The sequence below is a fragment of the Bacillus litorisediminis genome, from assembly GCF_022808645.1.
In the GTDB taxonomy this organism is placed as follows: domain Bacteria; phylum Bacillota; class Bacilli; order Bacillales; family JC228; genus Bacillus_BF; species Bacillus_BF litorisediminis.
Genome location: NZ_JAKZKT010000009.1, coordinates 1 through 115,343 on the forward strand (window position 1 = coordinate 1; position 115,343 = coordinate 115,343).

Consider the following 115,343-nt stretch of genomic DNA (forward strand, 5'->3'; position numbering starts at 1 on the left):
GGGCAAAACAAAAAGAGTGAGGGAGCCGAAAGGCAACCACTTTCCTATAGGAATCCAATAGATCCCCAGTTGTCCGGATCAACTGGAAATTCTACTAGAAAGAGCTCTTACTACTAATATACGAGGATTAGATTTATGAAATAAATGACTTAATTTATCTGGCAGCTTTAGTTGAATAAGAGCGAAGGAAAATACCTTTTATGATAGGATTAAAGAATAACGTGAAAGAACCTTAAAAACGACAAAAAAATAAGTGTCCCAAATGCAAATGAGTATGAGACACCTTTTTGATTTTTTGAGTTATACTTTTTTAAAAAATTATATCTGCTAAATTCGCTTAATAACAGCTATCATATGAGTGCCGCCGTCTATGGCACCTGGTTCGCGGCAAAACTCTAGTTCCCATTGAAGATATTGCTCCCAAAGTGTTGAATCATTTATGATAACCTCATTTAGAATTTCTTCATTATTAAGTGATAGAAAATTCGCTGCAGCAGCATCGATAATTTCGCAGACTTGTTGTTTTAGAAAGGATTCTAACTCTGACCATCTGAACATATGACAGAAATGTCCAGACGGTGCAAGCTGTCCATATAAATCTCCCGATTGATTTACATTTTCAATCAATTCAATCCCGTGACGTTGGGTCAATTTTAATATTTCAGGTAAGAACCGTTTAGTAGCTCCTAAAAGAGACATGACACTGATTAAAACATAACCATCCGGCTTAGTCACACGCAGTAACTCCTTTATAGCATCGTCCTTTTTCTCAAAAACATAACTTAGTGCCCCGCCAAAGCATACCACTTTATCGAATGAAGAGGATTCATATTTTGATAGATCTACAATATCCAGCTCATCCCATGATTCAACATAATCTCCATAGCCAGATTCATGAACTTTTAAACGGTTAAGTTCCAATTGTTTTGGAGAAATATCTCCTACAGTAATGCTTGCACCTAACTTAGCTAATTCAATTGTAAATCTACCTGGACCTGCTCCAGCTTCTAGAACCCGGTCCCCTTTGTTGATGTACCGGTTTAAGAAATATTTATGCACATGAAAATTAACCTTATTTTCAGGTGTTGATTCAAGTCTTTCCCATTCTCGTTCACCATATTGATCATAAAACTGTTTAATATGCCCTGCATCGTACTTAATGTTCATCATTGAACCTCCTGAGTAAAATTTTAGAGCGAATTCAATTGAAAAATGTAATAAATTTCAGAATTTTAGTTTGATAATATTACCATTTGAACTTAAAATTGTAAATATCGATTCATGCAATAAGCAACGTGAACGAAAACAAAAGGATCAATGTTGGGCACTCATTGAATTCTGAGTTTATTGGTGGAAAGTATAAATGGGGATGAGGCTAATTTAAGAAAACAATAATCAGAGTGCTAGTTTTCGTGATTATTATACCAATATGCATTTTTTACATCCTATATAACGGTAATGAAGGAGGGGGAGGAACCAGAGGGCATACATCGTACACTTATATTGTAACGCCACCTTTACCAGACAATCATTCAAAAATTACATTATTTTTTAAAGAATATAAAGCACCTTTTAAAAGAAAACCGACGGGTCTTGAATTTGTCATAAAACTGGACAACTAGTTTAATTCTATAACGATTCCATATCCCTCATTAAAAAAAGGGTGACTTGAACAAAGAAGTATTGATGCCTGGCGGATATCAGGTAAACATGGATTTGATGTATTAAAGATGATGAACCTTGATCTGTCCAACAATTCTATGTCCGCGATCCGTTTGGCAAGCTTGTTAATATTCTAGCTCATGACACTAGCGATGTACACATAAGGTTGGGCCTCTTGAAAAATCTATATAAATAGATATATTGGATAGAGTCTAGTACCAAGTGTAGATAATTATAAACCATAATTAAAAGGAGATCATTTATGGATAATAAAATAAGAAAAATTGAAGAGGTTAATCAATTTATTTTGGATTTACCCAAAAATATTCAGACCATTACAGTTGCTTTAAGAGAAATCATTCTTAATTCTTCACCAGAACTTAAAGAAGAGTTTAAATGGTCTATGCCTAATTATTCTTATAATGGATTAGTTTGTTATATTCAAACTGCCAAAAAACATGTTAATCTAGGTTTTTTCAAAGGTAATGTACTCCAAGAAAAAGACGTTCACAAATTATTACAGGGTACAGCGAAAGCAATGAGACATATTAAAATCAAAAAAATGGAAGAAATTCAACCAGAGGCCTTCACCTCACTTATTCAACAAGCGGTAAGATTGAATGAGGATTAACGCTATAAAGGAGTTGTTTTAAAACGTTTGGTAACAACAATGGAATGTATGAAACTTATTGTATTAAGGAGAAGAAATTCCTTTTGTCTAGTTAATGGTGGTGCTGCGATTTTTTTCAAACCATATAAAAAGATTCGTAATCCATTTTGAAACTAGCATAATTGCCAAATATCCAATAAACAAATAAAAATAATTGGCTCCTCTAGAGAATTCAAACAAGCCAAGCGTTACCATTAAAGGTTTCAAAATAAATGCAAAAAATAAACTTAATAATGTGAAATAGAAATAATAATTTTTATTGTTCTTAATTACCCATTGATATACCAATATATAGATTACTGGCACTAATGCGACATCTAAAGAAAAACTATAAGGAAAAAAAGGTATTGCTCTATATGGGTATCCCCAAAAACCAAAAATTACTCCAGGCAGATCTATATATGTAAACCATACGTGAACATTAAACCCATAAAACCCTAATAATAAAGCTTTTTTTCTATCAATGGTAAAATAAAGTACAATTAAAGGAACTAAAAGAAGTAATACAGTCACCCAAAATTGCCAAGTATTAAAGCTGGAAAATTGATTCCAATAATCAATCCAATTATGGCTAATTTCTACTTGATTAGAACTTATTTTTTCGTATGTCATCTTCTGTTCTGATGGCATTTTATAAATTCTCCTTCTTTCAAAACTCGGTTAAATATTATTATTACTTGCTGGTATAGACAATATGTAAGAAGGGATTAAGTTTTTATCTTGTAGTGAAGAAGCAGAGAGGAAAACTAAAGATATAAAGGGAGTTTGGCATGCATTCTAATATAAAGGTTGGCAGAGTCGTTAAAGTAATTAATGATATTACTAGGAAAGAGGTTTTTGCAGAAGACAGTGAGTTTCGCTCTTTTCCAGTCAGCATATTTTATCCTGCCCTAGAAAATCCAGCAGATGTACACGAAAGAGATCTTACATCTCTATTCTATCCCGCAATCGATGAAGTAATCGGTATATTTGCAAAGGTTGGAATTAAGGATGAAAAGTTGAAAGAAATTTCAATTTCGGTTATGGAAAGTGCTAAGCCTTTACAAAATGCTTCATTTCCAGTAATTCTATTATCTCCAGGTTTTGGAATCGATCGAGATTTGTATATTGAGATCATAACAGCTATTGTTCAAAAAGGATATATAGTTGTTACACTTAGTGTCCCGTACGACAGTTTATTTACGGTTTTTCCTAATGGGAAAGTCGTATTGCAAGCCGAAAGATTTCCTGAGGATCAATCCCAGATATTTACGAGAATCGAAGATGTTCGTTTTGTATTAAGTTATCTAGAAAAATGGAATCAAGAAGAGTTTTTTAATGGAATATTTGATACCAATAAAATTGGACTGATAGGACATTCCTTTGGCGGGGCTACTGTTTTTAATGTAGCTGCTTTGGATAAACGTATACGCTGTGCCATTTTATTTGATGCAAGTTTGCATTTAATTGATGACAAAATGCCAAATATCCCAATACTAAATATTCGTCAAGAAGCTGCTTCCTATAATGAGTTTCTTCAAGCAATTATGGACGTCAAGGATGAAAGTACAAGTGAGGCTATTGCCAAGCGCTATATTAAAAATCAAATACATATGTATCAACACTTACATTCAAGTAGTTCATTTGTGAAAATATTAGGGGCAAATCATATGTCATTCTCAACCATTGGGAGACTCATTTCCGATGTATCCCCACATGTTACTAAAACAATTCAGGAACTAACTATTGCATTTCTTAAAGAGTATTTGAAAGAAATACAAGGTACCTATTCGAAAGGTATAACGAAAAGAGAAGATTAAAAAATCATGTAAAAATTGATGGAAGTGGATTACCTGTTTAATCTTACATTGCATAATTGAGTTGAAACTACATTTATATTTCTAAATCATCAGGTCTCTTTGAATGCAGAAAGGATTTTGAGATTTCACTCGATTTAAACACTTTCCTTCTTTGTTTTCCTCCGGACATAACCTATTATTAATATAAGGAGTGGCAGAAATCCTCCTACGATATAACTTAGAATCAATAGAACTTGCCTATCCCATTGCTGCTGTTCCACAACATTTGGAAACATCATAGAAGCAAATGCAGTTAAAATCATCCCCATCGGCAGAACAATAGGACGATAACTTTTTAGATTCAAAACTTGTCCAAGTCCTGTACAGCATGCATAAAAGTAAAAAATCAATTTGAAATATACGGCTATAAACCACATGGTCGCTACTATAACTTCAATTCGTTTAACAAAGTCACCTACATTTATTTTTTGGGCTAATACATAACTCGGTAAGGAATTTTTGCAGTTGCCTCAGCTCCTATAACTAGGATAGCCAAGATTGTTATAATAAAAATTATAATTCCTCCTATTATTTGACCTATATAAAATGATCTTTGTGCTTCTTGAAGCTTATTTACACTTGCAGGAAAGATCATCAATAAAAAAACGGCATTTAGAGAGGAAACACTTACTAATATAAGAGTAGGAAAAAGCAAGGGCTTTAAGCCATTTTCCAAAACAGGTTGTAAATTTTGAAACTTACTTTCAGGTATTACAAACAGCAGTACGAAAAATAAGAAGATAAAGATTACCCAGAATATTTCGGCCGCACGTGAAAATGTTTCCAAACCGATGCGGACAGCCATTACCAAAAGAATAGCTGTCATGATATGAAGTACTTCTATTGGTGTTTCTGGCAAGAGATTTACCCGAAAGAACGTACCAGAATAGTAAAGAAGTTCTGCTGAAGCAATAAATGCGATCCAAACCATAATAAGGGATACTATTTTTCCAAGCCACTTTCCAAAGAGTTTTTCATTGATTTGAGCAATATTCATATGTGGGAATAGTTCAGCAATCTTGTTAAACATCCATATTATAGCTAGCCCAATGACGATACTGAGTATCACTACTAACCAAGCATCCTGCTTTGCATAATTTGCTATAACGGATGGAAACACAAGTATACTAGTTCCAATTGTAAAAAAGGTTACTAAAACCCTAAATTGGCGAACCGAAATTTTTTCATTTTCAGGCATGGGCTATTTCCCTCACTGGTTATGTTAAAAGTTCATACATAAAGTTACTAAAAGGCTGGAAAATCATATTCATTCCTCTTATTGGGTTAGGAAGGGTGATATGAAAACTATGTGCGATGGATAAACCAACGCCAATTAACAGAAGAACAGAAAATATCCAGAGTTCTTTCTTAAACTTATTTCTTTTTAAATGGGGGACATCGATCGCGATGATAATCAAAGCTGCAACTACTGCCACTATTGAAGTCATGTGAAAACTCCTCTTTTACATGTACTGATATTAATTCTAGTATTGACAACATGCCACTTTTAATTATTTCCTTGGTCCGGTTTCGGAATATCTGTTTCCTCTCTTTTTATATTACTTTTACTAATTAAACGCGGACGTGTGGATTGAGCCCACTTTGGAAAAAGAAACACTGCATCTTTTTGATCTTCTTTAATATAAGGTGCAAATGGTGACATATAAGGTACTCCAAACGATCTTAAACTGCATAAATGAAGAATGACTGCAAATAATCCAAACGTTATTCCAAAAAATCCAAATGAAGCAGCTAATCCCATGAATGGAAAACGAAGCATTCGAATGGAAATAGATAAATTATAAGAACTAACAATAAAACTTGATATCGCAGTAATGGATACAACAATAACCATCGCAGCTGAAACGATGCCTGCTTCGACTGCCGCAGTTCCAATTACTAAAGTTCCAACAATGGAAACTGCTTGGCCAATTGCCTTTGGCAATCTCAAGCCTGATTCACGCAGGATCTCAAACGTAACCTCCATCATAAAAGCCTCTATAAAAGCCGGAAACGGAACCCCTTCACGTTGTGCTGCGAGACTAATTAATAATGGGGTTGGCAGCATCTCTTGATGAAAAGTCGTAATGGCAATATATACGGAGGGTCCTAACATAGCGATTAATAAACCGATAAATCTTAAGATACGTAAAAGTGTCGTAATATCTGCACGACTGTAATAATCATCTGGAGCATGAAGAAATTGGACAAATACGGCTGGTACTATTAATACAAAAGGAGTGCCATTAACTAAAATGGCAATCCTTCCTTCTAAAAGGTTTGCTGCGACAACATCTGGGCGTTCGGTATGATAGATGGTTGGAAAAGGGGAATACGTAGCATCTTGGATGAGCTCTTCAATATATAAAGTATCTAAGATACTGTCAATATTAATCTTATCTAAGCGGCTCCTTACTTCTTCTAATACTTTCTCGTTGGCAATTCCTTTTATATACATTAAAGACACAATCGTCTTTGTTTGTTTTCCAATTTTCCTTGATTCTAACCATAGATTAGGATTATTTATTTTTCGGCGGATTAAGGCGGTATTGACTCGAATATTTTCCGTTAGGGCTTCCCTTGGCCCCCTTATGGAATTTTCGGTAGATGGTTCTGTTACATTTCTTTCTTTTCCTCCCTTCATGCTAATGGCTAATCCGACGGAGTGTCCATCGATTAAGAGAATAACATGTCCTGAAAAAAGTGATTCATAAAGGGAATTGTAATCAGAAATATCTTTTATTTGTGCAACTGTGAGGGTTGTTTCCTTTATCTTTATAACAAGCTCTTCCAAACTTACAGTGTTTACATCTGGCTGAGGGAAATCTTTCATCAATGATTCTAAGATGAATTCTTGGTTAGCAATCGTATCAACGAGCCCATCTGTAAAAATAATGCTGGCTTTTATTGAATGTTCTCTTCCAATCCGGAATTCACGAATGATTATGTCTTCACTGTACCCAAGAGTTTCTTTTATCTTATGAAGGTTTTCAGCTAAATACGTGTTTAATTGACCATCATCCATTTGAAATTGTGATCTATTTTTTTGACTAGGTTGTTTTTTTTTTAACCTAAGCTTTCTTGGTGATATTTTAAAAAAACCCACAGAGAATCCCCGCTTTTTTAATCTTATTTTTTTCGAAAATTATTCCCAATATACTCATGAAAAGGGTGATTCTTGAAATTAATTCGGTTTTTGACAATCACATCATGAATAAAAAGAATACTTTGTATTTCATTCGCTTAGGCTAACGATATACACTCATGTTTCAACTAGGAGAGTTAGCGGATGAAACGTAAATTCCTAATTTTTATCATGTGTCTTTCGTTTGTTTTGATTATGACAGGATGTTGGACTCGAAAAGAGTTAAATGATCTGGCTATTGCTGTTGCAATGGGTATTGACAAAGTTGATAAACAGTATCTCCTAACTGTACAAATTGTAAATCCAGGAGAGATTGCAGCTAAACAAGGGAGCGGGATAAGCACCCCTGTCGTTGTTTTTCAAGAAAAAGGGGAAACCATATTTGAAACCTTGAGGAAAATAACGACAAATGCTCCAAGAAAAGTTTACTTAGCTCATCTTAGAACGTTAATTTTCGGGGAAGAGTTAGCAAAAGAAGGGATTAGGAAAACACTCGATTTTCTATCAAGAGATCATGAATTAAGACCAGACTTTTATATCACAGTAGCAAAGGATGCAAGAGCAGAAGATATTTTGAAAATATTGACATCCTTAGAGGATATTCCAGCTAATAAATTATATAATGCCCTTGAAACTTCCGAAAATGTTTGGGCTCAAACTATGTCAGTTACATTTGATACACTGAATTCAAAGCTTATGAGTGAAGGAGCTAATCCCATTTTAACTGGTGTAATGAAAACAGGTGATACGCAGTCTGGGGGAGTGAAACAAAATATAGAGAATATAGATCCTCCTATAAGACTTAAATATAATGGAATTTCCGTTTTTAAGGGTGAAAAATTAATAGGGTGGTTAAATGAAGAAGAAAGTAAAGGAGTTAATTTTGCACTTGGCGAAGTGAAAAATACAATTGTAACCACTTCTTGTCCGCAGGATGAAGGAAAATTGGCATTAGAGATAGTTAGAACAAATCAAAGTTTAAATACAACAATAAAAAATGGACAACCGGTAGGAACTATAAAGCTATATATTGATGCAAATGTAGGTGATGTGGAATGTACAGATTTAGATTTAATGAAAGTAAGTACTATTTATGATCTCGAAAACAAAGCTGAAGAAAAAATCAAAGGACAAATTATTTCCTCTATTGAAGCTGCTCAAAAAAAATATCAATCCGATATTTTCGGTTTCGGAGAAGCTCTACACCGTTCTGAACCTGAATTTTGGAACGAATTAAAAAAACGTGGGATCAAAGGTTTACGGATATGCCAGTGCATGTAAATGTTACAGTGAAGGTCCATCACACTGGTACAATTGGAAATTTCGATTATCGAGAGGCAGGGGAATAGTGGAATAGAAGAAATAAACTACTCATTAACTAAATATAATAAATTTTAAATCTTATGTAATTAAAGCAGTAATGTTAGAATAGACGAGAGAATAGTCACGTTGTAATGGATCAGAGGGGGAACAGCGGTGCAATTAGAAAAATTTATTGATCGCAGGAAGAGTCATTCCGTAAAGTGGTATTTAAACAATGATGAGATCATCCCGCTTTGCATTGCAGATATGGATTTTCAGGTTTCCGAAGAGATTCGGTCAGCATTTCCCAAAAAGCGATACATGGGATATACGGCTACAGTACTTTTTGTGAAAGATATTTTGACGCTATTATCCATTGGTGGAAGACTCAGCATCAATGGGAATTAAAAAGGGAATGGGTTAAATTTAGCCCCGGAATCATTCCAGGGATGAACTTACTATTAAAAGTGCTAACTGAACCTGGAGATCACGTCATTATTCAGGAGCCTGTATACTATCCTTTCTACCAAACCATTAAAACACAAGGTTGCCATGTCCAAGAGAATTCACTTATTTATCAAAACGGCTACTACGAGATCGACTTTGACGACTTTGAAAAAAAGGCTTCACACCCGCGTGCAAAAGTATTGATCCTATGCAGCCCCCATAATCCTGTAGGGAGAGTGTGGACTAAAGCAGAGCTTAAGCGGCTAGGTGAAATTTGTGCCAGACATAAAGTGATGGTCATTTCAGATGAGATGCATTGTGATTTAACTTTTAAAGGTTATCAGCATACACCGTATGCGACTGTAGACCCTTCGCACCTTATGAATACGATAACCTGTGTGGCACCTAGTAAAACCTTTAATATTGCTGGGATGCAAAGTTCAATTATTATCATTCCTAATGAAGAAATTCGGGAAAAATACCAAGAGTTATTAGAAGGTTATGGCTTAATGAGACCAAATGCATTTGCGATTGAAGGAACAATTGCTGCATATTATCACGGATTACCATGGTTACAGCAAGTCAAAGCGTATTTAGAAGAAAATTTGAACTATGTAACCAAATATCTTGAAGAGAATATTCCAGAATTGAAACCCGTTAAACCAGAAGCTACTCATTTAATATGGTTAAATTGCCGGGGATTACCGGTTGAACCACAGCAGCTTCATTCATTCTTTTTTGAAAAAGCAGGAATTCGTTTTGATGAAGGGCGAAAGTTTGGACCAGGCGGGGAAGGGTTTGAAAGAATTAATATTGCTTGTCCTCGTGAAATTTTAGAAACAGCCCTTCATAGAGTTGAAAAAGCTGTGAGAACCCTAAAAAAGTAGATACATTTTTGGTTTGTTTTTTCTCATTTATACTTTCAATTCGTAACAATGCAGGTTTCATAAAGAATACAAAGGAATTAAAGAAAGTGAAGGATATATACCTATACCTTCACTTTTTTGCTTAAGAAGAAATTATTTATGCAAAGGGAACCTTCTGAATTAGCTCGCTAGGGTCCGTGTAAAACAGCTTTTCAGTGCCGATTGAGGTGGAGGCAGATGAGACTTATTTTTCCTCATGGATTAGCTTTTTTCTATTTGTAGTAAGTGGAGGCTGTTCTAGCCACTTCTTTTCAACCAAAATGTCAAATATGTCTTTTGCATAAATCATTACTTCAGTAATAATTTTACTATATTGAGCAGTCAAATCGGACCTCATAGAAACGGATAAGGCATGAGAAATTAAGCTTATGTCCACAGAGTTTAATATATTTATCATTGAAAAGATTAGTTTATCTGAAAATGGAGATACAGTTGAATCCGTTACTTCCATACTGACAGTAACAGTACCTAAAAGGTCTTTTTCCATTAGTAATTTGTTGAAAAGTGAGATTTGTTTTTCACTTATTTTTTTTCCTTTAAGGATATATTCTTTTAGTTTTTTATCTTTAATTACTTGGGCGAAACCGAGCATAATGATAACGGAAAAATAATTTCTTTCGATGTTAAAGAAAATTTCCGATAATTCTATGGCATTTATCGGTCTTTTTTTACCCATAAAACCGGATAGAAAAGATTCCTTTTGAATAAACTCTATTTCCTTTGGGTAATTCATTTTTGGCGGGCGATCATAAATACCTTTTGATAACATCAGTTTGACTGCTTTGTTAAACATTTCAGCAGATGTATGTAGACATTCGATAAAGAAGTCTAATACATCTAGGCGAACGTTGTTAGAGGCAACATAACTATAATTAATCATTCCTAACCGATTCATCATATAAATATAACTAAGTGTAAATATATCATTAAAAAGAGGAGGAGCAGCCAAATTAACATCACCATCTGAAAAAGCCACAGGCAGTGGAAAATTTTCTTCAAGAAGGATTGATTTTGTTTTCTCAAGTCGCCCTTTCGAAATTTGCAATGCTTCTTTAGCTAATGGAAGAATCTCCTCATCTTGCAGATGGTGTAAAAAGTAAGACAAGAAACATAAGCTCATGCTTTCTTGCATATAAATGCCCCAAAGTCCTCCGATTTCTGTGCAGGTTAGCTCAATATTGACTGCTTTTTTATCTGGCTTCAATTCATGAATCCTCCCAGTTTGTGTTTGGTTTAATGACTAGTCTTCAGGATTATCTCGTAACCAGAGGATATTTAATAGTGACACAAGAGCATCTATTACTAAACTCTAGAACTGAAACAACTTGATTTTATTTGGTTCCATTTCATTATATATATTTTGGTTTATTATTTTGCGATTTATTCTTTTCCGCATTTCTTTTAAGTTGAGTTTCAGAGGGCTATATGAAGATAAGCCTCTTTTTAACGATGTATAGCCCGTAATGGTTAATAATATCAAAATTTATATCATCCTGAATGTGTCTTGTTAACTATGAAACCAGCTTTAATCCTATGGTAGCGATTAAAATCATTGCGATAAAAATAATTCTTTTTACATCTCTTGACTCACCATATAAAAGCATTCCCAATATAGCTCCACCAGACGCACCAATTCCTGTCCAAACTGCATAGGCTGTCCCCATAGGTATTGTTTTCATTGCAATTGCAAGAAATAAAAAACTTGCTCCAAATGCAAGAATCAGCAAAAGCAGGGAATTCCAATTTCGCGTCTTATGCCATTTATTGATCAAGGAAACACCAAACATTTCGAATACTCCAGCAAGGACTAAAGAAATCCACGCCATTAGGAATCAGCTCCTTCCTTACCTTTTCTCTCGTCTTTTTCATTAGTAACCCATTTCAAGCCAATGACGCCTGCGAGTAAAAGTAAAATAAGAAGTATTTTGCTTGTTTTAAACGGCTCACCAAAGAAAATGATTTCTGAAAAAACAGTTCCGGCTGTACCTATTCCTACAAAGACTGAATATACCGTTCCAACCGGAAGTTTTTGCCCAGCCATTATCATTAAATAAAAGCTGATCAATATGGATATAACAGTTCCCATCCAAGTCCATACGTCATGTGCGTGTGTTAGGCCAATAACCCAAAAAACCTCGAAAAGGGCAGCTATGAATACTTTTATCCAGTTTGCGTTCATAAAGAATACTCCTCCAATCGTATAAAAAATAAAAAAGCCTGAGAGTAACTGGTAAACAGTTTCTCCCGGGCTTTTGTCCCTCCGTGGCACAGCTAAAGCTGCGAGTTTTCTCTCGGACCGGACCAACAGACATGTTGCGGAACCCTAGAAAACATAAACAATATATAATTCCTTTTATATTATACATATCCTTAAACGTTTTGTTAAGCAGAAAAATTAGATTGAACAAGTGATCAAATGAAGAAGGATATGAAACGATCAATAAGTTAATTCGTATAAATATGATTAAAGGAGGATTCACTCTTTTTTGTATAAGGTTAATCAGCATCTTTGGCAGTGCGACGGAAATCAGTGTAGTATACTGTAAATTCTTGGGTTTGAGATTCTATATTTTGTATGAACTGCGCTTTAATTTGTTCTAATAAAAGACTCTTCAATTTCTCAAGTCTTATTGGTCCGATTCCAGGCAATTTTTCTGGAATCATTACTTTAAATACCCCTTGCCTTTTATACATACGAACGCTACCAAATCCCGTTCTTTCTTTTTTACCTAATTTATAAGTAAATTCAAATCGTTGCTCAATGAAGGAAGATACTTCTGGGAGTCCTAAATTTTCATAAATGGCAGGAAATTGATGAAAGACAGGAGAATTGGTGAACGATATAGAAGTAATGTTCAAATGCTACACCTCTATCATTTGTATATTAAATATTTTTACCAATGTAAGGTCGAATAATTTGACACTGTACTTTGAGTAATTTGTGCGAGGGCATTGTGCTAACGAATATTGAACTACACCAAAATATTAAAATTGTAACCAAAAAAGAAGTTAGTTTAAGAACACTGCTAAATGTAATTGGTATTTTCATCTTTGGAGGGTTACTTTTAACCATCGTTACTGTTCCATTTTCTGTCAATAAAAAAATGGATTTATATATGAATAATTCCTTGAAGTTAGATTTTAATAATCTCCAGGAGTTTTTACTATTTATTTTTGGAAGTGCATCTATTTATTATTTTTTAGTTAATATTTATTTTAAAGGGGGATTCTGGCAGAAAGTTTTCTTTATAACTCTTTTCCTTCTTAGTTGTTTTTGTTTATTTATGGTTATTTATCTTTTTGTCAATTCAACACACTAATCGGTAATATCTACTAATTCGGAGATAACTAAAATGAATCATTCACAAAATAAAATTGCACTTATTACAGGAGCTAGTAGTCCAAGAGATATAGGTATAGCTATTTGTAGGAAACTAGCTTCTCAAGGTATCGATATATTTTTTACACATTGGAAATCTGATATTACATGGATAGAGAAATTTCAACAAGAGATTGTAAATATGGTTCATTATGCTGTCAATATGAGGTCAACTTTTCTGCTCAGTGTGGAGTTTGCACGACTTTTTGAGAAATCCACATTAGAAACTGGACGAATCATAAATATGACTTCTGGACAGGAATTAGGCCCAATGCCCGGTGAGTTAGCTTATGCAGCAACTAAAGGAGCGATTTCAGCCTTTACGAGGTCACTTTCTGCAGAACTAGCCCCATTAGGGATCACGGTAAATGCGGTAAACCCGGGACCGACAGATTCAACGTGGATGACTGATGAAATAAGAGAGCACCTATTACCAAAATTCCCAATGGGACGTATTGGACTTCCAGAAGATGTTGCACGGCTTATTGCCTTCCTTGCTAGCGATGACGCAAACTGGATAACCGGTCAGATTATACATTCAGAAGGTGGATTTATTCGAAGTTAGAATATAACAGGACACATCAAATAACAATATATAATACTTTAAAAGGAGTGGAGGCTATGGAAAATAATTATTCTGATTGCCTAGAGATAAAGGTAATAGCTCCAGCAGATTGCGGAAATTCACCAAGAAAATTTTTATTAAAGGACATGATTATTGCCTTTGCTAGGAATGATATAGATTTTATAACTAAGTATACGGCTGATAACGTTTGCTGGAATATAGTAGGTTTCAAAACAGTTAGCGGTATCAATGAAGTTATTGAACTATTACAAAGAAGAAATACTGATAAAATGATTGAAATTAATATACATACAATCATTACACATGGTAAAACAGGTGCCGTCAACGGCATCCTAAAATCGGGAGATAGCAAGGCTTATGAATTTTGCAACGTGTACCATTTTATTAGTACAGGGAAAAATACAATAAAAGAAATTACCTCATATGTAATACAAGCTGCCCCGTAAAGGTTTTTTGAACATGAACAATTTTTACTAGATAGTGACCGCTTGTTGAAAAAAGTGAAGATATACTTATAAATTTAGTGAAAACCGAAGTTATATACTTTATTTCTTTAAATTGCTTAATGGACAATTTGCCAGTTACTATGACATTATTGAAGTAACAAAAAGATTGGAGATCAAAATATTAAAATGAAAATATCGAATAAAGCAGTTTGTAAGTCTAGTAAATGGATTAAACGAAATGCTAGGCCGTTAGAGGCTGCAAGATGGGAATATTTTTTTGAAGGTTACTCGCAGGATCAAGTTATACACTATTTGTCTGCTTTTCAAAATAAGGATGGCGGGTTTGGGCATGGCATTGAACCTGATTTTTGGTCGCCGTATTCATCACCAATGGCCACATGGGCAGCGGGACAGATTTTAATAGAAATCGGAGCGAATCCAACAGATGAAATAGTTAAATCTATGATTTCATATTTGGTAAATACGTATGATAAAGAAACTGGAATGTGGGCATCGGTACTGCCAGAAACCAATCAGTATCCACACGCACCTTGGTGGCATTGGGAAGAGGGGGTGCAGGAGAAATGGATGTTTAATCCTAGTGCAGAGCTCGCTGCGTTTCTTGTGCATTGGTCTTCTGAAGAGAGTGAAACCTCAGAAATAGGATGGTCAGCCATTGAAAAAGCAATTGATCGTTTAATGAAAGCTAATGAAATGGAACGACATGAAATCAATAATTATCAACAGTTAATTAAAATAATGAATTTACACAAAACTACATTTAATACAAGGTTTCACTATTCTTTAAGTGAAGTTTCTAATAAAGTCATGTCTTTCGTTGAAAAGTCTGTAGAATGGGATGCATCAGAATGGTCAACGGGTTACAAATCACTTCCTCTTGACTTTATAGACAGTCCCGAGCATCCGCTTTCTGAAAAATTCAGTGATTTAATTGAACAAAACTTGAATTTTTACATAGAGACAATCTCAGATGAAGGTACATGGGATATTTCATGGAATTGGGGAGGTTATCCAGAAGAATTTGCGGTTTCGAGAAGATACTGGAAAGGGATCTTGACCGTAAATCGGTATAAACTGCTTAAATCGTTTGGATATTTACTTTGAATGTTTTATCCGATAACGGGTTCGTTGATTTAAGAAATATCGTGCAGCACTTTGCATATCTTCTTCGCAAATGTGCTGCACTTTTATTTTGCTATACAAAGGTTAATGAAGAGGTAGATCATTTGGAAGATGATTCAAATTTATAGTTGACTGAGTCAACTAATGTATTTTATACTATTGTTGATTTAGAAATTTCTGAATTTTTAGGAGGAATCTCTATGGGATCTGTTCATTATGTGGAAAAAATTAGAAAATTCAACAGATACTATGCAAACGTATTAGGAAAAATTGATCAGGAAATCTATAATCAACCATTTACATTGACTGAAGCGCGTGTCATCACAGAGATCCATTATAGGAACGGTTGTACGGCAACTGAAGTCAGAGAAAATCTTGGAATAGATCGGGGCTATATGAGCCGCATTATTCAACGTTTTGAAGACGAAAACATTATCATGAAAAAACATTCAACCGAGGATAAACGCCAGTATTCACTTTTTCTCACCGCATATGGCATCGAAATTTATGAAGACTTGGTTCAAATTGCAAATCGTGGAGTACATAAAATGATTCAGCATCTATCAAAAAATGAACTGTCCAAGTTAGTAACTTCTATGGAAACAATTGAATCCATATTTACGGGAAAACCTTCATCCCAGTCTGAAGTTCTCATTCGGCCTTTTCAACCTGGTGATGTTGGATATGTTGCCTGCCTCCATGGAAAGTTATACGACACTACATATCATTTTGGACGGATGTTTGAATATTATGTCATGAAGGGTCTAACAGAATTTATGATAAATACCGATGGGGGAGAGCTATGGGTTGCTGAAATAGATAATGAAGTTGTTGGTTCTATTGCAATAACGAAATCGACTGATACTGTTGCACAACTGAGATGGTTTATTATTGATGAAAACTATCAGGGAAAAGGCATTGGAAAAAAACTAATCGAGACAGCACTAAATTTTTGTAAGGAGCAGCAATATCAACATGTGTTTTTATGGACTGTGAACATCTTAAAAACAGCTCGTTATCTTTACCAAAAATATAATTTTAGGCTAACGGAAGAAAAACCAAATGATGAATGGACTGGATCGAAATTGATTGAAGAACGATGGGATCTGGACCTTTCTAACCTAAATTAATGATTAACTAAATGGAAGGGATAATAAAAATCCCTTCCTCTCATTTGTAATCTTCCTCTGAAATTGTTAAATAAGATAAAGGGAGTTTGGAGCATTGAAACGCAAGAACCGTCCCTCTGTTTCAGAAGTAAATGTTGTCATTCTAAATAGTTAGTGGTAAAATTCATCTAAAGAGTTAGTTAGTTGAATAACTAAGTAGAGGGTGATAAAATGGCGAAACCAAATGTTATAAGTAAGGTAGATCTAATTAAAAGTGCGAAGGATTGTTTAGTTGAAAACGGGATAGAAAAGTTTACATTAAGGGCTGTTGCAGAGGCAGCAGGAGTTACACAGGGGACAGTCTATTACCATTTTAGAACGAAGGAACAGTTGTTATTAGAAATTGTTGAAGATATTTGTGAACGATCTTGGACAGAAATATCCAACCAAAGTAATCAATATTTCGTCAGTCAAGCCATTGAATCTGCTAAGAGTCGTTGTTCCTATGATTCATTTTTTCATAAATTATTTTTAACATTGGTTGCATCGAGTTTTAATAATGAAAAAATGCGAAGTCAATTAGGAGACGTTATTTTATCAGAAAATAACACTCTCATTCAAAATTTATCTGATGTATGGGCAAAGTCACCAATAGAAGGTGTTTCCCTTGAAACGTGGGGAATTCTCTTTAATGCAATTGTTGACGGGATAGCATTACAAGCATTATTACAAAAAGATTTTCCCGTAGAAAAAACATATGAAGAGATTGAAAAGTTGTTTAAGGGGCTTAGTCATTTGCTTGAAAAGGAGGAAAAGCAATGAAAGGATATTTGATCACTGCATTTTGGGGTCTTTTAGTATGGTTTTGTGCAACCATGTTTTTTGTCCTGCTTGGAGAACATGTCCTCTTTAGTCCCGGAACCGATGCTTTTATAATCAGCACATTGTTATTAATAATCGGCACAGCATTTTTGTTGTACGGTGTTACATACGTTTATCTCAAGTTTAATCAATCAAAACATGCGCCATTAAAGTTTGGAATCATTGGAACGATAGTTGGTTTATCGTTGGATACAATTACTTTATCAAATCACCATTTAGTTTTCCCTAAATTAGATGATTCACAGATTATTGCATTTACGGCGTGGATGTGTTTTGCATATGCATTATATTTAATAATACCTGCCTTGATTAATCAGCAAAGAAATAAGCGCCGAAAGCATGAGGTTGACTTATAGAGTGTTAATATTTTTTTATAGGAGGGTTCTATGAATATTAGAAAACTCAATAGAGATGAAAAACCTCCAATGGAATTGTTGCTATTAGCTGATCCTTCTGAGGTGATCGTTCAAGAATATGTAAATAGGGGCGAATGTTTCGTAGCAGAAAGTGAACAAGAAATTTTTGGGGTATATGTACTGATTCCTACCAGACCCAAAACGGTGGAGCTTGTGAATATTGCAGTTGCAGAGAGTTATAGAGGTAAAGGGATTGGGAAACAGTTGGTGGATAGTGCTATTCAAAAAGCTAAAGCAGGAGGTTTCAAAACAATTGAGATTGGCACTGGAAATTCAAGTATTGGACAGCTGGTTCTTTATCAAAAATGTGGTTTTAGAATTATTGGAGTGGATTTAGACTTTTTCTTACGGCATTATCCAGAAGAAATATATGAAAACGGAATTCATTGCAGGGATATGATTCGGTTATCCCAGGATTTGTAAGGTAAGACGGGGTAAGAGACATGATTCGAGTACGTGATAAGTGCAACTAGGCAAGCGCATAAATGCTTGCCGTTTTTTTGTTTTAAATTTCTTGCTGAAAATGTGTCGATTCACACTGCATTATGTGCCGAAACGCTCAGGTTATGTGCCGCTCCACACTGATTATGTGCCGTTCCAGGAAGATATGTGCCGCTCCACGCAGATTATATGCCGCTCCACGCAGATTATGTGCCGAACCACGCAGATTATGAGCCGATCCAGGAAGATTATGTGCCGAACCGCGCAGATTATGAGCCGCTCCACGCAGATTATGAGCCGCTCCAAGCAGATTATGTGCCGCTCCACACTGATTATGTTCCGTTCCAGGAAGATATGTGCCGTTGCATGAAGATATGTGCCTAACCGCGCAGATTATGAGCCGCTCCACGCAGATTATGAGCCGCTCCACGCAGATTATGTGCCGCTCCACGAAGATTATGTGCCGCTCCGCGCAGATTATGTGCCGCTCCGCGCAGATTATGAGACGCTCCACGAAGATTATGTGCCGTTCCACGCAGATTATGTGCCGTTCCGATCATTTATGTGCAATCTACGCCTTCTAATGACCGACTTTTACAATATAGATGTTTGAGGATGTAACTAATTAGAAATTTCTTCCGACTAATAAGATACAAGGGATAAAGGAGGGAGAAATGTTGAACATTCGAAATATAGCTATAGGGATTGTTTGCTGCTTGTTATTATCAATCCTGGGTGCATGTGGAATTGCCGGTGAACAAAAGGTAGAAACTGGGGAAGGGTCTACAGGTGATGTAGCTGGAACAGTACTTGCTGGAGAAGAAGCAGCAAAAATAATAGGAATATTAAAAAGTATTGAGACAAATGAAGAGGTTATTATAGCGGTTGACGGACAAGATGTACATTATCGTTTATCTGAAGAAGCTCAAAGTCAAATAGAAGGTAAAGAAGTGGATTTGGGCAGTGAGGTTACTTTAAGAACCTACTCAATTGGGGATGACAAAGAAACGATTGATGAATTTATTAACAATTAAATTTAAAACGCAGGGATCTGAGTATTCCTGCGTTTTGCTATGAGGGAAATAGAGGTATCAAAAAAAGAAACCCGAAAAGTGGGTAGGATTTTTAATGCAATGGTTAATTATGGTAAAATATAATTAAAGTAAAAAAGAATAAAGTAGCAGGGGAAAATTAATTGATACCGAACATTCGGTAATAAAGAAGCCGGTAAACAATACATACTTAGATCTTCTGTATATTGTGTAAAGAACAAAAAAAAATTATTCAAACAAGTGATGGAATCGTTTTCTTCCGGGAGGCGGAATTGTAAAAAATGAGACACACGAAGAGTGTATAAAAAGAGAAGCCCTTGAAGAAATGGGAATGGATATTGAAGCAGGTCCGTTTATAGGGTGTGCCCGAAGATATTTTTATTCTGCAAGTCAATATTCCAAATGAAGGCCATTTTATTTTTGTAAGATGGGAAAGCAAGTAAGGAACCCAACTGAAACTGATCACATCTTATAATGGATTCACCTAAATCAGGCAATAGAAAAATTATTCCGAGATCATCAAAGTCGGGCAGTAGTTGAGGCATTAAAACAATTTAAATCTGGCTCAGTTTTGAATGAAAGGGAGGGGACCAAATGAAGTATATTTTTTCTATTATTTTGTTGCTACTATCTGTAGGATGCAGTCAGCAAATTGGAGCTTATGAGTTTCCGCCTTCACCATCCGGTAAAATCATAATCGATAACAAAGAATACCAAATGGAAGCGGGTAACTACAGATGGGAAAGAAAACAGGGTTTTAATACTGAGGTAGTTCAAACAGATGCAGCTTCGCCATATCAAATCGCTGAACATTTCAGTCCGATTTCTTCGAATAGTCATAGCAAGGTTGATATAGTGATTGAAAATGATCCTAAGATTACTGTTTATCTATGGAATAAAGAAGGGAGATTAAAGGAAATTGATATTAAAAATAATCAAATATCAATCCCAGAAAATAAGGGCCGATATATTTATGAAGTAGTAGGACAGTGGGACAATGGGGAAGTATCTTATACGTTTGTTGTCAATATCAATGATTAATACTTTTATGGTTCATTAAAATTTGGGAGGATTTTATGGCTGGATTTTTACTGTGAACCCTTTTGATAGAATTCAATGGGGATTACAGATCGTTAATGGAATCTCAACATTATGTTGAATAACTAAATACTAAGACCTTACTAAAGCAGAAGCTCATTTTTCATAAACCAGCTACATCTTTATTACAATTCTTGTAAACTATTAATAACGACTGATATGACTAAGGGGTGAAATATTGAAAAAAATATACATTCTGCTCGCGATTATTGTGATCCCAATTCTTCTTGTTCTATATTTCAATTATCAAATAACATCAACAGCCAAGGAAACCCCTCCCGATAATATCCCGTATCTGATTATCCTGGGTGCTAAGGTAAATGGATCAGAAATGTCGTTAGCCCTTCTATATCGTGCTAATAAAGCACTTGAATACCTTAAACAAAATCAACATACAAAGGTAATTGTCACTGGTGGGCAAGGGCCTGGTGAGGATATAACAGAAGCAGAGGCGTTAAGGCGATATTTAGATGAAAACGGAATACCATCTGAAAGAATTTTAATAGAAAATCGGTCCACTTCAACGTATGAAAACCTAAAATTTACAAAAGAGCTGTTTGATATAGATCAGGCAGTGATTGTAAGCAATGACTTTCATTTATATCGAGCTATAGAATTAGCGGAGAATGTCGGAATAAAAGGCTATCCTTTAGCTGCAAAAACACCTGAGGTTGTTAAGATTCCAATGAAACTGAGAGAATACGCAGCGATATTTAAAATGAAGATTACGGGAAAATAATTTTCAAAGTATGGATTTTTATAATTAAAGAAACTAGGCTTCAAGCCTGCAGAGATAACCACCCAATCAAAGTGGTTATTTTTTCATAAAAAATTAGTACCTAGTCCTAATAACAAGTGATAAAATATATTTGGTTGATAATTATAGATGAGGTGACTGTAATATGATTGAATCGAAAGCTCGCATTACTGCTATTGGCGCATACGTACCGGAAAAGAAGTTAACGAACTTTGATTTAGAAATAATGGTCGAGACCAATGACGAATGGATTGTAAAACGTACGGGTATAAAAGAGCGAAGAATTGCTCATGAGAAAGAATTTACAAGTGATATTGCTTGTATGTCTGTAAGAAATTTGATGGAACGCTATGACAAATCAGTAGAAGATGTAGATATGATTATTGTATGTACAATTACACCCGATTTTAAAACTCCAAGTGTTGCTTCATTAGTTCAAGCAAAATTAGGGATTAAACATGCCGGAGCTATTGATTTAAACGCAGCCTGTGCCGGATTTACTTACGGACTGCATGTAGCCAATGGGCTGATCACATCAGGCTTACACAAGAAAATTCTAGTGATTGGAGCCGAAACCTTATCCAAAGTTACAGACTATACAGATCGAACTACCTGTATTTTATTTGGAGATGGAGGAGGAGCAGTTCTTGTAGAATATGACGAAGTCCAGCCCAGCTTTCTTTCATATTATCTAATGTCTGAAGGAGAAAAAGGAAATCATTTATATTGTTCTGATCTCTCAAATCACATTTTCGAAGAGAAAATTAATCATAGCGGAAAAATCGTTCAAAATGGACGTGAGGTTTATAAGTGGGCTGTTTCCACAGTTCCGACAGGGATGCAAATGGTTATGGAAAAAGCCTCCGTTTCTTTAAATGAAGTGGATTGGTTTGTACCCCATAGTGCAAATTTAAGGATGATTGAATCAATCTGTGAGAAAATCGAGTTTCCAATAGAGAAAACATTGTACAGCTTAGTGGACTATGGCAACACTTCTTCGGCAACCATCTTTATCGCTAAATAAAGGCTTACTCGAGGGGAACATTCAAAATGGCCATAAGTTATTATTATATGGCTTTGGAGGAGGTTTGGCACAGGCTGGACTGCTGATTAAGTGGAATTTGTAAACTGAATAAACGAAAACAAATCTATAGTAAAAATATTAGTCTCTTCAATTGGAGGGACTTTTTTTATAACAGGGAAATGGATTTATATGGTAAAATAAAACTGAATGTATTGGTCAGTAAAAGAAAGATTCTTTTACTTAACGTTGAACAAGAACAAAGAATCGAGGAACTGAAAAAGCAAAATGATGAGATTTAAAAAAATATAGTTTATTAAACAGAAGTTATATAAATAAGATTATCCAATTAGGCCAATAAAAAAATTAAATATGAATTTTCGGAGATGAGGTGATAATTATTAAAAGGGTATTGGTTATGACAGTCGGAAAAACACATAGCGGAAAGACAACATTCGCTAGAGCTCTAGAAAAGATGTTATTCAACTCGGTTGTGATTGATCAAGATAACCATGCCGAATTCATCAATACTTATTACAAAACATTGCAGCCAAAACAAGGACCTAATACTTTCAAACACGCAATTACTCAAACAATTGTAGATTATGCTATTAATCATTCAAATTATCATTTGATTATCTGCAATTCAAATCGGTCTCGCAAAAATTGATTGGATTTGCTCGAGTTTTTTCATAATAAAGGGTTTGTCAGTATCCTGGTTCATTTTGACATACCAGATCAGATTCTTCGACAGCGAGTCGATACATCACAGCGGAGCAAAGCAATATTTAGGAGTGCTACTTCATTTGAGGAAGTGCTTACCCGTCAGTTGGCTAAGTCTCATAAAATTGAAATTTCAGCACCTATAGAAGGGGAAGCGGATTATTTATTCGTTATCAAAAATACGGATGAAGTTGAGTCCGTTTCGCGGGGAATTGTTAAAATAGCCCAAAATTTATGAATAGAGTGTAGCTAGGAACATTTTTGGTGTCAAAGTACTGTTTTAAGGAGGGGAGATATATATGTGGTGGGTAATTATTGTTATCATTGCATATCTTCCAATCATTTATCGAATTCATAGACGATTGGATTATTTAGAAAAAGAAGTAAAAAGATTAAAAGGTGAATAAGATTTTATGTAAATGGCTGAAGCCTTTTATTTACTTCGCAAGGGGGGATCGGCTGATTAGCGGACTGTCTTGATGATTTTATTACAGACATACATTCCGTGATTTCCTCGAAAACACTCGTATTAGAAGATAATAGGACATAGGTTCGTTACTTGCCGTGAATCATTCAAAAATCACCTGTCCCATACCAATAAATCTCCTTGCTTATTACATTCTACGAAATTGCTGCTAATGAGGAATATCAAACAAAAATTCATTCGTATAATTTGAAAAATGATTGAATGGGGGGAGTTATTTGTTCCAATTTTTTCTATTTGTGGGTGTAACGTGTTTTATTATTTCTGGTTTATTAGTTGGTGCATGGGTAAGTGGAGACCGGCAAAGAGGAAATTTTCATTCAGAAACTGCTGTAGATAGGAGATTAAGAACAAAAATTGCGTATATTTCTTTTTTGGTTGGAATCCTTGCTTTTGTAATTTCCGGGATCATCTATTTTCTATTCAAAGATTAAATAACGCCGGGGAGAAAATATGCAGTTTCACTGGATATCTGGTGCCAGTTCCTTGCTGTATATGTTTTTTAGCGGGGAAAAGGCACCTATTATTATTTGAATACACGATTGATTATAGGGTAACCATAAGTTTTTCACTGCTTGAATCGATTAGGATTTTCGCTGGCAAAGGCACCGCCATCTCGAATTGTTTCATCAAGCGCTTTCTTTGCTAGGCTTTCCGCACTTATTTCTTCGTTAAACCCTTTTTGGCGTGAAGGGTCAATTGCTGATTTACCTTTTAATTCCTTTTTAGAGCCAGATTCTTCAGTCATTGTATCTCCTCCTTTCTTTTAATATTTAGTATGGTTTTATTGAAAGGAAATAAAACCAAAGTATTTTCAGGATGGCTATTTAAAAACGGGATAAGACTGTGTTTATCGCAGGTCAAAAATTTGATTAATAATTGGGAGAAGAAGGAATGATATGTATAGAGTTGTTAATAGGTAGGATAGGATACTATGAAAGGAGGAAAAGCCATGGATCGAACCTTACAAATGGCGAGTGAATTGGAAAGCATGATAAAAGCAGGAGAAATTGAAGAGGATGTTGTGGACGACATTACTTCTGTTATACAAGATCTAAGGGATGGAAAACGAACTCTCAATGAGTTTTACCGGGCTAGTACATCTGAAAAATTACTCGACATATTGGATGAGGTCAATCAAAGGGTAAAAAGATAATCAAAACTAAATAGCTGATTTTCATACTAAACAGTATCTAAAGTTTAAGAGTATTGCTTGAATAAGTGTTGCCGCCCTTTATTACAAAGTATGGCTCGGGATATTTCATGTAATGATGAATAAATATTGATAAAAGTTTAGTAGATGATGTGTTGCTGGCTTCTAATTTATTTCCTACTCTCCTAAGTCATCACCATCATCTATATGTCCATTCCCATCATCAGTACTTTGTTTCCCATTATCTTTAAATAAAAAAGTCATAGATATTTTTAAATAGTGTTTTTTTCTGCTAATTTGATTATCGCAGGACAATATACCAAGTTACAACAAAAACAAGCTAATTTCAGTTCGTTTTTAAATAGTACTAAAAATCGTTTGCTTAAAATTGTGGAATATTTTTATATGGTTACAAAATGAAATAAATTATCACTTGGAGAGATCACTACTATAGTTGGTCTCATTTTTTATGTAAAAAACGTTCCTATATTTGGAATATAATGTTAACCTTGAAATAGGATATCTATAATCAAAAATATAGAAAGTCAATTGGGGGAGAAAAATATGGAGGTATGGGAATATAAAACAATTAAGTTTAAGCCAGGGGGATTCTTTGGGGGGAAAATTGATGAACAAGAATTTGAAAATGAACTTAATCAATATGGAAGAGATGGCTGGGAACTAATTTCTTGCTTCGATACTAGTTATGGACAGGGAACTTCCAGGGAAGTTATTGCTGTTATGAAAAGAAAATCTATGTAAATTATTGTAATAGAACTTCATAAAAGTCAAATGAGGGTTTTTTTGATGATAGAAGAAATAAGAGTACTTCTTTATTTCAGTTTAATGATTCTTTCATTGATAGGATCTCTGTTTTTAGCGATTTTTCTATTTAATAAAAGCTATAAACTTTGGTCATCGTTTTTTGCTGCTACAATTGTTAACATTTTAATACTTGCTCTTTCAAGTTATTGGTGGTTTGCAACAGAAACAGACGGAATAAGCGCTGGACTCGGATTATTATACAATCGGATAGCAATTGCTGTTATAGCTGTAATTACCTTCGTCTCATTAGCCGTTTTAAATCAAAAAAGGTTTAAAAAATTATCTTTTAATGGTCATAGATTTATAAGCTCAATTTTCATAGGATAAACTCGGCAAGAATGCTTCCGGGATTAAATAAGATTTGCCTTAATAATTTTCTTTGCGGACATACGATTCGTTATTTTATCAAAAATGCTCTTTTTGGAAAATTATAGGACATACGTTCCGTTGTTTGCTGTATCATGAAAAATACATGTTTTTACCTAAAATAAAGGAACGGGTGCCCGCTAATTCTGAAATTCCGCGATTTTTTTCAGATATCGGAACCCATGTCCTTTAGCCATCTGCCATGGTTAGAACGACCTACGAAAGTTGAGTCATTCATATACAAAGGAGGGGAACCATGAGATTATTTGTCTCAAGTCTCATCATAATTGCATTTGGTATAGGGGGCTTTGTGATCACAATAATGGCAGCACTTTCAAGGGATGCTGAGTTTTATGTCCCTTTTTATATTATCATTACAATCGGACTAATAATCATTGCCATTCTAGCAATCTATGGTCAATTAAAGAAGAAAATACCGAAAATGGGTACGATTGTATTTCTTATTTTATGTGCGATTTCCTGGGCAGCTTTTGAAGGGTATCAAACCTATTTAAAGAGTTTAGAAGTTGTCAGTACACAAGATGTAGATTTATCTGCCTATCGTCCTTTTATTGAAAATACAAAAGCTGTTTCACTAGGAGAAGAATCTACCTTTAAAATTGAAGATAATCTCCCGAAATTAGATGGAGCAACTGCTTTATACCCTGTATATTCCGCATTTGCTCAAGCGGTTTACCCAGAAAAAGAGTACTCATTGGAAAACAGCGAGGTTGTTTCCAATCAGACGAGCGGAGCATTTGACCGTTTATTAAATGGAGAAGCTGATATCATATTTATTGCTCAGCCATCTCAAGGACAGATGGATATGGCAAAGAGGATGGGAATTGAATTACATATGACCCCGATTGGAAGAGAGGCGTTTGTGTTCTTTGTTCATTCTGATAATCCTGTGGATGAACTGACCATCGAACAGATTCAAGGTATTTATTCTGGCAAAATTACCAATTGGAATCAGGTTGGCGGAAAGGATGAAGAAATCCGGGCCTTTCAGCGACCTGAGGGAAGCGGCAGCCAATCGGCATTATTAAATTTGATGGGTAATACCCCTCTTATGGACCCGCCTTCAGAAGATATTGTTTCTGCTATGGGCGGAATCATCAGGGAAACCACGAATTATCAAAATAGGACCAATGCAATTGGCTATTCATTCCGGTTTTTCTCACAGGAAATGGTTCAAGATGGAAAAATTAAATTTATCGCCGTTGAGGGTGTGGAACCTTCAAAAGAAAATATAAAAAATGGAACCTATCCGATTATCGGTGAGTTTTATGCCATTACTTCCAGTACGGGAAATCCGCATGTTGAAGAATTTATAGAATGGATGCAGTCTGAGCAAGGACAAAAGATTATTGATTTAACTGGGTATGTGCCTGTTGATTAAATCGAGTTAAAAAGCTATATGCTTGAACTGCGATTGAAAGAATCTTATTTTTAAAATATTGATTTTATTCAAATACCGACTTTTCTATTACAAGAGAAGTCGGTTCTTTATTTGAAGCTTTTTTCGTAAGCTTTGAGGCTTCTCAATACCAATTTGTGCCCAACATAGGGGAATTCGGACAGGTTTACAGAATTCAAAGTGATTCGTGTCCGAATCAGAGTGGAATTCGGACAGAATTACAGAATTCAAAGTCATTGGTGTCCAAATCAAAGGGGAATTCGGACAGGTTTACAAAATTCAAAGTGATTCGTGTCCGAATCAGAGTGGAATTCGGACAGGTTTACAAAATTCAAAGTCATTGGTGTCCAAATCAGAGTGGAATTCGGACAGGATTACAGAATTCAAAGTGATTCGTGTCCGAATCAGAGTGGAATTCGGACAGGTTTACAAAATTCAAAGTCATTGGAGTCCGAATCAGAGTGGAATTCGGACAGGATTACAGAATTCAAAGTCATTGGTGTCCAAATCAGAGGCGAATTCGGACAGGATTACAGAATTCAAAGTTATTGGTGTCCAAATCAAAGGCGAATTCGGACAGGACTACAGAATTCAAAGTGATTCGTGTCCGAATCAGAGTGGAATTCGGACAGGTTTACAAAATTCAAAGTCATTGGTGTCCAAATCAGAGGGGAATTCGGACAGGATTACAGAATTCAAAGTCATTGGTGTCCAAATCAGAGGCGGATTCGGACAGGATTACAGAATTCAAAGTGATTGGTGTCCGAATCAGAGGGGAATTCGGACAGGATTACAGAATTCAAAGTCATTCATGTCTGAATCAGAGGCTCTTTAGTAGTACTTAATCAAATAAAAACAACAATCTATGTAAAACAGCCATATTCAAAAATGTTTGTGTATTTTTCATGATTTAAATTACTTTTCTCGAACCATCTTGATTCAGTTTATTTAATAAGAAATTGTAAAAGATCTTCAATATTCCATCTATTTTTGTTTCTTTTAAATAAAGTAATTGAAAAGGAAGTCTTAGTTGGGGGAGGTTGCGTACGGGTACTTCCATCAGATTGCCTGATTGTAAATCTTCTTGAATAGAAAAACGAGGAAGAAAGCTAATACCCATTTTTTTCCTAACCATCTGCTTTATGAGCTCAATATTATCTGCCTCTAAAATAACATTTGGTTTGACTCCTGCAGTTTTGAAGGCTTTGTTTAGAATGGTCCAATCTGATGAACCGCGATTAAAAAGTATCAATGGCTGATTCGAAACTTCATTGAATCCAATTGTCTTTATAGTGGAAAAATGGTGTTCTGGGTAGGCTGCAAGCACTAATTCGTCTTCAAACAGATAGGTGGTCTTAATGGGTGGATGATTGACAGAGGAGCAAATACCTAATAGTACTTCATGATTTAGTACCATATCAAGAACTTGATCATGACGAACCGTGTGGATTACCAGTTTTATATTCGGATATGTTTCACAAAATTCTTTTATAAGAAATGGCAATACATAATTTGAAACGGTTAATACAGTAGCAATTCTTATTTCCCCTTTTGTTTTGCTGTTTGTCTGCTGAATAGCCAGAACAGCATCCCGCATGTTTTCTAGAACTATTTTAGCGTACGGAAGAAAAGTTTCTCCTTCTTTGGTTAAATGAACCATTTTCCCATTGCGAATAAAAAATGGATATCCCATTTCATTTTCTAGGGTTTTTATTCGTGCGCTGACTGATGGCTGTGAGATATGAAGAATTTCCCCAGCTCTGCTAAAACTACCGGTTAATGATACATAAAAAAATGCTTCGATTTGTTCCATATTCATCTTTGTAACACCTCAGTCTAAATATTTGCTAGTTTTTAGAATGAATCAATAGTTTTAACAGATTTATAACAATCATTATACAAACCTATTAATAAGAAGATAAGGAATTTTTCGAAAAATGAGAAAAATAGCCTACTCCGAATTCCGAAATAAATTGAGAAAAATATTTATATGCCAAAGGTAATAATATGAGGTTATTACAATTTGGAATCGAATTTAATTTGATAAATTTTTTATTTTGTGGAAGGCTTAACGTTTAAAAATGATGGTACTTTTGTCTCAACCTATTTATTATCCAATTGAGTCTTTTTAACAATATAGAGAATCTCTATAGCCCTAATAAAAATTTTCAATATTTATTCAAATCAGAATCATGTTACTATTATTAAAAAATTCGAGGCTCGAAACATTATTCTGATAGAGACCTCTAGAGTAGAAGCTTCGAATCAATCTAGTTTTAAACTAGATCACAAATGACTTATCAATTCCTGAAAACAAGGTGAGGTGGTGGTTAATAGTACTTCTGAAATGAATCATTAACCATTAAAGGGGGACATGTATTTGAAGAAGAAACCATTATTAATCATTACATTTTTATGGATTTTTGTAGGACTGTTAGCTGCATGTAATTTTACTGGATCGGAGAAAACGGCAGAGCAATCCGCTGATAATGCGGATCCTTCAGCCAGTACTGATAAAAATAGTAAACCTCAAGGACAAGTTTTACGTACCATTGCGGGAGACGAAATTGCTTCATTAGACATTGTTAAGGCTCATGATGCAATTTCTGGTGTTGTTATTTCCAATACAATGGAAGGCCTATACGGAATTGATAAGAATCATGAGCCTGTATTAGCTGGTGCCTCTAAACACGAAGTTAGTGAGGATGGGTTAGTCCATACGTTTACACTTAGAGATAATGTATGGAGTAATGGAGACCCCGTTACAGCATATGATTATGAATATTCCTGGAAAAGAACGTTTGAAGAAGTTGGTTATTATACCTACTCATTCGCAAATGCAAAAATTTTGAATGCACAGGCCATTATGGATGGGGAAAAATCACCGGAAGAATTGGGAATAAAGGCTATCGATGATAAAACACTAGTGGTCACACTTGAGGGGCCAAGTCCATTATTAAATTATTCCTTAGCATTTACTGCTTTTTTCCCAGTTAATCAGGCCTTTGTAGAAGAAGCAGGAGATTCATATGGCACTGAATATGACAAAGTGTTATATAATGGGCCATTTATGTTAACTGATTGGCAGCATGACCAAGGATGGACATATAAAAAGAATCCAAATTATCGAGAAGCGGACATGGTTAAACTCGAAGAAATTAACGTTTCTGTAGTTAAAGATGAGTCTACAGCGGTTAACCTTTATGAAGCTGGTAAAGTGGATCTAATTGAAGTATCGTCAGCCTTTATTGACAGATATAAATCGGATCCAAATTATACGGCCTCTGTAACAGCTGGACTTAAATTCTTAAGATTTAACCATAATAACACATATTTAGCTAATGAGAATATTCGCCGAACACTAGATATGGCGTGGGACAAGAAATCGTTAACTGATGTTATTTTGAAAAACGGTTCCATCCCTACTTATTACTTAGTTCCTGATATTGCGAAAGCCCCGTCTGGAGAAACATTCCGTTCTTTGAATGGAGATTTTACGGGAACGATTGAAGAGGCACAGAATTACTTCAAACAAGGTTTAGAAGAGTTGGGAGTAGATTCAATCGAGCTCAATGTATTAGCAGCTGATGATACAGTAAATCGAGATACCGCAGAATATTTAAAAGCACAGTGGGAGCAAAATCTGGATGGGTTAACTATTAATATTGAGATTCAGCCATTTCAAAGCCGACTAGAACGTGAAAAGGCAATCGAATATGATATTTCTCTTTCTAGTTATATTCCATCCAGTGCAGATCCGCTCAATTATTTAGATATGTGGGTTACAGGCAAAAGCTTTAACAGGATGGATTATTCCAATCTTGACTATGATGAGTTAATTAACAAGGCATGGAGTGAATTGGACGAAGTAAAACGATATGACTTAATGCTTGAAGCTGAAAAAATGTTATTTGATGATGCAGCTATTGGACCGATGTACCAAGATGCAACTGCTATCATCAGAAAGCCTTATGTTAAAGACGTCGTACATCATCCAACTTTACCGCAGTATGACTATAAATGGGCATATATCGAGTAAAAATCACTAGTAAAAGAAGAGGTTACGATCTTTCGATACAGCCTCTTCTTTTAAGTCATAAAAAGGGGTGAGAATCGTATGGTGCGTTATTTGTTTCGTCGGTTTGTTTCAGTCATAACAGCATTGTTTATCATTGTGACTTTGACTTTTTTACTAATGCAGTTATTGCCTGGTACTCCATATGGCAATACCGATGAATTGACCGACCATCAAATTAATCTATTAAATCAAAAATATGGATTAGACCAGCCTGTTGCCATTCAATACGTAAAGTACTTAGGTAACTTACTTCAAGGAGATTTAGGAATTTCGTTTAAGTATGCGGGTCGATCTGTAAATGATGTTATCGCTGAACGGATTGGTCCGTCGGCATTGATTGGTTTTCAAGGCTTAGTATTTGGTACGATTGTTGGATTATTACTCGGGATTATTTCAGCTCTCAAGCATAATACATTTATAGATTATGGAGCCGTGCTTGTTGCTGTTTTAGGGATGTCTATACCATCATTTATTTTTGCAGCTCTTATGCAATATTACATAGGTGTAAAACTCGGTTGGCTTCCGCCTGCTTTATGGGAAGGCTACCAAAATACGATTATGCCAAGTTTAGCACTATCGGTCATTGTAATTGCGACTGTTGCACGTTTCATTCGCTCGGAAATGCTTGAGGTATTAGGACAGGATTATGTATTGACCTCAAGGGCAAAAGGAATCAGCAGAAAAAAAGTGATTGTAAGACATGTTCTTCGAAATGCACTGATACCAGTATTAACGATGTTAGCTCCTTTAACGGTTAACTTACTCACAGGAACACTGGTTATAGAAAAAATTTTCGCCGTTCCAGGTATCGGAGAACAGTTTACGATGTCCATAATGCTCAATGATTATAGTGTTATTATGGGAATTACTCTCTTCTATAGTGTAGTATTCATTGTCATTATCTTCCTGGTTGATTTACTTTATGGTGCGGTTGATCCAAGAATACGTCTGGATGGAGGGGTTCAATAATGCAGCAAAACCTTGATTTAATAGAAAAAGATTTATTTGAACCTGATCCGATAGTCGGAAAAATGGAGAAGAAATTAAAGGATCGTCCCCAAATGAGCTTTTGGAAAGATGCTTGGTTTCGGTTGCGACGTAACAAAGGAGCTATTTTCTCTATTTTTATATTAACTTTGATCACAATCTTAGCCATAATCGGCCCTTATTTTAGCGGACATACGTACAGTGAACAAAATGTATTACATTCTAACTTACCGCCTAAAATAGCTGGACTTGAATGGCTTGGATTTAATGGGGTTGATATTAATGGCATTAATCAGTATGAAGCCAGAAATCTTTCAGAGAATTACTGGTTTGGCACCGACCAGTTTGGCAGAGATATTTGGACAAGAGTATGGGAAGGAACAAAAATCTCATTATATATAGCATTTTTAGCCGCTGCACTTGATTTAATTATTGGGGTTATTTATGGGGGAATCTCTGGATATTTCGGTGGCCGCATCGATAATATTTTGCAGAGAATTATTGAGATTCTGGTAGGAATCCCAAACCTGATTTTGATCATTCTATTCATTTTAATTTTTGAACCGGGGATCATCTCTATTACATTGGCAATGGTAATCACAGGTTGGGTAAATATGGCACGTGTAGTAAGGGGGCAAATCCTGCAATTGAAAGGACAAGAATTTGTTTTGGCTTCAAGGACTCTTGGTGCAAATCCTTTCAGACTGATTACAAAGCATCTTCTTCCGAATACCTTAGGGTCCATTATCGTAACCCTGATGTTTACCATACCTACCGCTATATTTTTTGAAGCATTTTTAAGTTTTATAGGGCTGGGACTACAGCCGCCTTTAGCATCGCTGGGTATTATGATAGATGATGGTTATAAGTCTATGATGCTTTTTCCTTATAAAATGATATTTCCAGCAGTTGTTATCAGTTTAATCATGATCTGTTTTAATGTGCTTGCTGATGGCTTGCGAGATGCACTGGATCCAAAAATGCGCAAATAAAGGGGGGACCAATTTGAAAAGAGTTCTATCTGTTAGTGATTTAGACGTTTCATTTAAAAGCTATAACGGAGAAAGTAATGTTCTGAGAGGTGTATCTTTTCATCTTAACCAAGGAGAAACACTAGCGATTGTAGGTGAATCCGGCTCTGGGAAATCTGTAACTGCTAAAACAATTATGCAATTGCTGCCAAAACAGAATAGCTTTGTCAATAAAGGAACTGTCATGTTCAGGGATGTAAACCTATTGGAACTTAATGAAAAACAAATGGAAAAAATACGGGGTTCAGACATTTCAATGGTCTTCCAAGATCCAATGACTTCTTTAAATCCAACTATGTCAATAGGGAAACAAATTATGGAAGGGCTAAGGGAGCATCAATCCCTTACTAAAAAGGAAGCTTTAAATAAAACAATCGCTTTACTTGAGATGGTAGGAATACCAAATGCAAAAGAACGAGTAAAAGAATATCCGCATCAGTTTTCTGGCGGAATGAGACAACGGGTTGCGATTGCAATCGCGATTGCATGTAATCCTAAAGTTTTAATAGCGGATGAACCAACAACAGCTCTGGATGTAACCATTCAAGCACAAGTTTTAGAGCTGATGAAAGAACTTCAGGAAAAGTTAAATACCAGTATTATTTTGATTACACATGATCTTGGTGTTGTAGCAAATATGGCTCATCGTGTTGCTGTCATGTATGCCGGTGAAATGATTGAAGTTGGCACTGTTGAAGAAATATTTTATGAACCAAAACATCCATACACATGGGGATTGCTTAGTTCAATGCCAAAGCTGCACGTCGATCAAGACGAAGCACTTGTTCCCATTGCAGGGTCACCTCCAGATTTAAGCGAAGTTTCCGAAGGCTGTTCTTTCTCTGAAAGATGTCCGTATGCCATGAAGGTTTGTCATAAGTACTCACCACAGCCCACTGTATTATCAAAACATCATTATGCATCTTGCTGGTTATTAGATGAACGTGCACAAAAAGTAAAGCCGCCTATTGAAATAGGAGAGGTGAAATATGGATCATAAAGATACTTTAATCGAAATTAAGAATGTAAAAAAACATTTTCGACTCAGCAAAAGAACCATATTAAAAGCGGTAGATGATGTTTCCTTACATATTTACAAGGGTGAAACATTAGGAGTTGTGGGGGAATCCGGTTGCGGCAAATCAACTTTAGGGCGAACGATTATTCGCTTATACAAGCCGACTGAGGGACAAATTATTTATGATAAACAGGATGTAGGGGAGCGGCTCAGTAAACGTGATGAAAGAAGGTTCCAGAAAAGAGTTCAGATGATTTTTCAAGATCCCTATTCTTCACTAAATTCCAGAATGACGGTACGAGAAATTATTTCAGAGGGGTTGGTCATCCATGAACCCAAATTATCCCGAGAGTTTCTCGACAAGAAAGTATCCGGATTATTAGAGCTCGTTGGTTTGAATATTAACCATGCTGATAGGTATCCTCATGAATTTAGCGGCGGTCAAAGACAGCGAATCGGGATTGCAAGAGCCCTTGCGGTTGATCCTGAATTCATAATAGCTGATGAGCCGATCGCCGCCTTAGATGTATCTATCCAATCCCAAATTGTAAATTTATTAAAAGAATTACAACGTGAAAAAGGTTTAACCTATATGTTTATTTCCCATGATCTATCAATGGTTAGACATATTAGTGATCGAGTGGCTGTAATGTATTTGGGCAATCTGGTCGAGTTGGCGACAAGCAAAAAGTTATACACGAAACCATTGCATCCTTACACCCAAGCTTTACTTTCAGCTATTCCCATTCCAGATCCAAAAATAGAGCGTGCTCGTGAAAGAATCATTTTAAAAGGAACGATTCCCAGCCCTACGAACCCGCCAAGCGGATGTCGTTTCCATACACGTTGTGCATATGCCCTGAAAATGTGTGCAGAAATCAAACCAAAGTGGCAGGAAATAGAACCTGATCATTTTGTTTCATGCCATCTGACCACGGCAGACTGATTAAAGGACATTGGTTCCTTTATCTATGACAAGACAGTCGACTTTGCAGAATTAGCGGACACTGGTTTCTTTGTTTAGGTAAAAACATGCGATTTTAGCAAGATTCACAGCAATTAAGGGATCGTATGTCCGCAAAGAAATTCATCAAGAAAAAATCTGATTGCATAAGTGGATTTTTTCTTGTCAACATCACCATGCGAAAGTCGTTTAGAAAATATTTATATAAAAAGTAGGAGGAAGAAAAAATGGGAAAAAGGCTATTAGAAGCAGAAGATTTATTAAAACTCCAATTTGTAGGGGATCCTCAAGTTTCACCAAAAAAAGATCGAGTTGCTTATGTCTTAACTAAAATGGATATTGAAAAGGATGGATACTATTCTTCCATTTGCGTTTGCGATTTGGAAGGGAACAGTAAGCAGGTTACATATTATTATGATGAAAAACGATTAATTAAAGATACGGCTCCGAAGTGGTCCCCCGATGGAACGCAACTTGCTTTTTTATCTAATCGAACAGGAAGCAAACAGGTATGGATCATTTCATTAGAAAAAGGCGGGGAAGCAACCCCTATTACAAATGTCAAAGGAAACATAGTCGACTATGTTTGGTCACCTGCAAGAAAGACATTAGCTTTAACGGTTCAGGAACAGGACGAAAATAATGAAACGAAAAGCGATGTTCAAGTTATCACCCGCTTACGGTATAAAACAGACGGTGAACACCAATTTATAAATACACGTAAACAAATTTATTTGTACGACTTGGAAACTAAAAAATATACAAAAATTACAGAGAATGATTTTGATTTTTATAGACCTGAATTTTCTCCTGATGGACAAAATCTAATATATTTAGGTTCTAAAGATGAAAATCAGGAAATAGAATATCTTCCTTCCATATGGAAGTATGATCTTGTTAAAGAGGAAGAAATAGTAGTTTACAAGGGAAAAGGACCTATTAGAGCCGCTTCTTATTCACCGGATGGAAAGTGGATTGGCTTTATTGCCCACGAGCACGGAGAAACGAGTTCTTCTAATCTCAATATTTTCGCTGTTTCGCCAACCACACTTGAAGTAAGAAATATAAGCGGAAAATTAAATCGTACTGTTGATAACCTAATCAGAGTTGATGCTCACTATGATACAGGTGCACAAAAACTGGTTTGGAATGATGACAGTTCTGAAGTCTATTTTTTAGTAACCAACAGTGGAAATGTCCAGCTATTTTGTACAGATCTAGAGGGGAATGTAACAGGTCCTCTATCTGAGGGAAAACATACGATTACTTCATTTGATATGATTGATGATAACCAAGCAATTTTTGTTCAAGCCCATAGTCACTCAACAGGTGATCTGGTGATTCAAACTCACCCTTTACCAAATAAAAAGCGACAACTAACAAAGTGGAATGAACCTTTACTAAATGAGATAAAGTTAAGTACACCAGAGCACATCACAATTAAAAGCTTTGACGGATTGGAAATAGAAGGATGGCTTTTACATCCTGTGGAAAGAAAAGAAGGGGAAAAGCATCCTTTGGTTTTACAAATCCATGGAGGACCTCATTCCGCATATGGATATGGATTCCAGCATGAATGGCAGTTAATGGCAGCTAAAGGCTTTGCTGTTCTTTATACAAATCCGCGCGGGAGTCAGGGATATGGCGAAGAATTTCTGCAAAAGGTGGTAGGAGATTGGGGAGGCGATGATTATAAGGATCAAATGGCCTTTCTGGATTATGTACTGGATCAATATGAATATATAGATCCAGATCAGCTCTTTGTTACAGGTACAAGTTATGGCGGGTACATGACGAATATGATTACGACAAGAACGAATCGATTTAAGGCAGCAGCCACGATCAATTCAGTGACCAATCTTTACAGTATGTTTGGGACCAGTGATATCGGTTTCTATTTCAATAGTGCTCAATTAGGCGGAGCTGATATGTGGGAAGATGAAGAAACCGTCATGAAATACTCGCCGATTCGCTATGCCAATAAGGTGAAGACACCGACTCTCATTCTGCATAGTGAGACTGACTATAGATGTCCAATCGAGCAAGGCGAACAATGGTATATAGCTCTCCGCCGAAGGGGAGTACCTGCTAAATTAGTCCGATTCCCTGATGAAAGTCATGGCATCGCATCTAAAGGAAAACCAAGTCACCGTCTAGAACGGCTTAAGCATTTAATTGATTGGTTTGAACAATATAAAGTTCAAACAATGGTAGAGCATAATACAGTTAATCCGATTTAAAAGAATAGCAGAGTAACTGTAAAAGCCTGATTCCACATTTTTATGCGTGAATTGGGCTTATTATTTTTTGTAACAAATCTCTTGTAATTGGCTTAAAAATGTGTAAAGATAGGTGTCAAGACAGTAGTAATTTTTGGGGGCTTACTTCATGGAAATGTATGATGTTCTTATTATTGGCAGTGGAGTCGCTGCATTACAGCTTGCCTCTTGCCTTAGTGATGAAATGAATGTGAAGATTCTCACAAAATCACGCATACATATAGGGAATTCATATTTGGCTCAAGGAGGGATTGCTGCTGCCCTTGGAATCGATGATAATCCTTCAAAGCACTTTAAGGATACACTTGAAGCGGGAAGATTTCATAATAAGGAGGAAATTGTTCGTACCATATTGAACGAAGCTCCAACATTGATTGGCGAACTTTCGAAACAAAGTTCTATTTTTGACAAGGATCGAAACGGAAATTTGTCACTTGGGCTTGAAGGAGCTCATAGTGAAAAAAGAATCGTTCATAGCGAGGGTGATCGTATAGGGAAAAATCTAATAGAATACTTGATTAGTAAACTAACCAAAAATATAAAAATTGAAGAAAATGTTTTTGCTTATGAATTAATAATGGATCATAAGCAGAAACGGTGTATGGGAGTGAAAGCCAAAAATCCCGATGGTACAATCCATTTTTATTACGGGAATTATGTAGTTCTTGCTACGGGTGGCTGCGGTCAATTATATCCATATACCTCAAGTGCCACGACTGTAACAGGAGATGGGATCGCAATGGCCTTTTTGGCAGGTGCAGAAATTACAGATATGGAATTTATCCAATTTCACCCTACACTTTTATATATCGACGGGGAAACAAAAGGCTTAATTTCAGAAGCTGTTAGAGGAGAAGGGGCTATTTTAGTAACGGAAGATGGAACGCCGATTATGGAAGGTGTCCATCATTTAAAAGATCTTGCTCCCAGACATATCGTTTCTCAGACGATATTTAATTATATCGAAAATGGATACAAAATATTTCTAGATATTAGGGGTATCAAAAACTTTGAGAATAGGTTTCCTTCCATTACAGCCATTTGTCAAGAGCATGGAATACATGCATCAGATGGAAGAATTCCTGTTGTTCCCGGCAGTCATTTTTTAATGGGTGGCATTAGAACAGATTTAATAGGCCGTACATCTATAAATGGCCTATTTGCTATTGGAGAGGCTGCATGTACGGGTTTTCATGGAGCAAATCGATTAGCCAGCAATTCCCTGTTAGAAGGTCTTTATCAGGGAAAAAAGCTAGCTCAGTGGATTCAATCAATTTCAAAAAAATATCCTTTGCCGGAATTACCTAAATTTCCGGATTTCTACCATGAAAAAAAGTACCTCTTCCAGATGTTCAAGTTTTAAAGGATCGGATGATGAAAAGAGTTGGAATTGTCCGTTCTAAAAAACACTTAGAAAAACAATTAAATTGGCTGCAGCAATTAAAATTAGAAGAATTAACGGAACTAGATTATTATTCTGTTGAAGATATTACAAGCATTTTTATGTACATAAATGCTTTTTTGATTACGCATGCAGCTCTCATCCGAACAGAAAGCCGCGGTGGTCATTTTAGAAGTGATTTTCCGTATGAAAACGATGAAAAATGGCAAAAGAAAATGATTATTTTTAAGCGTAAAGGGGAAGTGGCAATCCGTTATGAACACGTTGAAACTGCGTTCGTTAATTGAGCACTTTTTAATGGAGGACATTGGTGAACAAGATGTAACAGCAGATATGATTTTTTTAGATAAAACAAAAGGAGAAATCGTCTTTTTAGCAAAGGAAAAGGGCGTTTTTTGTGGTGAAGCCATTATTATGACGGGATTTTCTCTTTTGGATTCTCATGTTGATATACAATTGTTTGTCAAAGACGGGGAAATCATGGAAGCAGGACAACGATTGGCAATTGTTTCAGGAGAAATTTCCGCTCTTTTAAAAGGTGAACGAGTCATCCTTAATCTTGTTCAGCGAATGAGCGGAATCGCTACTTTAACACGAAAAGCAGTAGAGACGCTGAATAGCTCAAATACAAGAATTTGCGATACTAGAAAAACAACACCCGGTCTGCGAATGCTTGAAAAATACGCTGTCCGTAGCGGAGGAGGATATAACCATCGTTATGGCCTTTATGATGGAGTCATGATCAAAGATAATCATATAGCCTTTGCAGGTTCCATTAAACGTGCCGTAGTGATGGTTCGTGAGAATATAGGTCATATGGTCAAAATTGAAGTGGAAACACAGTCAAAAGAACAAGTAATCGAAGCCGTCGAAGCAGGTGCAGATGTTATTATGTTTGATAACCGAACTCCGGATGAAATTAAGGAATTCATAAAGTTGGTACCGCCACATATCATTACTGAAGCTTCAGGAGGGATTCAATTAAACAATTTGGCTTCGTATGGTGACACAGGCGTTCATTATATTTCTCTTGGATTTTTAACACATTCATACAGATCACTTGATATCAGTGTCAAAGTAGCTTTACCTAGGTGAGTTAGAAAGCAAGCTTGATATCTTACTATAAAAAAATTAGAAAGGAACGTAAAAATGACAGTTACTGAAATGCAAAGCCGCATCATAGAGGAAATTCGGGAATGGAAGAAAAAGCGCAATGCCATTCTGCTCGCTCATAACTATCAACTTCCAGAAATTCAGGATATTGCCGATGTATTGGGTGATTCCCTTAGTCTTGCACGTGCTACGGTAAACACCTCTGCGGATGTAATCGTGTTCTGTGGTGTTCACTTTATGGCAGAAACTGCAAATATATTGAACCCAGAGAAGACCGTGTTGCTTCCAGACCTTAAAGCAGGCTGTTCTTTAGCTGATTCCATCACAGCCGACCAGCTTCGTGCATGGAAGGCTGAGCATCCAAATGCTGTTGTAGTTGCTTATGTCAACACAACTGCAGAAGTTAAGGCAGAAAGCGATTATTGTTGTACCTCTTCCAACGCTGTGGATATTGTCCGATCTATTCCTGAAGATCAAGAGATTCTTTTCTTGCCGGATATGTTTCTGGGCTCTTTTGTAAAGAACGAAACAGGACGTGAAAACATGCATATTTGGATGGGAGAATGTCATGTTCATGCCGGGATTGCTCCTGATCAGGTCGAAGGTGTTCTTTCACAGCATCCAGAAGCCGAACTTCTTGTGCATCCAGAATGCGGATGCTCTACTTCAGGTATGTATCTGATGTCAGAAGATGTACTGCCAAAGAATAAAACACATATTCTTTCTACGGGAAACATGCTGAAACACTCTAAAAACTCGCAGGCAGCTGAATTTATTGTTGCTACGGAAGTAGGGATCATTCACCAAATGCAAAAACAAAATCCCAAGAAGCAATTCATTCCAGCCAATCCTAAAGCGGTTTGTTCATTTATGAAAATGATTACACTTGAAAAGGTTCTAGCAGCTTTAAAAGAAAATAAGCATGTTATTGAGGTTCCTGCCGAAATAGCGGAGAAAGCAAAGCTTTCTATTGAACGAATGGTCTCTGTTGGTTAATGATGTAGAACTAAAAGATTGATTTGACTTGTGTGACTATAAAAAGGTATAGTAAGCGTCCATGGCAGTATCAGAGGCGGTACATCTCAAATTCCAAAAGACATGGAATTTGAACCATTTGGCAATAAGCCTAATGTAATTTTCGAGGTAACCATTAAATGGAATGGAAAAGAAGAGAAAATTTGGTTAGAGAAGAAAGATATCAAGTACAATTAAGAATATACCAGTTGAATCAACATCATACTAAGCATGATAAATTCAATCGGGGGCACTAACTATGACTCATGAACCAATTACAGTAAATGCCATCATTAATGGCGAAAAAATTCAAACTGAAAAAACCTTTCCTCGTGAAAATCCTACCCATCCTGATGAGGTAGTTGGATATGCACCGTTAAATAGCAAGGAGGAAACGGTTCGTGCCATTGAGGCTGCGTACACTGCTTTTTCAGATTGGAAATGGAGCGATGTGGACGATCGAGTCGACCGAATGCAGCGGGCGATCCAAAAAATAAAGGCTGCGATTCCTGAACTATCCCACCTGTTGTCGAGAGAACATGGGAAAGCCTTATATGATTCTGAAGGTGAATTTGCTGTTTCTCTTATGTGGATGGAGTATGCCTGCAGCATTGTAAAAGATGTTATCAAACCGCAAGTCAAGGAACACGACAATGGAAGAACTATTATTACCTTGGATCCAATTGGAGTTGTTTCAGCTATTACTCCTTGGAATTATCCAATCTCCTTATCAACTATTAAAATCGCTCCAGCTTTGTTAACTGGCAATACGATGGTTTTAAAACCAAGCCCATATGCACCGCTTGCTGTTAGTAAAGTAGTCGAATTGATTGCAGATGAATTTCCGCCTGGAGTTTTAAATCTTGTCCATGGCGAAGCAGAGGTAGGGGTCGAGCTGACTTCAAACCCTAAAGTTGCAAAGATTGCCTTTACGGGCGGAACCAAAACCGCCAAAAGTATTATGAAGGCAGCATCAGACACCATTAAAAAGATGACGTTGGAATTGGGAGGAAACGATGCGGCAATCGTTTTGGATGATTTTGATGTGAACGATGAGCGTGCGATGCGGAGAATGGTTATTTCAAACTTTTTAACAGCTGGCCAAATTTGTATGATTGCGAAGAGAGTGTATGTCCATCGTTCCATTTATGATGCGTTTGTTGAAAAGTACATTGAGGCAGCAAACAAATGGATCAGGGTAGGAGATCCATTTAATCCGGACGTTACAGTTGGTCCAGTAAACAATAAAAATCAGGTCAAGTATGTACAAAGTCTGATTGATGATGCAAGAAGTAAAGGTGCAGAAGTAATCAAATTAGGAAAAATATTGAACCCAGAGCTTATGGACAATGGCTATTTCCTGCAGCCTACCTTAGTATTAGGTGCTGATTACCGTGATCCGATTGTTGTCGAAGAACAATTTGGTCCGACAGTTCCGATTCTGCCATTCGATAATGAGGAGCAAGTGATTGAATTGCACAATGAGAGTATTTACGGTTTAACTAGTTCTGTGTGGGGAGAAGAAGAGCATGCCATTAAAGTCGCAAGGAAGGTTGAGGCGGGAACAACGATGATTAATACAGCCGCAGTTCAAGGTTTAGACGTCCGTTTCCCATTTGGCGGAGTTAAACAGTCAGGCGTTGGCCGAGAATATGGGGAAGAAGGACTAAAATCTTATGTGGAGACACATGTAATTAACGTGCCGAAGACCTTAGAATTGCCTTATATTCCAGAGTAAGATTAATTTCTTTTGAAAGTGAACCCTTTTGTAAGGAACAAATTGTTTCTTTAGGAAGGGTTTCTTTTTTTTAATAAAATGTAAAATAAAGGATTTACTTAATAGGAAAGAGAAGTATTTATTGGTTAAATTAAATTAAAAAAATCATCTTGGAGACAGGTATGAACTATGAACATTATCGACGTTTCAACTATTTGTGAACCTTGGGGTATTAATATCAAGGAAACTAAAAAGCTTTCTGATAGAGCACTTCTCTTAATTACAGTAAATGGTGAAAAATTTGTATTAAAGGTAAAGGGGAATGTGCAAAAAACTGAAAATGAAAATAATCTTTTACGTTATATTAAGTCCAATAGTCTGAATGTACAAATACCATTACCGAATAAACATGGCGATACTATCGTCACCCACAATGAAATCAGCTATTGCCTGTATAACTTTATCGAAGGGGAAACAGTTTGTGCTGCAGACAGCCTAAAAAACCCGTTCATTCCTGGTCTTCTTGGCGAAACACTCGCTCTATTACACATCATAATGGAAAAAGCAGATGTTTCAAATTTCATAGAAAAAAATTTATACAACATGGTTTCCCAATATGCCTTAAAAGAAATCATAAAAGTCGATACGGGTGAGGATGTACAGTTTATTGTAAAAACTATGGGTGCAGAGTTTCAAAAACGTATAGAATCCCTGCCAAAACAATTAATTCACCGGGATGCTCATATTTTTAATTTTATTTTTAAAGGCTATAGTCTTTCTGGAGTTATAGATTTTGAAATTGCAGAAATCAATGTAAGAATATTTGATCTTTGTTATTGCTGTACCAGTGTTTTGAATGAAGTATTTTCCGATCTCTCAGCAAGGGAAGACTGGTTCAGATTTGTAAATAAAATGTTAGATAAATATAACCAGTTGAATCCATTAACTGATTGTGAAAAAAATTCAATCTGGCACGTCATGTTGTGTATACAACTGATATTCATGGCGTACTTTTCCAATAATAGACCTCTATATAAAAGTAATAAAGCGATGCTTATGTGGATTTATGAAAATAAGAAAAAAATAACGGATGATATATTTCTATCAAACTGGGATTAATTAATTTAATAGGATTTAAGCGATAAAACATTTTATTTATTGGAGGAATTTTTATGGAATAGAATGATTTCTGCTGTTTCGAAATCTTACTTGTCAACCGTAATATTCTTTTAACACCGCTTTTACAATAACCATGCTATATTACAAATAAGAGAATATCTTAAAAAAACTATAAGGATGGATGGTCGAATGAACCTGCTAAGCAAAAGAAAAGGTAAAAAGATTTTATCTGGCACTATTGCCCTTAGTTTACTGGCAGCACCCTTAATACCAACCAATGTACTTGCAGCAAAGCCTTCGGTTGATAAAGTTCAATCAGAAGTCGAGCTTCGTATTATGGAGACAACTGATATTCATACGAATCTAGTAAACTATGATTATTACAAAAATGCTGCAGCACCAAAGCTAGGTTTGGCCAAAACCGCTACTCTTGTTAAACAGGCGCGAGCAGAAGCTGATAATTCTGTACTGGTAGACAATGGTGACCTTATTCAAGGGACTCCGCTTGGAACGTATAAAGCCAAGATTGATCCGTTAGAGGACGGCGAGGTTCACCCAGTTATTAAAGCAATGAACTTAATGGATTACGATATCGCAACACTCGGAAATCATGAATTCAACTACGGGCTAGAATTCCTTGAAGAAGTATATGATGATGCGGAATTCCCAGTCGTAAATGCGAATGTATATGTTGATGATCATGATAACGATCCAACTAATGATGTAAACAAATATACTCCATATAAAATTGTTGAGAAAAAGGTAAAGGATGAAAACGGAAAAAACAATGTTATTAAAATTGGTTATATTGGATTTGTTCCTCCTCAAATCAACCAGTGGGATAAGTCAAATCTTGATGGCAAGGTCATTACGAAAAACATTGTAGAAACAGCCGAGCGTTATGTTCCTTTAATGAAGGAAGAAGGAGCAGACATTATTATTGCAATGGCTCACTCCGGATTCAACGGTAACGAGGCAAATACAGAAGATGCAGTATACGCATTAAGTAAGGTAGAAGGCATTGATGCAATTACCTTCTCCCACACTCATAAAGTATTCCCGGCTGCTAATGAAGCAAGTTTGGATGCTTTATTTAAAGGTGCAGATGGAAAGCCGCTGCCGGGAGTAGATAATGCGAAAGGAACCATTAATGGAGTGCCTGCTGTACAAGCTGGTTACGGCGGTGGAGCTTTAGGAATTATTGACCTTACCCTGCAAAAGGTTAAAGGAAAATGGTCTGTGGCTGATTCACAATCATCTGTAAGAATAGTAGATTCTGTGCAACCGGACCAAGACATTTTGGACGCTGTAAAAGCTGATCACGAAGCGACTATTGAATATGTAAATACACCTATCGGAACAACAACCGATGATATTCATAGCTATTTTGCCCTTGTGCAGGATGACCCATCGATTCAAGTAGTTACAAATGCACAAAAATGGTATGTAGAGAAGTATATTGGTCTCAACAAACCAGAATTAAAAGACCTTCCAATTCTATCAGTCGGTGCGCCATTTAAGGCTGGACGTAACGGTGCAGAAGATTTTACAGAAATTAAAGAAGGCGATTTAACAATCCGCAGTGCTAGTGACTTATACCTTTACGACAACACTTTAAAGGCTGTAAAAGTAAAAGGTTCAGTTGTTAAGGAATGGATTGAGATGTCTGCAGGTGCATTCAATCAAATTGACCCTTCTAAAACAACTGAGCAAGAGCTATTAAATACTGCTTTCCCTGCTTATAACTTTGACGTTATTGATGGTGTTACGTATCAAATTGATGTTACTCAGCCTGCTAAGTATGATAAAAACGGTAACGTAATTAACCCTGATGCTAGTCGTGTGGTAAACCTAGAATACAATGGCGAACCAATAGACCCCGAGCAAGAATTTATTGTTGTAACAAATAACTACCGTGTTGGTGGAGGCGGAAACTTCCCTGGATTAAAAGGAAGTGAAATTGTCGTTGATTCTGCTGATGAAAATAGACAAATTCTAATAGACTATATTTCTGAAGAAAAAGAAATCACGCCAACAGCAGATAACAACTGGTCAATTGCACCTATTTCTGCAGATGTGAACGTGACTTTTAAAACTTCACCAAATGCAGAGCAATACATTGGAGAAGACAGTCCATTCTCTTACACTGGCCAAACAGATTCAAAAGGATATGGCATTTTCAATATAGACCTTAATCGCGGAGTAAATGTACAATTATTAGGCTTGAATGACTTGCATGGCCAGTTAGATACAGTAACAAAAGTTGGAAATGCAAGTGCAGGTCATATCGAGTATACAGCAGCAGCTTTGAAACAAGAGGAATCCACTAATCCGAACACCCTATTGCTTCATGTAGGCGATATGATCGGAGGAAGCCCGTTAATTTCGGCTCTCTTCCAAGATGAACCCACGATTGAAATTTTAGAGAATATCGGCTTTGATGCAGGTACACTTGGAAATCATGAATTTGATGAAGGAATTGATGAATTAAAGCGAATGATGTACGGTGGTGACCATCCCAATGGTACTCCTGGCTACGATGGAATAAACTTCCCTCTTGTAGCAGCAAATGCGTTTGACACTAGAGATGGAAACTTAATTACTGATCCTTACACGGTATTAGAGACCGGCGGACAAAAGATTGGAGTCATCGGTGTCGTAACGCAAGAGACTCCTTATATGATTGTGACAAAAGGCAATGAAACTCTTAAAATTACGGATGAAGTTGAAGCCATTAACAAGTACACTGAAGAGTTAAAAGCTCAAGGTGTCGAATCAATTGTCGTTCTCGCTCATAATCCTGCATTACAAACTGGATATACTGATTCCTATGATGCTAGCAGAATTGCAGAACAAGTAGATGATGAAGTAGACGTTATTTTTGCTGCTCATAACCATGTGAAAGTAAACCGTGTAGTCGATAATAAGCTTATTGTACAAGCTTATTCCTATGGATCTGCTTTTTCTGATGTAGAACTAGTAATTGATCCATTCACAGGAGATATTTTCAAGAAGTCTGCAGAGATTAAAACGGTATACCAAGATCGATACACTCCTGACCCAGAAGTTGCTGCTATAATGGACAAGTATGAGCAAAAGGTTGAACCTATTAAAGCACAAGTGGTGGGACAATCTCTTTCGACCCTTGTTAAAGGCTATCCGACTGTTAATAGTCAATTTGGCGATTTAGCTTTAGGTAACCTGATTGCTGATGGCATGAGAGCTGCTATGGATTCCGATTTTGCCTTAATGAACGGCGGAGGAGTTCGTGCAAATCTTGAAGCTGGTGAAGTAACATTCGGTGACGTATTTGCGATTCAGCCATTTGGTAATGTGCTTAATAAAGTGAGTCTAAGTGGTGCAGATTTGCGAGTAATTTTAGACGAGCAAATTACAGCAAGAGGTCTAGACTACCATATCTCTGGATTTAAATACACGTACACATATGACGATACAGCAAAAACTGGTAAAGTCGTTGACATTCTTTTACCAGACGGAACGCCGATTGATCCAGCGAAAGAATATACTGTGGTCGTAAACAATTACATGTACGGAAATATTGGTACAAGCATTGGTAAGCTTTCTAGTAATATGGAAGTCGGCCCAACTGATTTAGATGCTACTGTTGAATACATCAAATCACTAACTTCCCCATTTGACTATAAGTCTGAAGGAAGAATTGAAAGAGTAAACTAAGACAAAAGCTCTCAAGAGCCGATTCTCTTGAGAGCTTTTTATGTTCTTTGGTATTGAAAATGTATTTAACTTGAAAGGTACTTCTCGATCTTTATCTGTTCTTATCTGTCTCGAAGGAACTCCTCAACTGCCTTTGATTCATAAAGCTGCTTTATTTGATGCGCCTCGAATTATTAATGGGTTTGTGTCCAGTGACTTTACAGCTCGTTATCAAAAATAGTTTGTGAAGGATACTTAGTGTCAGCACTGGTTATAGCTATTTGGGGGACAAATGGGCTAACGTTATTTAAATAGAGGCGGAAAACCAAAAAAGGTTGCACAAGAATTGATGAGATTTTTTTAAAAAATGAGTATAATTTAAAAATGATATTGTTATAAATGACTCGGATGACTTTCTTTGGTTTTTCTTTTTGATCAAGGGTCTGATAAGCTCGATGTATAGATAAATAAACAGGTGAATATTTAAAATTAATTAAATTGGAAGTATTTTTAGCCGAAAAGTAATGTATAACAGTTCGTTACCTACATTTTGGTGCATGAAATGTCGGTCAATTAATTTTCATTTTTTATAGATTATTATAGAAGGGGTGAATGTATGGATTGGCTAGAAAGAATGAACAACGCATTGGAGTATATTGAAAATCATCTTGATGAAGAGATTGATTATAAAGAGATTGCGAAGAAAGCGTATTGTTCTGAATATCATTTCTCAAGGATGTTTTCATCAATTGCAGGTATATCACTCTCAGAATATATTAGACGAAGACGATTAACTCTTGCTGCATTCGAAATTCAAAAAAGTGATATCCGGATTATTGATGTAGCCGTTAAATATGGATATGTGTCTGCTGACTCATTTGCACGCGCTTTTCAAAAGACACATGGAATTAAACCCTCCGATGCACGCATCAATGGAGTACAATTAAAAGCCTTTCCAAGAATCTCCTTTCAAATATCGATTAAAGGAGATACAGAAATGGAGTATCGAATTGAAAATCTTGATTATGAATTAAGAATTATAGGAAAGAGCAAGCCAGTAAAAACTAGCAGAGCATTTAAAACAATCCCTACTTTATGGAACAATGCAAAGAAAGATGGATTTATGTAAGAATTAATTGATCTGTCATGGGAAAATCCAAAATGCACACTAGAAAGTCTTTTAGGTGTTTGCGGGAAAGAAGCAGCCATCACAGATGAAGAATTTGAATATTTTATGGGTGTACGTTATGACGGAGAGCCTCCAAGTGGTATGGAAACTCTTATAATCCCTCCAACTATGTGGGCAGTATTCCCGAACGTAGCAGATGCATGGAAGCGCTTATATACTGAATGGGTGCCAACATCGGGTTATGAACTCGCCAATTTGCCTTGTATTGAATGTTATTACGGACCAAAGCATAAACCAAGGCACGAACTGTGGGTTCCTGTTATTGCTTTATAAGCTATTTCTTGAACAAAACAATTCATAAAAGGGTGACCACTTTTGAGAAAAACGAAAATACTTCCGTGGACCGAGGAATGGGCACAATTATATAAAAAAGAAGAGAGAATCCTAAAAGATATTTTTAAAGATGAATTGGTTGAAATATACCACATTGGAAGCACGTCTGTACCAGCAATAGGTTATGCTAAACCAATCATTGATATTTTGACAGCTGTAAAGAACATTGAGAAGGTTAATGATTATAACGGTCAAATGATTGCATCTGGATATGAACCAAAGGGTGAGAATGGGATTGCTGGAAGAAGGTTTTTTTCTAAAGGTCAGGATCAAAGAACTCATCATGTACATATCTTTCAAGTGGACAGTGAACAAATTAAAATCCATTTAGATTTTAAAGAATACTTGCTCAACAATCCTGAGGAAGCAAAAAAATATGGTGAATTGAAAATATGCTTAGCCAAGCAGTTTCCAAATGAACATTATAAATACCAAGAAGGAAAGCAGCAGTTTGTTAATAATTTAGTTATAAAAGCAAAAGAATGGGCTTTGCGGAATAAAATTACTAATGAAGGGAACCAGGTTTAATCATAGATTTAACCGGGATCCGTACGAAGAAGGAAATAATTTGATGGAGGGAAAGCGAATGTTTAAAACAATCGATGAATACATTTCACAATTTCCTCATGATGTTCAGGAAATACTTAAGAAAATCCGTCAGGTTATAAAAGAGAATGCGCCAGATGCAAAGGAAAAAATAAGCTATCAAATGCCAACCTTTGAATTACATGGAAATCTTGTCCATTTCGCTGCCCACCCCAAACACATCGGATTTTATCCAACTCCAACGGGAATAACAGCTTTTGCTCATCGGTTATCGGAATATAAGAGTTCGAAAGGGGCAGTTCAGTTTCCTCTTGATAGGCCGATTCCATATGGATTAATCGCTGATATCGTGAAATTTAGGGTAGAGGAAAATACGAAGAAAGCTGAAGAAAAATTAAAAAAGAAAAAATAATTTCTTATTATACAAAAGATAATACAATGGGCGTTGAGGAAATTGATAAATATTTTGGCTTATGAAAAATTGTACACTTCAATTGTATAAAAAGAGTTGAAGTGTACAATTATATTATTACTTTCTAGGTAAAACTTCTCTCTTGATAGTGCTTTTCAGTTCGCCTGAATGTAAATATACCGTTCCCATTGCAACTAAAAGTAACAATCCTGTAATTACAAATAAGCTTTGGACCGGCAGTATTCCTCCGAGAAAGCCCCCGATAATTGGACCAATCATGCCGCCTAATTGGTTTGAAGTTTGATTTAAACTAAAAGCGCGTCCACGGAATTCTTCTGGGGTTGTTTTTACAACGAGTCCATTTAATGCAGGGAAAACCGCACAGAAAAAGATACCATACACAAATCGGATAAGAGAAAATCCCCATATTTCTGTAAATAGAATTTGAGCTATTGTACCAATTCCAGCACCTAAAAGTCCTATAAATAAAACACGCTGAAACCCTACTTTATCTGCCCATTTTCCCCAACGAGGAGCAAATAGAGCACTTGCGATACCAGGCAGTGAAATGACCACTCCTGTCAAGAAAGTAGCATACTTGGAAGAACTGCCTAAATCCGCAATGTATAGCGGAAGAATCGGCTCAATTGTCATGATTGAGCAACTGACAACGAGCGTAAGAATTAACACGAGCAAGAATGGCCTATTGCTTAATCCGATTTTGAAGTCATTTAATATAGAGCCTTTTTCTTTGTTTGGTTTAAAATTCTCTTCTTTTACAAAAAAGATAATCAGGATCGTTGCAATACCAACGATAATTCCCGCTGTTGCAAACGCCCATCGATTTCCCACAAGCTCAGCCATACCTCCGCCTAACAATGGACCTAATATCATCCCTGTTGCAGAAGCAGAAGATATAAGGGAAAGCGCATAACCTACTTTTTCACTTGGCGTGTTTGTGCCAATTAATGTAATGGAACCAGGGATAAATCCGCTTAATAGCCCCTGAAGAATTCGTAGTGCTAATATTTGATAAGGGTTTGTGACAAAAGCCATTAATATATAGATAACAAAAAGGGCAAGTCCTGCACGAATGATCATAGGTTTCCTGCCGTATTTGTCAGAAATCATCCCCCAAAATGGTGTGGCAATCGCACCTGCAAAAAACGCAGCGCCAAATATGAGTCCAGACCACATTTCCGTATGGTCGTGTACACCTATTTCTAAAAGAAAGATTGGCAAAAAAGGGATGACCATAGAAAAACTGGCGGCTGTAAAGAAAACTCCGATCCAAAGTACCCATAAATTCCGTTGCCATGTTGGCATGTTATTCCATCTCCTAAGAAAAGAAAAAGTAATTGAAAAAATATTAGATTAATAGTACCACGAAATTTCTATTCACGAAATATTCAATTTTAGAAATAATTAATTTAGGTGTGAAACAGGGGGACGGTTCTTGCGTTTCACGAAACGCAAGAACCGTCCCCCTGTTTCCTCATAAAGATGAGTGTAAAAGCCGCCATAAAATTTAGACTAAACGCTTAAGACGTGATTTTAAATGAAGCAGATATATTTGATGCTGTGTATTCTCCTGCTCCTATGCAGCTGTCCCAAAGCTGAAACTGACTTACTATAATTACGTAATTACCATTAACGTAAAAGAAAAAAATGAGGAGAAATAAGATAAAAAACACCTTCATGTGATATTTGAATCACAAGAAGGTGTTTTCTTTTTAGTTAGTAACGGGGGTCTTACTCGAATCAACATGGGTTGATTGATTATCTTTCATCCGGTTAAAGATCGTTGCCAATATTGGCCCTGAAATATTATGCCATACACTGAATATCGCACTTGGTACTGCGGATAATGGTGAAAAGTGAGCAGAAGCGATGGCAGCACCTAATCCTGAATTTTGCATGCCCACTTCAATCGCAATCGCTTTCTTCTTGGATAGATCCATCTTAAAGAGTTTTCCAAAAACATATCCTAATAAATAGCCAAGGACATTATGTAAAATGACAACAGCAAAAATGATAAGTCCGGTTTTTGCAATATTTTGTTGGTTTACAGAGACAACAGCAGTCACAATGGCTACAATCGCGATAATAGAAACCAGCGGTAGTACCTTAACACTTGCTTGGGCTGGACGATTAAAGAATTTCTTAACTAAAACTCCTAGAACAATCGGAACAATGACAATTTGCACGATTGATAAAAATAATCCCGCAGGATCTACAGGGATCCATTCGCTAGCCAGCAATAAGATAAGTGCAGGTGTGACCAGTGGAGCAAGTAAAGTCGTAACAGACGTAATCGTAACGCTTAAGGCCACATCACCTTTTGCCAGGAACGTCATAACATTTGAAGCAGTTCCACCAGGGCAACATCCTACGAGAATAACACCAACCGCAATTTCCGGCGGGAGCTGCAACCCTTTTGCAAGCAAGAAAGCAAGACCTGGCATAATGACAAATTGACCGACAACCCCGATTGCTACATCCTTTGGCCGTCTAAATACCTCTTTAAAATCACCTCCAGATAGAGTTAAACCCATACCAAACATAATAATTCCTAATAAGAGTGAGATATGGGGTGCGATCCACGTAAAGGCAGATGGCGAGAAAAATGCTAGGGCTGCAAATAGAAGCACCCAGATGGCAAAAGTGTTGCCGACAAATTGACTAAGTCTCTCTAAAGCTTTCATTTTTACACCTCTTTAGCAGTTTTAATGATAAAAGTGTTCTATTATTATATGTTTTTATTAGAATAAAAACAATACTCAGAATGTTGTGTTTATATAAAAACTAGAATATCTTTTTGAAAGTAATGTGATAAAATGTTTTAGGTAAGATTTAATTCATATCGGTATATTTTTTGGTAAATAACGCTAGCATAGGAGCTGCTACGGCAACTCCTATTTATTTTTTACATAACAGCTTAGGAGTTGGACTTAACATGAACAAAAAAGACATCGCAAACATTCGGAAACAATTCAAGCCCGATAATGACTTAATGAACATTTCAGATATCTTCAATGTCTTCATAAGAAAGGAAAGCAGTGATATCTTTCATCAAGAGAGTCAACCCTTCCAGATGCTAGATCGAGAACAGCAGGAGTTATTTTTGAATAACTTTAAAAAGATACTTACTGGTCAAATAGATTCAAAACTCTTTGAATTAAGGTTTCAACAAAGACAAGATGAGAACCATGGACAGACGATCCTACTTGAAGCCTTGCAATCTGGTGAAATGGAAGATTGGACTGAGCAAATGCTATTGCTCGTGGAGAAGATGATTAAAGACGTGCAATACAAGTACGATGTGGTTGTAACTTTCATCCGCGGGACCTTTTTTAAACCAACGAAAAAAAGGAACGAGGAAGCGGAAGAGAGCGAGCGGGATGAGGTTTATCAGCACTCATTTATTTTGTGCTGTATAAATAAAACAGAAGAACCTCAAAAGACACTGTTATTTGATTATGTGGAAAAAGTATTTAAATATAATATAGTGGTAGATTCGGTTATCAATCTCACATCTCCTATTGGGGGTTTCTTGTTCCCTTCTTTTAAAGAAAACTCGGCTGACGTAAACCATATTCTGTATTCATCTGGAAAACAGAATGAACCAAATCCTCATTTTATAGAGGAAGTATTGAATGCGGAAATGTCAATGACCGCACAGGAAGATAAAGAGGTATTTGAGGAAATTATAAGAGAAGTCGTTGGAGATCAGCTTGATGCATCAACACTTGCAAATGTGTATGAAGAAATTAATCGAGTGATGGATGAAAACGAAGAAGATGAGCCGCCAAAACTGGATTACAAAGATGTAGAACGTGTGTTAAAGATTAGCGGTGTAGAAGACGTTAATACAGAGAAAGTGGAAATGGCTTTTCAAAAGGTTATGGATGATGAAAAGTATGAGATTAAAGCAAGTAACATTGTCCCGAATTTTAAATCCAAATCGATTAAGATAGACACCAAAGTAGCGAAAATCTCGATTAGTCCACAAGATTTAAAATACGTCAAACAGGTAAACTATAATGGGAAACGGTGTCTGCTGATTGAGATCGATGAAGACGCGGTGATTGAAGGGTTTAAGATGATTCCAGAGGTATTCTAGTTCAGAGTCCGTCAAATTTTAATTATGACGATCCCTGCAACTAGTTGCTTATTTTTCTCGATCATAATCATTATTTTGGAGTTGAATGAAATATTTTAGTGCAAGATCAGTCCAAGTTTACTTCAACGAAAAACGTTGTTTATTAATTGAGATAGACAAGATGCAGTGATCGAAAAATTTAAATCAGAGCGTATTATAGCAATAACGGTTCAACCCTTCATGAAAGATGGGACAGAAGAAACATCCAAAAAACTAGGAGAAGACATTTTTAATTACATTGACATATTGGATTTTCTAATATTAGAGTAGAGTTAAAAGAATTAAAGCCAGTTTTTTATGTTTATGTAATTGGTGTAACCAAATAGAATATAGGTATTAATTCGCAAAATCATGTTAAAATATAAAAAATTACCGTATAGTTATTCTCTTTACAAATTTTTCAATAGTTGGTATTATATATAAAATTTAAAACAAGTACGTGCGATGATGAGAAGAGTAGATAAAATCCATTCTTTACAGAGAGCTCCGGATGCTGAAAAAGGAGTAAGAATGATTTATTGAACCAAGCCTCTGAGCATCACATTGGAACTTAATTTAGGGATAGTGTGACAGGAGCTCCTGTTATAGAGCTAGGGTATAAGTATAAAAGTTCATACCGTACCTGAAGAGGTTAATATGGTGACATATTAACAAACTGGGGTGGCACCGCGATTCAAATCTCGTCCCCAAGACTTAAGCAGTCTTGGGGGTGGGATTTTTTTATTGGATAAAATGTAAAAACAATTTTGGAGGGACCAAAATGAGTGATGATAAAGCTATTATAAACGGAAATTTTATTGAAAGACTGATTCAAGAAGATATTGATAATGGTACGTTCAGCAGGCCAATTTGTACACGATTTCCGCCAGAGCCTAATGGCTATCTTCATATTGGCAGTGCCTATGCAATCTATACAAACTATATGGCAGCGCAAAAATTTAATGGAACCTTCCATTTACGTTTTGATGATACGAATCCCTTAAAGGAAGACATCGAGTATGTAAATGCAATCATTGAGGATATTAATTGGTTAGGCTACAATCCTGGAGATCGAATCTTTTATGGGTCAGACTATTCAGATGAAATATTTAATGCTGCGATTACCCTAATTAATAAAGGAAAAGCATATGTTTGTGATTTAACTCCTTAAGAAATCACAGAATACAGGGGTACTTTAACTGAACCTGGTAAAGATAGTCCATACAGAAATCGTACGATAGATGAAAACTTAGAGTTATTTTTAAAAATGAGAAATGGTGAATTTCCAACAGCATCAAAGGTTTTACGAGCAAAAATAGACATGAATTCGCCTAACATCAAATTAAGAGACCCAGTCCTATACAGAATTATCAATGCTCATCATTATAGGACAGGGAACGAATGGTGTATTTACCCGATGTATGATTTTGCTCATCCGATTCAAGATGCCATGGAAGATATTACACATTCTTTGTGTTCGATAGAATTTAAAGACCATCGCCCGCTTTATGAATGGGTTTTAAATGAATTAGAGATTGATGAACCCCCAAAACAAAGAGAATTTGGCAGAGTCAATATAACAGGAGCTGTGACGAGTAAACGATATTTACGGGAATTAGTGGCAGGAGGGTATGTGGACGGCTGGGATGATCCGCGTCTGCCAACAATTCGCGGGTTAAGGCGAAGGGGTGTCACTCCAGATAGTATTAGGAAATTTATCGGGGAAATTGGCTTTGTCAGAAGTCAAAGCACGATCGATTACTCTTTGCTTGAGAGTATTCTTCGCAGCGAGCTCAAGCCGAAAGTGAATAGTGTGATGGCTGTTCTCAATCCCCTAAAAGTTACGATAACGAATTATGAGGAAGGAAAAACGGAATTTTTATCGATAGAAAACAATGCAGAAAATCCTGATTTAGGTACTAGACATGTACCATTTTCTAAAGTTATCTATATAGAAAAAGAAGATTTTATGGAGGTCCCTGTTAATGGGTTTAAACGCCTGTCGCTAAATTCGGAAGTGAGGTTAAAAGGTGCGTATTTTATAAAGTGTCATGAGGTAATTAAGGATGAAAAGACTGGTGAAATTCTGGAGCTTCGTTGTACGTATGATGAACAAACCAAAAGCGGAACTGGTTTTTCAGGGAGAAAGGTAAAGGCAACGATTCATTGGGTATCGGCTTTACATGCTGTAAGAGCAGATGTTCATTTATATGACAAATTATTTGATAATGAAGAGCTTATGAAGGACCCTGAAATAACTTGGTCAGAAAAAATAAACCCCTATTCCCGAATCATTCATAAAAATTGTATGATAGAACCATCTATATCAAATGCAAAGTCTGACGAAAGGTTTCAATTTATCCGGCATGGGTATTTTTGTTTAGATTCATATTCAACGGATGATAACTTCATTTTTAATAGGATTGTAGCTCTGAAAGATTCTTGGAAGGGTAAAAAAGTGTAAAAAGAGGTTCACCATGAACCAGGAATAGGGGTAAAGAAAATGAATCGAATTAGTTCTCTGAAAGATGCATACAATCAAGCCAACTACCAATTAGCTCAGCATGGAAAACGTAATATTCAAGTATTAAAAAAGGCGTTTCAGAATGTGGATGGTCAATTAGAAAGCGACATGTATGGATCAGGAAAGGTGATTGAAGATTTTCAAGAAAAAATAGCTGCTTTCTTAAGCAAGGAAAAATCGATCTTTTTTCCAAGCGGGACAATGGCACAACAGATTGCTTTACGGATCTGGTGTGATGAAAAAGGAATCAGAAAAGTGGCTTATCATCCTTTAAGTCATTTAGAAATACATGAACAAGATGGCTTGAAAGAAATCCATCATATTGAAACGATATTGCTCGCTGATAAAAGCCGTGTGATTGAATTTGAAGATGTCGTGGAACTAAAGGACGAGATTTCTTGTCTATTATTGGAATTGCCTCAGCGGGAGATAGGCGGTCAATTACCAAGCTTTGAAACTTTGGAACAGATTTCTGATTATTGTAAAGAAAAAGGGATCAAGCTGCATCTTGATGGAGCCCGATTACTAGAAGTGCTGCCTTACTATAAGAAATCTGCTGCTGAAATCAGTGCTTTATTTGACAGTGTTTATATCTCTTTTTATAAAGGAATTGGCGGGATTGCAGGAGCAATCTTGGCAGGAGACGCTGATTTTATAGCGAAATCAAAGGTCTGGAAACGGCGTTATGGCGGTGATTTGATTAGTTTGTACCCGTATATCATTCCAGCAGATTATTATTTTGAAACGCGTTTCGAAAAAATGGGGCAGTATTATGAGAATGCTAAAGAATTGGCTGAGTATTTCAATTCTTGCTACGGAATTTCAACACGTCCTAACATCCCTGTTTCAAATATGTTTCATGTACATTTTCCTTATGCAAAAGAAGAAGTAGAACCTATTTTGATAGAGGTCCAACAACAATCGGGGATTGGAATCACTAGTTATTTAAAAGATACTGATGAACAGACTTGTTATTTTGAGCTAAGTTTGGGAGATCATTTTACTGAAATTCCGAAAAACATCGTAAGAAAAACATTCAATTTGCTAGATCAATTAATGAAAGATAAGTTCTGTTAGGTACACAAGCGACAAGCAAAGTCAGGTGTCTTCCATTGAATGGAGGCACCTTTTTTATATTTCCGAACTGTGCATTTATTTTGCTGCCTCTACTTCAATAGTAGCTGGTGATGGGGTATGCATCTAGAAAATCAGGTATTTCTTTTTCTATACTTCTTACTCAAGGATTTAAGTAAATAATGACCGATGTACCAACCGATAAGAAACCAATTAATACAATAAAAAATGCACGCCATATAGGGTGCATTTTTTATTGAGATCAACTTTTTGCTCTATGATAAGAGATATTCTCTATTTCTGCCAACCTTTAACATTTGCGAATCTACTATTTTTCTTAAATAAAATAAACGCAGAAATAATGACTAATAGTGTTCCCGTCAGAACAAATCCTTGGTTGGAAGAAAGTTCGAGTAATCCTGTTGTACCTGATCCAAATACGACACCGAAAGAAAAGAAGGCATAGAAGTAGCCATATGCTTTACCCCGGTGTGTTTCTTCGGTAGCCTCAATCAGCAAGGTATTAAGAGAGGGAAATAGGAAGGCAAAACCTATTCCGTAAAAAGCCATTAAAACATAAAGAATAAAAATATCCTGACTGCTGCTAATCAGCAAAAAACTAAGTCCCATCGTAGTCATACCGAAGCTTAACGTTTTAATAGGCTTTACGATATCAAATAATCGGTTAATTGGCAGTACAAAAATCAACACAGCGACAATCCCAAATGTACTTAACAGCATGCCGCTTGTTCGTGCATCATAGCCAAGCTGTTCTACCTTCAATGGGAGCATATAGGCCAAAACCCCTTGAGAAAACATTAGGAAAAACGCACCCGCAAATGATTTCATGATGAGCGGATTTCGGAACAGAAATCGGACAGGTATTGACTCAGTTTGTTTTTCAAAAGATGCCGGTTTTTGATATTTTGGCAGAACCAATAAAGCCACGATAGCTAGTAACAGCATAAAAGCTCCTGTCAAGCAAAGAACCGTAACTTCATTCGTTTTACTGGCAACAATTCCGCTAAAAGCAGGGCCGACTATAGCCGCTAACCCGACAAATGCTCCGGTAAGTGCAGCGTTCTTACCTTTTTTCTCTTTAGCGGTTGTATTGGCTACGTAGGTAAAAGCTGCTGGAGTAATGAATCCGGCTGCTAAACCGTGCAAAAATCGAAGAATTAGCAAAAGCCATGGATGGGCAGCCAAGGAATAAAGGAGGAGAATAACGCCAGTAAGCAATAACCCTGTTTTTATAATAAAAGAAGGTCCTTTTTTATCCGTTATAAACCCGGACGCCACATTTCCAATAGTATTGGAAAAAGAGTACATTCCCACAGCTAATCCGGTTAAAAAAGGAGTTGCCCCTAGTGATGCAGCAAGAGGAGTCATTATAGGAAGCTGTGTAAATAGATCAAAGAATGAGAAAAAGATTATAAGAAAAACAAATACACGAATCATACCAGTCGCCTCCAATGGTCATCCTACACCTTAATCTTCTCCTTTTATCTCATAATAGGCAAGTATTACGCTGCAAAGGTTTGCTAATTCGTAACAATTACTTTTACATTTATTAATTTCTATCATTTTATATCTTATATAATAAAGGAAAGTTTATCATATACTGCTGAGAGATGATTTGAATGACGATGTTTTTATTATATAAATTGATAGTGTATATTCATATTTTTAGTTCGATCTTATCGATTGGTCCATTGTTTGTTTTATTGACTCTGTTAAAAAAACTTCGTTCGGCTAGGGTGGAAGAAATCCAGTCTTATTTAATTATCTTTAGATCGTGTATAAGAATTGTCAAACACGCCGGGCATGCACTAATCATTTCTGGTGTACTGCTTATTTATGTGGGCGGCTGGCCATGGAGCACATCCTGGATTTTTATGACTTTGATTGTCATGTTTAGTTCAATTGTCTTTCTGGCTCGGGCCTTTACTCCGACTTTAAACCAGTTCACTGAACCTGACTTTAATCAAGTGCAATTAGCTGAAAAACTTCAGCGTTCTGTATGGTTTTATATTGTCTTACTTTTAATCATGCTTTGGTTTATGGTGATGAAACCGGTTTGGTGGTAGGTTGTTCAGCAGATTGGTTTTGGTAGAGGGGAGTTTACTACCGGAAGCGGGTGGATACTTCTCCATAGGCGCGATTTAGTCTCGGTAGCGTGAAGTTTAGTCTCGGTAGCGGTGGGTTTAGTCTCGGTAGCGAGGGATTTAGTCTTGGTAGCGGTGGGTTTAGTCTCGGTAGCGGTGGGTTTAGTCTCGGTAGCGAGGGATTTAGTCTTGGTAGCGGTGGGTTTAGTCTCGGTAGCGAGGGATTTAGTCTTGGTAGCGGTGGATTTAGTCTCGGTAGCGGTGGGTTTAGTCTCGGTAGCGAGGGATTTAGTCTCGGTAGCGAGAGATTTAGTCTCGGTAGCGATGGATTTAGTCTCGGTAGCGATGGATTTAGTCTCGGTAGCGGTGGGTTTAGCCTCGGTAGCGAGGGATTTAGTCTTGGTAACGGTGGATTTAGTCTCGATAGGTAGACACTTTCCACTAACCTGCCTTTTATTCACTAGGAATTTTAAAAGTCCTTAAATCCATCCAGTATACCCGATCACGAAAACTCCCTTCATGTTTTAAATCCATACTTTGCAATATCCGTGTTGCCTTATGTTTATTATCCACCCCCAAAAACTCCCTGCAATCCCGATTCGTCATCCTTGCGCCAAACAGCAAGAACCAATCTTTCATAGCATGGTAATGTGCAACCCCACTCCTATTCCCACAGCTATCGCATACCCATTTTTTAAAATATTTCCGCATGCCGAAAATACCACATTCCTTACATTTTACTCCGGTCTTGAAATCATTTTTCGAAATGCCATACGTATCTGCAATAGGGTTCGGTACATAGATGCTGTGGCTCCTCATAATTTCAGAAATTAGCCGATGAAATGATTTCTTGTCTAAACTTTTACTCCTATGCTCATCGAACAATTTTTTGATATAAGCAGGAATTAATTTAGGGTACAATATCGTAGTTGCAGCGGGTGATTTGTCAACAATTTGTTTGGGGTAGGCGAGAACGATAGCTCCGAAAACGGGGAGATCAATACTTTTCTTAGAAAGCCATTTAGATAACAGTTCACAATTTCGTTCAAGCTGGGGGACAGGGCTGTCAAATCCGTCTTTGCTGCCATCAGAGTTGGTTCTCATTAAGTGCGGAGGATCGTCATTAAAAGATAAAATACCGCTAATGTTTTTAATTTCTAAAATCAGCACATAAGAAGGGGTCAATATGATAGCATCTAATTGAAAATTTTCAGTGGAGAAGAGATGTAAATCGAAGAATATGCGATTCTCAAAGGGGAGTGAGTGGGACCTTAATGTATCTTCTACTCTTTTTTCGCCGCCAATTCCTGATTCTAACGCAGTATGTCTGTCTTTTAAGATTTTGAATTTAGGGTGATGATTAGGAAGCCGGCTAATGGCTGCGTCTAAACCGTCAAAACTTAAAGCTTCTGTTCTAATTTTTTCAATAATAGTAAGTGCACCTCCAAGTATTTTTAGTTTATCTGACACTTTATACTATAAAGGATGGGGAACTAGTTTTGAACTATGAATTTAATATTTATCACGAGCTGCCTTCTGCAGATATTTTAAATGGCATTGAAAAACTACATAAAACCGTTTTCGGTCCAACCGATGATTTGATTAATATTCTTGAAAAAAATTTACTAGATTAATTGATAAACGCTCAGAGTAATGAAACTCTGAGCGTTTGCTCTACATTCTTATTATTTCCCTTCGGCAGGTTCTAACCGCTCCCACTTAAATGCTAGCTCAAAAATAATAGAAAGAAGCATTCCCATGATAAGACCATTTGAAATAAACGGCTGTATCAGTGCTGGCAGGCTGCTATAGATTTCAACAGGCAGGTTCATTAAGCTGACCCCAAATAATAGCGGAATCGCAAATCTAAAAATCGAGTTGGATGTAAACGTTGCTCCATTTAAACTGCTATAGGCTGTCCCGAATAACTGAAGATAGGACACAAGCAGCACGGCATTTCCTATAGTAATTGGCATTGTAGCCAAAAATGAGCCGAAGATAGGAATTAAGCCCATGATAGTTAAAAGGGCCCCTCCCAGATAAAACGGTTTTCGATCATAAATTCGGGTACTTTGTAAAAAACCAATGGTAGATGTAAATGGCGTATAAGGTACAAGACCAAACCCAGATGCAAAAATCGAATAAATTCCTGTTAAAAACATCGATTTTCGATACTGTACGAATTTTACTTTATCATTAAAAATTCTGGCAGCCGAATCGATGGATGCAACAGTATTACTTATATTCAATAATCCCGCAAAAAAAGTAACAATTATGATCCCTAATTCTAAATTCGGCTTTCCAAGAGGAAACAAGGTAAAGGTATTTCCATTCAGATTTGCAGAGGTTGTCTGTCCAGGAAACAATAGTACATATAATATCCAACCTACAACAATTCCTATTAAAATAGAAAAATTACTGATCAATGTATTGCCTTTGATTTTTAATAAAATAACTAGTATCACAATAAAGACGGATAATAAACTTACAGGGATGTCTAATGTGCCGTCCGCTTTTTTTCCTAACATCCCTTCAAAAAAGATAAAGATTAATTGAAACGACAAGAGAAATAAGTAAACCGAAGCCACCATAGGCGGAAAAATTCGCTGAACCCAAGATACTAAATTAAATGTTGCAAGGAGAACAGTTGCGACTGCCGACAACAGGATACCAGTTGCAATTCCACCACCAATTTCAGTTAAGCTTAATCCGAGAGAAGACGCAGATAGACTTAAGTTAAGCATAACTCCCCAGAAGATCCCTGAATGTCCTTCCATAATCGGATATCCGTGGCCAAATCTTGCTTGCAAAATACAGGCGATTCCCGTAAAGATCAGTGTGGTCTTAACCATCATTGCGATATCTGCAGCAGGCAGTTCAAAAGCAGTTCCAATCGAAAGAGGAACTACAACTGTATTAGCGAAAATAAAAAATAGCCACTGAACGGATGAAAATAGAGTAATAGAGTTCCTCATCATATCACCACTTTCGATCATTCTAAGTTGTTTACTGTGTGTTTCCTCTACATATTATAGACCTTTTATTTTATATCGCAATTTAAATATCTCTTCATAAAAAATGATATCGTCTTTTCTAAGAAATGGAATTAGGATATAGTAGTTGGTAAAGATTGATAAATGGGGTTATGGCAATGAATAGAATCGAATTCATTCGAAATGAAGAAAAGAAATATCATGATTTCTGTTATACCCACTATTCTTTGTTCGAAGAAGGGTCGTGGCTAGCTAAACCGGTCAAAACCGTTATGGATCTTATGGAAATATTTGATGGCAAGCACCATATACAGGTGCTTGATTTAGGCTGTGGAGTTGGGAGAAACAGTATTCCAACCGCAGAAAAGCTGAAAGACCGGCATGGAAAAGTGGTATGTGTAGATTTTCTCGAATCAGCCTTGGAAAAACTGAATGTTTACAGCAGCAATTATGGAGTTCATCATATTATTCATCCAGAAAAGGCAGACATTGGTGACTATTGTATTCCAAAAGAACAGTATGATTTCGTTTTAGCTGTATCAAGCCTTGAACACGTAGAATCGGAAGAAGTGTTTGAGCAGGTTTTACATCGAATTGCAAGCGGAACAAAACTGAACGGTGTTACATGTTTGATTATTAATTCAGAAGTTCAAGAGATTGATAGAGTATCCGGAGAACCGTTAGATGCTTTAATGGAAATCAATCTTCCAACCGATTATTTAATTGCCAAATTACATCATGTTTTTCAGAACTGGGAGGTCATATCGGAACTCATTAAACCGCTTGAATATGAGATTACCAGAAACAAGAAGTCAATTTTGCTTAAAACAAATGCAATAACTTTTGTTGCTAGGAAAGGAAATGAAACATGAAAATATGGCAAGGGGCAGCAGGATTATGTATCAATAACAGGAATGAAATCTTAATGGTATTGCAGGGGAAACCTGACGCATAAAGACATGGTCGATTCCTTCTGGTCAAAAAAATGGTGATGAAACGTTTCAAGAATGCTGCGAAAGGGAAGTGTTCGAGGAAACGGGGTATCGGGTAGAAGTACTAGATGAAATCTATTGTAAAAAGAGAGAATACGGAGAATGGATGGCTGAAGTTCGATATTTTCATACTAAACTGATTGGAGGGAATAGGAAAATCCAAGACCCTGATCAGCTCATTTATGATATTGCTTGGAAATCAGCAGATGAAATAAGAAATATAGTTCTCACCTATCCGGAAGATCGAGATTTTTTAATGGAATCGTTACAAAAAAGGAGATAAAACCTTCAGTTCTATCCCCTTTTATCAATATTATTTTTCTTCAAGCTCATCAATTTCAACAATGGATCTTTCTTCAAGAGGTCCTCTTAAATGGACCGTTGCAGTCCGGCCGTCTTCATTTAATTTATCAATCCAGACAGAGACTCCATTGTATTGGACTTCAATATCAGCAGACGATGATAATATTTGTTTTACACGTTTTGCATCCATATTTGTTTATTCACTCCATATCAATGTTTTTAATTTGAGCATCACTTTCAGCATCTTCAACATTTGTAATATTTTCCGCCGAATCCTCATCAAGAATGACATCATGATCTGGCATAAAATTTAGGTAATATGGCGGTATTTGCTTATTCTGCTTCTTGTGATTTGTTTCGGCAGAAGGGCTTTTATTATTTGCATCTTCCACATTCATTGAAACAGCAACAACTCCTTTTGTAATCTAGGTATAATTTTTCCAAATTTATTATTTTTATTAGCTTTTAAAAACTTTATTTGCAAATAAGGGGGGATAAACATGCCTCATATAAAAAATACAATGATAACGATTCGGACTGCTCAATTAACAGATGCTGAGTCAATCCTGCAAATTCAGCAAGAAGTGATATCAGAAAGAGATTATTTAATGACTATTCCGGAAGAATTCAATTAAACTGTAGATCAACAACAAAACTGGATTGATAAAATTTTGGCTAATGAAAGAGAAACTATTCTTGTCGCAGAAGTTGAAAATCGAATTGTCGGATGGGTCGCTTTTTTATCAAATATTCAAAAGAGATTGGCTCATGTAGGTTCCTTTGGAATTATGATCAGCAAGGATTACAGAAACAGGGGGATCGGAAGATTGTTACTCAGTGAACTGTTAAACTGGGCTACCCACAACCCTTACATTGAAAAAGTAAGCCTTGGTGTTTTTTCAACAAACACAAGAGCAATTGCATTGTATAGGAGTTTGGGTTTTATCGAAGAAGGAAGAAAAATTAAAGAAGTGAAAATTAGTGATACAGAGTATTGGGATGATATTTTAATGTTTAAATTAGTTTAATACTTAAGTGGAGGTGCTCCATGGAGATTAGACGATTAACTCCTTTTGATGCTGAAATATATAGAGAAGTAAGACTTGAAGCTTTAAAACTGAATCCTGAAGCATTTTCCACCAGGTATGAGGACGAAATCAAGAGACCCATTAAGGTATATCAAGAACGATTTCGTTCTAATCTTTCGTTTACCTTGGGTGCGTTTGTTGATGAAAAACTGGTTGGCACTGTTACAGTAGTCAGAGAACAGCATCTTAAATTACAGCATCGAGTTCAAGTTGTAGCCATGTATGTAAAACCAACTGTACGGGGCAAAGGAATTGGCAAAGCTTTAATGAATGAAGCTGTTCAGAAAACAAGAGAGTGGGAAGGTGTGGAACAAATTCACTTAACAGTAGTGTCTTCTAATGAGTCAGCCCGTAACCTCTATTTGTCTTTAGGTTTCCAGGTTTGTGGAAGCGAGAAGCAGGCGATGAAACTAGGCGATACATATTGGGATGAGGAGAGAATGGTATTATTTTTGTAAATAAATGTAAAAGGTAAAGATTTTGCGGCCAAACAAAAGATTACAAGTATGAGAGAATTGTTTTCAGTAGATCCAATGTATTTATTAAATCGATTTATGAACTAAAAAGAAGAAGGGAAAATTACTATGCTTAAAGGAGTACATATTTATTTAAGATTTTTTGAAGAGTCAGATGCAGAAGAGTTATTGGCATTGGAACTGCGCAATAAAGATTTTTTTAAAAAGTACACTACGACAAAGAAAGTTTCGTTTTACACACTAGAAGGGCAATTACAGAGAATCCAGAGAACCGCGGAGATGAGAGAAAATGATCAGTTTTATTTATTTGGTATATTTTTAAAAGAATCAGATGAATTGATTGGTGTAACCATGCTTTCCGAAGTAGCACGGGGGCCATTTCAAAACTGCTGGCTCGGTTATTACCTGGATCAAGGCCACAATGGCAAGGGGTATATGACGGAAGCAGTTCGGATGATTGTCGATTATGCTTTTTTAGAACTAAATCTTCATCGACTGGATGCTGGTGTAATGCCCCATAATATTGGTTCGATCCGAGTTCTGGAAAAAGTTGGTTTCCACAAAGAAGGCATCGCTATAAAAAATGTGATGATTAACGGAGAATGGGAAAATCATCAAATAATGGCAATTATAAATGAGAATTGGAGAAGTGAGGAGTAAAATTTTCCTTTTCTCCTTTCTAAATTTGTGGCATAATAAGAAAAATTGCACGGAATAAAAAGCGATGAAGAGAAAAGTAGACGGATTTGCTTCTTTTAACAGAGAGCCCTGGCAGCTGAAAAGGGGTAAAGAAGGATCCGTTCGAAGATGGTCTCTGAGCTGCGCAGCCGAACTCCATTTTTGTATGAACTTAGGCTGCGACGAGATTTGGCACTCGTTACAAATGTCAGAGTATAAGAGCTGACCAGTTCCGTACTTTCAGAGGCTGATTATGTGAGTAATCAGTGAATTAAGGTGGTACCACGAGACTAACCTCGTCCTTAGGCAACTTGATGTCTAAAGACGAGGTTTTTTTATTTTATTTTTAGGAGGAATGTTAATGAGTATTTTTATTGGAGGGGCATGGCCCTATGCCAACGGGCCTTTACATCTTGGACATATCGCGAGCCTGCTGCCTGGTGATATTTTGGCTAGATATTACCGGTTAAAGGGAGAGCAGGTTCTATATGTTTCGGGAAGCGATTGTAACGGTACTCCTATCTCAATTAGAGCTAAACAAGAAGGAGTTTCACCTCAAGAAATTGCCGATCATTTTCATCAAGAATTTAAAACTTGTTTTGAAAAGCTAGGCTTTACTTTTGACTGTTACACAAGAACCGATAGTGAATTCCATCACAGGATAGTTCAGGATATTTTTCTCACATTGCTGAAAAAAGGACATATCGACAAGAAAACCGTGGAGCAAGCATATTGTCCGAGTTGTGATCAGTTTCTGCCAGATCGCTATGTAGAAGGAAGCTGTCCTCATTGCGGTCAACAGGCGAGAGGAGATCAATGCGAATATTGCTCAGCCATTTTAGACCCGCTTGATTTAAGAGATAAAAGATGTAAATTATGCGGGGACCGTCCAACTCCTATGGAAACGGAGCACTTTTATTTTCGGCTTAGTACATTCCAACAAGTTCTTGAAAAGCATGTGGACTATGCCAGAGAAAACAATTTATGGCGTCCAAATGCAATTCTACTGACAGATAGATATTTAAAAGAAGGACTCCAAGATCGGGCGGTTTCAAGAGACCTTCCTTTAGGTGTTAGTGTGCCTGTGAGCGGTTATGAAAATAAAAAAATCTATGTCTGGATTGAAGCAGTGTCCGGTTATTACTCAGCCAGTAAAAAGTGGGCTAATGAACAAGGAAAGGATGATTCAATCTTTTGGAGCAAGGATACCGTTGCTTACTATGTTCATGGCAAAGACAACATTCCTTTTCATTCCGTGATTTGGCCAGCCATATTAATGGGAATCGAGGTAAAATCTTTACCGACTCTTATCGTTTCAAATGAATATTTGACATTAGAAAAACAAAAGCTTTCCACCAGTAAAAATTGGGCAGTATGGGTGCCAGACATACTTGAAAGGTATCATCCAGATTCAATCCGTTACTTTTTAACGATCAACGCTCCTGAAAATAGGGACACCGATTTTTCCTGGCGTGAATTTATTTACAGTCACAATAGTGAACTCCTTGGTGCTTATGGGAATTTGGTCAACCGTACTTTAAAGTTCGTTGAAAAATATTATGATGGAAATCTGCCAAAAGGAGAAATCAACGCTGACATACAACAAAAAACTGAGGAACTCTATCACAAAGTTGGGTCGCTTATCGAAAATACGCATTTGAAACAAGCATTGGAAGAGATTTTTTATTTGATCCGGTTCGCGAATAAATACTTTGATATGCAAAAGCCGTGGGTGCAAATAAATGAAGCCCGCAGTCTTTGCGATGATACAATTGCCACTTGTGTTTATATCATTGGAAACTTATCTCAGCTATTAAGTCCATTTTTGCCGTTTTCAAGTAATGAGATAAAAAAGGTACTTAAGCTAGGGCATCAAAGCTGGAGTCCATTTGACCTCCCACAGGTACATATTAAAGAGGTAAAGCCGCTTTTTGAAAGAATAGATGTACAACAGATTAATGAGGAATCAGAAAAACTGAAGAAGCAGTCTTTAAAATAAGGAAATGAAGATAGAGACTCTATTGAAGAGGTCTCTATCTTCCTACCATAACGGTTCATCATGTTTAGATAGTTGCAAGAAAAATGGCAAGATCCCAAATACTGCCATAATTAATACAAAATGTAACAATAATACTGATGATATTGACCAATTAAACACAACAGAAAAAGGAAGTAAAAGCACTGGGAGAGTTACTAATAATGAGATCTTATTTCTCGAAGACTTGCTTTGATATTGATAGTTTCCGCAATATCTGCAGAACATTTTTTTGCGAAAGGACATCACATTTTTAAGTGAATCAAACCATGTCCATTTGCTTTTACAATATTGACAAGTAGGCATTTGCGCACCTTTCAATCAAAATCCGATTCTTTAATTGTAATACGTACTTAAACATAAAAAGATTCATGTAATGGTTTATTTGAAGATCCACTTTATCATTTTATGATCCTCTTTCATTTCATTGTTAAATGTATTTTTGTTCACAGAACTAACTCCTCCATCTTCAAATACAAATTCACGGATTAAGGGATATGCACATTTTTATACATAAACCAAAAGGGTTGTACCCTTTAGGTGTTTTAAAACATACATTTATAAAGGAAGTAAAATCTTGAAAGGGGATATTTGATGAAAGCCGTCATACTAGCTGGAGGCTCAGGTACTCGCTTAAGACCTTTCACGAAGATTATTAATAAGCACCTGCTCCCGGTTGGTTCTTATCCTATGATCTATTGGCCTATAAAAAAATTAGCGCAAGCGGGAATTCAAGAAATTTTAATTGTAACGAATAAAGAGGATATAGATTTATTTAATGGAATATTTGGCTCAGGTGACGAGTTGGGAGTTCAATTATTCTATACGATTCAAAAAGAAAAGGGTAGCGGAATCGCAAACGCATTGTACTGTGCAAAGGATTTCGTAAGTGAGAAGTTTGTTGTTTTATTGGGTGATAATCTGTTTGATGATGATTTAGAACCCTATATAGAAGATTTTAAAAAAGCAAATTATGGAGCAAAAGTACTCTTAAAAGAGGTAGGTAACCCCGAGAGGTACGGTGTTGCAATAGTCGATGACAAGAATCAAAGAATAAAATCGATTATAGAAAAACCCAAGAATCCTGAATCCAATTTTTGTGTGACAGGTATTTATTTTTATGACAATAGTGTCTTTGATTTAATTGAATCTTTGTCACCCTCTGAACGTGGCGAACTGGAAATTACTGATTTAAATAATTTATATATTAATAGAAATGAGTTGAATTATGATATTTTAAGTGGCTGGTGGTTGGATGCGGGTACTCACGAAGCTTTGTATAATGCAAATAAACATTTCTTCGAAGGGGAATAAATTTGATGGAGGAATATAGACAAAAAGATATTTTAGTTACTGGCGGAGCAGGTTTTATTGGTTCAAATTTTATAAAATTTATACTAAATAATACTTCATATCACATCACAAATGTTGATAAATTAACCTATGCTGGTAATTCGAGTAACATGGTCAATTTCGATAAACACAGCAGATACCGATTTTTTCATTGCAATATTGCGGATAATGAACAGCTAAAAAGAGTATTTGATAAAAAGTATTTTGCCATTATCAATTTTGCGGCAGAGACTCACGTTGACCGGAGCATTGAAAATGCAGCTCCATTTATTGAAACAAACATTAAAGGTACATTCAATTTATTAAATTATGTCATACATGGCAAAGCAGAAAAATATATACAAATTTCTACCGATGAAGTATATGGCTCATTATCCGAGGATGAACCATCTTTTACTGAGAAATCACCTTTATCTCCCAATAACCCCTATTCCGCAAGTAAAGCTTCAGCTGACCTTTTAGTTCGATCTTTCTATAAGACCTATCAGATTCCAGTGATGATTACTCGCTGCAGCAATAATTATGGTCCTCATCAGCACACTGAAAAATTTATACCCAAAATTATTCAACATGCGTTACAGGAAAAGAAAATTCCGCTTTACGGAGATGGGATGAACATTCGGGATTGGCTATTTGTTGAAGATCATTGCAGAGCGATTTCTATGGTCCTTGAAAATGGGAAGCCAGGGGAAATTTATAATATTGGGGGAGATTGTGAAAAAACGAATAAGGAAGTTATTCTATCAATTTTGAATATTCTTGGAAAATCGAAGGATTTAATCGAACATGTAACAGACAGAAAAGGCCATGATCGAAGATATTCTATTAACTTCCAAAAAATCTATAAACAAATTGGCTGGCAACCGGCTGTCTCTTTTGATGATGGCATCCGCAAAACTATAGATTGGTATAAACATAATCTGGGGAGAGAAAAATGAGAATTTTGGTTACAGGGGCATACGGGCAATTAGGCAGGGAAGTCATCAGTCAATTTAGTAAGGAATATCAAATAATCGGTTATGGAAAAAAAGAGCTCGATATTACAAATGAAGAAAATGTTGGAACCGTGATAAAGAAAATATCACCTAATGTGATTATTCATACTGCGGCCTATACCGCTGTTGATACATGTGAGACTAATATAAAACAGGCCTACGAAGTAAATACCATTGGAGCCGCAAATGTTGCAAAAGCTGCTCAAAAAATCGGTGCCAGGATGTTCTATATTAGCACTGACTATGTTTTTGATGGAAAAAAAGAAGTACCTTATTTAGAAAATGACGAAACGAACCCTTTATCGATTTATGGATTAAGCAAATTAGCAGGTGAAAAGTCGGTACTAAAAATTTTACCTGTATGTACAATAATTCGAACCTCTTGGTTATATGGGCATGGAGGTAAAAATTTTGTTAATACAATGCTTCAATTCGCAAAACAAAATAAAAAGGTAAAAGTTGTTGATGATCAGGTTGGCAGTCCAACGTATACAGTAGATCTAGTAAGGGTTCTATTAGCTTTAATGAATAAGCCAGATGGAATCTATCATGTCAGTAATACTGGGTCATGCAGCTGGTTCCAATTTGCTAAAAGGATTTACCAGGAGGCTGGCGCTGACCCTGAGTTAGTCATACCGTGCACAACTGAAGAATATGGTTCGCTTGCTAAACGACCTAAATATTCAGTTTTGGACCAAAAGGAACTAGTAAATGTCCATATAGAACCTCCTCGAAAATGGGATGACGCTCTAAGGGAATTTTTGCGAAAGGAGTTAGCCAATGATTGAGGGTGTAAAAGTAAAAAAATTATTAAAACATGTAGATGATCGTGGAACTTTTATGGAGCTAGTGAGAGACGATGAAGACTTGCTTACTCGTTTTGGCCAGGCTTCGATGTCTATGAGCTATCCTGGAGTCATAAAAGCTTTTCACTATCATGAAAAACAAGATGATGTGTGGTTTTTTCCATCCGGGAATGCTCAAGTCGTTCTCCATGATTTAAGAGAGGATTCAAAAACAAAAGGAGAAACTGATGTCTACTATATGGGGGAGGAAAATCCAATTATACTAGTCATTCCTAAAGGTGTGGCGCATGGTTATCGAGTGTTAGGAAATAAGCCAGCTGTTATCATTTATTTTACAACACAGTCCTATAATCACAATAATCCGGATGAGAAAAGGATCCCTTGGAATGACCCAATCATTGGATTCGACTGGAGAACGAAATTTAGATAAAAAAATAAATATAAGACATCATCTAATTAATAAAAGAGTATCTAATCCCCCATTTCCGCATTTAAACAAATTGCAACAATCGGATAGTCATACAAGCAATGACGGAAGTTTTAAATATAATCTTACTATAATTACAAGAAAGGAGATTAAACTTTATGTTTATTACTTCAACTGGCCAAGTAGGGGGATTACTAAATCTTAGTATTCTTCGAATCGACCTTATGAATAAAACAACCGAAGCCCAGGTTGTTAATCTTCTAATATTTGACACTTCTGTTTCACCTAAAGCTGCAGTTTTTGATGAAACTTTTATTATAGCGCCTAGCAGCGGTACTTTTCGGAACTTCACGCCTACTATTTTTCCAAGTCAGTATGAAGTTGTCATCCGGGCCAATACTCCTAATATCGTTCCTTTTATTACCGGTACAGCAGGTGTTATCGGGACTCTTGATGTTAACGCGACTTTTAAGTCTGGAGATTTTTTCAGATGGGAACTTCCAGGAGTAGATGTTGAGCTCTAAATAATATCTTCATATATTCAGAAGAAGTTTAAAAATAGAAACTGCCTATCCATTTTTTAATATAGGGAATAGGCAGTTTCTTTTAACTGAAAGCTGTGTCTACCAGCCAAAATCAATACCTATATATTCATAGAGTTGTCGGTTATAGGGCTTAAAATAATCTGCCAGCTGATTTTTTAGCTGTAAGTCCAATTCAGGGTATTCTCCATAGTTTTCCTTTTTATAAACGTAAAGATCGTACTTTGGCAAACCTAAAAAATCTAACACACGGTGAAAGGTGTTCGCAGGATTGAAGTATAAATCTTCACTTTTTATAATGAGGAATTGTTCCTTAGGAAAAAGATTCATCCACGTCTTTAGCTGTTCTACATAACGTCCTCTAGCCAAATAAGAGTAGTACTGATAATCGGTACTTTGATAATTTTCATCCTCTAGCATCTTTTTTAATTCTGGCTTTATCCGGGATTCTTCATGTCGGATCGCTTCTTTAAAAGATAGAGTTTCTTTTCCCATTCTGGCTATTAGATGATAGTGAGAATAGGCACGGTCGACTGGATTTCTTAATAAAATAATCAGCTTTACTTTCGGCATCAGCTGAAGGATTCTACTAGGGGTATGAGGATGAAAAAGGTAATAAGGACTTGCTTCCCCTGTTATACAATTTTCTTTAGGTTCTAAAGCCATGGGAAATTGTCTGCAGTACCATTCCCAGCCGTTTTTAAAATGAATATCAAAAAAATGAATTTCTTTCGTTTTGGCTGGAATAACTTGAGGATGCTGGATTAAATAGTTATACAAAGAAGTGGTTCCGCATTTTTGTGCACCGATAATCAAAAAATCAGGAACAAACGGTTTAGAGCTTTCATCTGGTGCTATTTTTTCCACTCGTATTCCCCCTTTTCTAAAAAAACAAGCTGTTCTGCTAAATATTAGATAAAAATACAACAAGCGAACCTGGTCAATATGGGTCGCTTGTTAATATATTGATAGAATTGTTATTTAATTTGACAACAGAATTTTTCCTTGTTTTAACCCTTTTTAACAAATTCTTTTAATTTGATCAGTTCCTTTTTGAGCAACTCTTTATCACCTTTAGCACGTATATAATGCATTCCATTTGCCCTCAATTTATACCAAGTATCTAAATCTTGGTAGCACCGTATAATTTTTTCGGCAAAGGTTGCTGGGTCTCCTCCAATTAAAGCTACATCTTCATTGATTTCTAACTGGTTGGCTATTAATGGAGATACCACTGCTGGCAATCCATGTGAAAAAGCTTCATAAGCTTTAAGGGGAATTCCAGCGGCATATCTTGTTGGAATAACAAATACCTTGCACTTATTGTAATATTCCCATAAATTATCGACTCTTCCAGTTACGATAACATTTTCCGAAGCTAATTGTTGAATGGATCTTAAATAATTTGTTCCTACAATCCATAGTTTGGCTCCAAGTTTTTTATTTACCAGAGGAAATACTTCTTTAACAAAATAATGCATCGCATCTTCATTAGGAGACGGGGAAGTAAGAAAGCCTCCTACAAATAAAATATCCTTTCGATCAATAAAAGGAGCAGGAGTTACATTTATATCTACAGAATGACTAGCAATCAAAACTGGCTTGTGTGTATATAAACGGATTAGTTCTTTTTCCGGTGTGGAGACGGTGACCACAATATCAGACTTGTTAATCAGATTAATTTCATTTCTAATCATTTCTTCTTTCTTATGTGGCGATAGATTCTCCCCGTTTAAGCTCAATCTTAGAATTTCTCGATTTGAATATAAGGCTTCTGCATCATAAATGATTTTTTGCTGTCGATTTATAGAATGAATCTGCTGATAAATTTCTTCCATATTATGTGGCCGGCTAATCCATACTGTGTCATATAAATCTTTTCTTTTTAAATAAAACTCGCTGAAATTTAACTTTTCTTGTGTCAGATTATAAAATACTTCAATCCCTTTCTGCTGCAGGTTCGTCGTGTATGGTTCCGTCTTTTCAGGATTTTGAAGAGGGAAGAAGCTTACTTGAAATCCAAGTTCAGAAAGAGATTGCAGGATAGAAAAAGTTCTGGGATAACCTGACCCAAGTTCTACAGCAGGAATTCGATCGTCTACTACAAGTATTTTAATTTTTTCACGTTGGAAATCGCGGAAGTAGTCTGCTTTATCCTGAATAGGAGAGGGAAAGGCCAGAATGTGCTGTTTCCACTTGTTATAAAACTTTACTTTGTTTTGTATTTGTAATTCTATTGCTTTATTGGTGGTTGAACTGCCAAATTCATGATGAATGACTCTGGCATTTGGCTGATACATGACTTTATATCCTAATTCTCTGATTTTCATGGAAAGGTCCACTTCTTCATAATAGGCTGGCTGAAATTGCTCATCAAACATGCCCGCTTTTTTAAATAACTCTCTATTTATTAACAGACACGCACCTGAACAATAAAAAACTTCTCTGACATATGAATACTCAGGAAGATCTGGATTTTCTCCTCTCCCATATCCAAAACAAGAACCATCATTAAAAATGATACTGCCTGCTTCCTGAAGCTTTCCATTTGGATAGATTAATTTAGCCCCAACCATACCTGCCATGGGGTCACTCTCCATTAACTGAACTAGGTGCTTTAGCCAGTCTTTTTGCACTTCTGTATCATTATTTAAAAATAATAAGTACTTTCCTCTAGCATAATTTGCTGCTGTATTGCAATTTTTTATAAATCCTTTATTTATTCCATCTCTAATAACTGTAATATTATGGAAATAATTATTAATTTCTGTAGTTTGATCATTGGACATATCATCGGCAATGATTATTTCGTAATCTACCCCTGTCGTATTTGTATATATGGATTTTAAACATTCATACGTATATTTCCATTTGTTAAAAACTGGAATAATTATTGAAACCAATGGGTTATTACTTTCTGGAAAGGTTACAATGCCGGAATAAGCATCTATCCATTCTCCTTTTTTTGCCCGATCTGCATTACTGGCATTTAGATTTACTAATAGCCCTGTTTCATTTCCTAAAAGTTGTTTATACATAGATGCCTGAATTTCATGTTTAGTTCTCGCATAATTCCATATTCTTATTTGATCCAGCTGACCATAAAAGCGTCCGTACGATTCTAATGCTCCAATAAACCCTGATGGAAAGATCTTTTCTTTTGGGCTTTTTAACCCTTGTTTTACAAACCTTCCATTTATATACAGACTCGGAATTTTGTTTTTCATAACAATGGCAACATGTGTCCAAGTTTTTATCTCCGTACGATGTGTTAATGTAGCTGGAAAATAATGATAGCCATGTTCAAAAACGGCAATTCCGTTATTACCTACAGATACACCAACTCCAGCATGTTTTCCCTCTATTCCGCCATATCCTGCCCCAAGTACCCAATTTTGTCCTTTATGTCCTGAAACAAAAGTAGTTGACTGAGATGGAACCTGAATTCTAGCTTTTGGATTTACCCAAAATTCATATGTGAACGTATTCGGGACATTTGAAAATAGTTGCTGAATTTTTATTTCTTCGTTTCCGCTAAAGTGGATACCTTTTAAATTCATCCTTTTTGGTGCTCCTTTCGTCTTTCAAAAAAGAATCATTCAAACAAATGCCTTTCCGGCTAATGGAAATGGACCATACTTTCCTCACTTTTATAAAATGTTGGTTTGTACATATTTGATTGGATAAAACAACTAGTTGTCCAAGAAATATCAGTATATTTTTAGGCATTTAAACTTTACAGACCATCTAAGACAAGCATACGATATGTTGATTCTTGTAAAGCTTATGCATGAGTTGGAAAAAAGGTATTGAAAGAGGGAATATTGACGTGTTCTTTAATAATAAAAAAATACTAATCATAGGCGGGACTGGGACAATCGGTAAACATTTGCTTAAACATATTCTAATGGAAGGACCAAGTGTCGTCCGATTATTAAGCAGAGATGAATTCAAACAGTTTCAGCTGCAAAATGAAATAGGTGACCGGGAGGATATCCGCTACTTAATTGGGGATGTAAGAGACTATAACCGGTTACTAAATGCAATGGAAGGGATTGATTATGTTTTTCATGTCGCTGCCATGAAACATGTACCAGCCTGTGAATATAATCCATATGAGGCTGTATTAACCAATATCGTAGGGACCTATAATGTCGTGAAAGCAGCTATAGAAAAAGGAGTTAAGAAAGTAGTTTTCACCAGTTCGGATAAAGCCATATCTCCAACAAATACCTATGGGGCCACTAAATTGACAGCTGAAAAAATTATTCAATCGGCTGAATATACAAAAGGGAAGGTTGTTACCAATTTTTCAACTGTGCGCTTCGGAAATGTAATGGGATCAAGAGGGTCTGTGATCCCGCTCTTTATTAAACAAATTTTAGACAATAAAAAAATAACTGTAACAGACCTATCAATGAGCCGATTTATGATGACCGTTGATCAGGCTACTTTACTAACAATTAAGGCTCTTAAGGAATCAAAAGGCGGAGAAATATTTGTTTTGAAAATGCCAGTGATTTCTTTAAAAGATTTAGCCGACGTGGTGATAGAAGAAACATGTGCGAAGTATAACTTGAACCCTGCGGAAATCAGCATTGAAGAGATTGGAGTAAGGCCAGGGGAAAAAATGTATGAGGAACTTATGACATTTGATGAATCCATTATCGCATGGGAACTTCCGGATATGTTTATCATTCCGGCCACCTTTAAGAAAAAAGAAGATGAATATGTTCATGCCAAAAAAGCAAAGCATGGAACCTATAGCTCACATGATCAATCACCAATTTCAAAAGAAGAAGTTCGCCAATTACTCCGAAGTGAAAATTTAATCTAAAGAGGGGGAAGGGCTTTGAAAGTATTAGTTACAGGCGGTGCCGGTTTTATTGGCAGATGGGTTGTGAAACGATTATTAGCAGATGGTCATTATGTCTGGGTGTTAGATAATCTATCAAATGGAAGAACAGAGAACATTGAAGAGTTTTACAAGAATGATAAATTTATGGAGTTTGTAAAGGGAGATATTAAGGAACCTAGTGTACTGGCAAAATTATTTTTAAACCAGTTTGATATTTGTTATCACTTGGGTGCAAGTATTAATGTGCAAGATAGTATCGATGATCCTCTAAGCACGTTTGAGAATGACACTGTCGGTACGTTCAATATCCTTGAAAAGTGTAAAGAGTACAACGTTAAGATTGTTTTTATGAGTACATGTATGGTTTATGACCGTGCAAAAAATACAGAAGGTATTAAAGAAACAGACCCGATAAAACCAGCTTCTCCATATGCCGGTTCAAAGATTGCAGCCGAAAATATGGTCCTTTCCTATTATTATACGTACGGGCTTCCAGCTGTTATTATTCGTCCTTTTAATACGTATGGCCCTTATCAAAAAACAGGCGGTGAGGGCGGTGTTGTCGCGATTTTTATTAAAAATAAATTGGAAGGAAAACCGCTAACCATATATGGTGATGGGGCACAAACAAGGGACCTGCTTTATGTGGAAGATTGTGCTGACTTTGTTGTAAAAGCGGGGTATTCACACAAGACAAATGGAGAAATAATCAACGCAGGTCTGGGCAGGGATATTTCCATAAAAGACCTTGCCAAATTGATTGTGAACGACGAATCTCAGATCCAACATGTAGAGCATATACACCCGCAAAGTGAAATACCAAAATTGTTATGTAATTATAATAAAGCTCTAAATTTATTAGGGTGGAAGCCAACAACTAGCCTTGAAGAGGGGATTATAAAAACGGAAGAATGGATTAAATCTACATCCTAATAATCTAGCAGGGAGTATACCAGATGAAAAAAGAAATTAGTTTGGCAATCAACGGCGGAAAACCTGTAAGGGACACGTATTTGCCTTACGGGAGGCAGTGGATTGATGAAACAGATATAGAGGCTGTCGTAAACGTTTTAAAGGGTGATTTTTTAACTACCGGACCGGTTATTTCAAAGTTTGAACAATCTATAGCTGATTATGTGGGAAGTAAGTATGCAGTTGCCTTTTCAAATGGTACGGCGGCACTTCATGCTGCCTGTTTTGCTGCAGGTATTTCCGAGGGGGATGAGGTTATCACCACACCTATGACATTTGCAGCAAGTGCCAATTGTATCCTCTATCAAGGCGGGAAACCAGTGTTTGCAGATATTAATCCGTACACATATAATATCGATCCAGTATCCATTGAAAGAGCGATCACTGAAAAAACAAAATGTATTATTCCAGTAGATTTTACTGGCCAGCCTGCGGATCTTGATACAATTTGCCAAATTGCTCACAAATATAATCTCACCATTATTGAGGATGCTGCGCATGCATTAGGTGCCGAATATAAAGGCAGAAAAATCGGTTCGATTAGTGATATGACGATGTTTAGCTTTCATCCAGTCAAACATATTACAACAGGTGAGGGGGGAGTTATTACTACTAATAATACGGCATTTTATGAAAAATTAATTCAATTCCGTAGCCATGGCATTACCCGTAACCCTAAACATTTCATTCATCATCATGGTCCATGGTACTATGAGATGCACTGCTTAGGGTTTAACTACCGAATGACTGATATTCAGGCAGCCCTGGGGATTAGTCAATTAAGGAAATTAGACGGTTTTATTAAAATGAGAAAGCACCTGGCAGCTTTATATGATGAAGCTTTTCGGAATATGAAGGAAGTGGTCTTGCCATTTCAAAATCAAGATTGTAACTCAAGCTGGCATTTATATATCATTCGTTTAAATCTAGATTTGTTGCAGGCAGGCAGAAAGGAAATTTTTGAAGCGCTGCAAAAAGAAAATATCGGCGTAAATGTTCACTATATTCCAGCATATTATCATCCGTTTTATCAAATGCTTGATTACCAAAAAGGGCTATGCCCGAATGCTGAAAAATTGTATGAGGAAATCATTACTCTTCCCTTATTTCCTTTAATGACTGAAGCAGATATTCAGGATGTTATTGAAGCAGTTAAAAAGGTTATCACTCACTATTCAGCGGAAGGAAAAGCTTAAGTGATCTCGATTGAGATTTTATAAAATGGGGAGGATTCAATGAATAATGACTTGCAACCAAATAGTTCAAAACTCATTTTGGGTACTGCTCAACTTGGTTCCATGTACGGGATCGGGAATAAAACAGGTAAGCCAACAAAACAGCAGGCATTGGAAATCATTCGATTCGCTTTTGCAAGAGGAATTAAAACGCTAGATACTGCTCCAGGTTACGGGGACAGTGAAAGTATAATAGGTGAATTTTTAAACGAGCAAAGAAAGATTCAACAAAATCTGCCAGCAATTATTACAAAAATTCCTTCAGTTAATCTCTCCTCTTCTTACTCATCTGAATGTATTGATATTCTTATTGAAAAAAGTATTCATACATCTCTCAATCAACTAAATATCGAAACGATTGATGTCTGTTTGCTGCATCATCCAAAAGATATGATTTCCTATAAGGGCCAAGTAGTATCTAGCGTATTAAGGCTAAAAAACGAAGGTGTAATCAAAAAAATAGGTGTATCCGTATATACGCCAGAAGAAGTAAAAATGGCTGTTTCTTTAGGCTGTTTTGACGTCATCCAAGTTCCAATCAATATAATGGATCATCGCTTACTTCATTCAGGATTATTACACGACTTGTATAAAAGTAAGATAGACATCTATGCAAGAAGTATTTATCTTCAAGGATTATTGTTTTTGGACCCTGATGATTTACCTCCGTATTTACAATGTGCGAAGAAACCTTTGGAGAATCTTCGTGAGTTGTCATCTCAAACGGGGCTAAGCGTTTCAGAACTATCTATGTTATTTGTAAGAGATATCCCTGAGATTAAAAAAATGGTCATTGGATGCGAAACAAAAAGTCAATTGAAAAGAAACCTTCAAATCATGACTTTACCAAAATTAACGGATGACATTATAAAACAAATTCATTTGCTATTTGAGGATATGCCGGAAAAAGTGGTAAATCCGACGCAGTGGAAATAGAAATAAAGTTTTAGACAGTCATACAAAATCAAAAGGAGTTTTTCACAAAATGATACTAGCCATTATTCAAGCAAGAGTTTCTTCTTCTCGTTTGCCTGGAAAGGTACTTAAGCCGATTTTGGGGTTACCGTTACTTCTGCTGCAAATTGAACGTGTAAAACAATCCAAGCATATTGATTATTTAATAGTTGCTACCAGTAAAGAGGCATCAGATGATCCAATAGAAAAGCTTTGTCTAGATCATCAAATTCCGTGTTTTAGGGGAGAACTGGAAAACGTACTAGACCGATTTTATCATGCGGCCATACCTTTTTCCCCTGAGCATATAGTAAGGTTTACTGGTGATTGTCCTCTCTCAGATCCGGAGCTCATCGACGATATAATTGGATTTCATTTACATGGTAATTTTGATTATACCAGTAATACAATCGAGCCAACATTTCCTGACGGATTAGATGTAGAAGTGTTTCGTTTTAGATGTTTAAAGCAAGCCTGGAAAGAGGCGGCACTTCCTTATCAAAAAGAACATGTGACCCCTTTCATATATGAGCATCCAACCCGATTTAAACTTGGAATTTATAAAAATCACAAAGATTTATCTCATTTACGATGGACTGTCGATGAAGCTGCGGATTTTGAATTAGTTAAGAAAGTCTATGAAGCCCTTTATCCGGTTAATCCTAATTTTACGACAGAGGAAATTTTACTCTTTTTAGAAAGTCATCCAGACATTCAAAATTTAAATAAACATATACAGCGAAATAAAGGGCTAACAAACAATAAATGGGGAGATAGGCATGACAGACCGTTATAAATGTTCGGAATTGATGTTAGAGAGGGCTCTTCAAACTATTCCTCTCGGCAGCCAAACATTCAGTAAAAGTAAAACACAATATCCTTTTGGGGTATCCCCATACTTTTTAAAGACAGGAAAAGGCAGCCATGTTTGGGATATTGATGGGAATGAATATATAGATTTTGGAAATAGCCTTGCAGCTATAACATTAGGGTATAGTGACCCAGATGTTACAAAAGCAGTTCAGGAGCAGTTAATGGATGGGGTTACTTTTACATTGCCCCATCCGCTTGAAGTGGAGGTTGCAGAAAAAATAGTTGAAATGGTTCCCTGTGCAGAAATGGTCCGATATGGCAAGAATGGGTCAGATGCTACATCAGGTGCTATCCGCATTGCCAGAGCCTATACTAAACGGGATTTGGTTGCCGTTTGCGGGTATCATGGCTGGCAAGACTGGTATATAGGGTCCACGCCTCGGAGCCTTGGTGTCCCTAAGGCCGTTCAGGATTTAACAAAAACCTTCATTTACAATGATATCAATTCATTAAAGCAATTGTTTAAAAAGTGGCCCGACCAAATCGCTGCTGTTATCTTAGAACCAATGAATAGCAGCAAACCAAAAAAAGGTTTTCTCGAAGAAGTCAAGGAATTAACTGATAAAAATGGTGCAGTTCTCATCTTTGATGAGACGATAACCGGTTTTCGCTATGCAAAAGGGGGGGCACAAGAGCTTTTTGGTGTAATTCCTGATCTGGCTACCTTTGGGAAAGGGATCGCTAATGGTTATCCTTTATCGGCTATTGTCGGGAGAAAAGATATTATGAAATTAATGGAAGAAATATTTTTCTCTTTTACTTTTGGAGGAGAAACGTTGTCACTTGCAGCTTCTCTCGCCACTTTAGATAAGTTACAAAGAGAACCTGTTATTGAAACCCTGGAATTACAGGGGCAAAAAGTAATAGATCGTGTTCAGCAATTAATTGATCAATATCAATTAAGCGATATGATAACCATTGACGGTCATCCATCATGGTCCTTTTTATTATTTAAAGATGCAGGCGGATACAGTTCATATGAAATTAAAACATTGTTTTTACAAGAAGTTTTTAAGCGCGGTATTTTAACAGTCGGTACGCACAACATGAGCTACTCACACAGTAATGACGACCTGGAAAAGCTGTTTATGGTCTATAATGAAATCTTTCCAATTTTAAAAGAGGCAGTTGATAAAAAAGAGCTTCATCATTATCTGCGATGTACTCCTTTGGAGCCTGTGTTTAAAATTCGATAAGTGACAGAAAGGAAACTATGATGAAAGCAGTATTTCGAGTAGATGCTTCTGTTGAAATCGGAACTGGCCATGTTATGAGATGCTTAACACTTGCAGAACGCTTGCGTCAAAAAGGAGCTGAGATCGCCTTTATAAGCAGAGAACTGCCTGGAAATTTAAATGCCTTTATCGAAAGTAGAGGTTTTTTTGTTCACCGATTAAAAAAAACAGATGATAAAATCGAAAAAATCACGAATCATTCTCATTGGCTGAGTGTTGATTGGAAGACAGATCTGTACGAAACGATAGCTATTCTTCAGAAACAAAATAAGATTAATTGGCTCATTATTGATCATTATGCAATTGACAGACATTGGGAGGAAAAAGTATGGCCATTTGTAAAAAATATAATGGTTATTGATGATTTGGCAGATCGCAAGCACGAATGCAATATCCTGTTAGACCAGAACTATTATAAGAATTATAGAAAACGGTATGACGGGATAGTACCCCATCATTGTTTAAAATTATTAGGACCGCAGTATGTCTTATTACGGTCTGAGTTCAAGAGTGTCAAACTTGAATGCAAAAAAAGGGACGGACACATTAAGCGCATTTTAATATTTTTTGGCGGAATTGATTTAACAAATGAAACAGCCAAATCGTTAGAAGCAATTCGGCTATTAAAAAGAGAAGATATAAAAATAGATGTTGTAGTAGGCAGTGCCTGTCCGCATAAAGACCAAATTAAGGAGCTATGCGGGGTCATGCCAAACGTTACTTATTATTGTCAGGTTAACCATATGGCAGATTTGATGGTAAAAGCAGATTTGGCAATCGGAGCAGGCGGAACTGCAACATGGGAAAGACTGTTTGTAGGTTTGCCAGCTATTACAATCATTACTGCAGAGAATCAGGAAAATATTCTAACAGCATTGCATGAGGCTGGAGCCGTATGGAATTTAGGCAAAAGCAGTAAAGTATGCTCAAAAGATATCGCAAGCCAAGTAAGTTATGCACTAACTAATCCAGATATAGTCAGAAAAATGAGTGAAATAGGAAAGTCATTAATGGGGAATCAGGATAAATGTGAAAATGTATTAATTCGTCAGCTTTTGGGGGAAGACTATGATTCCAATTGAAAAGTACACTTTAAAAAATTTAGAAGAGGAAGAACTTGAACTCGTTTTAAAATGGCGTAACTCAGAACATATAAGAAAATATATGTATTCCGACGAAATCATCTCATTTGAGGATCATATCAATTGGTTTAGAAATTTGATAAATGACTCTAGTAAAATAGCTAAAGTATTACTATATGATGGCAGGCCGGTCGGATATGTTCATTTTACCAATATTGATAAACGAAATGGCAAATGCTATTGGGGTTTTTATATCGGAGAGAGCAATGCTCCGCGCGGGTCTGGAACTGCTCTAGGACTGTTAGCATTAGATTATATATTCGAAGAAGTTTCAATCCGGAAACTTTGTGCCGAGGTTTTAGCTTTTAATACCATAAGTATCCATTATCATAAAAAGTTCGGTTTCGTTGAGGAGGGTCGTTTTACACAACATGTATTAAAATGCAGACAGTATATAGATGTGATTTCGATGGCACTCTTTAAAGATCAATGGTTAGAAAAAAAACAAGAATTAACAGAAGGGTAGGGTGAAAAAGTGGATATTTATATAGAAGGAAAAAAAATTGGTGCAGATCATCCTCCATTTATCATTGCTGAAATGTCCGGAAATCATAATCAATCTCTAGAGCATGCCTTAAAAATAGTCGAAGCAGCAGCAAATGCAGGTGCCCATGCTCTTAAACTGCAAACCTATACGGCGGAAACCATGACACTCAATATACGTGAAGGAGAATTTTTTATTAAGGAGCCCGATAGTTTATGGGAAGGGCATTCCTTATATGAATTGTACCAAAAAGCTCATACGCCATGGGAATGGCATCAGGCAATTTTTGAACATTGCCGAAAGCTAGGGATTATTCCTTTTAGTACCCCATTTGATGAAACAGCAGTCGATTTTTTAGAAACCCTGAATGTACCCCTATATAAAATCGCGTCCTTTGAAAATACCGACTTGCCTCTAATTCGCAAGGTAGCGTCGACAGGGAAGCCTCTAATCATTTCAACAGGGTTGGCAACGATTGCGGAGTTAGATGAAACGATACGTACAGCAAGGGAAGCAGGAGCAACTGATATTATTCTATTAAAATGTACAAGTACGTATCCAGCTCCACCAGCAAATACAAACATTGTTACGATCCCTCATATGAAGGAACTCTTTCAATGTCAGGTAGGTTTATCCGATCATACGCTAGGAATCGGAACGGCAGTGGCAAGTGTTGCTTTAGGTGCTACCGTGATTGAAAAACATTTTACTATTTCACGGGAGGACGGGGGAGTAGATGCAGCGTTTTCTTTAGAACCGCATGAAATGAAATTATTAGTAGAGGAATCTTTGCGGGCTTGGCAATCACTGGGGAAAGTCCATTATGGCCCTACAAAAAAAGAAAGTTCTTCTTTACAGTATCGTCGTTCCTTGTACTTTTCAAAAGATGTAAAAGCAGGGGAGACATTAACTAAGGATAATGTGAGAATTATTCGCCCCGGTTATGGGTTAGCTCCTAAATATTACGACATTATAATAGGAAAACCAGTAAAAAAGGATGTTAAGAAAGGAACTCCTGTAAGCTGGGATCTTATATAACTTTATTCACGATTTTTTATTTTCAGGGCTGGGTTTGTTGTACCCAGCCCCAATGTATGGTGTTAAAAGCGTATAGAAGATATATTTAACTTTCAGCATGAAAAACGTGCAGAACCTACCTTGTTGGTAAAGCACTACACATATTAGACCTTCTTTAACACTAAAGATTTGATTATTGGTTTTATAGGTTGATATATAACCTCTTAACTAATTTTTCTATATCTAGCGAAGGGTTATATAAAACGTCTATTAATTTTACATATAAGATTTTTGTTTCTTCAGGTACACCTTCCGTATAGAGCAGTTGATCTAAACTTGAAAAACTATGCCTTAAATCCGAATCAATAAATGCATTTATATTGCCAAACATTTGGTCAGTATTTTGGGGAAAAGGTATCGTTAATTCATTTGAGATTTTCCTTAAAGTACCCTCTATATCATAAAAAAGAGAGTCATAGTGAACAATCGTCCTTTTTTTATTATTTGTCCAATATAAGGATGACAACGTGTACAAATTCCACAATCTAAATGCAATATCTTTAGAAAACTGATTTCTCTTTTCTAAAGAATGATAAACATCTAGCGGATTCCTTATACAAATAACAAAGAGGGGGGTGATTCTTAAGTTTTTAAGAATTTCTAGCCAAAGTGGAATCAGGAGGGAGGTTCTTGGATCTTTCCACATCCATAAGTCATTATTCGATAAGTTTGCTTGAACAATTTCTTTTAGCCTTTCTCTTAATGGCGTGATTTGATCATGATTCCACCAATTATCTGGCAGTGGATCTGCAGAATCCCAAGTTCGTGAGAATATTTCCAGAATGGAATCATGAATATCAACAATTTCGGTATTCTCCCAATAGCCTTTCGGATTATCAATGCCAGGCTCCATAAGTTTATCTGTTTCCCCTAAGCTGATGCCCATTAAGTTTAGAGCTCTGGTAATGGCTGAAGTTCCGCTTCTATGCATACCTAACACACATACAACCTTCTTATGAATCACCTCTTTTTCCTCCCTAAACAATCTGCAAATGATTACTTTTTATCAGTTTATTCGCTGTTTTTCCAAATTGTCTGTTTCATTAACCTGTTAATTTGAATCATTATTGGAGTTTAATTCGTTTATTTTTGATTTATAGTCATGTAGTTCTATTTTATGATATTCATCTAACTCTTCAAGTTTAGTAAGCAATAAATATTTGGCATAGTGGTACACTGCTAAATCTAATTGATTATTTTCAATAATTTTCTCAAGCAAAGATTTTTGTAAATACTCTTTTTTAGGCCTGCTTGCCGTTACATTTTTTCTGGTGTATTCAATTTTATTCCAACCAAATTGTTTTTTTAGTAAAAATACAGATTCATCAAATAGTTCTGTGATTCCAATAACGGAAAAATATTGATCTATATTTTGTTTTATTCGGTCAAATGCATTTTTAGGCAATGAGTTTCTGCCAAATAAATATTTGCTTTGAAGATTACAAAAATCTTTGTGTGATACAAATTCTTCAAGATTCTTAAAAACTAATGATTTTTTGTTCAGCACATGCGGTTTATAAAAATTAAAATAATATTCCGAGATCACACGTTCAACCGGATCGCGGAGAAATGTCATATAAGTTGCTGGTAAAGATAAAGCCTCATGAATCCCGAATAAGGTATGGCCGTATATACACTTGGTATTTTCTTGAATCTTTGCCTCAACATATTGAAAATGATTTATATTTGGTTCTGTATACACTGGAATTCTTTCGTCTAACGAGTAATTTCCTTCTAAAATCGATAAAAAAGTTGTTCCGCCTGTTTTAGGAAGGTGAAGATAAATTAATATTTCATCCGATTGCGTCAAGACGATTACCCCCTTTTATCAAAAATCTTTTTGACACACCTTTATTAAATTCAAACATATTACCCCTCCTGACTTTTACATCATGACTTTCCTGTTTAAATGAGCCGGCCAGTAGGGATTTTTTCTAGGAATGTATCCTCAACCCTTATAATTTCTTTGTTTTTGTATGCGGCATTTTTAAAAATCAAATCGGATGTAATTTTCCTTTTTATTCCGTTTTCAATTAAATAAACTTCACCCTTGGAACTTTGAAGCAGCTTATTATTATACTTTTTTCCAACTTTATTCCCGATCTTTTGACCTGTTAACTTATAAATAAGGTCAGATAATTTCTCAATGGATAACTGTTCCTTTAAAGGATAATGATAAGAAAGAAATTGTCTGATTTTCCCATTCATTTTATTAAGTAAAGTCACATCGGCAGTTAGCTGGTTAACAAGATTTGAAAGTATAATAGGATCCAGTTGAACAAAACCGTTCATTAAATCCCAGTAATCATATCGAAGTACATCCCAGTTTTTAGATCTCAATACAAAAACAGGTTTGTTCATGATCATTGCTTCCAAACCAGCCGTAGATCTATCTATCACCACCATGTCTGCATTCGATAAAATATCATAAATATTTAAGGATGGATCTTTAATAACTTTAATGCTTGGATATTTGGAATAAATTCGATCAATGAATCCCTGTATCGTTCCAAATGCAATCTCATGAGGGTGAGGTTTAATAATAATTTGTAAGAGAGGATTTTGTGAAAGCTGACAAATAAAACGATCTAATACAGTTTCTTCTATATCTGGCTGCGTCGCTATTAACAGTGTTCTTTTTTGGGGATCCAATCCCAGCATTTGTTGAAAGACTGTCTTTGACATAAAGGTTTTTGTTAAAATGCTATCGAACCTTGGGTGGCCAATAATTTTTAAACGTTCTTCAGAAACACCTCTTAATTTAAAAAATTCCTTTTCATAATTACCATAAACACCTTGTATGGTCGTATAGATGGGTACCCATTCACCACCCCAAATAAGTCCATGCTGCAGACCAATACTGGGAATTCCCTTTGTTAAACCAACTACTGGGAGAATATTGCATAAATGATCCGATTGATCCCCCTGGGCTCCTACTAAAATGCAAGATATCGGATTTTGTTCAAAGAATCTGATGACCGCATCTAAATATTTTAGTGTTTGCGGAATATCATTTAGAAAGTTTTCCTGAAAAAAAGGATCACTGAATACTGGATGGTTATTGAAGGAAGACAAAATTTGCTTACATTTTGCTATAAAACTATTAGAAATCCCAGAGGTATCTGCACAATACTCAGCAAGACAAAATGTTTTATAATTATTTAGAGAATGACCAAGAGGATTTTTATAAGAATAAAGACTTAATACAATTGAATTGGAGGAATCAAAATATTCCAGAAAATTTTCCTTGGGTAAATAGAGAACAAATTCGTAAAGTAAAATTTTACCCTTATCTTTATGCTTCGAAGGATTAACTTTTAAAGCATTTAAATGTTTCTCAAAATTGGGCTGCACCTCGGTACTTTTTACTATTTTATTTATCTGAAATTCCTCAAAGACTTTACTGCTTAACTTATTAATCATAGGTCTGCCAATATATTTGCGGAAATTACAAATAAGCGGAAGAGGGATTCCCTTATATTTGATATCTTTAAAGATATCTAAAAAATCTAGGTGAAATGACCTAATATTCGTTAAAAAAATACTATCATGCACAAAAATTCACCCCATTTAGATACTATCTGCTCCTTATATCTAATCCAAAATGTAATCATATAGATTGTTCCTGGTTTGTTTATTGTCACTTGTCGTTTTTAGAATGAGAATTTAAAAGGTTTTTAATTTTTTGTTCCTGGGATTTATGGCACACTAATAATCCCTCTTCCGTTAACACAATAATCAAATCCTTCGCCCCTAATACCAGTGCATTTTTGTTTTCTGAAATGATCATACAGTTTTCCGAAGATAGCACTTGAACATTTCCAATCAGAATATTATTGTCATGGTTTTCATTTTTAAAGCGTTCGAGTGACCCCCAAGTCCCCAGATCATCCCATTCAAAAGTGGCCGGTATCATATAGACTTCATTTGCTTTTTCGAGAATTGCGTAATCAACCGATATTTTGGGCAGCATTGAGTAGGCTTTTTTTAAATCGCCTTTGTTTTTTATGAGCGTATTCCAGATATTGCTCTGAAATTTTTCCATATAATAGGCAATGGTTGAAGGTTTCCAAACGAAAATTCCGCTATTCCAAAATACGTTGTCATCATTTAACAAATTTTCCGCATGTGCTGAAGAGGGCTTTTCGATAAATTTTTCAACATGTAAAACTTTGTTCTCTCTAAAACTTTGATCTTTTGTTTTAATATAGCCATATCCTGTTTCCGGTCGGGTAGGGGGGATGCCCAATGTAACAATTGAATAGCCAATATTCGCTATTTTTTCAGCCAATAACAATGATTCCATAAGTTCTTGCGGATTTGAGATAAATTGATCAGCCGGACTCATAACCAGTACCTCATCTTCATCCTTCTCTAAGCAGCACAAAGCCGTTAAGGCTACACAGGGTGCTGTATCCTTCCGTTCAGGCTCCAAAATGATTTGCTCTGAAGGTAACTGCGGCAGCTGCTCTAATACCAAATCTCGATATTCCTCTGTGGTCACAACGAATATTTTCTCATCTGGAAGCCATTGGCTGTACCGTTCATAGGTTTCTTGTATCATTGTTTTTTTTGAGTGCAATGGTAGAAACTGCTTCGGCCTTTTTTTAACACTCCATGGCCAAAATCGGGTTCCCTGTCCGCCTGCCATGATCATTACCTTCACTTGGTAGTACCTCCTTTTAATACTTGTCCCTTACCATTTATATGTGTGAGTAAGCTGGAGCGAAACAACCATTCATCTAGTTTAAAAAAGATGGGAAATTTAACATTTTGACTAAACGTTAGCTAGCCAATACTGGTATATATCATAAAGAGACGACTTCAGCGATATTTTTGGAGCCCATTGTAACTGTTTTTGGGTTTTTTCATTACTTCCTACCATAATCGGGACCTCAGAGGGTCTCATTTTCGATTCATCCGTGATTATTTCTATTTGCTTATCTGAAAACGAAAGAAGAATATCTAAGATTTTATTAATTTTTACACCGGATCCGCTGCAAACGTTATAAATTTCGCCTGATTTTCCATGCTTAGCGACTTTGTAATAGGCTTCTGCAATATCCCTGACATCAGTAAAATCTCTGATTGCTTCTAAATTTCCTACTTCTATTTGATTTTTTTCTTGTTTGTTTTTATTGATTAAAGCAATTTGATAAGCGAAGTCGGAAGTTACGAAGCCAAGGCTCTGTCCAGGACCAATATGATTAAACGGCCTTAAATGGATTACATCAAGCTGGTCTGCCTTATAATACTGTCTGACTAACATACTGATTGCTGCTTTACTAACGCCATACGGACTAATCGGTCGTAATGCTGAATCCTCTGAGATTGGTTTTGAATTTGTGGCAGCATAACCGTATTCTTCGGAAGAGCCAATTGTAATGACTCTTATATTTCTGTTAACTTTTTTAACGGCTTCTAATAGAGTAATAGTTGCAATGGTATTAGATTCTATTGCATGGATCCTATGTGACCAGGATTGTTTAACATTACTCATTCCAGCAAGATGAAAGATATGGCTGGGTTTAATATCTTTCAATAAGTTAACGATATCTTGTTCACTTAATAAATTGAGAATGATATAGTTGTTGCTCATTTTCTGTGATCTTGTTGTTCCATAAACAATGTTAGAATCTCTGAGTAATCGCTTTTCAAGAAACTGCCCGACAAAACCTGAAATACCAGTTATTAACGCTCTCATAAACCATTCCCTAATCTTTGAAGATCATGTTCAACCATCATTTGTACTAACTGTTCAAATGATACTGTTGGCTGCCAGCCTAATTTATCTTTTGCCTTTGTTGAATCCCCTATTAACAGGTCTACTTCAGCCGGACGTATAAACTTCGGATCCTGGACTACATGGTTTCTCCAATCAAGGCCGACATACTGAAAGGCAATCTCGATAAAGTCCTTTACCGTATGGGTTTCGCCAGTGGCAATTACATAATCATCAGGAACCTCCTGCTGCAGCATTAACCACATTGCTTTTACGTAATCACCAGCGAATCCCCAATCTCTTTTTGCCTCTAAATTTCCTAAACGCAGCTCGTTTTGCAGTCCTAATTTAATTTTGGCAACGCCATCTGTAATTTTGCGTGTAACAAATTCAAAGCCCCTTCTTGGAGATTCATGATTAAACAAGATTCCAGAACAGGCGTACATGTCAAAACTTTCACGATAATTGACGGTAATCCAATGTCCATATACTTTCGCGACCCCATAGGGGCTTCTTGGATAAAAAGGAGTTGTTTCATTTTGAGGTGTTTCAACAACCTTTCCAAACATTTCGCTGCTGGATGCCTGGTAAAAACGTGACTCTAGTTTCACTTGCCGAACCGCTTCAAGCATATTGGTAACTCCAAGAGCAGTAACCTGGCCAGTAAATATAGGCTGCATCCATGAATCGGCAACAAATGATTGTGCTGCCAGATTATAAACCTCATCCGGCTGTGCAATCTTAACTGCTTCGATTAACGATGATAAGTCTGATAAATCACCAGATATAAATTCAATTTCATGTTTTATATGCTTGATATTACTATCATTTTCAGTTGCAGTTCTTCTCCTTAATCCGTACACTTTATATCCTTTATCTAATAAAAATTCAGCTAAATATGAACCATCTTGACCTGTAATGCCGGTTATTAAAGCAGTCTTCATCGTTTCACCACCGATACTAATAGTGAGTTTAGAATGTATATGCTTTATTATTCATATGATGGTCGATGGACATGTGTATAGCCTTATGAACCAGTTTTATAAAGGTTTTAGTCAAACTGCTAAATTGAATGATTATTATTCCAATAGTAGGAAGAATGATTATTTTTTAGTAATCATGCACGTACACCGAATAAGGAACAAGGGAAAAGTTATCGCATAGTCTAATCACAATGAAAGGATTATTTACTGTGAAAGGAAAGAAGTGTAATCGTGGATATAAATAATGGTTATAAAGATTTAAAACTGACTGAGAGTCAGATTGAAAATAATGAACATAGACAAGCGGTTGGAGGTCTTTGGGAAGAAATAGGGACGCTTCAATTTGAATTTTTAAGGGATCATGGTTTAAAACCTGAACACTCGCTGTTGGATGTAGGCTGTGGCGCTTTAAGAGGGGGAATTCATTTTGTTAACTATCTAAATACAGGTAACTACTATGGTATTGATATAAACTCATCTTTAATTGACGCAGGAAAAAGAGAATTACAAAAGCTGAATTTAATAGATAAACAGCCTCATTTATTAGTTGATGGTGAGTTTCAATTTTACTTATTTAATCAAAGGTTTGATTATGCCATTGCTCAATCATTATTTACACACCTTCCCTTCAATCATATCCACCGCTGTCTTATTAATATCGATAAAGTTTTAAAAAAGGGCGGAAAATTTTTTGCTACTTTTTTTGAAATGAAGGATAAGTTTAATTTGGATGGTATAACACAATCTGAGGATATTGTTACGTTTTTAGACAAAGATCCATATCACTATCACTATTCAATTTTTCCATATTTGATTGAAGGTTTACAGCTGAAGGTTGATTATATAGGAGACTGGGAACATCCCAGAAATCAAAAGATGTTGTGTTTTAGTAAGCACAAATAAAACTTTAAAGAATAAAAATACCATTGTTTCCAATTTTTAACTATTAGAAGTGATCCAATGCATTTTAGTGCGGATCATTTATAAAATGGGGACGCCTATTTTCAAAATTTTAATGGATACGCCCTAACCGGGTTGCTAGACAATGAGTATATTATATCGAAATATTAAAAAGGAGATGAGAAAATTTGAGTCAATGTGATATTCCAATTTGTAATATTCTTGCAAGATTTAGAGGATTTAATGTAAGAATTACTTTAGAAGATGGAACAGTCGTTACAGGCGAATTGCTAGGAGTTAGCAATTGTGTAGTTGGAGTACTGCAACCAGATACGGTTTCCCCTTTTACAGGTCCAGAACTAGCTTTAATTCCATGTACTGAGATTAGATTTGCTGTCGTTGAAGGAGTCCCACCTGGAGTTGGATTTGATTTTGATAATGGCAACGACGATGAATCACCAGAATCATCATAATAACAATTAGATACTATTTATTTTGCGGAAAAAGAAATATAACCGAGGGGGTATTCTTTTTCCTTTTTTTTTAGAGGAGCTACATGTCGATGAAAATATTAATGATATCATCAGCTGGATTAGGTATTTATCCTTCTATCGAGAAATCAATTATGGAGACCTTTTTAAAATTAAATCATTCCATTCACATAATTAACCCAGTTTATAGCCTTGAAACTGTTAAAATCATTAACGATATGGAACCTGATCTCGTCATTACAATGGTTGGACAAATCATGGATTTAAAATTAATCGAGTTTTTAAAGAAAAAGAAACTGATTCTTTGTATTTGGTTAACAGAGGATCCATTCTATATTGATGACACCGTTAAATTGATTAATGATTATGATTATATATTCACGGTCGATTTAGGGGCATTTGAATATTATAAGAAACGATTTCCTACAAAACCCATTTTTCATCTGCCATTGGGGACTGATCCATCCATCTACTTTCAAACAGAACCATCTCATCATTTATATGATCTGTGTTTAGTAGGCTACCCATATCCGGAGAGAATTGAATTGGTCCATTATATTTTAAATCATACACCCTACACGATGATTCTGGCAGGACCGTTATGGAAGGGATTTATACAGGATGAAACACATATCAATAAATTAGTCATTATCAACAAATGGATTGAGCCTTCTTTTGTAAGAGAAATTTTTAACAGCAGTAAAATTATCCTAAATCCCCACCGTTCACACAAATTTTATAAAAATAAAAACAGCTTAAATGTTGAAAGTAAAAGTATTAATAATCGTACCTTTGATATAGCAGCATGCGGCGGATTTCAGCTAATCTCAGAGAAACCAGATATTGGAATTCATTTTGACCGTTCCAGCGAAATGGTTTCATACTCTAATAAAGAAGAGTGTCTACATTTAATCAGACATTATATCTCGGATGAAAAGATAAGAAAGCAATATAGTAAAAACGCACAAAGAAAGGCTTTAAGTGACCATACCTTTTTTCATAGAGCTCAATTTATCCTCGATAGAGTTCATTTTTAAATCTTGATATACATGACAGACGAAAGGTAAAGAACATTTACCTTTCGTCTGTTTTAGCGAGGTAAAACTACATTGTCGGAGTAACATCATGAATGTTGAAACGAATATGTCGTGTTTCATCCTTTCACCCTTTTTATAAGGCCTGATTGTATAACCATTGCCATTTTGAATGCATATATTAAATGGGTATAGATTGTACTTGAAAGGAGAACTGACATTTTGCCTAAAAGGAACTCCAATCAACATATAGTGTGGCATAAATCGGTTGTGAAAAAAGAAGATAGACAAGCCTTGCATGGCCATAAAAGTTTGATGATTTGGTTTACGGGTCTCTCCGGATCTGGTAAGTCCACTATTGCTAATGCACTTCAATTGGAATTATTTAAAAAGGGTATAAGTGTTTACTTGCTGGATGGAGACAACCTGCGTCATGGCATAAACAATGATCTTACTTTTACTGAAAATGACCGTAAGGAAAATATTAGAAGAACTGCTGAAATTGGAAAGCTCTTTGTTGAAGCGGGGATCGTTGTGCTTGCAGCATTGATATCACCATATAAAGAAGACCGAGAGATTGCAAGATCCAAGTTTAATCAAGGGGAATTTATCGAAGTCTTTGTCGATTGCCCAATTGAAGAATGTCAAAAACGCGACCCCAAAGGTCTTTATAAAAAAGCAATGAATGGGGAAATAAAGGGATTTACAGGAATCGATCATCCGTATGAAGTTCCAAAAAATCCAGAGATTATTCTAAAAACAAATGAATCTTCTATTGAAGAATGTACAAATTCAATGATTCGTTACCTATACGAGAACATCAACTTATTACAAACAAGGGAGGAGTGATTCCTTTGGCAATAAGCGTCCCACATGGCGGAACTTTAATTAATCGTATAGAAACTAAATACGACATTGCCAATATATCCTATGAACTTGAAATAGATTCAATGGCTTTATCTGACCTGGAGTTAATCGCTAATGGAGCTTACAGCCCTTTAACAGGTTTTCTTGGAAAAGAAGACTATGAATCTGTTGTCAATCATATGCGTTTAAAGAATGATTTGGTGTGGAGTATTCCAATTACACTGCCGGTTACAGATGTGGAATCAAGCAAATTGAAAGTGGGAGAAAAAGTAAAACTACTCCATCAAAACATTGTATATGGTGTGTTAGAATTACAGGAAATATATGTTCCAAATAAACTGGAAGAGGCCAAAAAAGTGTTCGGTACCACAGATCCATTGCATCCCGGGGTTCAAAAACTTTTTAACCGTCCGAACGTATATTTAGCAGGACCTATTCATCTAGTAAAATTTCCTCCAAAGAATAAAGAATTTATTCCTTATTATAAATCACCAGCCGATACGAGAAATGAATTTATAAAAAGAAACTGGAATACGGTAGTAGGGTTTCAAACTAGAAATCCCGTTCATCGTGCCCATGAATATATTCAGAAAACAGCACTTGAAATTGTGGATGGATTGTTTTTAAATCCGTTAGTGGGAGAAACGAAATCTGATGATATTCCGGCTAAGATAAGAATGGAAAGCTATAAAGTGTTAATAGAAAACTATTATCCAGCCGATCGGGTATATTTAGCAGTATTTCCAGCAGCCATGAGATATGCCGGTCCAAGAGAAGCCATTTTCCATGCAATAGTCCGAAAAAACTACGGGTGTACCCATTTCATTGTGGGAAGGGACCATGCAGGGGTTGGCGATTATTATGGAACCTATGACGCACAAAAAATCTTCTCATCCTTCAGTTCTGAAGAGATAGGGATAACCATCCTTCCTTTTGAACATAGCTTTTATTGTACAAAATGTAAAAGCATGGCCTCCAGCAAAACTTGCCCGCATTCGAAGGAAAATCATCTGATTTTGTCAGGCACAAAGGTAAGAGAAATGCTTCGCAACGGAATTGCACCACCTCCTGAGTTTAGCCGGCCAGAGGTCGTACGAGTTTTAATAGAAGGGTTAAAGGGAGCAAATTAAATTTTAAAAAATCCTTAAGGAAGATATTTCCTGCGGGATTTTTTTTTTTTGAACATTTGAAAAATGAGGAACATAGTGTTACGATATACAGTAAGTAGAATTGCGATATAGTGGAGGGATATAATGCAAAAAACAGAGCTGATTAAGGGAAGCACCAGTATGGTACTTCTTTCCTTATTGAAAGAAAAGGACATGTATGGGTACGAGATTACTGAAAAGGTCAGAGAATTGAGTGAAGGGTATCTGAATTACAAAGAAGGAACCTTATATCCGGCACTTAAAAGGCTTGAACTAAAAGGTTTAGTTGAAAGCTATTGGGAAAAATCAAGTGATGGCCCGCGCAGAAAATATTATCGGATAACAAAAACTGGCTTGAAGGAATTAGGGGAGCAAACACAAGAATGGAACATGTTTCAAAAGGTCATGCATCGGATTGTAGGTGATGGAATTGTCAAAGCATGAAACATTTGAAGAATTTGAGCATTATTTAATGAAATTACTAGAGAATTTACATTTTGAGGAATCCGTAAAAAAGGAATTAAAAGAAGAATGGAAACAACATTTAATGGATCATTACCAAGCCTTGCGTCAGCAGCAAATGGATAGAGAGGAGGCGATTCAAGCAGCTATTGAGCAATTTGGAGAAATTGAAATGCTTCAAATTGAAATCAATCAAAGCTATCCCAGTGCAAAGAAACATCATCTTTTTAACACGGCGATCATTGCAAGTATTTGTTTAATTGCGAGTATGTTGGGACCCATTATTTTAATCGGAGCGCGACCATATTTTCCTGTTGCGGTTGTTATGATGGCTTACTTTATTTATCGCTTTATTATTAATAAGCAAAAGAATGTGGTTTTTTCAGTGATTGGTTTTCTGGCCAGCTATATATGTTTTTGGCAGTTGGCTGCTGAAATAAAGCAGGAATCGTTCACCTTTGATTTTGTTTTACATCAGTTATTTTCAATAGAATGGAGCCGGTTAACAGGCACAAACGGTCTGTTCGAAATCGTGACCATTCATATGATGTGGTACATCTTGCTACTAGTTCAACTTTTATCGTTTAAACAATATCAGCGGCTAGGCGAAAGAATTAGTCAGGCTAGCTTTCAATACTGGGCCATGATCATGATAGGAATATTTCTGGCGAGACTTCAATCTAGTGCTGAAATGGGTGTTATCTTTCTAAATATTTTCTTGCTTTATGGCTTTTTGCAGCAAATCATTTCTGTTCAATTTTTATCTGTCTGGCAAGATAAGGTCTTTAGTCTAGTAAGCTATAAGTTTAGGAAGTAAAGGAGGCTTATTAATGAAGGGATGGAAACAAAGCCTTGTTCCATTTTTATTCGTAATGGCAGTTGTCTTTGTTTTATTTGATTTAGGTGAGGAAGAAATTGAATATGAATTTGTCAGCTATGAAAATCTTCCGAATGATATACAGCAAAAATTAAGATTTGGTGGTCCTGGCGAAACCGGAATGTTTTCCTATGACGGCGCACATATGTTTATATTGGAACAAATCCTGATGAAAAAGTAGAGATTCAATTTGTCGGTGATGCCTCTGACGGAATCGGACATGAAGTAAGGTATACAGTTACAAAACAGGAATCCGCTGATTCCGAATTTGTCCAGGGTATGCAAGGGGATATGGCTCTTTATATTATTCGACTTGAAAAAGATGAAGGAACTCCGTTTGGATTTAGGAAAATTTAATCAATTCAGTAATTTTATGGATTTTTATCCATTTTTAATATAAAATTTTTATAGGGAAACTGATATGTTGTTCCAAAAATATAATGTTTAGGGGTACATATGGGCTACATAAATAACCTTCGTCAAATAGTAGGGACCGCTCCTCTTATCATGGCTGGCGCCAATGTCTTGTTGCTTGATGAGAATAATAGATTGCTATTACAGCTTCGTAAGGATAATCATTGCTGGGGTCTTGCAGGAGGAGCCTTAGAACCAGGGGAAACATTGGAAGAGGCGGCAATGAGAGAGCTATATGAAGAGACAGGTCTGCAAGCCAAAAAGCTAAAACTTTTTCATGTTTTTTCCGGGCAAGATTTTTAATATCAATATCCTCACGGGGATGATGTCTACAATGTCATTGCTATATATATATGTAATGAATACGAAGGGACATTAAAGGCAGAAGCATCTGAAATTTTAGATCTGCAATTTTTTGACCTCAATGAACTGCCTCCCAAGATCAGTCCTCCAGATCAGCTCGTCATTAGAGCTTTTATCCATGAATTTATTAGATAATTCCTGAAATTATAAATTTTTGAGGAAGCCATTGATTCAATAAAAAAGGATGATGTAAGTGGACTTAAAGGAGGAACTAATAAAGTTAAATTTTTCTAGCCTAAATGGTAATGATGACATGTATGTAACGAAACTTCTTTATAATAGCCTAACTTCTGCTTTCTCGACTCCTGATGCTTTTTTCGGTACATCCCGGCATTGTGCTATAATTTGGGAAGAACAGGAGGTTTTGGAAGTGGGGTATGTTGAAGATTTAAGAAGTTTAGTTGGTAATCGGCCTTTAATATTAGTCGGGTCGGCAGTAGTTCTAGTCAATTCAAAGGGAAGAATCCTGCTCCAACAAAGGAAATTTCCTAAAGGAAAATGGGGGCTGCCAGGCGGTCTGATGGAATTAGGAGAATCAACTGAGGATACGGCAAGGCGTGAGGTTTATGAGGAAACTGGTTTAAAAGTCAAAGATCTAAAACTTATAAATGTCTATTCTGGTTCAAAGATGTCTACAGCAGAAAATGGGGATGAGTTTTATGTGGTAACCGTAGCCTATTATTCGGAGAACTATGAAGGACAGTTACAAATAAATCAAGAAGAATCTATTGACCTCCAATTCTTTGACCCACACGAATTACCGCATTATATGGTTGGAAGTCACCGGTTGATGTTAGAAGAGTTTTTAAAAAAGTACTATGCCGATAAAAAGTAGGGGATTTTAAAATGCTGAATGTCCAATTAAAGGCTGTGACAAGAGATAACTGGGAAGAAGCTTTACAATTGAGGGTCAGTAAAGAGCAGGACAATTTTGTCCCTTCAGTAGCTGTTTCACTGGCAAAAGTTTACATAAAGCCTGATGGCGAAAATGTAAACTATATTCCATTTGCAATTTATGATAACACGAAAATGGTTGGATTTATCATGCATGCCTATGAAGAAGAAACCTCTGATATGTATTGGATCAATGGATTTTTGATTGATGAAAAATACCAGGGTCAAGGCTATGGAAGAGCGGCCTTAACTGAAATGGTGAAATGGATTGTTCAGCGATTTCCGCAGTGTAAGGAAATTCGATTAACTGTTTTTAAAGAAAATCAACATGCACAAAATTTGTATAAATGCTTTGGATTTTTACCGACCGGAATTGTCTATGGAGAAGAAGATGTCTGGAGGTTTCCAGTCATTAAATAATGGTGTCTTATACAATGAAAGGTGTGATAAACATGAATGGGTACTCAAAACATTTCATATCAAAAATTGTAATCGTGAGGGAGATTTTTTATCATAATGAAGCTCTCTTCAAATAGGAGGAAAATAGATTGCTAAATAAACAAGGCTTTGATTTATGGGCCGATAATTACGATTGAACGGTTCAATTGAGTGAGGAAAACGATTCTTATCCGTTTGCTGGCTATAAGCATATATTAAATTTAATTTTTAATGAGGTTATGCAGGAAAAGGAATCGAATGTGCTTGATATCGGGTTTGGAACTGGTATTTTGACAGCCAAATTATATGAAAATGGACACAAAATTGTTGGGATTGATTTTTCCTCAAAAATGATAGAAATTGCCAAGCAAAAAATGCCCAAAGCTACATTAATAGAATGCGATTTTACTAAGGGAATACATAGTTCCATACGGAATAACAAATATGATTTTATTATTAGTACCTATGCCTTACACCATTTAACTGATCAGGAAAAAGTAACGTTTATTCAAGAATTGCTCCAATTGCTTTGCGAACGCGGGAAAATTTTAATAGGGGATATTGCTTTCCAGACAAGAAGTCAGCTAATGGAATGCAGGGAAATGTATTTTTCTCAATGGGATGATGAGGAAGATTATTTTGTATTTGACAAATTAGATGAGTTGCTGAATCCTACGTGTAAGTTAGAATTTCAGCCTATCTCCCATTGCGGAGGAATAATCGTGATTTCTAAAAAGTAATAAGAAAAAGGGATTTGTAATTAGTGTCTCAACTCCCATAATGGTTGCTAAGTTCGGTTAACCGAATTTAAGCTCGTTTAAAAGGTGTTTGAGGTAGGTTAACCGGATTTGAGTTCGTTCTAGGGGTGTGTGAGTTCGGTTAAATAGTTCTAAGTTTGGTAAAAGGATGCCTGAGTTCGGTTAATAAGTGTCTGAGTTCGCTTAAATCGCTGTCAGTTCGGAAAAACGATTCTAAGTTCTGAAAAATAGGAGCTATTTAATGAAAATCAGGTAATTTAGCTGTTAGAAAGAGTGCCAAGCTCCGAAATACGGTATACTGAGTCCCGAAACCCGGATACTCGTTTCTGAAAACTAAATTAAGTTTCAAAAACAAGTGCCCAGCAGATCTAAGTACCTTAAAGATTCATAATAAGATTGAAATCAAATACCAACTTATGTTGAAGAGGTGAATGACATTGTATCAAAGACCTGAAAAAGGTGAATATAACCCTTACTATTCAAATTACATTGGTTTAGTTCCAGAAGGAGATGTAATTGAAATTCTTAGCAATCAAGTAGAGGATACCATCGCTCTTCTAGAAGGGTTAACGGAAGAACAATCGTCTTTTAAATATGGTCCAGATAAATGGACGATTAAAGAAGTGATGGGCCATTTAACAGACACAGAAAGGGTCATGGGATACCGAATTCTTTGCATTGCGAGAGGGGAAACTGTTTCACTGCCTGGCTATGATGATCAAGCATATGTCAAGAATGCCCCCTTTAATAAATGTTCGATAAAGGAACTTCTAGATCATTTTAAAGTAGTTCGCCAATCAACTGTGGAGCTAATTAAGAGTTTGGAAAGTGATGCTTGGTTAAGATGCGGCACTGCCAATAATGATAAAGTAAGTGTTCGTGCGCTTGTTAATATTGTAGCAGGTCATGAACTTCACCACCGAAATATCATTCAAGAACGGTATTTTGGATCTGAACAATATCCTAAATAACATAAAATTAATAGGCTCTAATTTTACAAACTACAAAAAATTCTCTACTAATAATAGATCTATGCTATAATAATGTAACAAACCATTTTCTTTACTGCTATATACCGGAACCTGCTCATTTTGATGGGCGGGTTTTTTTATGTCTATATAAGGTTTTCCCGACTATTTTAAGGTCTAAATTGTTATTTGATTTATGGGCATAGTCATACACACTTCCATGTCACTATCATTCTCAATAAGATGAATCGTAGACATTTTTTAAGGAGGAATATAAGTGAGCAATAATGAACATCTGAGTCTTGATGCAGTTCATAACTATTGGAGGGACCCTAAGGAACCAGGTAACCTTCCAGAGGCATATATTACACCAATAGAACGAAGCCAATATCTTTACGAACTTATAAAAAAATATGCAGATGTAAATGCTAAAATATTGGAACCGGGATGTAATGTGGGCAGAAATTTAAATTATCTCCTTGAAAAAGGATATAAAAATCTTGCTGGCATTGAGATTAGTGAAAATGCAGTTAACCTTCTAAAAAGCACTTATCCTGAGCTAGGTAAAAACGCTGTAATTTATAATGCACCCATAGAAAACATTATTTCGGATTTTGACACTGGAGAATTTGACGTGGTCTTTACAATGGCAGTGTTTGAACACATTCATTATGAAAGTGATTGGATATTCAATGAAATAGCAAGAATCTCCAATTCATATTTGATTATAGTTGAATCTGAGAATGGCGTTAGCGGAAGACATTTTCCAAGAAATTACAAGAACCTGTTTGAGCCGATGGGTTTCACGCAAATAGAAGAAAATAGCTTCCTTAATAGGACTGTACGTGTTTTTAAAAAAATTAAGTAATTAATTATGGCCAACACTTATTTTATTTCAGGTCCAAATGTAAGTAACTGACTTTTTGGGAGCGCAACATTAGCCTATAACAAACTGAGAGTAGCAAGCATTCCAATGTAAATTTCAGAGAAAACGAAAAAATAAAAAAGCAAGTGAGGACCAACCAACTGTTTGTCTTCACTTGCTTTATTTTAGGGACTGATCAGACAGCCCCTTGTAATATAATCATTAGATTATAACTTTACAACGTTAGCAGCTTGTGGTCCGCGAGCACCTTGTTCTACATCGAAAGATACATCCTGACCTTCTTCAAGCGATTTGAACCCTTCGCCTTGGATTGCTGAAAAGTGAACGAATACGTCGTCTCCGCCTTCGCGTTGGATGAATCCGAACCCTTTTTCTGCGTTAAACCATTTTACTTTACCTTTTTCCATTTTTGTTGCCTCCTTGTGTGATTTCCACACATTTGTATTACTATTCTTGCTCTAAATAATATCCAGGCGAAAAGCTTTGACGCATTTTTTCCTTTCTATACCGAACAAAAATAATTCTTACTTAGAATAGCAGAATTAAGGTAATAAAGCAAGGAATATTACTTAATGTGCTTGAAACCAAAAGGGATCATTGTATTTTAGCAGCAAAAAAATGCAGACGAGCTTTGTGAAGCTCATCTCATTGCATTTAATAATAGTATGGGTACGGATAATAGTAAGGGTATGGGAAGAAAAATGGGAACACAAATACAAAACGCGGGAACCGGCGTCTGCGGAATCGGCGGAATCTTCTTCGGCCATATGGATATCCCCCATAAACACCAAATTCTCTCATACCTTCAACTTCGGCTTCGTCCACATCTTCAGGAACCAGCATGGTAACCCCTTCATCGTCATAATCTTCAAGAATTCCTTCCATTTGTGTTCCATCTGACATTTGCCCTATTACATAGAAGTTTCTATATTTTCTGCAAACATCTTCAATATTTCGAAGATCATCTTGATGAACTGGCTGTTGTGGCTGCATACCATAATACTGATTGTACATGAACATCCCTCCTCTGCAATGTTAGGGTATTCATATTGGAGGATGTATGTAACTTGTCTTGAGCACTCAATAAGTAAAAAAGAGGGTAAATTCCTAGTGCATAGAAAATAGTATTACGCTTATTCATTTTTGAAAAAAATGTCTGATCCAATTGGTTAGAGTTTGGATCAGACTATCCATTATTATTCTTAGTCGTTAACTTCTCCATCACCGATTTCATCTTCGCCAGGCTCATCACCACAACCAACAACAGAAGTTGCTATGAATAAAGAAAGCAAGATGACAAAAAGCTTTTTCCACATCAGCTGATTACCCCTTTCATAATAAAGTAGTATTTTATAAATTTCCGCTAAATAGATGATTTTATTCATTTTTTAAGAAGAACAAGGAGTGAAAGAAAATGTTTCCGATTTTAGAAACAGACCGATTGATTTTAAGAGAAGTTAAAGAAGAAGATGCCATCACCATTTATTCATATTTTTCAAAGGATGAAGTTACACAATATTATGGACAATCTTCCTTTAAACATATTAATGAAGCTAAAAAATTATTTGAGTCTTTTAGAAAAACTTTTGAAGATAAAAGAGGGATCAGATGGGGCATCGAGTTAAAGGATTCCAGACAGCTGGTTGGTACAATCTGGTTCCATGCAGCTTCTGTTATGCATTAACGTGCAGAGGTTGGGTATGAAATTCATCCTGATTATTGGAGAAAGGGGTATGCTTCCGAAGCATTATCCAGTGTCATTACCTATGGGTTTAATCAGTTGGATCTTGCCCGCATCGGTGCTATTGTTTTTACTGAAAATAAACTATCGCAAAACATGTTAATCAAAAAGGGCTTTGTTCAAGAAGGGACGCTGCGAAAGTATATGTATCAAGATGGGCGTTTTCATGACGCATTCCTGTATTCCCTTTTAAATCCAGACTTTTCATAATAAAAAAACTAGGTTACTATAAAAATAGAAAATTTAACCAACCGATGATGAAAAGAGGCCAAACATGCAGAATGATGAATTGATTCTTTTAATTTGGCTATTCCCGATTATTTTTGCGATTCATGATTTTGAGGAGATTGTGATCGTCGAGAAATGGATTCAAAGAAATAAAGAAGATATCTTAGCTAAGCTTCCAAAGCGTGCAGCTCTGTTTTTTGAAAATAACTTTGCCATGAAGACTCACCAATTCTCCATCATTGTCTTCTTTGAATTCGTATTAATTTCAATTGCCACTATAATGGTTCACATTTTTGGCTTTGACGGAGTTAGCAAGTGGTTTTATTTAAGTCTTTTTTCAGTAATGTTTTTCCATGCTTTTACGCATATTGGTCAGGCCGTGTTTCTTCAACGATATGTGATTGGATTAATGACCTCTATTTTTCTGTTAATACCTTATGGCGCTTATTTTTACTTTGTATTTATAGATGAAGGGTTACTTCAGCCTGTAGAAATAGGGCTGAGTCTGATAGTAGGAATCGGATTATTTGCTTTATTTTTTCCGCAATTACATAAAAAGGTCTCTAAGTTATAAAATAAAAGAGTGCTTCGTTCTGATGGCTCAGTTGAAGCACTCCATTTTCCTATGATTCTGTTGGCGTCTTTTGATTGTCGCTCTTTTTTTGTTTTTGTTTCATCATGACAAGAGTTAAAGGCTGTTCCGAACCTGTTAACAGTTTGTAGAAAAAGGAAGAGGTCAGATTGTAGCTATTTTCAATTTTTTCTGCTAAATGATTGGCCCGCTCAAATAAAATAGAACGGATATTGCTAATTTGCCTATATGTTTTTTCAAGCATTGCTTCTTGATTATCAAGCTGATTTATTACACGATTTTGGTTTTGATCTTGTTTTGTCATTTGCTCGGACATTTGTTTATTAAGTTCGACTAAATCATGGATATTCGTTTGGAGTTGCTGGTTCGCCTCTTTATAAGCGTCCAGCTGAATCACAATCTCTTGATTGGATTGACTTAATAAGTTAAGTTGTTCCATCATCTTTTGGTTCACATCTTGTTCAATTTTTATCATCTTTTGCAGCTCATGATTGTCATTATTTAAAACATGTAACCATTCTCGTGCCTGAACTTCAAATTTTTCGTGCTGCTGCTGACTTTCCTTTAACTCATTCAATTGGTTTGTGACCTCAACCCATTGTTTCGATTGGTTTTTTGATTGTTTTTGGAAAAGATCCGCAAGCTCTTGAATGGAATGGGCAAGTGATTCATTTATTTTCTTTTGTTGATTTATCATCTCTGAATAATAATCTATTTTTAAATACCCTTGATTTGGTTCATCGATATCCCCGTGATGTTTAAACACATCTGGGTGCTTGCCGTTATTGATAAATAACCCCATCTAAGTTCACTTCCTTTGCCTAATATGCTCATATATCATATGCGTGACAGCTGCTTTAGGGGACAGATGCTGATAAAAATCAAAAAGGTATCTTTTAGGAGGTATATCATCAAAAATCCGGGATGAAAAAAATGAATTTTTTTCTTGGTAATGAGTGGAAAGAATGGGAATACCGTGATTGCTGTTAATGAATACAAAAGTAGTTCTAATAAATACATATAAATATTTCTTGAAAAGATATTTTACTTTTTTTGATTAAGGAGACAGTTCAAATGTCAAAATATGAATCTATCTTTCACGATGTTATTTCTATTACACACCATGACTATGCAGGATATTTAGATAAAAATGGTTGGGATCAGCCAGAACTGTTTTTAATGAAAATTAAAGAGTTAGAGCTACAAAATAAACTCACCCCCTCATTATTTGCAGAAATCGTTCAAGATTATTTGGTAGATTTTAAAGACAATCATATGTTTTTTAAATTTCGTACAAATAAAGATCAAAAACAACTCGATAATGGGTTCAAGGTAAGAAGATTTAATCAAAAGTTATACATAACAGAGGTTATTAGTGAACGAAGGATAAACATAGGTGATGCAATTGTATCATTAAATCAGATCCCCATTCTTGAATTAAGAGAAAAACATAAGCGTATATTATCTGAAAATAGTTCAGAAAGAGAAAACTGGAAACCTGTTGTTAAACAATATTCAATGGCTGAGGTCGAAACAAAAGAAGGAAACAGAACATATCTGAACTTGAAACAATATGAAAAAGCCACGTACCGTCCAAAATATCGAGTTGAACAAATAAAAGAAGGAATAATATTAATCACCATAACTGATTTTATGAATCCAGATCAAATTGAAAAATTGGTGCAAGATTTTAGAAATGATCTTGACCAAAGTAAAGCACTCATTATTGATGTAAGAATCAATAAAGGAGGAAGTGATTCCTCATTTTACTGTTTATTGCCATATATATTTGATGAAAGTGCCATTGATCTTTCTAAAATCGATTTTAAAGTCTTCTACAATTGCACTGAACGGAATTACAAGCTTATTATGAAAGATTTTCAAAACTCATTAGAAAGTATAGAGAGTGAAACTTATAGGGAAGTTGTGAAGTTAATTGTTCGTGAATGGAATCGCAATAAAGGGAAAGGCTTTGTTCAATTTGATTTTGCAGAGCTCAAAAATAACACAGTCATAAATGGCCGGAAAAACCCCAAACAGGTAATTGTTTTATCAGATGTTTATTGCGGGAGTGCTGGCGATTCTTTCGTAGAAATATGTAAAATGTCTCCAAAAGTCAAGGTCATTGGCAGACCAACAGCTGGATTAAATGATTATGCCAATCTTACAGTGATGTCTTGGGATGATATGTTTGAACTTTGGTACCCAACTTCAAAGTTATCAATTGTTGATGAAGGGAAGGGGATGTCGGGTAAAGGGATCCAGCCTGACATCTATATCGCATGGACCCCAGAACATCTTACGAAGGATGTAGATTTAGAGTTTGCTTTATCTATGATAGAGAAATGAACAGGAGGGAATGTATGCCAAAAATTGAAACAATCGAAACTATAGATGATGTATTAAATATGTTAGACCAACTTTTAAAAGAAAATTCTCGGTTCGAGTGGAACGATTTTTATTCAAATCGCGAAAAGAAGATTCCCTTTTTTGCAAATAAGCCTGATGAGAATTTAGTTGAATACTTTGAAAAGGGGCTGCTGAGAAAAGCGAGAGTTCTCGAATTAGGGTGTGGGCCAGGGCGTAATGCAATCTATTTGGCTTAAACAGGGCTGTACCGTGGATGCAGTCGATATTTCAGAAGAGGCTATCCAATGGGCAAAAGATCGTGCAAAAGAAAAAGGTGTTATGTTAAATTTTCTATTAAATAATATATTTGCAATGGACATTCAAGTAAATTCATACGATCTTATTTATGATTCAGGATGTTTTCATCATATTGCTCCGCATCGAAGAATCAGTTATATCCAGCTATTGCACAAAGCACTTGTTCCGGGCGGTCATTTTGCTTTAACTTGTTTTATTGAAAATGGTGAATTTGGAGGGTCCACATTATCTGATTGGGATGTGTACCGGCATTTTACCTTGCAAGGCGGTCTTGGATTTACGGAGGAAAAATTAAGGAACATATTTAAGGATTTTGAAGTGATTGAAATCCGAAGAATGAAAGATGAAGATCATTCGAGTTCCGTTTTCGGATCAAGCAGTTTGTTTACAGCGTTATTTAGGAAAAATCGATAGTATAATGAATACCTTAGTCTGATTAGCAGACTAAGGTATAAATTATTCATTTTAGCAATATATCCATGTTAGAAAAAGCTAATCATCATCATCATCATCATCTTCAACTTTAATGAAATCATCATGGCGGAAGAACATTGTAGGCTCGTGAACACTAAATCCAGCATCGGTCCCAACAACACTTACTTCAACTTCTTCAGAATGAACACCTATATCTCCGCTAATGGTTACTCTGTAAATTCTATTTGTGATTGCAATAACAAATACCTGTCGACATCTATTATTATTCAACACAACATTCTCATTACAAATTTCAACTTCCAGTGTTTCAGGTGAGACAGCACAATTTTGACCACCTGGGATTGTTGGGGGTACTGGTGCTGGACATTCGTGAACTATAACTCGAACTTCCTTTTGTTCATCTGTATGGTTCTTTAAAGTAATAATTATAAACGCTACTAAAGCATTAGCTCCGGGAATTTCTACTGGTGCACGAAATGGTCCAGTCGTAATTTTAGCCATATTCTTACCTCCTTTCACGATATATAATACTATATGATTTAATATACAATCTGAGTGGACAAAGTTATTGAATTGAGTACACATTTTTGTTCTTCCGATTATCTTTTAATTTGTAAATAGGTGATTTTTTTGAATAGAATAATGCCAAAAAGAATTCATATTATCGGTTCAGTTGGAAGCGGAAAAACGACGCTTGCCAGACATTTATCAAAGAGTCTTCAAATTCCTTATTATGAACTGGATAACGTCGTTTGGACTCGATCTAAAAAGAGAGATATACGAAACAGCCCAGAAGTACGGGATCAAAAGCTTTCAGCTATCATCGAGGGGGACCAATGGATTATAGAAGGAGTTCACCATACATGGGTTCAAGAAAGTTTTGAGAATACTGATGTAATTATATTTCTTGATACACCTGTTCAAATAAGAATATATCGAATTATTAAAAGATTTATTTTGCAAAAAATAAGACTTGAAAAGGCTCATTATAAGCCAACATTTGAGATATTTTTAAAAATGTTTAAGTGGAACCGGTACTTTGAACAAGTAAGTAAGCCAGAAATCTTAGATAATTTAAAAACTTATAATGAAAAACTGTTGATTATAAAGGATCCTATTGAACTTCAAAACTATATAAATTTGAGATAGAAAATTTGAAAAAAGAGTTTGGTGAATGCCAAGCTTTTTTTAATTGACTGAAGTCATTTTACTTGTCATAATATCGTTATAATTTTAAATTTTCTGTAAAATATAGTTGGAAGGTGGGGATGAGGCTTTGCTTTGGCAAATTATGAAGAATATATTGATCTTTTTATTCATACTTCTTGGCTTTATCTTCATTCTTTTATTGCCTCGAGAAAGAGAAATTACAGTACTTGCACCCATGGTAATGCAGGCAGATTATCCATTCACACTTGAATTATATAAAGAAAGAATTGATGACTTTATCAGCCATTTTAAATCTGAAAAAGGATTTGGAGAAGCAAGAACAGGTGTCCCCATTTCTGAAGAAGTAAAGCGTCTCTTTGCCAGGAGCCTTAAAATTATCATTCCTTCTTATGTAATTAGTATGCTACTTGGGACACTTTGCGGTATCTTTCATTTTTATTTTCGACGTAAGCAGAAGGGCAATACCCAGGCCTTTTTTATATGGTTATTTTCATCAGTACCTGACTTTTTTCTTTATATCTCAATGCAATACATCATGATTAAACTGATTAGATGGGGGTTTCCGCAATTTGACCTGTTTGGCCATGAAAACTGGTACAGTTTTATTTTTCCGATGCTGGTTATTACAATCTTTCCATTCCTTCACATGGTAAAAATGACGACAGCTTCCTTAGAAAATGAGATAGGACAAGAGTACATACGAACAGCCTATTCCAAAGGGGTCAGCAAGCTCAAGGTTTTAAAGCATATGCTATGGAACTGCGGGACCACCCTACTTAATCAATCTCAACTGGTAATGATTTATATTCTATCAAGCCTACCGATTATCGAAAAGCTATCGAGCTATAATGGCGCTGGTTATCAGCTGCTGTTAAGCATTTTAGAAAATGAAGAAATTCGGGCGCTTGCTTTTATGCTCCCTTTCCTTTTCCTTATGTTTATTGTTATTGTCTTCTCTCAAACTATTAAATTTCGATTGTACCCTAAATCGGGGGGATTGTCTTGAAACTATGGTTTGTCCTTAAACATAATCTAGCATTCTTTTTTGGATTATTGTTTTTACTATTTCTATTCTTTATTACTTTCATTGGGCCAAGTCTTCCTTTTATTGACGAGGAATTAAAAGAAATTCCCTATAAATGGAATGAAGAAAGGATTCCAGTTGCTCCACCTTATCCTCCATCCGATGAGCACCTTCTTGGAACCGATCGGCTGGGAAGAGATATGCTGAGTTTGCTCGTAATGGGGGCAAGGGAGACCCTGATGATTGTAATATTGATAACAATCATCCGATATTTAGTAGCGATTCCTCTTGCTTTTCTTTCACATAAAAAATTACCTGGAGCAGGACTGGTTTTGCACTGGCTCAACGGACTCTTATCGTATGTTCCAACGATTGTGATTGTGATTTTACTTGCAGTAATCCCCCCAATATTGACAGCTGATTACCGGCCAACCTATCTGATTTTGATCATTGCGACGGTAGAAGCAGGGAGAGCAGCCAATATGATAAAACTTGAATTTGATGATCTCTCAGCCAAAGAATTTATGTTGAGCGGGGTTTCCAGCGGGGCTCGCCTTATTACATTATTTAAAGCGTATTATTTACCATTTTTATACTTAAAAGTTTTAACCTATATGATTACGGATCTGGGCCGTGTGATGTTTCTCCTTGGACAATTAGGTTTTATTGGTATCTTCATATCTCAGGACCTGGTTCAGATTGATCTTGGAATCTTTGAATTTGTGAACAGCTCAATCTCATGGCCAATGTTGCTTATGGATGCTTTTCGAGATATAAGAGGCCCGATTTGGATTCCATTTTTCTCAGCCTTGGCGATGACATTTACCATTTTTACTTTTAACCTATTAGCACAGGGAATACAGAATTTTTTTAAAAAGAAAGTAAGCTATTTGTAATTAAATGGCTTTTATAGGTTTTTCTTTATTGTTATTGATTTTATGATATCTATTGAAAGAAACCCTTTATCAGTATATTCTTTATGGAGAAGCAGAGTTAGAAAGGGGAAACATAATGCTTAAATGGAAATACCTGAATTTACTCATAATCATACTTCTTCTATTAACTGGTTGCGTGAGCAAGGCGGTCGATCAGGTTAATAACCAGCAGCCAGAGCAAGAAACTTCCCCAGATATTCATGAAGAGACGAGTGGACTCAATGAACTCCCTACATTTTTAGAGGGACAGCCAGAAAAGGTGGTTAATACGTATTCGGCTGTTTCCAGGTTTTTTGACTTGTTAGATCTAATTCCCGCTCAATGTGGTAATAATGGACAGGAATCTAGCAGTCTCGATTGTTTTGTTTATAAATTAAATGAGGATGGAAGTGTCATCTGGACCGACTATGCAACTAAATGTGAAACATGTGTGGATATAGCAGCCAAGGCAATTTACGAGTTTAATAACGGAAAATCGATTGAAGAAATTAAAGCTGAGATAGAAAGTACGTATGGAAATAAATGATTATAAAACTTGGACCTTGAGGTTATAGGTCCAAGTTTTTTTATTGCAATATCCCGCTATAAAACTCTCCTTGCCCCGATCAGCACTTTATTCCAGTATGGTTCTAACTTTGTTACCTCTACTTTTCCAGCTTTTCTGTAAGTATGAAGAATTTCACCATTTCCCAAAAATAATGCCACATGTCCTATTTTCTCTAAACCTTTCTTCTTTTTTCTTTTTTTCGTTGTAAAAAATAATAAATCTCCTCGTTTAATTTGTTGTAATTGAATCTTTTTCCCTGCCTCGAACTGTTGACGAGAATTTCTCGGGAGACTGATTCCATTTTTATAGAAAATAAATTGTATAAAAGAACTGCAGTCAAATGTTTTGCTCTGATAGGGGGAGGAATTAAATAAATATGGTGTTCCTAAATAAAGCAGCCCTGTTTCTATTATGGTGTCAATCTGCATGATATACCCTCATTCTAAGTTGATTTACTCCATCATATTAAAATTCATTAGAAACAGTATAGACAAGCGTTCAAAAAACTTATTTTTAGAACCCCTAAATAATTTCATGCAATTGTAAACACGATAAAAAACGCATGAAAGGGTCACTGTTGAGAAATGCTATTTAGAAAAAGCAGGAGTTTATTATGCTCACACCATTATTAAAATTACTTAAACGGTCTAAACAAAAGAAAGTAAATACAAAACAAGATATGCCCAATCCGATGATGGATTTACAAGAACAAGCCATCAGGCGTAATCTCCAGACAAATCTTGATATTCTTAAAAAAATGTATAATAGCCCTGATAATAAAGATGTAAAATTTCGTGATATTCATGTAAAGGGTGTCAATAAGCAGGTAACGGTTCTTTTTATAAGTACTATTACTGATATTAAAACGATCGAAATGCATGTTCTTAAACCGTTACTATCGAATAACGATGGAAATACAACAATCCAAGACTTAATATCTGTTCAAAATATCAAAAAGGTCGAATCCATTAGAGACATTCTTCAAGAAGTTAATAATGGCAATGCTGCGGTATTAGTGGAAAACCAAAGTGAGGCTTATATTGCAGAATGCTCCAATATTCAAGCGAGATCGATCGGCATTGCAGAAGATGAGGTTCTTTTGAAGGGGCCAAAAGAGGCCTTTGTAGAGAAAGCATTTACGAATATTTCTCTCATCCGTAAAAAAATAAAAAACGAGAGTCTTGTAGTTGATTCAGTTGTTGTCTCGAAACGATCAAAAAACGAGGTATTCATACTCTATCAAAAGGATATTGCGAACGAACATTTAGTGAATGATATTAAGTATCGGCTAAAAAAGTTAGATACAAATGCGATTCAAAATTTAGGTATATTAGAACAATTTATAGAAGAAAGAAAAACATCGATTTTCCCAACTTGTCTTTATACAGAAAGACCTGACCGGGCTGCCTCCTTTATAGAGGATGGAAATATAGTGTTACTCATGGATAACTCACCGGCATCCTTGGTCCTTCCTGCCACCTTTTGGACTTTTTTTCACACTCCTGAGGAACACTATTTGCGTTTTCCATATGGAAACATTACAAGATTGCTTAGAGCATTTGCCTTGTTTACCACCTTATTTACCTCTGCTACCTACATAGCAATCACTAACTATCATGCAGAAATGATTCCAGCTGATCTGTTATTAGCCATAGCGTCTGCCAGAGAGAGAGTTCCATTTCCAGCTATCGTGGAGATTATAATAATGGAGATTGCTTTTGAACTAATACGTGAGGCAGGATTGCGTGTTCCAAGCCCAATCGGGCCAACCATCGGTATTGTTGGAGCCATAATTCTCGGTCAAGCTGCTGTTGAAGCTAATATTATAAGTCCGATTATCATCATTATTGTATCATTAGGCGGACTTTCGTCGTTTGCAATCAGCGATGTCAGCCTTAATTTTGCAATTAGAATACTGCGGTTTTTATTCATTTTATCCGCTGGCTTTTTTGGGATTTATGGGATGCCTTCTTTATTTATTATCGGTCTATTATATCTCGTGTCTCTAAAATCATTTGGAGTTCCATACTTTTCTCCAATGACTCCTAAATATAGGTCATCAGAAGATACTGTTTTCCGCAAACTATTGCAAAATGAGAAATGGCGACCAGGCTATCTTCGACCAAATGATATGAAAAAAAGGTAAAGGTATGATCTAAATGAATCATTTAGAAGGGAAAATAGGGATAAGGGAATATGTCTCGATTCTTATCATTCTAGTAGGGTTAAGACTCGCTGATGATACACCCGTACTTATTACAACTGACGCCAAAAATGCTGGATGGATCATTCCTTTGATAAGCGGGGTTATTTCTATAATCCCGGTATTTTTATTGGTTCAAGTGTTCTCAGTACATCGAGAAAAAAATTTATTCCAAATTTTAATTCATCTGTTTGGAAAATGGCTTGGTACAGCTGTTTGTTTTATTTTATTTATACTAGGTCTTATCGGTTTTACAAGTGAAGCCTCGGTATACACTGACATTATCGGAACCATGTATTTCTCTAAAACGCCAACAATCCTGATTTATTCTATTTTAATGGTTGTATCGGTCTATGGGGCAAGAAAGGGACTTTTGCATATTGGCTCTGTTTCCTGGCTCGTGATTTTTTATGTAAAAATAGCTTTGTTTATTTCACTGATTCTTTCCTTTACCAAAGGAAACTACTTGTATATATTTCCTATATTTGGGGAGGGATTAGGAGAAATCATGAAAGAGGGAGCTTCAAAAATATCGATTTATATTGATTTTTTATTATTTATTGGATTTATTGTACCGTTGTTTCAAAATTTCCATCAATTTAAAAAAGGAACTAAAATTGCGCTAATTATAGTTAGTATAGAACTGTCTGTTGCTGTCCTTTCGTACATTATGCTATTTGATTATGTTACCGTATCCAAATTAAATTTCCCTTTTCATGAAACAATCCGTTATATAAGTTTTGGATTTATAACGAATATTGAAACATTTTTCTTTCCATTTTGGCTGATTGCTACGTTTTTAAAGTTTTCTGCTTATTTACATATAGTTACGTTAATGTTTGCGCAAATTTTTAAAATTAAACGAACTGAAAGGTTAATCCCGCTGTTCGCAGTTGCAGTTCTATTTTTAGGGATGCTGCCAGAAACCCCCACCTTTACTATTTTTAGTCTTAGAGACCAGTTATTCGATTTTACTAGCTCGCTTTTTTTTATACTGCCGTGTGTAATGTGGATCTTTGCTAAAATTAAAGGAGATTTTAAGAATGAAACTGAAATCAATCCTTAT

The 115,343-nt window shown here is 36.0% G+C and carries 114 protein-coding genes, 10 pseudogenes, 1 riboswitch and 2 other annotated features (1 of these 127 running past the window's edge); of the genes and pseudogenes, 90 read left to right on the forward strand and 34 right to left on the reverse strand.

Features of this window, described 5'->3' with window-relative positions; all coding sequences use genetic code 11:
• Positions 1 to 327: 327 nt before the first annotated feature.
• Positions 328 to 1,167 carry a class I SAM-dependent methyltransferase gene (locus MLE14_RS06335; RefSeq protein ID WP_243297515.1) on the reverse strand — a complete coding sequence of 280 codons (840 nt, stop codon included), beginning with the start codon at positions 1,165 to 1,167 and terminating at the stop codon, positions 328 to 330.
• Positions 1,168 to 1,924: 757 nt separating this feature from the next.
• Between MLE14_RS06335 and MLE14_RS06340 the strand changes: the two genes are divergently transcribed.
• Complete coding sequence (locus tag MLE14_RS06340; protein ID WP_243297516.1) at positions 1,925 to 2,293, forward strand: DUF1801 domain-containing protein; 369 nt, start codon at positions 1,925 to 1,927, stop codon at positions 2,291 to 2,293.
• A gap of 87 nt (positions 2,294 to 2,380) precedes the next feature.
• Here the strand turns inward: MLE14_RS06340 and MLE14_RS06345 are convergent, their stop codons facing one another.
• Positions 2,381 to 2,962: a CBO0543 family protein gene (locus tag MLE14_RS06345; RefSeq protein WP_243297517.1), complete on the reverse strand. Its 582-nt coding sequence runs from the start codon at positions 2,960 to 2,962 to the stop codon at positions 2,381 to 2,383.
• Between the two features lie 140 nt (positions 2,963 to 3,102).
• On the opposite strand from MLE14_RS06345, the gene MLE14_RS06350 reads away from it, so the two are divergent.
• A complete protein-coding gene (locus tag MLE14_RS06350) occupies positions 3,103 to 4,131 on the forward strand; it encodes an alpha/beta hydrolase family protein (RefSeq protein WP_243297518.1) in 1,029 nt (342 codons plus the stop codon).
• 134 nt (positions 4,132 to 4,265) lie between these two features.
• Here MLE14_RS06350 and MLE14_RS22710 read toward each other — a convergent pair whose 3' ends face one another.
• From MLE14_RS22710 to MLE14_RS06365, 4 genes are read right to left on the reverse strand one after another with little or no spacing between them, the layout of a single operon-like run.
• Positions 4,266 to 4,595, reverse strand: a complete 330-nt coding sequence (locus MLE14_RS22710; protein ID WP_390628383.1) for a GerAB/ArcD/ProY family transporter — start codon at positions 4,593 to 4,595, stop codon at positions 4,266 to 4,268.
• An 8-nt stretch (positions 4,596 to 4,603) separates the two neighbouring features.
• Positions 4,604 to 5,368, reverse strand: coding sequence for a GerAB/ArcD/ProY family transporter (locus MLE14_RS06355; protein ID WP_243297519.1), 765 nt, complete (start codon positions 5,366 to 5,368; stop codon positions 4,604 to 4,606).
• 19 nt (positions 5,369 to 5,387) lie between these two features.
• Entirely contained in the window at positions 5,388 to 5,618 is a 231-nt protein-coding gene (locus tag MLE14_RS06360) for a hypothetical protein (protein WP_243297520.1), read from the reverse strand.
• Positions 5,619 to 5,677: 59 nt separating this feature from the next.
• Positions 5,678 to 7,195 (reverse strand): spore germination protein, encoded by a 1,518-nt coding sequence (locus tag MLE14_RS06365; protein ID WP_243297633.1) that lies wholly within the window; start codon positions 7,193 to 7,195, stop codon positions 5,678 to 5,680.
• A gap of 264 nt (positions 7,196 to 7,459) precedes the next feature.
• Here MLE14_RS06365 and MLE14_RS06370 point away from each other — a divergent pair, with 264 nt between their 5' ends.
• The 3 genes from MLE14_RS06370 (at position 7,460) to MLE14_RS06380 (ending at position 9,951) form a co-directional block, all read left to right on the forward strand.
• Positions 7,460 to 8,596 (forward strand): Ger(x)C family spore germination protein, encoded by a 1,137-nt coding sequence (locus tag MLE14_RS06370; protein WP_243297521.1) that lies wholly within the window; start codon positions 7,460 to 7,462, stop codon positions 8,594 to 8,596.
• Positions 8,597 to 8,791: 195 nt separating this feature from the next.
• Positions 8,792 to 9,025, forward strand: coding sequence for a hypothetical protein (locus MLE14_RS22580; RefSeq protein WP_243297641.1), 234 nt, complete (start codon positions 8,792 to 8,794; stop codon positions 9,023 to 9,025).
• Positions 8,944 to 9,951 carry a MalY/PatB family protein gene (locus tag MLE14_RS06380; RefSeq protein ID WP_243297634.1) on the forward strand — a complete coding sequence of 336 codons (1,008 nt, stop codon included), beginning with the start codon at positions 8,944 to 8,946 and terminating at the stop codon, positions 9,949 to 9,951. The genes MLE14_RS22580 and MLE14_RS06380 overlap by 82 nt, the downstream gene beginning before the upstream one ends.
• Before the next feature lie 223 nt (positions 9,952 to 10,174).
• Here MLE14_RS06380 and MLE14_RS06385 read toward each other — a convergent pair whose 3' ends face one another.
• From MLE14_RS06385 to MLE14_RS06400, 4 genes are all read right to left on the reverse strand, one after another.
• A complete protein-coding gene (locus MLE14_RS06385) occupies positions 10,175 to 11,194 on the reverse strand; it encodes a DUF3231 family protein (RefSeq protein WP_243297522.1) in 1,020 nt (339 codons plus the stop codon).
• Positions 11,195 to 11,501: 307 nt separating this feature from the next.
• Positions 11,502 to 11,816, reverse strand: coding sequence for a DMT family transporter (locus MLE14_RS06390; RefSeq protein WP_243297523.1), 315 nt, complete (start codon positions 11,814 to 11,816; stop codon positions 11,502 to 11,504).
• A complete protein-coding gene (locus tag MLE14_RS06395; RefSeq protein ID WP_243297525.1) occupies positions 11,816 to 12,169 on the reverse strand; it encodes a DMT family transporter in 354 nt (117 codons plus the stop codon). Before MLE14_RS06395 ends, MLE14_RS06390 begins: the two co-directional genes overlap by 1 nt.
• Before the next feature lie 60 nt (positions 12,170 to 12,229).
• Positions 12,230 to 12,328, reverse strand: a riboswitch (guanidine-I (ykkC/yxkD leader).
• 158 nt (positions 12,329 to 12,486) lie between these two features.
• Complete coding sequence (locus tag MLE14_RS06400; protein ID WP_243297526.1) at positions 12,487 to 12,849, reverse strand: hypothetical protein; 363 nt, start codon at positions 12,847 to 12,849, stop codon at positions 12,487 to 12,489.
• Between the two features lie 494 nt (positions 12,850 to 13,343).
• Here MLE14_RS06400 and MLE14_RS06405 point away from each other — a divergent pair, with 494 nt between their 5' ends.
• From MLE14_RS06405 to MLE14_RS06435, 7 genes are all read left to right on the forward strand, one after another.
• Positions 13,344 to 13,934 carry an SDR family oxidoreductase gene (locus tag MLE14_RS06405; protein WP_243297527.1) on the forward strand — a complete coding sequence of 197 codons (591 nt, stop codon included), beginning with the start codon at positions 13,344 to 13,346 and terminating at the stop codon, positions 13,932 to 13,934.
• A gap of 56 nt (positions 13,935 to 13,990) precedes the next feature.
• Positions 13,991 to 14,401: a nuclear transport factor 2 family protein gene (locus MLE14_RS06410; RefSeq protein WP_243297528.1), complete on the forward strand. Its 411-nt coding sequence runs from the start codon at positions 13,991 to 13,993 to the stop codon at positions 14,399 to 14,401.
• Between the two features lie 186 nt (positions 14,402 to 14,587).
• A complete protein-coding gene (locus MLE14_RS06415; protein WP_243297529.1) occupies positions 14,588 to 15,526 on the forward strand; it encodes a hypothetical protein in 939 nt (312 codons plus the stop codon).
• Positions 15,527 to 15,744: 218 nt separating this feature from the next.
• Positions 15,745 to 16,674: a bifunctional helix-turn-helix transcriptional regulator/GNAT family N-acetyltransferase gene (locus MLE14_RS06420; RefSeq protein WP_243297530.1), complete on the forward strand. Its 930-nt coding sequence runs from the start codon at positions 15,745 to 15,747 to the stop codon at positions 16,672 to 16,674.
• 210 nt (positions 16,675 to 16,884) lie between these two features.
• Entirely contained in the window at positions 16,885 to 17,475 is a 591-nt protein-coding gene (locus tag MLE14_RS06425; protein ID WP_243297531.1) for a TetR/AcrR family transcriptional regulator, read from the forward strand.
• Positions 17,472 to 17,891 carry a DUF5367 family protein gene (locus tag MLE14_RS06430; protein WP_243297532.1) on the forward strand — a complete coding sequence of 140 codons (420 nt, stop codon included), beginning with the start codon at positions 17,472 to 17,474 and terminating at the stop codon, positions 17,889 to 17,891. Before MLE14_RS06425 ends, MLE14_RS06430 begins: the two co-directional genes overlap by 4 nt.
• 30 nt (positions 17,892 to 17,921) lie before the next feature.
• On the forward strand, positions 17,922 to 18,374 hold the full coding sequence (locus MLE14_RS06435) for a GNAT family N-acetyltransferase (protein WP_243297533.1): 453 nt from the start codon (positions 17,922 to 17,924) through the stop codon (positions 18,372 to 18,374).
• A gap of 398 nt (positions 18,375 to 18,772) precedes the next feature.
• Here MLE14_RS06435 and MLE14_RS06440 read toward each other — a convergent pair whose 3' ends face one another.
• Positions 18,773 to 18,952: a hypothetical protein gene (locus MLE14_RS06440; protein ID WP_243297534.1), complete on the reverse strand. Its 180-nt coding sequence runs from the start codon at positions 18,950 to 18,952 to the stop codon at positions 18,773 to 18,775.
• A 117-nt stretch (positions 18,953 to 19,069) separates the two neighbouring features.
• On the opposite strand from MLE14_RS06440, the gene MLE14_RS06445 reads away from it, so the two are divergent.
• The 7 genes and pseudogenes from MLE14_RS06445 to MLE14_RS06470 all read left to right on the forward strand — a co-directional run bounded on the left by MLE14_RS06445 (position 19,070) and on the right by MLE14_RS06470 (position 23,961).
• Positions 19,070 to 19,426 carry a hypothetical protein gene (locus MLE14_RS06445; RefSeq protein ID WP_243297535.1) on the forward strand — a complete coding sequence of 119 codons (357 nt, stop codon included), beginning with the start codon at positions 19,070 to 19,072 and terminating at the stop codon, positions 19,424 to 19,426.
• Positions 19,427 to 19,709: 283 nt separating this feature from the next.
• Positions 19,710 to 19,850 (forward strand): annotated as a pseudogene (locus tag MLE14_RS22715) (NUDIX domain-containing protein); the annotation flags it as partial.
• Between the two features lie 188 nt (positions 19,851 to 20,038).
• Positions 20,039 to 20,485 (forward strand): hypothetical protein, encoded by a 447-nt coding sequence (locus MLE14_RS06450; RefSeq protein ID WP_243297536.1) that lies wholly within the window; start codon positions 20,039 to 20,041, stop codon positions 20,483 to 20,485.
• A gap of 235 nt (positions 20,486 to 20,720) precedes the next feature.
• Entirely contained in the window at positions 20,721 to 21,281 is a 561-nt protein-coding gene (locus MLE14_RS06455) for a YdcF family protein (protein ID WP_243297538.1), read from the forward strand.
• A gap of 166 nt (positions 21,282 to 21,447) precedes the next feature.
• Positions 21,448 to 22,426: pseudogene (locus MLE14_RS06460) on the forward strand (beta-ketoacyl-ACP synthase 3).
• 294 nt (positions 22,427 to 22,720) lie between these two features.
• Positions 22,721 to 23,281: pseudogene (locus MLE14_RS06465) on the forward strand (ATP-binding protein).
• A 464-nt stretch (positions 23,282 to 23,745) separates the two neighbouring features.
• Complete coding sequence (locus MLE14_RS06470) at positions 23,746 to 23,961, forward strand: DUF5316 family protein (protein ID WP_243297539.1); 216 nt, start codon at positions 23,746 to 23,748, stop codon at positions 23,959 to 23,961.
• 134 nt (positions 23,962 to 24,095) lie between these two features.
• On the opposite strand, the gene MLE14_RS06475 is transcribed toward MLE14_RS06470, so the two are convergent.
• Positions 24,096 to 24,275, reverse strand: coding sequence for a hypothetical protein (locus MLE14_RS06475; protein ID WP_243297540.1), 180 nt, complete (start codon positions 24,273 to 24,275; stop codon positions 24,096 to 24,098).
• Between the two features lie 204 nt (positions 24,276 to 24,479).
• Between MLE14_RS06475 and MLE14_RS06480 the strand changes: the two genes are divergently transcribed.
• The 5 genes from MLE14_RS06480 to MLE14_RS06500 all read left to right on the forward strand — a co-directional run bounded on the left by MLE14_RS06480 (position 24,480) and on the right by MLE14_RS06500 (position 28,126).
• Positions 24,480 to 24,683: a hypothetical protein gene (locus tag MLE14_RS06480; RefSeq protein ID WP_243297541.1), complete on the forward strand. Its 204-nt coding sequence runs from the start codon at positions 24,480 to 24,482 to the stop codon at positions 24,681 to 24,683.
• Positions 24,684 to 25,244: 561 nt separating this feature from the next.
• Positions 25,245 to 25,442 carry a DUF4177 domain-containing protein gene (locus MLE14_RS06485; protein ID WP_243297543.1) on the forward strand — a complete coding sequence of 66 codons (198 nt, stop codon included), beginning with the start codon at positions 25,245 to 25,247 and terminating at the stop codon, positions 25,440 to 25,442.
• A 45-nt stretch (positions 25,443 to 25,487) separates the two neighbouring features.
• On the forward strand, positions 25,488 to 25,832 hold the full coding sequence (locus MLE14_RS06490) for a hypothetical protein (protein ID WP_243297547.1): 345 nt from the start codon (positions 25,488 to 25,490) through the stop codon (positions 25,830 to 25,832).
• Positions 25,833 to 26,127: 295 nt separating this feature from the next.
• Positions 26,128 to 27,273, forward strand: a complete 1,146-nt coding sequence (locus tag MLE14_RS06495; protein ID WP_243297548.1) for a PstS family phosphate ABC transporter substrate-binding protein — start codon at positions 26,128 to 26,130, stop codon at positions 27,271 to 27,273.
• 205 nt (positions 27,274 to 27,478) lie between these two features.
• On the forward strand, positions 27,479 to 28,126 hold the full coding sequence (locus MLE14_RS06500; protein ID WP_243297549.1) for a hypothetical protein: 648 nt from the start codon (positions 27,479 to 27,481) through the stop codon (positions 28,124 to 28,126).
• 75 nt (positions 28,127 to 28,201) lie between these two features.
• Here MLE14_RS06500 and MLE14_RS06505 read toward each other — a convergent pair whose 3' ends face one another.
• The gene (locus tag MLE14_RS06505; protein ID WP_243297550.1) at positions 28,202 to 29,110 is read right to left on the reverse strand and encodes a LysR family transcriptional regulator; all 909 of its coding nucleotides are present in this window, start codon (positions 29,108 to 29,110) and stop codon (positions 28,202 to 28,204) included.
• Between the two features lie 561 nt (positions 29,111 to 29,671).
• Between MLE14_RS06505 and MLE14_RS06510 the strand changes: the two genes are divergently transcribed.
• The 16 genes and pseudogenes from MLE14_RS06510 (at position 29,672) to MLE14_RS06585 (ending at position 50,168) form a co-directional block, all read left to right on the forward strand.
• Entirely contained in the window at positions 29,672 to 31,330 is a 1,659-nt protein-coding gene (locus MLE14_RS06510; RefSeq protein ID WP_390628353.1) for a peptide ABC transporter substrate-binding protein, read from the forward strand.
• A 78-nt stretch (positions 31,331 to 31,408) separates the two neighbouring features.
• The gene (locus MLE14_RS06515; RefSeq protein WP_243297552.1) at positions 31,409 to 32,338 is read left to right on the forward strand and encodes an ABC transporter permease; all 930 of its coding nucleotides are present in this window, start codon (positions 31,409 to 31,411) and stop codon (positions 32,336 to 32,338) included.
• Positions 32,338 to 33,348: an oligopeptide ABC transporter permease gene (gene opp3C, locus MLE14_RS06520; protein WP_243297553.1), complete on the forward strand. Its 1,011-nt coding sequence runs from the start codon at positions 32,338 to 32,340 to the stop codon at positions 33,346 to 33,348. Before MLE14_RS06515 ends, opp3C begins: the two co-directional genes overlap by 1 nt.
• A gap of 13 nt (positions 33,349 to 33,361) precedes the next feature.
• Positions 33,362 to 34,387 carry an ABC transporter ATP-binding protein gene (locus tag MLE14_RS06525; RefSeq protein ID WP_243297554.1) on the forward strand — a complete coding sequence of 342 codons (1,026 nt, stop codon included), beginning with the start codon at positions 33,362 to 33,364 and terminating at the stop codon, positions 34,385 to 34,387.
• Positions 34,377 to 35,351 carry an ABC transporter ATP-binding protein gene (locus tag MLE14_RS06530; RefSeq protein WP_243297555.1) on the forward strand — a complete coding sequence of 325 codons (975 nt, stop codon included), beginning with the start codon at positions 34,377 to 34,379 and terminating at the stop codon, positions 35,349 to 35,351. The genes MLE14_RS06525 and MLE14_RS06530 overlap by 11 nt, the downstream gene beginning before the upstream one ends.
• A 245-nt stretch (positions 35,352 to 35,596) precedes the next feature.
• Positions 35,597 to 37,609 carry a S9 family peptidase gene (locus MLE14_RS06535; protein ID WP_243297556.1) on the forward strand — a complete coding sequence of 671 codons (2,013 nt, stop codon included), beginning with the start codon at positions 35,597 to 35,599 and terminating at the stop codon, positions 37,607 to 37,609.
• A 148-nt stretch (positions 37,610 to 37,757) separates the two neighbouring features.
• Positions 37,758 to 39,011 (forward strand): L-aspartate oxidase, encoded by a 1,254-nt coding sequence (nadB, locus tag MLE14_RS06540; protein ID WP_243297557.1) that lies wholly within the window; start codon positions 37,758 to 37,760, stop codon positions 39,009 to 39,011.
• Between the two features lie 11 nt (positions 39,012 to 39,022).
• On the forward strand, positions 39,023 to 39,337 hold the full coding sequence (locus tag MLE14_RS06545) for a hypothetical protein (RefSeq protein WP_243297558.1): 315 nt from the start codon (positions 39,023 to 39,025) through the stop codon (positions 39,335 to 39,337).
• Positions 39,306 to 40,145, forward strand: coding sequence for a carboxylating nicotinate-nucleotide diphosphorylase (gene nadC, locus MLE14_RS06550; RefSeq protein ID WP_243297559.1), 840 nt, complete (start codon positions 39,306 to 39,308; stop codon positions 40,143 to 40,145). The genes MLE14_RS06545 and nadC overlap by 32 nt, the downstream gene beginning before the upstream one ends.
• A 27-nt stretch (positions 40,146 to 40,172) precedes the next feature.
• Complete coding sequence (gene nadA / locus MLE14_RS06555) at positions 40,173 to 41,159, forward strand: quinolinate synthase NadA (RefSeq protein ID WP_313897736.1); 987 nt, start codon at positions 40,173 to 40,175, stop codon at positions 41,157 to 41,159.
• 277 nt (positions 41,160 to 41,436) lie between these two features.
• Positions 41,437 to 42,915, forward strand: a complete 1,479-nt coding sequence (locus MLE14_RS06560) for an aldehyde dehydrogenase family protein (RefSeq protein ID WP_243297561.1) — start codon at positions 41,437 to 41,439, stop codon at positions 42,913 to 42,915.
• Positions 42,916 to 43,083: 168 nt separating this feature from the next.
• Complete coding sequence (locus MLE14_RS06565) at positions 43,084 to 44,013, forward strand: phosphotransferase enzyme family protein (protein ID WP_243297562.1); 930 nt, start codon at positions 43,084 to 43,086, stop codon at positions 44,011 to 44,013.
• Between the two features lie 189 nt (positions 44,014 to 44,202).
• A complete protein-coding gene (locus tag MLE14_RS06570; protein ID WP_243297563.1) occupies positions 44,203 to 47,709 on the forward strand; it encodes a bifunctional 2',3'-cyclic-nucleotide 2'-phosphodiesterase/3'-nucleotidase in 3,507 nt (1,168 codons plus the stop codon).
• Between the two features lie 595 nt (positions 47,710 to 48,304).
• Positions 48,305 to 49,150: pseudogene (locus MLE14_RS06575) on the forward strand (AraC family transcriptional regulator).
• Positions 49,151 to 49,192: 42 nt separating this feature from the next.
• A complete protein-coding gene (locus MLE14_RS06580) occupies positions 49,193 to 49,738 on the forward strand; it encodes a GrpB family protein (protein ID WP_243297564.1) in 546 nt (181 codons plus the stop codon).
• Positions 49,739 to 49,781: 43 nt separating this feature from the next.
• On the forward strand, positions 49,782 to 50,168 hold the full coding sequence (locus MLE14_RS06585; protein WP_243297565.1) for an iron chaperone: 387 nt from the start codon (positions 49,782 to 49,784) through the stop codon (positions 50,166 to 50,168).
• Between the two features lie 117 nt (positions 50,169 to 50,285).
• Here the strand turns inward: MLE14_RS06585 and MLE14_RS06590 are convergent, their stop codons facing one another.
• Together MLE14_RS06590 and MLE14_RS06595 are read right to left on the reverse strand one after the other, a co-directional pair.
• Entirely contained in the window at positions 50,286 to 51,494 is a 1,209-nt protein-coding gene (locus tag MLE14_RS06590; protein ID WP_243297566.1) for an MFS transporter, read from the reverse strand.
• 407 nt (positions 51,495 to 51,901) lie between these two features.
• Positions 51,902 to 52,873 carry a bile acid:sodium symporter family protein gene (locus MLE14_RS06595; RefSeq protein ID WP_243297567.1) on the reverse strand — a complete coding sequence of 324 codons (972 nt, stop codon included), beginning with the start codon at positions 52,871 to 52,873 and terminating at the stop codon, positions 51,902 to 51,904.
• Between the two features lie 251 nt (positions 52,874 to 53,124).
• On the opposite strand from MLE14_RS06595, the gene MLE14_RS06600 reads away from it, so the two are divergent.
• The 3 genes and pseudogenes from MLE14_RS06600 (at position 53,125) to MLE14_RS06610 (ending at position 57,910) form a co-directional block, all read left to right on the forward strand.
• Entirely contained in the window at positions 53,125 to 54,291 is a 1,167-nt protein-coding gene (locus MLE14_RS06600) for a DUF4317 domain-containing protein (RefSeq protein WP_243297568.1), read from the forward strand.
• A 474-nt stretch (positions 54,292 to 54,765) separates the two neighbouring features.
• Positions 54,766 to 55,021: a binding site (T-box leader), on the forward strand.
• A gap of 69 nt (positions 55,022 to 55,090) precedes the next feature.
• A pseudogene (locus tag MLE14_RS06605) lies at positions 55,091 to 56,773 on the forward strand (glutamine--tRNA ligase/YqeY domain fusion protein).
• Positions 56,774 to 56,812: 39 nt separating this feature from the next.
• Positions 56,813 to 57,910: a threonine aldolase family protein gene (locus MLE14_RS06610; RefSeq protein WP_243297569.1), complete on the forward strand. Its 1,098-nt coding sequence runs from the start codon at positions 56,813 to 56,815 to the stop codon at positions 57,908 to 57,910.
• A 291-nt stretch (positions 57,911 to 58,201) separates the two neighbouring features.
• Here the strand turns inward: MLE14_RS06610 and MLE14_RS06615 are convergent, their stop codons facing one another.
• Positions 58,202 to 59,362, reverse strand: coding sequence for an MFS transporter (locus MLE14_RS06615; RefSeq protein ID WP_243297635.1), 1,161 nt, complete (start codon positions 59,360 to 59,362; stop codon positions 58,202 to 58,204).
• 191 nt (positions 59,363 to 59,553) lie between these two features.
• On the opposite strand from MLE14_RS06615, the gene MLE14_RS06620 reads away from it, so the two are divergent.
• Positions 59,554 to 59,994, forward strand: coding sequence for a DUF2269 family protein (locus MLE14_RS06620; RefSeq protein ID WP_243297636.1), 441 nt, complete (start codon positions 59,554 to 59,556; stop codon positions 59,992 to 59,994).
• A 471-nt stretch (positions 59,995 to 60,465) separates the two neighbouring features.
• On the opposite strand, the gene MLE14_RS06625 is transcribed toward MLE14_RS06620, so the two are convergent.
• Positions 60,466 to 61,482, reverse strand: coding sequence for a nuclease-related domain-containing protein (locus MLE14_RS06625; protein ID WP_243297570.1), 1,017 nt, complete (start codon positions 61,480 to 61,482; stop codon positions 60,466 to 60,468).
• 29 nt (positions 61,483 to 61,511) lie between these two features.
• Between MLE14_RS06625 and MLE14_RS22425 the strand changes: the two genes are divergently transcribed.
• Positions 61,512 to 61,646 (forward strand): hypothetical protein, encoded by a 135-nt coding sequence (locus MLE14_RS22425; RefSeq protein ID WP_279326146.1) that lies wholly within the window; start codon positions 61,512 to 61,514, stop codon positions 61,644 to 61,646.
• 51 nt (positions 61,647 to 61,697) lie between these two features.
• Here MLE14_RS22425 and MLE14_RS06630 read toward each other — a convergent pair whose 3' ends face one another.
• Positions 61,698 to 62,987, reverse strand: a complete 1,290-nt coding sequence (locus MLE14_RS06630) for a uracil/xanthine transporter (protein ID WP_243297571.1) — start codon at positions 62,985 to 62,987, stop codon at positions 61,698 to 61,700.
• A gap of 176 nt (positions 62,988 to 63,163) precedes the next feature.
• Between MLE14_RS06630 and MLE14_RS06635 the strand changes: the two genes are divergently transcribed.
• Together MLE14_RS06635 and MLE14_RS06640 are read left to right on the forward strand one after the other, a co-directional pair.
• On the forward strand, positions 63,164 to 63,877 hold the full coding sequence (locus MLE14_RS06635; RefSeq protein ID WP_243297572.1) for a class I SAM-dependent methyltransferase: 714 nt from the start codon (positions 63,164 to 63,166) through the stop codon (positions 63,875 to 63,877).
• Positions 63,874 to 64,280, forward strand: a pseudogene (locus MLE14_RS06640) (NUDIX hydrolase). Before MLE14_RS06635 ends, MLE14_RS06640 begins: the two are co-directional and overlap by 4 nt.
• Before the next feature lie 30 nt (positions 64,281 to 64,310).
• Here MLE14_RS06640 and MLE14_RS06645 read toward each other — a convergent pair.
• On the reverse strand, positions 64,311 to 64,490 hold the full coding sequence (locus MLE14_RS06645) for an H-type small acid-soluble spore protein (protein WP_243297573.1): 180 nt from the start codon (positions 64,488 to 64,490) through the stop codon (positions 64,311 to 64,313).
• Positions 64,491 to 64,500: 10 nt separating this feature from the next.
• Positions 64,501 to 64,698, reverse strand: coding sequence for a hypothetical protein (locus MLE14_RS06650; RefSeq protein WP_243297574.1), 198 nt, complete (start codon positions 64,696 to 64,698; stop codon positions 64,501 to 64,503).
• Between the two features lie 102 nt (positions 64,699 to 64,800).
• Here MLE14_RS06650 and MLE14_RS22585 point away from each other — a divergent pair, with 102 nt between their 5' ends.
• The 5 genes and pseudogenes from MLE14_RS22585 (at position 64,801) to metG (ending at position 68,541) form a co-directional block, all read left to right on the forward strand.
• Positions 64,801 to 64,935, forward strand: a complete 135-nt coding sequence (locus tag MLE14_RS22585; RefSeq protein ID WP_313897574.1) for a hypothetical protein — start codon at positions 64,801 to 64,803, stop codon at positions 64,933 to 64,935.
• Positions 64,936 to 64,947: 12 nt separating this feature from the next.
• Positions 64,948 to 65,328 (forward strand): annotated as a pseudogene (locus tag MLE14_RS06655) (N-acetyltransferase family protein); the annotation flags it as partial.
• A 20-nt stretch (positions 65,329 to 65,348) separates the two neighbouring features.
• The gene (locus MLE14_RS06660; RefSeq protein WP_243297575.1) at positions 65,349 to 65,846 is read left to right on the forward strand and encodes a GNAT family N-acetyltransferase; all 498 of its coding nucleotides are present in this window, start codon (positions 65,349 to 65,351) and stop codon (positions 65,844 to 65,846) included.
• 126 nt (positions 65,847 to 65,972) lie between these two features.
• Positions 65,973 to 66,524, forward strand: coding sequence for a GNAT family N-acetyltransferase (locus tag MLE14_RS06665; protein ID WP_243297576.1), 552 nt, complete (start codon positions 65,973 to 65,975; stop codon positions 66,522 to 66,524).
• Between the two features lie 55 nt (positions 66,525 to 66,579).
• Positions 66,580 to 66,849: a binding site (T-box leader), on the forward strand.
• 54 nt (positions 66,850 to 66,903) lie between these two features.
• Positions 66,904 to 68,541: a methionine--tRNA ligase gene (gene metG, locus MLE14_RS06670; protein WP_243297577.1), complete on the forward strand. Its 1,638-nt coding sequence runs from the start codon at positions 66,904 to 66,906 to the stop codon at positions 68,539 to 68,541.
• A gap of 42 nt (positions 68,542 to 68,583) precedes the next feature.
• Here the strand turns inward: metG and MLE14_RS06675 are convergent, their stop codons facing one another.
• The gene (locus MLE14_RS06675; protein ID WP_279326147.1) at positions 68,584 to 68,883 is read right to left on the reverse strand and encodes a TIGR04104 family putative zinc finger protein; all 300 of its coding nucleotides are present in this window, start codon (positions 68,881 to 68,883) and stop codon (positions 68,584 to 68,586) included.
• 288 nt (positions 68,884 to 69,171) lie between these two features.
• Here MLE14_RS06675 and MLE14_RS06680 point away from each other — a divergent pair, with 288 nt between their 5' ends.
• From MLE14_RS06680 to MLE14_RS06700, 5 genes are all read left to right on the forward strand, one after another.
• Entirely contained in the window at positions 69,172 to 69,891 is a 720-nt protein-coding gene (locus MLE14_RS06680) for a sugar phosphate nucleotidyltransferase (RefSeq protein ID WP_243297578.1), read from the forward strand.
• 5 nt (positions 69,892 to 69,896) lie between these two features.
• Positions 69,897 to 70,868, forward strand: a complete 972-nt coding sequence (gene rfbB / locus MLE14_RS06685; protein WP_243297579.1) for a dTDP-glucose 4,6-dehydratase — start codon at positions 69,897 to 69,899, stop codon at positions 70,866 to 70,868.
• Positions 70,865 to 71,713 carry a dTDP-4-dehydrorhamnose reductase gene (gene rfbD, locus MLE14_RS06690; RefSeq protein WP_243297580.1) on the forward strand — a complete coding sequence of 283 codons (849 nt, stop codon included), beginning with the start codon at positions 70,865 to 70,867 and terminating at the stop codon, positions 71,711 to 71,713. Before rfbB ends, rfbD begins: the two co-directional genes overlap by 4 nt.
• Positions 71,706 to 72,161, forward strand: coding sequence for a dTDP-4-dehydrorhamnose 3,5-epimerase family protein (locus tag MLE14_RS06695; RefSeq protein ID WP_243297581.1), 456 nt, complete (start codon positions 71,706 to 71,708; stop codon positions 72,159 to 72,161). The genes rfbD and MLE14_RS06695 overlap by 8 nt, the downstream gene beginning before the upstream one ends.
• 155 nt (positions 72,162 to 72,316) lie before the next feature.
• Positions 72,317 to 72,682, forward strand: a complete 366-nt coding sequence (locus tag MLE14_RS06700) for a hypothetical protein (protein WP_243297582.1) — start codon at positions 72,317 to 72,319, stop codon at positions 72,680 to 72,682.
• A gap of 99 nt (positions 72,683 to 72,781) precedes the next feature.
• Here the strand turns inward: MLE14_RS06700 and MLE14_RS06705 are convergent, their stop codons facing one another.
• Entirely contained in the window at positions 72,782 to 73,567 is a 786-nt protein-coding gene (locus MLE14_RS06705; protein ID WP_243297583.1) for a sulfotransferase domain-containing protein, read from the reverse strand.
• 143 nt (positions 73,568 to 73,710) lie between these two features.
• Positions 73,711 to 76,260 carry a glycosyltransferase gene (locus MLE14_RS06710; protein ID WP_243297584.1) on the reverse strand — a complete coding sequence of 850 codons (2,550 nt, stop codon included), beginning with the start codon at positions 76,258 to 76,260 and terminating at the stop codon, positions 73,711 to 73,713.
• A gap of 269 nt (positions 76,261 to 76,529) precedes the next feature.
• Between MLE14_RS06710 and MLE14_RS06715 the strand changes: the two genes are divergently transcribed.
• Genes MLE14_RS06715 through pseI form a run of 9 tightly spaced genes read left to right on the forward strand, consistent with a single transcriptional unit; the run spans position 76,530 to position 85,491 of the window.
• Positions 76,530 to 77,537, forward strand: a complete 1,008-nt coding sequence (locus MLE14_RS06715) for an SDR family NAD(P)-dependent oxidoreductase (RefSeq protein WP_243297638.1) — start codon at positions 76,530 to 76,532, stop codon at positions 77,535 to 77,537.
• 15 nt (positions 77,538 to 77,552) lie between these two features.
• Positions 77,553 to 78,491, forward strand: a complete 939-nt coding sequence (locus tag MLE14_RS06720) for a dTDP-glucose 4,6-dehydratase (RefSeq protein ID WP_243297585.1) — start codon at positions 77,553 to 77,555, stop codon at positions 78,489 to 78,491.
• Between the two features lie 23 nt (positions 78,492 to 78,514).
• Entirely contained in the window at positions 78,515 to 79,726 is a 1,212-nt protein-coding gene (gene pseC, locus MLE14_RS06725) for a UDP-4-amino-4,6-dideoxy-N-acetyl-beta-L-altrosamine transaminase (RefSeq protein WP_243297586.1), read from the forward strand.
• A gap of 39 nt (positions 79,727 to 79,765) precedes the next feature.
• The gene (locus tag MLE14_RS06730) at positions 79,766 to 80,701 is read left to right on the forward strand and encodes an aldo/keto reductase (protein WP_243297587.1); all 936 of its coding nucleotides are present in this window, start codon (positions 79,766 to 79,768) and stop codon (positions 80,699 to 80,701) included.
• Between the two features lie 49 nt (positions 80,702 to 80,750).
• Positions 80,751 to 81,515 carry a glycosyltransferase family protein gene (locus MLE14_RS06735; RefSeq protein WP_243297588.1) on the forward strand — a complete coding sequence of 255 codons (765 nt, stop codon included), beginning with the start codon at positions 80,751 to 80,753 and terminating at the stop codon, positions 81,513 to 81,515.
• Positions 81,499 to 82,788, forward strand: coding sequence for an aminotransferase class III-fold pyridoxal phosphate-dependent enzyme (locus MLE14_RS06740; protein WP_243297589.1), 1,290 nt, complete (start codon positions 81,499 to 81,501; stop codon positions 82,786 to 82,788). Before MLE14_RS06735 ends, MLE14_RS06740 begins: the two co-directional genes overlap by 17 nt.
• A gap of 20 nt (positions 82,789 to 82,808) precedes the next feature.
• Positions 82,809 to 83,909, forward strand: coding sequence for a UDP-2,4-diacetamido-2,4,6-trideoxy-beta-L-altropyranose hydrolase (gene pseG / locus MLE14_RS06745; RefSeq protein ID WP_243297590.1), 1,101 nt, complete (start codon positions 82,809 to 82,811; stop codon positions 83,907 to 83,909).
• The gene (gene pseH / locus MLE14_RS06750; RefSeq protein WP_243297591.1) at positions 83,896 to 84,435 is read left to right on the forward strand and encodes a UDP-4-amino-4,6-dideoxy-N-acetyl-beta-L-altrosamine N-acetyltransferase; all 540 of its coding nucleotides are present in this window, start codon (positions 83,896 to 83,898) and stop codon (positions 84,433 to 84,435) included. The genes pseG and pseH overlap by 14 nt, the downstream gene beginning before the upstream one ends.
• Before the next feature lie 9 nt (positions 84,436 to 84,444).
• A complete protein-coding gene (gene pseI / locus MLE14_RS06755; protein ID WP_243297592.1) occupies positions 84,445 to 85,491 on the forward strand; it encodes a pseudaminic acid synthase in 1,047 nt (348 codons plus the stop codon).
• Between the two features lie 181 nt (positions 85,492 to 85,672).
• Here pseI and MLE14_RS06760 read toward each other — a convergent pair whose 3' ends face one another.
• The 6 genes from MLE14_RS06760 to gmd form a co-directional block, all read right to left on the reverse strand.
• The gene (locus tag MLE14_RS06760) at positions 85,673 to 86,494 is read right to left on the reverse strand and encodes a sulfotransferase family protein (protein WP_243297593.1); all 822 of its coding nucleotides are present in this window, start codon (positions 86,492 to 86,494) and stop codon (positions 85,673 to 85,675) included.
• A gap of 87 nt (positions 86,495 to 86,581) precedes the next feature.
• Entirely contained in the window at positions 86,582 to 87,340 is a 759-nt protein-coding gene (locus MLE14_RS06765) for a sulfotransferase family 2 domain-containing protein (protein ID WP_243297594.1), read from the reverse strand.
• A gap of 95 nt (positions 87,341 to 87,435) precedes the next feature.
• Positions 87,436 to 89,085 carry a capsular polysaccharide export protein, LipB/KpsS family gene (locus MLE14_RS22590; protein WP_243297595.1) on the reverse strand — a complete coding sequence of 550 codons (1,650 nt, stop codon included), beginning with the start codon at positions 89,083 to 89,085 and terminating at the stop codon, positions 87,436 to 87,438.
• Positions 89,086 to 89,170: 85 nt separating this feature from the next.
• Positions 89,171 to 90,187, reverse strand: coding sequence for a mannose-1-phosphate guanylyltransferase (locus MLE14_RS06775; RefSeq protein ID WP_243297639.1), 1,017 nt, complete (start codon positions 90,185 to 90,187; stop codon positions 89,171 to 89,173).
• Between the two features lie 120 nt (positions 90,188 to 90,307).
• Positions 90,308 to 91,234: a GDP-mannose 4,6-dehydratase gene (locus MLE14_RS06780; RefSeq protein WP_243297596.1), complete on the reverse strand. Its 927-nt coding sequence runs from the start codon at positions 91,232 to 91,234 to the stop codon at positions 90,308 to 90,310.
• Positions 91,231 to 92,196: a GDP-mannose 4,6-dehydratase gene (gene gmd, locus MLE14_RS06785; RefSeq protein ID WP_243297597.1), complete on the reverse strand. Its 966-nt coding sequence runs from the start codon at positions 92,194 to 92,196 to the stop codon at positions 91,231 to 91,233. Before gmd ends, MLE14_RS06780 begins: the two co-directional genes overlap by 4 nt.
• 270 nt (positions 92,197 to 92,466) lie before the next feature.
• Between gmd and MLE14_RS06790 the strand changes: the two genes are divergently transcribed.
• The 14 genes and pseudogenes from MLE14_RS06790 to MLE14_RS06855 all read left to right on the forward strand — a co-directional run bounded on the left by MLE14_RS06790 (position 92,467) and on the right by MLE14_RS06855 (position 102,717).
• Positions 92,467 to 93,138: a class I SAM-dependent methyltransferase gene (locus MLE14_RS06790; protein WP_243297598.1), complete on the forward strand. Its 672-nt coding sequence runs from the start codon at positions 92,467 to 92,469 to the stop codon at positions 93,136 to 93,138.
• 185 nt (positions 93,139 to 93,323) lie between these two features.
• Entirely contained in the window at positions 93,324 to 93,608 is a 285-nt protein-coding gene (locus MLE14_RS06795) for a hypothetical protein (protein ID WP_243297599.1), read from the forward strand.
• A gap of 89 nt (positions 93,609 to 93,697) precedes the next feature.
• Positions 93,698 to 94,663 carry a CgeB family protein gene (locus MLE14_RS06800; protein WP_243297600.1) on the forward strand — a complete coding sequence of 322 codons (966 nt, stop codon included), beginning with the start codon at positions 93,698 to 93,700 and terminating at the stop codon, positions 94,661 to 94,663.
• 219 nt (positions 94,664 to 94,882) lie between these two features.
• Positions 94,883 to 95,509, forward strand: coding sequence for an adenylyl-sulfate kinase (cysC, locus tag MLE14_RS06805; protein WP_243297601.1), 627 nt, complete (start codon positions 94,883 to 94,885; stop codon positions 95,507 to 95,509).
• Positions 95,510 to 95,514: 5 nt separating this feature from the next.
• Positions 95,515 to 96,657 carry a sulfate adenylyltransferase gene (gene sat, locus MLE14_RS06810; RefSeq protein WP_243297602.1) on the forward strand — a complete coding sequence of 381 codons (1,143 nt, stop codon included), beginning with the start codon at positions 95,515 to 95,517 and terminating at the stop codon, positions 96,655 to 96,657.
• Positions 96,658 to 96,780: 123 nt separating this feature from the next.
• Positions 96,781 to 97,119, forward strand: a complete 339-nt coding sequence (locus MLE14_RS06815) for a PadR family transcriptional regulator (protein WP_243297603.1) — start codon at positions 96,781 to 96,783, stop codon at positions 97,117 to 97,119.
• The gene (locus tag MLE14_RS06820; RefSeq protein WP_243297604.1) at positions 97,106 to 97,954 is read left to right on the forward strand and encodes a permease prefix domain 1-containing protein; all 849 of its coding nucleotides are present in this window, start codon (positions 97,106 to 97,108) and stop codon (positions 97,952 to 97,954) included. Before MLE14_RS06815 ends, MLE14_RS06820 begins: the two co-directional genes overlap by 14 nt.
• Before the next feature lie 13 nt (positions 97,955 to 97,967).
• Complete coding sequence (locus MLE14_RS06825; protein ID WP_243297605.1) at positions 97,968 to 98,195, forward strand: hypothetical protein; 228 nt, start codon at positions 97,968 to 97,970, stop codon at positions 98,193 to 98,195.
• A gap of 275 nt (positions 98,196 to 98,470) precedes the next feature.
• Positions 98,471 to 98,926 (forward strand): annotated as a pseudogene (locus MLE14_RS06830) (NUDIX hydrolase).
• Positions 98,927 to 99,161: 235 nt separating this feature from the next.
• Positions 99,162 to 99,626, forward strand: coding sequence for an NUDIX hydrolase (locus MLE14_RS06835; protein WP_243297606.1), 465 nt, complete (start codon positions 99,162 to 99,164; stop codon positions 99,624 to 99,626).
• Positions 99,627 to 99,640: 14 nt separating this feature from the next.
• Entirely contained in the window at positions 99,641 to 100,105 is a 465-nt protein-coding gene (locus MLE14_RS06840) for a GNAT family N-acetyltransferase (protein ID WP_243297640.1), read from the forward strand.
• Positions 100,106 to 100,290: 185 nt separating this feature from the next.
• Positions 100,291 to 100,863: a class I SAM-dependent methyltransferase gene (locus MLE14_RS06845; RefSeq protein ID WP_243297607.1), complete on the forward strand. Its 573-nt coding sequence runs from the start codon at positions 100,291 to 100,293 to the stop codon at positions 100,861 to 100,863.
• Between the two features lie 455 nt (positions 100,864 to 101,318).
• Positions 101,319 to 101,852, forward strand: coding sequence for a DinB family protein (locus MLE14_RS06850; RefSeq protein WP_243297608.1), 534 nt, complete (start codon positions 101,319 to 101,321; stop codon positions 101,850 to 101,852).
• Positions 101,853 to 102,126: 274 nt separating this feature from the next.
• A complete protein-coding gene (locus tag MLE14_RS06855; protein WP_243297609.1) occupies positions 102,127 to 102,717 on the forward strand; it encodes a class I SAM-dependent methyltransferase in 591 nt (196 codons plus the stop codon).
• Positions 102,718 to 102,941: 224 nt separating this feature from the next.
• Here the strand turns inward: MLE14_RS06855 and MLE14_RS06860 are convergent, their stop codons facing one another.
• Complete coding sequence (locus tag MLE14_RS06860) at positions 102,942 to 103,142, reverse strand: cold-shock protein (protein WP_243297610.1); 201 nt, start codon at positions 103,140 to 103,142, stop codon at positions 102,942 to 102,944.
• Positions 103,143 to 103,389: 247 nt separating this feature from the next.
• Positions 103,390 to 103,749 carry a hypothetical protein gene (locus tag MLE14_RS06865; protein ID WP_243297611.1) on the reverse strand — a complete coding sequence of 120 codons (360 nt, stop codon included), beginning with the start codon at positions 103,747 to 103,749 and terminating at the stop codon, positions 103,390 to 103,392.
• Positions 103,750 to 104,149: 400 nt separating this feature from the next.
• Between MLE14_RS06865 and MLE14_RS06870 the strand changes: the two are divergent.
• A pseudogene (locus MLE14_RS06870) lies at positions 104,150 to 104,686 on the forward strand (GNAT family N-acetyltransferase).
• Positions 104,687 to 104,750: 64 nt separating this feature from the next.
• Positions 104,751 to 105,278 carry an HXXEE domain-containing protein gene (locus MLE14_RS06875; RefSeq protein WP_243297612.1) on the forward strand — a complete coding sequence of 176 codons (528 nt, stop codon included), beginning with the start codon at positions 104,751 to 104,753 and terminating at the stop codon, positions 105,276 to 105,278.
• Positions 105,279 to 105,327: 49 nt separating this feature from the next.
• Here the strand turns inward: MLE14_RS06875 and MLE14_RS06880 are convergent, their stop codons facing one another.
• Positions 105,328 to 106,098: a hypothetical protein gene (locus MLE14_RS06880; RefSeq protein WP_243297613.1), complete on the reverse strand. Its 771-nt coding sequence runs from the start codon at positions 106,096 to 106,098 to the stop codon at positions 105,328 to 105,330.
• A 272-nt stretch (positions 106,099 to 106,370) separates the two neighbouring features.
• On the opposite strand from MLE14_RS06880, the gene MLE14_RS06885 reads away from it, so the two are divergent.
• Together MLE14_RS06885 and MLE14_RS06890 are read left to right on the forward strand one after the other, a co-directional pair.
• Positions 106,371 to 107,645, forward strand: a complete 1,275-nt coding sequence (locus MLE14_RS06885; RefSeq protein WP_243297614.1) for a S41 family peptidase — start codon at positions 106,371 to 106,373, stop codon at positions 107,643 to 107,645.
• A gap of 14 nt (positions 107,646 to 107,659) precedes the next feature.
• A pseudogene (locus MLE14_RS06890) lies at positions 107,660 to 108,377 on the forward strand (class I SAM-dependent methyltransferase).
• 78 nt (positions 108,378 to 108,455) lie between these two features.
• Here the strand turns inward: MLE14_RS06890 and MLE14_RS06895 are convergent.
• On the reverse strand, positions 108,456 to 108,899 hold the full coding sequence (locus MLE14_RS06895) for a hypothetical protein (RefSeq protein WP_243297615.1): 444 nt from the start codon (positions 108,897 to 108,899) through the stop codon (positions 108,456 to 108,458).
• 129 nt (positions 108,900 to 109,028) lie between these two features.
• On the opposite strand from MLE14_RS06895, the gene MLE14_RS06900 reads away from it, so the two are divergent.
• From MLE14_RS06900 to MLE14_RS06915, 4 genes are all read left to right on the forward strand, one after another.
• Complete coding sequence (locus MLE14_RS06900; RefSeq protein ID WP_243297616.1) at positions 109,029 to 109,547, forward strand: AAA family ATPase; 519 nt, start codon at positions 109,029 to 109,031, stop codon at positions 109,545 to 109,547.
• Positions 109,548 to 109,674: 127 nt separating this feature from the next.
• Positions 109,675 to 110,574: an ABC transporter permease subunit gene (locus MLE14_RS06905; protein WP_243297617.1), complete on the forward strand. Its 900-nt coding sequence runs from the start codon at positions 109,675 to 109,677 to the stop codon at positions 110,572 to 110,574.
• Positions 110,571 to 111,488 carry a peptide ABC transporter permease gene (locus tag MLE14_RS06910; protein ID WP_243297618.1) on the forward strand — a complete coding sequence of 306 codons (918 nt, stop codon included), beginning with the start codon at positions 110,571 to 110,573 and terminating at the stop codon, positions 111,486 to 111,488. Before MLE14_RS06905 ends, MLE14_RS06910 begins: the two co-directional genes overlap by 4 nt.
• Before the next feature lie 115 nt (positions 111,489 to 111,603).
• Positions 111,604 to 112,053, forward strand: coding sequence for a PCYCGC domain-containing protein (locus tag MLE14_RS06915; protein WP_243297619.1), 450 nt, complete (start codon positions 111,604 to 111,606; stop codon positions 112,051 to 112,053).
• Between the two features lie 56 nt (positions 112,054 to 112,109).
• On the opposite strand, the gene MLE14_RS06920 is transcribed toward MLE14_RS06915, so the two are convergent.
• Positions 112,110 to 112,502, reverse strand: a complete 393-nt coding sequence (locus MLE14_RS06920; protein ID WP_243297620.1) for a C40 family peptidase — start codon at positions 112,500 to 112,502, stop codon at positions 112,110 to 112,112.
• Positions 112,503 to 112,687: 185 nt separating this feature from the next.
• Between MLE14_RS06920 and MLE14_RS06925 the strand changes: the two genes are divergently transcribed.
• Entirely contained in the window at positions 112,688 to 114,220 is a 1,533-nt protein-coding gene (locus MLE14_RS06925) for a spore germination protein (protein WP_243297621.1), read from the forward strand.
• 13 nt (positions 114,221 to 114,233) lie between these two features.
• Positions 114,234 to 115,343 carry the 5' portion of a GerAB/ArcD/ProY family transporter gene (locus tag MLE14_RS06930; RefSeq protein ID WP_243297622.1) on the forward strand. The gene runs 3 nt beyond the window's last position, so 1,110 of the gene's 1,113 nt are visible here — the first part of the coding sequence; its start codon is at positions 114,234 to 114,236; the stop codon falls past the right edge of the window.

What these genes read in the sequence shown, in the direction of transcription:
- MLE14_RS06365 (WP_243297633.1), bottom strand. Translation starts at nt 7,195, where the DNA reads ATGGATGATGGTCAATTAAACACGTATTTAGCTGAAAACCTTCATAAG.
- MLE14_RS06340 (WP_243297516.1), top strand. Translation starts at nt 1,925, where the DNA reads ATGGATAATAAAATAAGAAAAATTGAAGAGGTTAATCAATTTATTTTG.
- MLE14_RS06345 (WP_243297517.1), bottom strand. Translation starts at nt 2,962, where the DNA reads ATGCCATCAGAACAGAAGATGACATACGAAAAAATAAGTTCTAATCAA.
- MLE14_RS06595 (WP_243297567.1), bottom strand. Translation starts at nt 52,873, where the DNA reads ATGAAAGCTTTAGAGAGACTTAGTCAATTTGTCGGCAACACTTTTGCC.
- MLE14_RS06860 (WP_243297610.1), bottom strand. Translation starts at nt 103,142, where the DNA reads ATGGAAAAAGGTAAAGTAAAATGGTTTAACGCAGAAAAAGGGTTCGGA.
- rfbD (WP_243297580.1), top strand. Translation starts at nt 70,865, where the DNA reads ATGAGAATTTTGGTTACAGGGGCATACGGGCAATTAGGCAGGGAAGTC.
- MLE14_RS06815 (WP_243297603.1), top strand. Translation starts at nt 96,781, where the DNA reads ATGCAAAAAACAGAGCTGATTAAGGGAAGCACCAGTATGGTACTTCTT.
- rfbB (WP_243297579.1), top strand. Translation starts at nt 69,897, where the DNA reads ATGGAGGAATATAGACAAAAAGATATTTTAGTTACTGGCGGAGCAGGT.
- MLE14_RS06875 (WP_243297612.1), top strand. Translation starts at nt 104,751, where the DNA reads ATGCAGAATGATGAATTGATTCTTTTAATTTGGCTATTCCCGATTATT.
- MLE14_RS06880 (WP_243297613.1), bottom strand. Translation starts at nt 106,098, where the DNA reads ATGGGGTTATTTATCAATAACGGCAAGCACCCAGATGTGTTTAAACAT.
- MLE14_RS06825 (WP_243297605.1), top strand. Translation starts at nt 97,968, where the DNA reads ATGAAGGGATGGAAACAAAGCCTTGTTCCATTTTTATTCGTAATGGCA.
- MLE14_RS06600 (WP_243297568.1), top strand. Translation starts at nt 53,125, where the DNA reads ATGAACAAAAAAGACATCGCAAACATTCGGAAACAATTCAAGCCCGAT.
- MLE14_RS06645 (WP_243297573.1), bottom strand. Translation starts at nt 64,490, where the DNA reads ATGGATGCAAAACGTGTAAAACAAATATTATCATCGTCTGCTGATATT.
- MLE14_RS06635 (WP_243297572.1), top strand. Translation starts at nt 63,164, where the DNA reads ATGAATAGAATCGAATTCATTCGAAATGAAGAAAAGAAATATCATGAT.
- MLE14_RS06730 (WP_243297587.1), top strand. Translation starts at nt 79,766, where the DNA reads ATGAATAATGACTTGCAACCAAATAGTTCAAAACTCATTTTGGGTACT.
- MLE14_RS06535 (WP_243297556.1), top strand. Translation starts at nt 35,597, where the DNA reads ATGGGAAAAAGGCTATTAGAAGCAGAAGATTTATTAAAACTCCAATTT.
- MLE14_RS06895 (WP_243297615.1), bottom strand. Translation starts at nt 108,899, where the DNA reads ATGGCTAAAATTACGACTGGACCATTTCGTGCACCAGTAGAAATTCCC.
- MLE14_RS06925 (WP_243297621.1), top strand. Translation starts at nt 112,688, where the DNA reads ATGCTCACACCATTATTAAAATTACTTAAACGGTCTAAACAAAAGAAA.
- MLE14_RS06660 (WP_243297575.1), top strand. Translation starts at nt 65,349, where the DNA reads ATGGAGATTAGACGATTAACTCCTTTTGATGCTGAAATATATAGAGAA.
- MLE14_RS06740 (WP_243297589.1), top strand. Translation starts at nt 81,499, where the DNA reads ATGACAGACCGTTATAAATGTTCGGAATTGATGTTAGAGAGGGCTCTT.
- pseG (WP_243297590.1), top strand. Translation starts at nt 82,809, where the DNA reads ATGAAAGCAGTATTTCGAGTAGATGCTTCTGTTGAAATCGGAACTGGC.
- MLE14_RS06355 (WP_243297519.1), bottom strand. Translation starts at nt 5,368, where the DNA reads ATGCCTGAAAATGAAAAAATTTCGGTTCGCCAATTTAGGGTTTTAGTA.
- MLE14_RS06410 (WP_243297528.1), top strand. Translation starts at nt 13,991, where the DNA reads ATGGAAAATAATTATTCTGATTGCCTAGAGATAAAGGTAATAGCTCCA.
- metG (WP_243297577.1), top strand. Translation starts at nt 66,904, where the DNA reads ATGAGTATTTTTATTGGAGGGGCATGGCCCTATGCCAACGGGCCTTTA.
- pseH (WP_243297591.1), top strand. Translation starts at nt 83,896, where the DNA reads ATGATTCCAATTGAAAAGTACACTTTAAAAAATTTAGAAGAGGAAGAA.
- opp3C (WP_243297553.1), top strand. Translation starts at nt 32,338, where the DNA reads ATGCAGCAAAACCTTGATTTAATAGAAAAAGATTTATTTGAACCTGAT.
- MLE14_RS06485 (WP_243297543.1), top strand. Translation starts at nt 25,245, where the DNA reads ATGGAGGTATGGGAATATAAAACAATTAAGTTTAAGCCAGGGGGATTC.
- MLE14_RS06620 (WP_243297636.1), top strand. Translation starts at nt 59,554, where the DNA reads ATGTTTTTATTATATAAATTGATAGTGTATATTCATATTTTTAGTTCG.
- MLE14_RS06735 (WP_243297588.1), top strand. Translation starts at nt 80,751, where the DNA reads ATGATACTAGCCATTATTCAAGCAAGAGTTTCTTCTTCTCGTTTGCCT.
- MLE14_RS06560 (WP_243297561.1), top strand. Translation starts at nt 41,437, where the DNA reads ATGACTCATGAACCAATTACAGTAAATGCCATCATTAATGGCGAAAAA.
- MLE14_RS06610 (WP_243297569.1), top strand. Translation starts at nt 56,813, where the DNA reads ATGAATCGAATTAGTTCTCTGAAAGATGCATACAATCAAGCCAACTAC.
- nadB (WP_243297557.1), top strand. Translation starts at nt 37,758, where the DNA reads ATGGAAATGTATGATGTTCTTATTATTGGCAGTGGAGTCGCTGCATTA.
- MLE14_RS06370 (WP_243297521.1), top strand. Translation starts at nt 7,460, where the DNA reads ATGAAACGTAAATTCCTAATTTTTATCATGTGTCTTTCGTTTGTTTTG.
- MLE14_RS06695 (WP_243297581.1), top strand. Translation starts at nt 71,706, where the DNA reads ATGATTGAGGGTGTAAAAGTAAAAAAATTATTAAAACATGTAGATGAT.
- MLE14_RS06495 (WP_243297548.1), top strand. Translation starts at nt 26,128, where the DNA reads ATGAGATTATTTGTCTCAAGTCTCATCATAATTGCATTTGGTATAGGG.
- MLE14_RS06430 (WP_243297532.1), top strand. Translation starts at nt 17,472, where the DNA reads ATGAAAGGATATTTGATCACTGCATTTTGGGGTCTTTTAGTATGGTTT.
- MLE14_RS06710 (WP_243297584.1), bottom strand. Translation starts at nt 76,260, where the DNA reads ATGAATTTAAAAGGTATCCACTTTAGCGGAAACGAAGAAATAAAAATT.
- MLE14_RS06700 (WP_243297582.1), top strand. Translation starts at nt 72,317, where the DNA reads ATGTTTATTACTTCAACTGGCCAAGTAGGGGGATTACTAAATCTTAGT.
- nadC (WP_243297559.1), top strand. Translation starts at nt 39,306, where the DNA reads ATGAACACGTTGAAACTGCGTTCGTTAATTGAGCACTTTTTAATGGAG.
- MLE14_RS06545 (WP_243297558.1), top strand. Translation starts at nt 39,023, where the DNA reads ATGAAAAGAGTTGGAATTGTCCGTTCTAAAAAACACTTAGAAAAACAA.
- MLE14_RS06915 (WP_243297619.1), top strand. Translation starts at nt 111,604, where the DNA reads ATGCTTAAATGGAAATACCTGAATTTACTCATAATCATACTTCTTCTA.
- MLE14_RS06475 (WP_243297540.1), bottom strand. Translation starts at nt 24,275, where the DNA reads ATGACTGAAGAATCTGGCTCTAAAAAGGAATTAAAAGGTAAATCAGCA.
- MLE14_RS06590 (WP_243297566.1), bottom strand. Translation starts at nt 51,494, where the DNA reads ATGCCAACATGGCAACGGAATTTATGGGTACTTTGGATCGGAGTTTTC.
- MLE14_RS06350 (WP_243297518.1), top strand. Translation starts at nt 3,103, where the DNA reads ATGCATTCTAATATAAAGGTTGGCAGAGTCGTTAAAGTAATTAATGAT.
- MLE14_RS06800 (WP_243297600.1), top strand. Translation starts at nt 93,698, where the DNA reads ATGAAAATATTAATGATATCATCAGCTGGATTAGGTATTTATCCTTCT.
- MLE14_RS06335 (WP_243297515.1), bottom strand. Translation starts at nt 1,167, where the DNA reads ATGAACATTAAGTACGATGCAGGGCATATTAAACAGTTTTATGATCAA.
- MLE14_RS06490 (WP_243297547.1), top strand. Translation starts at nt 25,488, where the DNA reads ATGATAGAAGAAATAAGAGTACTTCTTTATTTCAGTTTAATGATTCTT.
- MLE14_RS06395 (WP_243297525.1), bottom strand. Translation starts at nt 12,169, where the DNA reads ATGAACGCAAACTGGATAAAAGTATTCATAGCTGCCCTTTTCGAGGTT.
- MLE14_RS06450 (WP_243297536.1), top strand. Translation starts at nt 20,039, where the DNA reads ATGAAGTATATTTTTTCTATTATTTTGTTGCTACTATCTGTAGGATGC.
- MLE14_RS06920 (WP_243297620.1), bottom strand. Translation starts at nt 112,502, where the DNA reads ATGCAGATTGACACCATAATAGAAACAGGGCTGCTTTATTTAGGAACA.
- MLE14_RS06405 (WP_243297527.1), top strand. Translation starts at nt 13,344, where the DNA reads ATGAATCATTCACAAAATAAAATTGCACTTATTACAGGAGCTAGTAGT.
- MLE14_RS06885 (WP_243297614.1), top strand. Translation starts at nt 106,371, where the DNA reads ATGTCAAAATATGAATCTATCTTTCACGATGTTATTTCTATTACACAC.
- MLE14_RS06775 (WP_243297639.1), bottom strand. Translation starts at nt 90,187, where the DNA reads ATGATCATGGCAGGCGGACAGGGAACCCGATTTTGGCCATGGAGTGTT.
- MLE14_RS06675 (WP_279326147.1), bottom strand. Translation starts at nt 68,883, where the DNA reads ATGCCTACTTGTCAATATTGTAAAAGCAAATGGACATGGTTTGATTCA.
- MLE14_RS06530 (WP_243297555.1), top strand. Translation starts at nt 34,377, where the DNA reads ATGGATCATAAAGATACTTTAATCGAAATTAAGAATGTAAAAAAACAT.
- MLE14_RS06435 (WP_243297533.1), top strand. Translation starts at nt 17,922, where the DNA reads ATGAATATTAGAAAACTCAATAGAGATGAAAAACCTCCAATGGAATTG.
- MLE14_RS06360 (WP_243297520.1), bottom strand. Translation starts at nt 5,618, where the DNA reads ATGACTTCAATAGTGGCAGTAGTTGCAGCTTTGATTATCATCGCGATC.
- MLE14_RS06480 (WP_243297541.1), top strand. Translation starts at nt 24,480, where the DNA reads ATGGATCGAACCTTACAAATGGCGAGTGAATTGGAAAGCATGATAAAA.
- MLE14_RS06630 (WP_243297571.1), bottom strand. Translation starts at nt 62,987, where the DNA reads ATGAGGAACTCTATTACTCTATTTTCATCCGTTCAGTGGCTATTTTTT.
- MLE14_RS06505 (WP_243297550.1), bottom strand. Translation starts at nt 29,110, where the DNA reads ATGAATATGGAACAAATCGAAGCATTTTTTTATGTATCATTAACCGGT.
- MLE14_RS06865 (WP_243297611.1), bottom strand. Translation starts at nt 103,749, where the DNA reads ATGTACAATCAGTATTATGGTATGCAGCCACAACAGCCAGTTCATCAA.
- MLE14_RS06780 (WP_243297596.1), bottom strand. Translation starts at nt 91,234, where the DNA reads ATGAGAGCGTTAATAACTGGTATTTCAGGTTTTGTCGGGCAGTTTCTT.
- MLE14_RS06440 (WP_243297534.1), bottom strand. Translation starts at nt 18,952, where the DNA reads ATGATCGGAACGGCACATAATCTGCGTGGAACGGCACATAATCTTCGT.
- MLE14_RS06425 (WP_243297531.1), top strand. Translation starts at nt 16,885, where the DNA reads ATGGCGAAACCAAATGTTATAAGTAAGGTAGATCTAATTAAAAGTGCG.
- MLE14_RS06585 (WP_243297565.1), top strand. Translation starts at nt 49,782, where the DNA reads ATGGAGGGAAAGCGAATGTTTAAAACAATCGATGAATACATTTCACAA.
- MLE14_RS06415 (WP_243297529.1), top strand. Translation starts at nt 14,588, where the DNA reads ATGAAAATATCGAATAAAGCAGTTTGTAAGTCTAGTAAATGGATTAAA.
- MLE14_RS06650 (WP_243297574.1), bottom strand. Translation starts at nt 64,698, where the DNA reads ATGAATGTGGAAGATGCAAATAATAAAAGCCCTTCTGCCGAAACAAAT.
- MLE14_RS06565 (WP_243297562.1), top strand. Translation starts at nt 43,084, where the DNA reads ATGAACATTATCGACGTTTCAACTATTTGTGAACCTTGGGGTATTAAT.
- MLE14_RS06515 (WP_243297552.1), top strand. Translation starts at nt 31,409, where the DNA reads ATGGTGCGTTATTTGTTTCGTCGGTTTGTTTCAGTCATAACAGCATTG.
- MLE14_RS06420 (WP_243297530.1), top strand. Translation starts at nt 15,745, where the DNA reads ATGGGATCTGTTCATTATGTGGAAAAAATTAGAAAATTCAACAGATAC.
- MLE14_RS06390 (WP_243297523.1), bottom strand. Translation starts at nt 11,816, where the DNA reads ATGGCGTGGATTTCTTTAGTCCTTGCTGGAGTATTCGAAATGTTTGGT.
- gmd (WP_243297597.1), bottom strand. Translation starts at nt 92,196, where the DNA reads ATGAAGACTGCTTTAATAACCGGCATTACAGGTCAAGATGGTTCATAT.
- MLE14_RS22585 (WP_313897574.1), top strand. Translation starts at nt 64,801, where the DNA reads ATGCCTCATATAAAAAATACAATGATAACGATTCGGACTGCTCAATTA.
- MLE14_RS06680 (WP_243297578.1), top strand. Translation starts at nt 69,172, where the DNA reads ATGAAAGCCGTCATACTAGCTGGAGGCTCAGGTACTCGCTTAAGACCT.
- MLE14_RS06665 (WP_243297576.1), top strand. Translation starts at nt 65,973, where the DNA reads ATGCTTAAAGGAGTACATATTTATTTAAGATTTTTTGAAGAGTCAGAT.
- MLE14_RS06570 (WP_243297563.1), top strand. Translation starts at nt 44,203, where the DNA reads ATGAACCTGCTAAGCAAAAGAAAAGGTAAAAAGATTTTATCTGGCACT.
- pseC (WP_243297586.1), top strand. Translation starts at nt 78,515, where the DNA reads ATGAAAAAAGAAATTAGTTTGGCAATCAACGGCGGAAAACCTGTAAGG.